Below are 115343 nucleotides of genomic sequence, written 5' to 3' on the forward strand. Positions count from 1 at the left end.
AGTGCTGATTGGCGGCCGCAAAACTCACGATCTTTCAAAATCCGACCACGCCCAATTGCGGCTAGAGAAAATCGGTTTTGTCTTCCAGTTTCATTTTCTCTTGCCGGAATTTACTGCTCTGGAGAATGTGATGATCCCGATGCAGAAGCTTGGCGCCCTCTCCGCATCCAACCAGAAGGATCGGGCTGCTGGACTTTTGGAAGCGCTTGGACTGGCGGATTTCCTACACAGGCGGCCCGCGCAGTTATCGGGCGGGCAGCGTCAGAGGGTGGCTGTTGCCCGGGCACTCGCCAATGCTCCGGATCTAATCCTTGCGGATGAGCCAACCGGCAGTCTGGATTCCGCTGCCACCGAACAGGTGTTTGCCTCTCTGCAGACGATCGTTGAAGAACAACAGACCACTGTCGTTGCCGTCACCCATGACATGGATATCGCCGGACGGATGCAGCGCCGGATCCATCTCGTCGACGGCAAAATCGATTATGACCGCGACCAATAGACCCGTCTGCAAAGGCTATGACATGCCCAAAGGGAAGGTGGACGTCTCCCGCCCGGTTGCCAAAGGACAAAACTCATGGCATAAGCGCGCCATCATCAAGAGAAGGGCTGGCGCCCTCGCCAACCTGCCAGACCGGGCAAGGTGGTTTCCGCAACAGGGATGCGGCTGGAGAGACACTCAAAAAGGGGCTCCTCAGCAACGAAGCGGTTGTTTTCTTGCGCCAGTCCTCCTCGGGCAACCGATGGAGGATTAATTGTTTCAAGATGCTTTGGCCGGACAAGTGGCTGAATTGATCGAATCTGACACTGTTGGCGACGCCGAACGTTCAGCGTCGCGTATCTGGCAACAAACGGCAGAAGACTGTGTTCTGGCGCGCTTAAAAACCATTCGGATTTATGGCGGCCTACCGCGTCACAAACAACCGCTCTCCCAGCCCGAACGCGTCAACCGCTTGCAAGCGCTGCTGCGGCTCTGGGCGAACGGCTGCATATGTGCGGTTGACGAGGAGCTGTTTGCGGACCTCTTGTACCGCCGGGATGATCAAGCGGTCTAATCAACCCTCTTTGGGGACAGGGCGCGGTTTGCCGTTTTCGTCGACGGCAACCATGGTGAAGATGGCTTCCGTTACCTTCTCACGTCCGCCGAAGCGATGCCGGAGCGCCCAAGCCTCCAGCTTGATTTCCATGGAGCTGGTGCCGACCCGGCCAACGCTGGTGTAGATGCACAAAACGTCTCCGACATGCACCGGCCGGATGAATTTCATCTTGTCGACCGCAATGGTCACCACACGGCTTGACGCCCGCTGCCCGGCCGCAATCCCGCCCGCCAAGTCCATTTGCGACAGAACCCAGCCGCCAAAAATATCGCCATTGGCGTTGGTATCTGCTGGCATAGCCATGGTGCGCAGGGTTAGTTCGCCGTACGGCTGTTCTTCACTCAATGCGGTCACTCCTCGTCATTTCCGTCCGAAAGACTAGACCAACCACTTCGAAAGACAATGTTTCCGTTTAGATAATCAGCATCAGGATTGCCATAATCCAGAGCGGCATCGGCGCTGCAACCCAGATCAGCAACACCGGCAATACCCGATGGATCCAATTCGAACGGTTCATCGTTTTACTCCTCTCGCTCAGGAAACCGGCAATTCGAAAATCGTAAGACCGGCAAGTGCGAGCATGCCCACCGCAAACGCCAGTTTGGCGCTGCCCAAAAACGTACGCCCGGCAATGTCCAGTCTCGGCAAGGGCAAAGATCTGGAATCGAGATACATGGACACCATCATCGTGATGAAGACAGTGAACCAGACAACAACCATGGCTTCAGCAGCCAATACGATTGCCGGTAACATGAGCCCCTCCTATCAGGCTTTGTTGGAAAAAAGGTCCGCAGGCGGTTCGCTGCCGGCTATGCCGAAGGTGGCAAGCCAAAGGCTCTGCGCGATCCGCTCTGCGATGATGATGATCTCGTCGGCAAGCTCCGGAATGAAGACCGACCGGGTCACCGGCCTGAAAACACTCAGCCACTGCGCATAGTCTGAGCTAACAACTTCCTTCAGCTTCAAATGCGCCGGAACAGGCTTGCCCTTGTAAGTCCCGTTCTTCAAAAGCACCGACTGCCAAAAGGTCTCCATCTTGGCCAGATGTTCCGGCCAACGTCCGTCGAGCCGAGTTTCGAAAATCTTGCCGAGCCGGGCGTGAGACCGGATTGTTCCATAAAATGAATGCACGAGGATGTGGATCGTCTCGGGATCCACTTCAGTGTATTGACGGCTTGGCGCATCGTCTGCGCGAAAGACATCGCCATCCCAATCACGGCTAATATTGTCCGTCTGCATCGCGTCCTCATAACATTCATTTCAAATGCATCTTTTAAATGACAGATCTTCACGCTAAAATCAACATCTAAAATGAATGTTTTAAAGAGACCCCCCATGCGCTTGAGCCAAGCCAGCGATTTTGCCTTGAGAATTTTGATGGCAATCTGCCAGTCAGACGCCCCGCAAACCGTCGATAAATTGACCCTTCAGCTCGGCCTGGCCAAATCACATGTCATGAAGATCGTCGCCCAGCTCGCGAAAGCTGGCTACCTGGAAACGACTCGCGGCCGTGGCGGCGGGATCCGAATTGCCAAAAGCCCCGAAGAAATCCGGATCGGAGAGGTCGTCCGGTTGATCGAACCAGATTTGGGGGTGGTCGCCTGTTTGAAAGACGAGCCAACCTCTTGTCCGTTTTTGCCGCGCTGCGCCCTCAAAGGCGCCATGGCGAACGCTGCCGAAGCTTTTCTCGACAGCTTAAACGTACAAACCCTCGATACAATTCTGGCCGGAACCAAAAAAATCTAGATCCAGGCCGTGTGGACGAACTGCGGCTTTTAAAGCGTCGAGGCTTGCTCCAGGAATTCGACCTGTTCCAGACAGTAGTAGCCGGAAATCCGGCTGATCGTGCCCGCCCGTTTCCAGTCGTTCAACACACGGCTGACATTCTCACGCGCGGCACCAGCCATATTGGCAATGTCGGCCTGGCTGAGTTTGTAGTGAATCAGAACGCGGCCATTGTCGAGCGGTTTGCCGAAGGTTTCGGAAAGCTGCAGCAAAGTCTGCGCCACGCGGCCCGGCAAAGGAAGGAACGACCTTGCCGCAAGTACATCATTGGCCTGGCGGAGTCGCTTGCCGACAATGGACAACATGTGGCGGTACACAGCGGGATTTTCGTCGGCGAACCGTTCAAACCCAGCCTTTTCGATAAACGCCAGCTGCGCGTCTTTCAGTGCACTGACCGTTGCGGACCGAGGCCGGCCATCGAGGAGAGCCAACTCACCTACCAAATCACCTGGCCCCAGGACAGCCAGCAACTGTTCATCCCCGTCAATCGACAGGATCGAAACCTTAAGAGAGCCTTCCAGAACAGCGTAACAGCCGTTTCCTGGCGCGCCATTTTCAAACAAAATCGCACCAGCCGCCAATTTCATCGGCCGGGCAAGGCGCGATAGATCACGCGCGAGATCAGGAGCAAGCCCTTGAAGGGAAAAGCTATTTTTAAGAAAATCCTTGATTTCCGCCACATTTACCCCCTGCAGCCGCCAAAGCAAAACAATCTTAGCCGCGCATTTGCGCATTCTTGTGATCTTCATCACGTGCCCAAACGCAAACTACCCCTATATTCATAAACATGGAAGCGGGGCCGCCCCTCCCCCCTTTCAGACCTCCACGAAAAACGGCTCTGTCCCCCCCAGAGCCGTTTTTTCGTTTCTAAAGCCAAAGTCAGTTCAAAAAGACATCTTTCTTTTCAAGCGTATGAAAAAACCGGTCACTGGCCAGAACATCATATTGGCACTCGCGGACAGCAATCTTTGCTTTGGGTTCATCACGCCGCAGGCGGTCATCGGCACGTCCCGGAATGGCGGCGACAAAACTCATATCGGTCATGCCGTCGAAATGATTGTGCAGCAAAGTCTGTAACTCCTCCCGGTCGCTGACCGGAGGCAGCGGGTCCGCTTTGGGCAAGAGCTTCAGGTTATACCGCTTTGCCATACGTTGCAGGCGCAAGGTTTTCAGACCCGAGCTGACCGGCGAGATGATGTAGGGCGGCCGGTCGAACCCGGCTTGACCGATCGCCTTGAAAACAAGGCGCGCGATTGCGCTGCGTTCCAGCATACCTTCTCTGACGGCAACAAAATCCGGCTGGCGCTTCATTAGAACCGAATATCGGGCCAATTGCGCTTGTGCTTCTTCCAGAAGCAGCTCATCCGGCAGCATTCGCAGCAACGCCCGCCGGTTCAGCTTTGAACGGGAGAACATCCTGTCGCCATAGGTCTGATGCATGCGGCTGCTTACCGGTGCGACCCGGTCACCGGAAAAGGCAAGCGTGATCCCGAACAGCGTGCGAGCACTGGAGTTTTGGATCGTATCCATGAGTGGCCGGAACTCACGCGGCCAAAGGTCGGTCGCGACCATCGCGCCAAGCGCACTGATCCGGCCTTGCTCGGCAAGATCCCGCAGGGCGCGGTCGACCCCGAAAGCCAGGCCGTAATCAAGTGCTCCAAGTGTAATTCTTTTCATGCAACGATGCGAAATGCGCGGGAATAACAATTCGCCCTTCCCTGCGGGATTTCGTAGGGTTTTGCAAGCCTATTTAAAGATTACACCCGAAAGCCGGGCGATATCATTTTGTTGCAACCGGCTCCAGAACTGCTCCCTGGCGGCCCGAAAGCTCATAAACCAGCAGCTCTTCAAGCATGACGCCTTTGACCAAACGCTGGAGAACCGCCAATTTTTGCACCGAGGAAAAGGCGGCGTTTAACTTATCCGACTGGTCCCGGCGCGCTTCTGTGATGTAGAGGCCAGTACCATCGAATACCGCGTCTTGTGGCGATGGTGCCATAATGTAGCGGATCCGCTGGGTGAACTGATGCACCGGAAAATCGTCTTTTAAAAGAAAATCGATCTGACCATTGAGGCCATAGCCTGAGGTCAAAACGAAGTCTGCATTTGTCTCCGCCGCGATCTTGCGCAAGTCCGAACCGATTGCGGGCCACCCACGCAATTGGAAAGTCGGGTCTTTGCGGGCCAGCTGCCCGGTAACCGGTGCGACGGCGTGCACCTGGACAACAAGGGCGACCACCGCGCCTAGCACCGCGCCTGCCTTGGCTATTCTGATCCAGTTCTTTGAACGACCACGCAGATCGGCCACGAATACAGCAGCCATAAGCGCAAAGACCGGAAACAGGGGAGCCGGCCAATTGGCCTGAACCCTGGAATGCAGCGAGTGATAAATCAGATAAACCAGGAACGGCAGCACGGTCAGTATAATCAGCGAGGCGATGGCATCTTTGGCCAGGAACCGCTTGAACAGACCTGCCGCTCCTATAGCAGCCAACACCGCTATCAGCGGATTGAGCAGGCCGATGAGAGCGCCGAGAAATTCAAAGATGTATTTGGCGGTAAAGTCTTTACTGCCCGCCCGGCCGAATTGCTTATAGAAGCTGACCCAGTCGTGCAGATGGTTCCAGTAAAGCACCGGTGTAAACAACAGCACCGCGATCAGCCCGCCGGCCCACAATTGCCAAGACAAAAGCCAGCGGCGCGCCTCCGGCACCCAGAGCAGCCAAAAGACAATACCGGCCCCGAGAAACAGAACCGAGTATTTCGACAAGAGCCCGCAGCCGGCCATAAAACCGATCACCAGCCACCAATTGGCATTCTTGGACGTTACCAATTCCGCAAGCGCCCAAAAACTCAAACCCCAAAAGAGGACCGATGGTGCATCCGGTGTCGCCAGAATGCCTCCGATCCCAACCAAAAGACTGGTGTTTAGAAACAGAACAGCCCATCCTGCCGTGCGGGCATCGAACAGGATGAAGGCCGTCCGCCAAAGCGCCAGCGATCCAATCAGTCCTGAAAAAATCACCACCGCCCGCGCGGCAAAAACCGTGTCGCCAAAGAGGGCCTGCCCTGCGGCAATCCACCAGCCGATCATCGGGGGATGATCGTAATAGCTCATCGCCGGGAAAAGACCCCAGATCCGGTAATAGGCCTCGTCCTCAACGAAATGCGCATTGCTGGCGGCAAAGATTTTCAGGGCCGTGAACGCGGCAACGATCAGGACCAAGCCTATTGGTCGTAGGTAAAACGGCAAATCGTCCGTCTGAGGATCCGTGGTCACAAAGGGCCTCAGTTCTTCCGCCAAGTGAGCGCAGAGCTGGCTGCATAGTTCCAGACCGCACCCATGACCGCGCCTGCAGCACCAGCAAACAACCAGAAGGAAGGATCGGCATAGATCAGGTTGGCCACACCGACATTCGCTAGAACGCCAACGGAACAGACCGCATAGAAAGTCAGAAGGCCGATCAGGGCTCCAAATCCGCGCAAGCGCCGGTCGCGGTAAGTCAGCTGGTTGTTGAGGAAGAAGTTCGACGTCATCGCCACAAAAGAGGCGGCCGTCTGAGACAGGTTAAAACTCATGTCGCTGAGCAGGAACACACGCAGCGCCACCAGATGCACCAGAAGGCCGCTTGCGCCGACAAGGCCGAACATCAGGAAGCGGACAGAGACGATGTCGCCGAAATACTTCGCCAGCAGCAGGCCAAAATAATCCAGCGTCACCAGCGTATCGAGTTTGCTTTCGCCGTGCTGGCGCTCGCGGAAAGTGAACGGCAGTTCCTTGATCTTCAGCGTTCCATTGGCAGAAGACACCAAATCCAAAAGGATCTTGAACCCCTGAGGGGACAATCTTGGCGCCAGCTCTTCAGCCTTTTCGCGCCGGACCATGAAAAACCCGCTCATTGGATCGGTCAGCGTGACGTTCAGAAGTTTCTGCGCCAGGCCATTGGCGATGTTTGAGCCCCAGGCACGGATTTTCGATAGCCCCTCGCCCACGGTGCCGCCCTCAACTTTACGGCTGGCGACAACCAGGTCCGTGTCATCGGCCTTGAGTGCGGCGAGCATTTTTGGAAGCAGCGTTTCGTCGTGCTGCAAATCGGCATCCATGACGGCTACAAAGGGCGCGGAGGACGCCAGCATGCCTTCAATGCAAGCTCCGGACAGGCCGCGGCGGCCAATCCGCCGGATCACCCGGACGCGCGGATCGCCGTGTGCGATTTTGCGGGCAACTTCCGTAGTGCCGTCCGGAGAATTGTCGTCGACAACAATCGCTTCCCAGGCAATCCCGGCCAGCGCCTTATCCAGCAGACCAATGAGGATCGGAATGTTGTCCGCCTCGTTGAAACTGGGCAGGATGACGCTCAACTCGGCAGGCAGCAGGCTGCTTTCTAGCGGCTGTACCGCGGCCGCTGCTCCGGCCATGTCCCCAACCAAATCCACGACACCATCCATGGTTCTTCACTTCTCTGCCCGGCCGCCCAATTCAAAGCCGGGTTTGCCGCTTGCCAATTCGCCCGGACCATAGCCCGGCGAAGATAATTTACAAGAAAAGACGTCTGCCGCTTCTGCCAAAGCTGTGGCCCTGGCCCGGTACGTCTGTTGTTGCTGCCCTTTTAGCTGGGACTGCGCCCTAAACAAGGCATCAGCCGAGCTTTTTTCATCACAGTTAAAACGAATGTGTTTCATGAGACACACCAAGCCCCTCTCAAGCTTGCCCTTAGAACCGCTTTCGTCTAGGACAACCGGCAACACCATCAGAGTTTTTCTGTGCGGCAGGGCTTGAATAGACCGCCGCCTGCGACACCCGCCAGGACACAACGATCTCATGGCCAAAAAACCAAACAAATTGAAGGCCCGCCTTCCGCGCGGCTTTGTCGACCGGTCTGCCAGCGACATCCGCGCAACCGACGAAATGCTGCAAAAAATCCGCACCGTTTACGAAAGCTACGGTTTCGACCCGGTAGAAACCCCGGCGTTCGAATACACCGATTGCCTCGGCAAATTCCTGCCAGACACGGACCGGCCCAATGCCGGTGTCTTTTCCGTGCAGGATGACGATGAGCAGTGGATGAGCCTGCGTTATGACCTGACCGCGCCGCTGGCCCGTCATGTCTCGGAAAACATCAACGAGATCCAGCTGCCCTACCGCACCTACCGGAACGGCTGGGTGTTTAGAAACGAAAAACCGGGCCCCGGCCGCTTCCGCCAATTCATGCAGTTTGACGCCGACACCGTCGGTGCACCGGGCGTCCAGGCGGATGCTGAAATGTGCATGATGATGGCCGATACGATGGAAGCGCTCGGCATTCCGCGCGGCCAATATGTCATCCGTGTCAACAACCGCAAGGTTCTGGACGGTGTTCTGGAAGCCGTCGGCCTGGGCGGCGATGACGATGCAGAGCGCCGCCTGACTGTTCTGCGGGCGATGGACAAGTTCGACAAGTTCGGCACCGAAGGTGTGCGCCTGCTTCTCGGAGACGGCCGCAAAGATGAGAGCGGCGACTACACCGATGGCGCCAAACTGTCAGAGGCTGCCATCGATGCCATCGTCGAGATCCTGGAAGCCTCGGCCATTGACGATCTGATCGACTACACCAACAACCTGACCTTCAAGACGGCAGCCCTGTCGCGGTTTGCGATCAACGAGAACTTCGAAGCTGGGTTCCGCGAGCTGAAACTGATTTCAGATCTCGTGACCTCTGCTGGCTACCAATCCGACCGTATCTCGGTCGACCCATCCGTAGTCCGCGGCCTCGAATATTACACCGGCCCGGTCTATGAAGCTGAGCTCCTGTTCGACGTCACCAATGAAAAGGGCGAAGTGGTCCAATTCGGCTCTGTTGGCGGCGGCGGACGGTATGACGGTTTGGTCAAGCGGTTCACCGGCCGTGATGTACCGGCAACCGGTTTTTCCATCGGCGTTTCCCGCCTGATGACCGCCTTGAAAAACCTCGGCAAGCTGCAGACATCTGATGTGGTTGCACCAGTGCTGGTCACCGTGATGGACGGCGACACTGAAGCCCTCGGCCGCTATCAGAAAATGGTTCAGGACCTGCGCCAGGCAGGCATCCGGGCCGAAATGTACCAAGGCAACTGGAAGAAGTTTGGCAACCAGCTGAAATATGCCGACCGGCGCGGCTGCCCAGTTGCAATCATCCAAGGCTCGGACGAGCGCGACGCCGGTGAGATCCAGATCAAGGACCTGATCGAAGGTGCGCGGCTCGCCAGTGAAGCGACCGACGTCGATAATGTCACCTGGCGGGAAAGCCGTCCGGCGCAGATCACGGCCAAGGAAGCCGATCTGATTGAAACCGTACGCGGTATCTTGGATGCCCAGGCCGAAGATCGCAGACAGGCAAACGGAAACTGATATGGCAACGGCGGCTGAAACTCCGGCTCTCGATCCGGCGAAAATCGATGCGGTTCTGACCTTGTTCCAGGCAGCCGGGCATGCGCCGGTTTCTCCGCCAATCCTGCAGCCGGCCAATGTTCTTCTGGATCTGATCGGCGAAGACATCCGCCGCCGTCTCTTTCTGACCAACGGCACGGATGGTGCCGACCTGTGCCTCAGACCGGATTTCACAATTCCGGTGTGCCGCCATCACGTTGCCTATGGCGATAGTGCCCTGCCAACCGGCTACTGCTACCACGGACCGGTTTTCCGCCAGCGAGCGGACGGGCTCGGCGAAATTCCGCAAATGGGTGCGGAAAGCCTGGGCCGCACCGACATTGCTGAAGCCGATGCCGATCTCTTGGCACTGTCCATAAAGGCGCTCGAGATTTTCGGGCTTCAGGACATCTCCATCCGCATTGGTGATGAAACCCTCTTTGCTGCAGTTCTGACCGGGCTGGGACTGCCCACAGTCTGGCAGCGGCGGCTGCGGGATCTCTTCGGTGAGACAGACAAGCTTGCAGCCGCGGTCAAGCGTATGGCCGGCGGCAACACCGCCGATGACGACAGCCGGGATGTCCGGCTCGGGTTCCTGGCAGCCCTTGAGGGCGCCGACCCGGAAGCTGCTCACGCTGTTGTCGAGGATCTTTTGTCGATCGCAGGTATTTCAGCCGTTGGCGGCCGGTCTCCGGCGGAAATCGCAGACCGGTTTTTGGAACAGGCTGCCCTCACCCGGGGCGCTGGTGGTCACGGCAAGGCGGCAGAGGCCTTGAAAGCCTACCTTGAAATCAAGTCAGATGGCGCAAACGCCGTTTCGGCCCTCAAAGATTTTGCAGGCAAATATGGTCTCGACCTAAATGCCCCTTTGGCCGCGTTTGAACAAAGACTAGCGGCACTGGCTGCAAAGGGTATCGATCCGGCGCGGCTGTCCTTTGCCGCAGAGTTTGGTCGGCGTCTCGATTATTATTCTGGTTTTGTGTTTGAAGTTCATGCGGACACCCAGTCCGAAGACGGGCCGCTGGTTGGCGGCGGGCGCTATGACAAGCTGGTCACACTGTTGGGCGCCGACAGCCAAGTTCCGGCCATTGGCTTTTCCATGTGGCTCGACCGGATTGCAGCGCGGATTGGAGGCTGACCCATGAGCAAACTCGTTATTGCAATCCCCTCCAAGGGCCGCCTTCAGGAAAACACCCACGCGTTTTTCGGCCGGGCCGGCTTGAAAGTCACGCGGCCAGGCGGAGCGCGGAATTACCGGGGTGCCATCAAGGGCTTGGTGTCTGTTGAAATCGCCTTTCTATCCGCGTCCGAAATTGCCCGGGCGCTGTCGGACGGTGCAGTTCACTTCGGCATCACCGGCCTTGATCTGGTCGATGAAAACATCGCCGATCCGGCCAGCACAGTGCACATCGTCACGCCGCTTGGCTTTGGCCATGCCGATGTGGTGATTGCCGTACCAAAAGCCTGGATCGATGTAGAAAGCATGGCGGACCTCAGCGATGTCGCCTCCGACTTCCGCAATCGCCATGGCCGACGGATGCGGGTTGCGACCAAATACGTCAACCTGACCCGGGCCTATTTTGCCAAACACGGCATCGCCGATTACCGGATTGTCGAAAGCGCAGGAGCGACCGAAGGGGCGCCAGCCGCAGGGTCTGCAGAACTGATCGTTGACATCACCAGCACCGGCTCGACCCTTGAGGCCAACAACCTCAAAGTCCTCACCGACGGCGTGATGCTAAGAAGCCAGGCCAATCTGGTGGCCTCCCTCAACGCCGACTGGTCAGACACAGCCCTTAACGGCGCGCGTGAAATCCTGGACCGGGTCGCTGCGGAAGAAGCCGCACGGGATATCAAGCTCGTAAAAGCCGTGGTTGACGACCGCACTCAAGCGTTGCGGTCAGTTGCCAATGTCGGTGCTGTGCAGCGGTTTCCGGAAGCGGCCGAGACCTCGCGGGTCAATGTGCTGTGTCCGAAAGACGCCGTTGCGGAGTGCGCCAAGCTGCTGATTGCCGAAGGTGCGGACACCGTGACCGTTGAAACGCTGGACTATGTCTTCTCCAAGGAAAATCCGCTGTTTGCCCCGCTGATGGACAAGGTCGGCGGGTAGTTGCCAACCACGACGAACTCTGTTTATTGGCATCCCAGTTTGCCGAACCGAGCAAGACCGGGATCCAATATCCATCGGCGCTGGCGACTAATAAAGATAGTTTCTTCATGAGGTTGCTGGGTCCCAGCATTCGCTGGGACGACAAATGAGCGCTTGGAGGCTCTTCAAGGTCTTTTCGGACGAACGAAATTAGTTCGCGCCTCTTCCACGGGCCCGCGGCAGCAGCAGCCTTCCAAATGATCGTTGACCATGCCCATGGACTGCATGAAGGCATAAACGGTGGTTGGTCCGACAAAACTCCAGCCGCGTTTTTTCAAGTCCTTGGAGAGCGCCGTACTTTCCGCCGTTTTGCCGAGGGTTCTGGCCACTGCGAACGTCAACTTTTCTGGGCGGTCTTCCGGTTTCGGCTCCCAGGACCAGAAATAGGCCGCCAAGGATCCAAACTCTTCCCGTAACTCCAATGCCCGCTCGGCGTTGTTGATAGTGGATTCGATTTTCTTGCGATGACGGACGATCCCCGCATCGTTCAGGCAGCGCTCGACATCGGCTTCGGTGAATTTGGCGACTTTTTCAAATTCAAAATTGGCAAAGGCTGCGCGAAAAGCCTCCCGCTTGCGCAAGATGGTGAGCCAGGACAGGCCCGACTGAAACCCTTCAAGACAGATCTTTTCAAAGAGACGGCGATCCTCGTCGACCGGCCAGCCCCACTCCGTATCATGATAGAGCTGATAATCGCTCAAACCGCCATGCCACCAGCACCGGAGCTTTCCGTCGCTGCCTTCCAAAAGTCCGGTTTCCGGATCGCGTTCAGGCCGGTTAGATGATCCGGTTTCTGCCATAGCCACAAGCCTCAAAATTCATGTTTTGTTCTCAATTTCACTTAGGGCTACACCAGAACAGGCTTGCGCACAATGCATGTATTTTTGAGGGTGATGCGGTCAATAAAAAACCCGGCTCGAAGACCGGGCCTTTTTGTGATTGTTATTTGAGTTAGGCAAACAGCGCGTCGATATCGTCTTGCGTGGCCACATCAACATCCGTGGCATTCGCAGGACCATTAAGCAGTGCTGCATCGCCCTCGGGCAACTCTTCCTGTTCAAGTTCAATATCTTTGAAGCTTTCAATACCGCCCCAGATGTCCATCATCTGAATGATACGGTCTTCAACAAAGCGCAAGGTCCCGACAACTTTTGTGATGCGCTGACCGGTCAAATCCTGGAAGTTACAGGCTTCAAAGATTTGCACGACTTTGTCCTGAATATCACCTGCAAGTTCCGCGTCCTGATCTTTCAAACGAGCCGACAGCGTGTTTGCCGTTTCATCAATGAATTCAGCAGCAGTCAGAATACTTTCGGTCGCCCCTTCAGTTCCTAAAACAACCGCATCCAATTCATTGGTTACACGAGCCATATCCTCGCCGTCGGCGTCGGTTTTCTGGTGAAGGCTGGCGATTTCTTTTTTGGTCTGGGCGATCGCTTCGTACATCGCATCCAGCTCAACTTTGAGCTTTGCCGCTTCAGACAGTTCTTTCCGGAATTCGGTGATGAACTTTTCGCTCATTGCTTCCGGGTCGATCTGAGCTTGCTGCTGCTGACCCGCGCCGCTCTGAATCATTGCCTTCAGAGTAGAGATTTCCGCCAAAACCTCTTCATGGCGGCGTTCTTCAGCGAAAGCAGGGTCCTGGTTTGCACTGGACTCCATGCGTATTAAGGTTTCCGCTCGGAAGGATCGTTTCACCGCGGTCATACCTACTCCCGTCCCCCGCCCCTGAAGGCTTCTTCTAATCACGCTCCGTAACGTTATAGCTGCGGAAGCTTAAGGAATTGTTTTTGCGATACTAACAACATCGGCTAGCCTCTACCCGCAACAGTCGAATCAGTATTAGAAAACAACCTCAAAAGGGTATTGCCCCAGGGCGTCAGCGCCTCATATTGGTTTGCAAAAAGTAATTGGCTGGACAATCTTGCTCCCGCATGATCTGACTTTCAAAGACGGGCAAAATAACGAACCTCAGACCGGATATCATGCGCAGGATCCTGATTTTCTTCATGGTAATGGCGATTTCGGCAAGTTTTCCAGCGCGTGGATCCAGCGATTCCTTCACAACGGACGAAATTCTGTTTGGCTTCGAGAAGACAGTGTTTGGACTGGAATACCGGAATTGGGGGTGGCGTCCTTACTTGGTTAAAAAATTCACAAGTCCAGTCCGCTTCTATATTCATAATCTCTCCCGGCGGGACCGGACCCGCACTGTTCGCCGGTTCATTGGTGAAATCAACCGGCGGGTGACCGGTTTGACAGCCTCGATCGTGAACCGGCCCGCGGATGCAAATTTCGAGATTTATGTCGTCGACCGCAAACAATATAAGCCTGTCGTTCGCACAGACGTTTATAAGAACCCCAAGGCAAGGGTTCCCGGCCGGTGTCTTGTGCGTGTTGTTTCAGGGCGCAATGGCATCAAGCATTCGTCAGCGGTCATTGTATCTGATGAGGGCGAGTTTTTATTCCGGCGCTGTCTGGTGGAAGAAGTCCTTCAGGGCCTCGGACCTATGAATGACAATGAGAAACTGCCCCATTCGGTTTTTAACGATTCCTCGCGCCACAGCCGGTTTACGGTCTTCGACCAGATCATTTTGAACATGCTTTATGATCCACGGATCAAGCCGGGGATGTCGATCAAGCAGACCAAGGACTTTTTGCCGTTGATCGCCCGGGATGCCCGCCGGCGGGTGCGTTAACTAAAAAATCGCGGAAAAAACAACGTGTTCAATGCTCCGTAGCCACGGTTTTGCACACGAAAGATTTCCTTAAGGTTTTATTTAGCCAGTTCCTCAACCAAGGGCTAACCATAGATTCGAAATGACTGTGAGAATGGCCCGCAATTCACTTTTGGCACAGCTCCACGTCCTATCATCGTTGCCAATCCGTTAACCGGTGGTGCGAAAGTGCCGCTGAACGTGGTTTTTCATTAGTAACGAGTTGTACCATGTTCTCTTTCATAAAATATGCGACGGCCGCATGCGTCGCCGCGGGCAGTATCGCCATCATCGGAAGCTTATCAGCTGGTCCGGCAACAGCTGGCCAAGTCGCGCCGCCGCCGCTGGTTTTAAGCCCAAATCTCACCGAACCCTGGATGCTGCAGCTTCAGCCGCGCGTCAGAGGCCGAGCAACCGCGCCGGTCCGCCGTCAGATGCAACAGCCGAACGTCCGCCGTGCCAATTGGTGGTCTCCTCGCCAACAACCGGTTCGCCGGCAAACTCAGCCGCAGAAAACCAAAACGCGGCAAGTGCAGCCACAATTCCTGCCAACGATTGTGCAGTACGATGGCAAACATAAGCCGGGTACAATCGTCATCGATACCAATGCCCGCTATCTCTATCTTGTTCAAAATGATGGTACCGCACGTCGCTATGGTGTTGGTGTCGGCAAACCGGGTTTTGAATGGGCCGGAACACATAAAATCACCCGCAAAGCTGAATGGCCGGATTGGCGCCCGCCGGCTGCCATGCGCAAACGCCGTCCGGACCTGCCAGTCTTCATGGCAGGCGGCCCGGACAATCCGCTTGGCGCACGCGCGCTTTATCTCGGCTCAACGCTTTACCGCATCCACGGCTCCAATCAGCCTTGGACTATCGGTCACGCGGTTTCCTCAGGCTGCATCCGCATGCGCAACGAAGACGTCATGGACCTTTATAATCGGGTCGGTGTCGGCACCAGGGTCCACGTTATCTGATTTCAAACATCAGAATCCCATGTCAAACGCGCGGCTCTCAGCCGCGCGTTTTCTTTTGCACCGACACAACAGACACTCACTTGCCGGTTCGGCTTGTAGAATGCGAAACTGATTGCTTCGCAGACCTATCCTTCGTTTCTTCTCAACGGCATTCACATTGTTTGAAAAATCAGATGCACACTATTTCCTGAAAGCCGCCCTCGTCGGTGTTGTGGTGGCCGGTCTTGCGACCGGATTTCACTCTGGAGTCGAAATTCTGATTTCCCATTACGCAAGCCTGCGCGCCAACCTGGGACCTGGGTTGCTGTCTTATGCAGTTGCCGCAGGCCTGTCGGCGGCCTGTGTAACTGGTGCCTATTTTTTAGTGGCAAGGTTCGCACCGGAAGCCGCAGGCAGCGGCATCCAGGAAATTGAAGGAGCAATGGAAGACAAACGCCCGCTCAATTGGATGCGGGTTCTTGTCGTAAAGTTTTTTGGTGGTCTTCTCGCGTTAGGTTCCGGGCTTGTGCTGGGCCGGGAAGGACCAACGATCCACATGGGCGCGATGACCGCCGAGGCGCTCTCAAAGTCACAAGGACTGACACCTTCAGATCACAAAGGACTGCTTGCCGCAGGAGCGGCAGCCGGATTGGCAGCAGCGTTTAACGCACCACTGGCCGCAATTTTGTTCATTGTTGAAGAAACCAGGCGGCAATTCCCGTTCGGGTACCGGACATATATGGCGGTTATCATCGCCTCGATCTTAAGCGCGGCTATCACCGAGCAATTGACACGCACGGGACCGCCACTGCAGTTCGATGTCGCTTATTTGCCCGTCTGGACATTTCCTTTGCTGGCCATCTTGGGAGTCTTGCTTGGCATGCTGGGTGTCTTTTTCAATTGGGCTTTGCTGACTGTTATGGATTTCTTTCAAGCAATCCCCAGACAAGCCAAATGGATTCCGGCGATGGTTGTTGGCGCGGCAACCGGCCTCCTGCTCGCCGCCTTTCCCGAAGCGACTGGCGGCGGAGAGGATCTCATTCGAGACCTCATTCACACCAACTTCGGCATAGCTGCTTTGTTGCTGCTGACCGTGTTCCGCTTTGCCGGCGTTTTGTTTTCCTATGCGTCTGGCGTGCCTGGCGGGATATTCGCCCCGATGCTGTCGATTGCGACCTGCGCCGGTCTTGCCTTTGGGGCAATCTCTTCAGAGCTGCTGGTCAACGTGGACAGCGATTTCCGGGCGGCGTGTGCGATCGCAGCGATGGGCGGTTTTTTTGCTGCCTCAATCCGCGCGCCGCTCGTCGGTGTGGTCCTTGTCATGGAGCTGACCGGTGCCTATTCCTTGATCATGCCCGTGCTCATCACCTGCACCGCTGCGGCGTTGACAGCACACCAACTTGGCGGCCGTCCTATCTATGAGCAGTTGCTTGCCCGCACATTAAGACTGGCCGGTCAAACTCCTGATGCGGACGCGGACAAAACACCGGTGCAACTCGGCACACGCAAGTCTTGACGTTATTCTGCAGCCTCGAGATTTTTCGTAAGCGACGTAAGTGGTTCCGGTTGTGGCCCGCCATAGGCCCAATCCAGCAGTTCCGCCGTATGCACAATCGGAATGTCCGTTCCGAGGCCAATCTGGGTCATGCAGCCTATATTACCGGTCGCGATCAGATCCGGCTGGGTCTTCTCAATATTCGCAACTTTCCGGTCGCGCAGTTTTTCAGCGATCTCCGGCTGAAGGATGTTGTAGGTGCCTGCCGACCCGCAGCATAAATGGCCTTCCGGAACCTCTTTGACTGTGAACCCGGCGGCTTTCAAAAGTTGTTTTGGTTGCTGCGTTATTTTCTGGCCGTGCTGCATCGAGCAGGCTGAATGATAGGCAACGGTCAAACCCGGTTGCAGGGATGGAGTGCCCAGATCCGCCTCGGCCAAGAATTCGGTAATGTCTTTGGCGAGCGCGGAAACTTTCGCTGCCTTGTCCGCATAGGCCGGGTCTTCGCGCAGCATGAAACCGTAATCCTTGATGGTTGTGCCGCATCCGGATGCCGTGATCAGCACTGCGTCCAAGCCTTTGGTCTCTAGCTCGCGGGTCCAGACATCGACGTTCTGGCGGGCATTGTCTAAAGACGCATCTTCCTTGCCCATATGATGGACGAGCGCACCGCAGCAGACTTCCCCTTCCGGCAGAACAACGTCATATCCTTTGCGCTTCAAAAGCCGGATCGTGGCGTCATTGATGCCCGGGTTCAAGACCGGCTGAGCACAGCCGGAGAGGAGCGCGACCCGGCCCTTTTTAGCTGGCGTTTCGGCGTCAAAAGTTCCCGGGCCTTCAAGTTCCCCGCGCATTGGTGCACGTGGAGGTGCCAGCTCCAGCATGGCGCCCATCTTGGCGATCGGGCCACCCATTTTCTTCAGAAAACCGGCAAAGGGCCGGCCAAAGAAGGCGCCGATCAAAGCAAAGCGGAACCGCTTCGGATACGGTAGAACGAACGCCAGGATTGCGCGCAGGAGGCGGTCGCTGAAGGGGCGCTTATATGTCTTTTCGATGTGTGCCCGGGCATGATCGACCAGGTGCATGTAATGCACACCGGACGGACACGTCGTCATGCAGGCCAGACATGAGAGGCAGCGATCAATGTGTTTGACGATCTTTTCATCCGCCGGACGGTCGTTTTCCAGCATATCCTTGATCAGGTAAATCCGCCCGCGGGGACTGTCCAATTCATCGCCGAGCAAGGTGAAGGTCGGACAGGTCGCCGTACAGAAGCCGCAATGCACGCATTTGCGCAGGATCTTTTCTGCTTCCGCTACGTGGCTGTCTTTCAACTGCTCGGCGGTAAAGTTGGTCTGCATGATGCGGTTGTTTCCCTCATGAGCTCTGGTGTGATCAATACCAAAGCCATCTCCCTCAATAGTGCCAAACCGTAAGGACCGCGGTTCGGGTGCACAAGGTGCCCTACAGGCACAACAGTTTTCATGTCACGAACAGCTCGCTGCTGCCCGCTTCCGCAGTCGGTCCGTGCGGTTAGCCTCCAGCCAGCATCCGTCCGGGGTTCAGGATTCCCTTAGGATCAAATTGTTCTTTCAGCCGCCGCGATAGAGCTTCCAGTGGTTTTGGCTGCGGCTGAAAAACGTCAACGCTACTGCGCACCGATGGTTCACCGCGCACCAAAGTGGCATGGCCGCCACCTGATTGCTTCACCGCTTTTCTGATTGCTTCAGAATGGTCGGCCCCATCGTCGCAGGAGATCCAAACCAAACCGCCACTCCAGTCATAAAAAGCCCTGATGTTCAGCTGCTCTTTTAAGAGCCTCACAAGCTCGGGCCCGCTTGTTGGCGCGACGGAGACTTTCCAAACCGGTGCCGTGCCATCGGTAATGGAGAAGACATCCCGGATCGAGCGCCACAGCTCCACCGATTGAGCTTCAACCAGCCGAGACACAGAGCCATAAGCGCCCAAAAGCTTTTCAAGTGTCTTGAACCGGTAGTCGACGGACGTTGAGAACCCTTCCAGACGAAGAACAGTCCGGCTGGCAGCACCATTCAAGTCGGATGGTAAATGGGCAGCACCAGAGACTTCCGCTGAAGACCCCAGCGCAGCACAAAGCGCCTTTATGGCTGTTGCATCGTCCAATCCCTCCAGCTGAAACGTCGCTGAGGTCTCCGGTTTGGGATTGACCTTGAGCGTAACGGTTGTTGCAACAGCCAGCGTCCCAAAAGACCCGCAAAGCGCACGTGGCAGGTCATAACCGGTGACGTTCTTCACCACCTTACCGCCGGAGTTGAAAATCTCACCGCGTCCGGACACAGCTTCCATACCAAGGATGTGATCTCTTGCTGCGCCAGCTTTGACGCGGCGGGGCCCTGACAGATTTGCCGCCAGAACACCGCCGATTGTCCCCTGCCCCGCCGGCTGGCCGAACAACGGACCGTAATCTAGCGGTTCGAAAGAGAGTTCCTGGCCGTTTTCGTCGACGAGCTTTTCAACGTCAGCAATCGGAGTCCCCGCGAGAACTGTCAAAACCAATTCCGCAGGTTCGTAGCTGACAATACCATTCAGATCGGAAAGGTCGAGTATATGCGCCGTTTGCACAGGCCGGCCCAAGGAGCGTTTTGATCCCTGTCCAATGATTTCGATCGGCTGCTCTTCTGCTGCAGCCCATTTGATGGCGTCTTCCGCCTCCCGCGTGTTGCGCGGTTTTAATGCCGAACTCATGACCTACCTCAGAACCGCGGAATATCAGGGAAGGGAAGCTGGCCCTTGTGAACATGCATTTTGCCGAGTTCCGCGCAACGATGCAGCACGGGGAACACCTTGCCTGGATTGAGCAGATGCTTGTCATCAAAGGCGCATTTGACCCGTTGCTGCTGCTTCAAGTCCTCTTCTGAGAACATATCCGTCATCAGATCCCGCTTTTCGATGCCGACACCGTGCTCACCGGTGAGCACGCCGCCAACTTCCACACAGAGCCTCAGAATATCCGCACCAAATTCCTCAGCGGCGTCCAGCTCACCGGGTTTATTGGCATCATAAAGAATGAGCGGATGAAGGTTGCCGTCTCCGGCATGGAAAACGTTGGCCACGCCAAGGCCGTGCTTTTCGGACAATTCCCGCATCCGGGCGAGCACCTTTGGCAGTTCCCGGCGCGGGATGGTGCCGTCCATGCAAAGATAATCTGGCGAAATCCGGCCGACCGCCGGGAAAGCCGCCTTCCGGCCCGCCCAGAACGTCATGCGCTCTTCTTCACTTTCCGAAATCCGCACATGGCTCGCTGCATTGGACTTCGCAATGTCTTCGACCTGGCCGATAAGATAATCGACTTCGGCTTCCGGGCCGTCCAGTTCCACGATTAAAAGCGCTTCAACATCCAGCGGGTAGCCAGCATGAACAAAGTCCTCGGCAGCGTGAATGGCCGGTTTGTCCATCATTTCCATGCCACCGGGAATGATGCCCGCCCCAATAATATCCGCAACACAGCGGCCCCCATCTTCACTGGTCGGAAAGCCGATTAGGAGCGCACGGGCCGTTTCCGGTTTCTGCAGGATTCGGACGGTTACTTCGGTGACAACTCCCAAAAGGCCTTCTGATCCCGTCATCAGTGCCAGCAGGTCATAACCTTCGCTGTCCAGATGCTTGCCGCCAAGGCGGATCACTTCTCCGGTGATCAGGACCATTTGCAGGCCTAACACATTGTTGGTTGTCAGCCCGTACTTGAGACAGTGCACACCGCCGGAGTTTTCCGCGATGTTGCCGCCGATAGAACAGGCGATCTGCGAGGACGGGTCCGGAGCATAATAAAAACCCTCATGTTCCACGGCCCTGGTAATTCCAAGATTGGTCACACCAGGCTGGACCACCACCGCACGGTTTTCAAAATCGATATCAAGGACCTGGTTGAACTTCATCATTGAAAGAAGAACGCCATCCGCCAAGGGCAATGCACCACCGGAAAGGGACGTTCCTGCCCCGCGCGGAACCACTTTCACATCGTTGTCGTGACAGTATTTGAGAACGCGAGACACCTGTTCCACAGTTTCCGGCAGCACGACGATCAAAGGCAATTGGCGGTAGGCTGTCAGGGCATCTGTTTCATAGGCCCGCATTTCACTTTCGTCGTCAATCACCCCTTCTCCGGGAACAATTGCCTGTAAAGCCTTGACAATTTCCTGCCGCCGCCTGAGGACATCCTCGTCAGGAGCGGGCATTGCGATCGCGGTCACGGACTTGGTCCTCCCCGTTTGCAGACCATTGATGATCCACTTAAGTAGCTCTTGCGTATTTAGACGTGAGCATCAAAAAGTTTTCTGAAGTCTGGCAGAAATCAGACGCCAGAAAAATGGCCGAAGACAAACTAAATGTCTTTCTGAGAGTTTGAAAATGAGCAATCTGACGGACATGGAGATTTTTGCCCGGGTCGTGGGCGCGGGTAGCATGTCGGCCGCCGGCCGGGAAATGAACCTGTCTCCTGCCGTGGTTTCCAAGCGAATCCGCAGGCTAGAAGAGAAACTCGGCAGCCGGCTGCTTCAACGCACGACGCGCCAAATTGCCATGACTGAAGCCGGACAAGGGTTTTATGAGCGCGTGATTGCGATCCTGGCATCGGTGGAAGAGGCCGAATCTTTTGTGTCCCGAGGCTCGGCGAAAGCCCGGGGCAATTTAAAGGTTGCAGTGCCCACCTCCTTTGGTCGCCTGCACATTGCACCTCACATCGGCGACTTTCTGACCAAAAACCCTGATCTTTCAATCAATCTCGACCTGTCGGATGATTTCGTCGATATCGTCGGCGAAGGTTATGATTTGGCAATCCGCATTGCTGAACTCTCCGATTCCAGTCTTGTCGCCCGGAGACTAGCTCCGGTGCATCGGATACTGTGCGCCAGCCCAGACTACATTGAGAAGTATGGCACACCACACTCGATTGAAGATCTTTTGGCGAACCATGTGACGCTTGCAGCAGCGAATCAGGACCCTTGGCGCCTTGCTGGCCCAAACGGCATTGAAACGGTGCGTACGCAGTCACCGGTCAAAACGAACTCCAGCGAAGTGGTGCGGGAATGCCTCCTCTCCGGTATCGGTATTGCCCTCAGATCGACCTGGGATATTGGACCGGAGCTTCGGGAGGGAAAACTACATGTCCTCCTGCCAGAGTACAGGGCATCCAAAGACGTCGGACTTTATGCCGTTTATCCAAGCCGGCAATTTCTCCCGGCGAAAGTTCGGGTATTTATTGATTTCCTGGCTGGTCTCTATGGCTCCGCGCCCTACTGGGACACCGGGTTGGATGAATGGCTCAATCAGCTACGTCCTGCTCGGGCAAGCTAGTATCGGTTTTGGCGAGATAATAGTCCCTGACAAGCGGTAGAATACGTATGCGACGGCACGTCGCTTGCAAGTTGGCTTGACTTCCTATTGATTTGGCGCGGGTTTTTAACCGCTCATATCGAGGGAGATACACATGAAGCGACTGCTGATGATTGCCGGAACTGCGCTCCTGGCACTTACAGCCCAGGCCAGCGCCGAAGGCGATCCGGCCAAAGGTGAAAAAGTCTTTAGGAAATGCAAGGCGTGCCATGCCGTTGGTGAAAAAGCCAAGAACAAGGTTGGGCCGCAGCTGAACGGTGTAATCGACCGGGCTTGGGGTTCCATCGAAGGCTATAAGTATTCCAAAGGTCTGCTTGAAATGGCTGATGGCAAAGTGTGGGATACAGCAACACTTGATGCGTATCTGACCAAGCCGAAAGATGTCATTCCAAAAACTAAAATGGCATTTGCCGGTCTGAAGAAAGAAGCAGACCGCGCCAACGTGATTGCCTACATGGCTCAATTCAACGAAGATGGCTCTAAAAAGTAAGCCACTTTTGTTTTAGATAAGGGCCGGGTTCTCCCGGCCCTTTTTTATTAGCCCGTGTTTCAAAATCGGATGACGGCTGGGCCACTTTTCTTAGGCGGATCCGTAAGACACGCCAGATCTCGAAACAGCACACACCTCACACCGCTTGCATCCTGCCGTAACTTCCTGTTGATTTGACCCTGGGTCACCACACCCAGATTGAGGGAGAAACACATGAAGCGACTGCTGATGATTGCCGGAACCGCGCTTCTGGCTCTTACTGCCCAGGCCAGCGCCGAAGGCGATCCGGCTAAAGGCGAAAAGGTCTTTAGGAAGTGCAAGGCGTGTCATGCCGTTGGTGAAAAGGCCAAGAACAAGGTTGGCCCGCAGCTGAACGGCGTTGTCGACCGGGCTTGGGGTTCCGTCGAAGGCTATAAATACTCAAAAGCCCTGCTTGAAATGGCAGACGGCAAGGTTTGGGACGCGGCGAACCTTGACGCATACCTTACCAAACCGAAGGACCTGATCCCGAAAGGTAAGATGGCATTTGCCGGCCTGAAAAAAGAAGCAGACCGCGCCAATGTGATTGCCTATATGGCTCAGTTCAACGAAGACGGTTCTACCAAATAAGCCGCTCCAATTTCTAATATGGGCCAGGGTTTCCTGGCCCATATTGGCTATTTAGGCGTCATCCATATCCTCTTTGGAATGATGCGCCCGGATCCTGTTCACGATCCACCAAATGACAAATATAACAGCTGGAACTGCCACTGCGGTTGTCACCGTGGCACTTGGAACCGGCAAGCCTGCATCCTTGCTGCCCTTGGCAAGATAAGACAATAATCCCACGACATAGTAGCTGATCGCTGCAACCGAGAGGCCTTCAACGGTCTGCTGCAACCGCAACTGCAGCCGCGCCCGCCGGTTCATGGATTGAAGCAGGGATCGGTTCTGCTGCTCCAGATCCACATCAACCCGGGTTCTGAGCAGCGTCGTGGCTCGGGCTAGTTTGCGCGACAGCATGGCCTGCCGGTCCTCAATCGCTTGGCAGGTGCGCATGGCAGGTGATAACCGCCTGGCCAGAAATGACGACATCGACAAATCCCCGGGATTGGCTTCTTCCTGCAAGGCCGTCAGACGGACATTGACGATCTCATAATAGGCCCTGCTGGCGCCAAACCGGAACGTGCTGGCGGTGGCTCCAGCTTCCAAAGCCGCGGCAAGGCCGGTGAACTTATCGAGCAGCTCCCGGTTGGAATCCAGACCCGAGGCTTCTTTCATCTGTTCAGTCAAACTGGCGAGTTCGATTTCAAACCGCCGAATATCCGGCTGAAGATCGTTCGCTTCAAACAGCCCAAGCATGGCAAGTGTTCGATAGGTTTCCAGTTCCAGAAGCCTCTGGACGACCGTCCCGGACTGCACATCACTCATAGTGTGATTAAAAACCAAAAACCGCGACAAACCATCGCCGTCCTGACGGAAATCCGTCGCAACGGTCGCTTGTCCATTTTCCAGAGATGAGACGGCCATACTGCCGATGTCGAAAGCGGTGCGCCACGTGTCGTCCGCCAGCTCGTTGTGCAATTCAAGGCGCACGGCAACCAGTAAGTCGCCAGGAGCCCGGAAGGCGGCTCCAAATGGATGGCCCGTTGGAATGGAGTTAAAAATGCGGCCCGAAGTCGCCGCTCCATCCCAGGTGTAGGTGGTGAATTCGGCATGCTGCTCCCAATTCAGCGTGCCTTCACCGAATTCAACCCGGTGGTACCGGGTTCCTTGTGCGGGACCGGCCGCACCGCGCGACCTACAGAATTCCCCAAGCCAAACCTTGTCCTCAGCCGCTTCTTGGGAGTTCGTCAAAAACGCGTAGTGAAGGACGACCCGCGGTGTCGACAACGGCCGGAAAGGACGCGCATGAACTTCGCCTAAAACCCGCTCCCGCAAAGGTGAGGTCCGAAAAGATGGCAGCACACCGCCTATATCCTGATGACTTCCCAAACTGTTGCCCCTCCTTGCCTCCGGCAGCCAAAACAACATGGCGGCTGCGCTTACAAAAGACCACTGGGTTTTTCACGTTTGGGAAAGATGACATATGCGCGCGTTTGCAATCAGCTTGATTGCGGCACAAGCGCGCCTAAAATTGGATAAATAATTTGACCAATTTTGAATTCTGCGCTATTTTCCCGAGAATTCTAGTGATCGAGGCCGCATGTTTCAGCCAATAAATCATCACAAAACCGCAGATGCGGCGGTAGACCAGATTGAAGAACTCATCCTCAAAGGAGTTCTCAAGTCTGGCGACCGCCTGCCTGCCGAACGGGTTTTGTCGGAACAAATGCAGGTGTCCCGCCCGGTGTTGCGCGATGCGCTCAAGACCTTGGAAGAGCGGAACCTGATTGAAGCCCGGCAAGGTGGCGGAACCTTCGTCTGCGATCTCATTGGATCGATCTTTTCCGAAGCGATAGTGCAATTGATTTCCCGCCACCCGTCCGCTGTCAGCGATTATTTCGATTTCCGACGCGGCATTGAGGGCCAGGCTTCGGCGATGGCCGCCGTCCGCGCTGCACCCTCCGATATCAGCAGGCTCAAAGACATCATCGAACAGATGGATGCCGCACATGAAAACCAGGATGTAACACTGGAAAGCCAACTGGACGTCGCCTTTCACAATGCGGTCGGTGAAGCGGCACACAACGTCGTCATGCTGCACACCTTGCGTTCGTGTTACCGCCTCTTGGAAAACGGCGTTTTCTATAATCGCGGGCGTCTCTACCATCACCCGTCTGCACGCACGGAAGTGCTCAATCACCACAAGACAATCTACCAGGCGATATCGGCAGGTGATCCGAACCTGGCCCGGCAGGCTGCCGAAGAACATATCGATTATGTCCGCGCCACACTCGCCGCAACCGAACAGCTGGACCAGCGCGAACAACTTGCTGGCCTCAGACGATTTGAAACAACTGCCCGTACAGCCAAGAAATAGTTCGAGGGAGAGACCCGATGCCCATCGTAACCGACGTCGCTGATATGCAGGCCCTCGCCAAACGGCGGGTGCCCAAAATGTTTTATGACTACGCCGACACCGGCTCCTGGACCCAGAGCACCTATTGGGACAATGAAGCCGCTTTTCAACGGCAAAAACTGCGCCAGCGGGTTGCCCGCAACATCGATAACCGATCTGTGAAAACCACAATGATCGGCGAAGAGGTCTCTATGCCGGTTGCCCTTGCTCCGGTCGGATTGACCGGGATGCAGCACGCGGATGGGGAAATTCTGGCAGCACAGGCAGCGGAAGAGTTCGGTGTTCCCTTCACCCTTTCCACGATGAGCGTCTGTTCTATCGAGGACGTTGCTGAAAACACCAAAAACCCGTTCTGGTTCCAGCTTTATGTCATGCGGGACCGCGGGTTTTCCGAAAGCTTGATGCAGCGCGCGCTGGCGGCGAATTGTTCCACGCTTGTCCTAACTCTCGACCTGCAGGTTCTAGGGCAGCGCCACCGCGATATTAAAAACGGCCTCAGCACCCCGCCGAAACCCAAACCGCATGTCTTGATAGACCTGGCGACCAAACTGCGCTGGTGCTGGAAAATGGCACAAACCAAGCGCCATGAGTTCGGCAATATCGTCGGACATGTGTCCGGTGTCGAAGACATGACATCCCTTGCAGAATGGACTGCGAGCCAGTTTGATCCGACACTCGATTGGTCGTCTGTTGAGTGGGTCAAAAAGCATTGGGACCGCAAGCTGATCCTGAAAGGGATCAATGACGTCGAGGATGCCAAGATCGCTGCAGACCTCGGGGCTGATGCGATCGTTGTCTCCAATCACGGCGGCCGGCAACTGGATGGCGCGCTAGCGTCTTATGACATCCTCGGTGACATCGTCGACGCGGTCGGCGACAAGATCGAAGTGCATGTCGATGGCGGCATCCGCTCTGGCCAGGATGTCTTCAAAGCCGTCGCGATGGGTGCCCACAGCACCTATATCGGCCGGGCCTTTATATACGGTCTCGGTGCCCGTGGAAAAACCGGCGTCCGTGAAGTGCTAGATATCATGCACAAGGAACTCGACGTCACCATGGGCCTCTGCGGCGAAACCGACATCAAGAACGTCGGACGGCACAATCTGGTCCTTTAACAGCCTAGAGTTATAGGCTGTTCAAAATAGTAGTTCTGGCCGGTCAGCGATCTAAAGTGCGCTGGCCGGATCTTCTAAGGCGGCAATTCATCGACACCGCTGATCCTTTCATCAAAAACAATCATTTGCGTTGAACTATCAAGACGACCAGATTGGTGGTCTTCCTGCCAAGATGAGTTGATGTGATGAGCCTTGCCCAGCCAGCCCTAAACCGATCCGATCTGAACACAACCGATCTCGGCCTGTACGCGGCCACCGTGTTTGCATGGGGTTTCAGCTGGATCGCAATGAAAGGGCAGATTTCCAGCGTTTCCCCCGAAGTTTCAGTGTTTTGGCGGTTTGTTGTCGCCGCAGCCATGATGATGGCCTGGGTCCGGGCAAAAGGTTATCCCTTGAGCTTTCCAGCAAAAGATCACATTCGCTTTGCCGGCCTTGGTGCCCTGCTGTTTTCGACGAACTTCACCCTATTTTATTATGGTGCGGCCTATCTGCCGTCGGGCTTGCTAGCCGTTGTTTTCTCCACGGCATCAGTCTTCAACATCTTCCTGGGGCTACTTTTGTTCCGCCAGCGCCCGAGCCTCCTTGCGCTTGCTGCCGGCCTTCTCGGATTTTCCGGAATTGCTTTGATGTTCTGGCCGAACATGGCTGGAGCGCAGATAGATACCGGTGTTGCGATCGGTCTAGGCTTTTGTATCTGCGGAACTCTGTCGTTTTGCCTCGGCAACATGCTATCGGCTGATACCCAGCGCCGAGGGATCGGGGTGATGCCCGCCACTGCCTGGGGCATGGTCTACGGCATGATTTTTCTGGGCCTCTTCGCAGCCATCCGTGGCCGAAGCTTTGCCGTTGAATGGACCCTTCCTTACCTCGGCAGCCTTGTCTATCTGGCTTTGGTCGCCTCGGTGATAGCCTTTGCCTCCTATTTGACTCTGCTTGGGCGGATAGGGTCAGCGCGCGCCGGTTATGCGACCGTGCTGTTCCCGATCGTGGCCCTCGCGGTCTCAACCATATTCGAAGGGTATCAGTGGACGCCGCTGGCAATCACCGGCCTTGGCTGTGTTCTGGCTGGCAATATCATGATGTTGCGTGCCCGCTAACGCAGCGCGCCTTCCATAAACTGCATCAATTGAATTGAACCGCTATTCTGCGGCCTCTTGATTGGTCATCGTACCGACGTTGCCAATTGCAGCAATCAGATGGTTGCACAACCGGTCGTGCATGGGCTGGCGGGCATTGTCAGACCGCAACAGCGCAATGTCACAATGGGTCAGAGCTGGAAAACCGTCCTTCTCGTCCAGAATGCGCATGCCATCTCGTATTGCGCTTTCCGGAAACACGGTCACGGCCAATCCGGCATGCACAGCGCCAACCAAGGCTGATGCACTGGCACTGGTATAAGACACACGATACCGCTTTCCGACACGATCGAGCGCATCCATGGACAGACGCCGCCAGCTGCAGCTGGTTGGGCCGAGCGCCAGACGGATGACGTCTTGGGTGTGCGCACAGTGCTGTTCCGATGTCACCCAATAGAGGGGTTCCCGCCGGATGATCTCTCCGTGCAACTCGCTGGTATCTCCGGACGTGGTAATCGCCACATCCAGCTCACCGTTCCGAATGGCATCGGTCAAACGCGCGCTGCTGGTGCATTCAACCTGCACTTCGATAGACGGATTGAGCCGGTTGAAGGCGGCAAGAACTTGCGGCAACAGCCGGTCAGCGTAGTCGTCCGGTACACCGAGTTTGACGAAACCGATTTCTTTTTTGCCATTAAAAGCCGAAAGGGTCTCATCGTTCAGCTGAATCATCCGCCGGGCATATTCAACCAGCCGCAGCCCCTGCTCGGTCAACCGGGATTGGCGCCCATCCTTTATAAAAATCGGCTGACCAACCCGCTCTTCCAAGCGGCGCATTTGCATGGAAACAGCCGATTGTGTTTTGTGAACCGCTTCACCCGCCTTTGTGAAACTGCCGAGTTCGGCGATCGCCAGAAATGTCCGTAGCTGGTCAATATCAAGGGCATGGCTCATGGAACTCTCCAAGCACGGCGCAAAAAACTCAGAACAACATCATCAAATTCGATCAGTAATACCTTATTACATCAAAATTGCTGACGACTCAAACATTGATCATTCAGCTGCATGAGGAACGGACAGGTTATCAAGTGAGGACATGATGTGCTCTACCAAAGCATCTGTGACCCGCGAGCTGTTGTGCCAGGATTTCATGATCCCGATCTCGCATTCCGGCAACCGCGGGAAGCCTTCCGCTTCGGTTAGGACACGCATGCCGGAGCGCAGGGCGGACTCCGGTAGAACCGAAATCGCCAGCCCCGCCAAGACAGCAGCGCCAACCGCCGTTGAGTTCCAGCTTGAATAAAGCAACCGGTACTCACGCAATTGATCTTCCAAGGCACTTAGGGCGGCCTTGCGCCAATCGCATGTCGCGCGGCCCAACGCCAGCGGTAAGACTGTTTCGTTTTCGGTGGCGTGCCGGGCAGATGCGACCCATAGCAAAGGTTCGCGTCTTAGAATTTCGACATTCTTCCGGCCCTTTTTCTGGACGTGCGTGATGATGGCGACATCCAACTCACCTTCCACAATCATGTCCGCAAGATTGGGGGTTGGCGCGCAAACAACACTGACCTCAGCCTTCGGGTTTGACCTTGAAAAGCGCGCTAGAATCTCTGGCAGGAACCGGTCTGCGTAATCGTCAGGCGTCCCGAGGCGGACCAAGCCCGCGAGCTCCGTATCGTCAAAGGCAGCCAGGGTTTCATCGTTCAACTGCACAAGGCGACGTGCGTAGTGCAGCAGCCGTTCGCCATGCTCTGTCAGCTTGGACTGACGCCCGACGCGGACAAACAGCGGTTTGTCAATGCGTTCTTCCAAACGCCGCATCTGCATCGATACCGCCGACTGCGTCTTGTGAACGCTGTCCGCCGCCTTGGTGAAACTGCCGGTTTCGGCAATCGCCACGAAGGTTCGCAGCTGATCCAGATCAAGCATTCTGCCTCGCAAAAAGTTTGTAGCTCGGGCCTTGCCGAGAAAGAACCGCTCCAAATGGCGGGTTTCCCAGGCAAACGCGCCCTCAGAAATTCATATCACAATATCTGATTATTCTCATCAAAAACATTCGTTGGAATTATGTATCGAACTATAGCATTTAAGCATTGTTCCAAACACAGGACCGCCTTTGAGGCGCGGAACAAGCTGCCGGAAATTCCTTCGGCCGCTCACAGGAGAATTACGCCATGACACACATCGCACACCACCCGATTTTCGCTCTTTCCGGGCAGCTGGTTGCCCGTGCCCTGCGCGTTTTCACAAATCGTCGTCAGGTCACCCAACTTTCGACGTTGAGCGATGAGGCATTGAAGGACATTGGTTTGACCCGGAGCGATGTTCGACGGGCCATTGCACTTCCGTTTTACTCAGACCCAGCACCGTTTCTGAGGCAGATGGCCGATGGCCACAACCCGCTCGCGCTGCAAATCCTCCCAATTGCAGCCAACACAGCGCCGCACACACAGAAGCCATCAGTATCTTTGGTTCATCCCCGGCCAGAGATAGCTGCCTGATTTATTGACCTTCATAGCAGCCCCTGTCGGCAAGCCTTGCTGACGTAAACTGACCCGCCTTTTTGGCGGGTCTTTTTTTGTTCTTATTTGCCGAGGTTCCGGGTCGCCGTTGCAAAGAAATTGTCAAATGCCTTCAGCTGGCTGGACTGCAGGTCGCGGCCAGCAGACATCCATCCGGACACCATTTCCTCAAACTCCGAACTTTCTTCCTCGGAACCGGCCTCTTCCAGGGCCTCATCTTCAACCGGTTCGTCTTCAGCTTCTGGTTCCGGAGCCTCGTCCGATGCGGCCTCCCTAGATGGTCTCAGGAAGGAGCCCCAAAACGCATTCATGGCATCGGTATAGTTGTGCAGATAATCGATCGGCGCCGGAGCGCGTTTCGGCCGGCCGCGCGCAAATCCCCGCATATAGGCATCGAGAAGCACCTGAGCTTCGCCTTGAAGGAACGGCCGCGCGATCTGGCCAAAGGCTAAGGTTGCTGCAACGGGCATCATCTCTTGAACGGCATCGCTCTGCAAACCGGTGACACCGGAGATTTGTGCTGCGAGTGCCTGCTGGACCGCTTCCGGCCCAAAGAATGGAATCAAAGATTGCTGCGTCGGCGTTTGGAAGAAATTTGCGTAAGCAGACATCGGATTTGCGGCGCCACTGGCCATTTGTGTGGCCTGATTGAACCAATCCGGAAGGCCGGACATCGGACCGCCAAAATGCTGGAAACCGGTCAAGGCAGCCGGCATCAGTTGTTCCATCACACGATTAAGATCGTCAGTGGACCAGCCAAAGCGTTCCTGCACGTCTTCAGAGAGGGAGAAAATATTGAATGGCGGTGGCGCCGAATCGTTCTCTGTCATCACGCGGTCCCGGATGTCTTGCGCAAAGCCCTGAGAAACAAGGCTGTCTTCACAAGAGTGACCTGAACCGCGTGGAAGGTCAATTCATGACCTTCCAGTTTTGCAGTGAAGTGCACCCACTATTGCAGATCAATAGGCGTAGTCCCGGAAGATCTGGGTAAGATCCCCGTCCCAAGATCCATTGTAACGCTGAAGAAGAACATCTGCCGGACACATCCCAGCTGCCAAGGCTTCTTCAACGGGTGCCAAATGTACCCGTTCATCCAGATCGCCGTCGCTCATGCGCGCCCGGCGTTTCAGGCCTTCCTGGGACAACGCCAAAACCTGTTTGGCAACATCCAAAACTGTGCCGTACCGGAACGGTGTTTGCAACGCGGACTTCGGCACATCCCGGCGAAGCGCAGCGCGCTCTTCCGCCGTCCAGTCTTTCACAAGATCATAGGCTTGATCCAGAACACCGGTGTCATAAAGAAGGCCGACCCACAATGCCGGGAGCGCACAAATCCGCCGCCACGGCCCGCCGTCAGCGCCGCGCATTTCGATGTATTTTTTGAGCCGGACATCCGGAAACAAGGTCGATAAGTGGTTGTTCCAGTCGCCCATGCTTGGACGCGCGTCAGGGATCTTTCCTTCCAATGCCCCATTCATGAACGCGCGGAATGTTGTCCCGGTCACATCATGATAGGTGTCGCCTCGTTTGACGAAATACATCGGCACATCGAGAGCCCATTCGACATAACCTTCAAAGCCGAAATCATCGTCAAAGGCAAAAGGCATATCGCCGGTCCGGTCGGCATCGGTATCCGTCCAAATCTGCGCACGGAATGATTTGAAGCCATTCGGCTTTCCGTCGGTGAACGGAGAATTCGCAAAAATCGCCGTTGCGATTGGTTGCAGAGCCAGCCCGACCCGCATTTTTTTGACCATGTCCGCTTCGCTCGCAAAATCCAGATTCACCTGAATTGTTGAAGTGCGGTACATCATATCAAGACCAAGAGTGCCGACCTTCGGCATGTAGGCGGTCATGATGTCATAGCGCGACTTTGGCATGCGCGGCATGTCCGACCGCTCCCAAGTCGGAGCCATTCCGATCCCAAGAAAACCAATTTCCAATGGGCCCGCCACGTCACGCACGTGTGCCAGGTGCTGATTGGCTTCCCGGCAGGTCTGATGGAGGTTGTCGAGCGGTGCGCCGGAGAGTTCAAACTGCCCGCCTGGCTCGATGGAAATCGCTCCACCGCCATGGTCATCGGCAAGCCCGATGATCTTTCCGGCGTCTTCAATCCGCTCCCACCCCAAAAGGCGCTGCATGCCTTCCAGAACAGCTTCGACGCCGTTTGCTCCCTCATACGGGATCGGTGAAAGATCTTTCAGATTGAAACCGAATTTCTCGTGCTCGGTACCGATCCGGAATTCACTAGCCGGTTTACAGCCAGCTTCCAGCGTTGCCGCCAGATCTGCGACCGTTTCAATCGGGGTGGCATCGACCGTATCGCGGGCCATACAACCGTCCTCAGTAGTTTGCGGACCAAATCATAAGGAGCCCAGCCCCCTTAAAAAAGCCGCGATGATCGGATGCCTCTTCGGGCGCTTGTGAGTGTCGGTGATTTAGGAGTCCTGAAACTAGATTGCAAGCGCAGAAGCGACATCAGCGCGCGTCTCACGCAATCCTGAACACGGACAGCGCTTCATCACGGCCACGTAGTTTGACCGGACCAAGGCTGGTTGCACTGGTCCCTTCTGGAAGTTGCGCCATGGTTTCGCTGCTGGCAAGAGCGATAACTTTGGCCTCAGGGTCAACCTCTTTGCCATACTCTTGCAAGCGTGCCGCCACATTCACCGCATCACCTATCACGGTGTAGTTCATCCGTGACTCCGACCCGATATCTCCAACGACAACCTTTCCGGTATGAATGCCGATTCTGAGCCGCATGTTTAGAGCTGGATCTTTTTGAATCTGGTCGGCGAGTGCTTTGACAGCGGCAATTGCTTGTGCGGCATGATCAGGTTGATCAGAAGGTGCACCCCAAAATGCCATCACGCCGTCGCCCAAGAACTTGTCGATTGTTCCATCCCGCTCGGCGATCACATTGGTTACCGTTTCAAAATAGCCATTGAGATAAGCAGCCGTTTCTTCGGCGCTCAAGTGAGATGCCAAATTGGTAAAACCGGCCAGGTCGGTGAAGACGATTGTCATCTCCCGCAGCTCGATGTTCCGGCTTTCAGTCATGCCTTCATCAATCAGCCGTGACACCAGTTGGCGGGGCACATATTTGGCGAACGCATTGAGTGCGCCAATCGATCCGTTGAACGCCTGATTGACATCGTTGAGTTCTGTCAGGCGTGACGACGGCAGTCTATGGGCGGCATTGAACTCTAACTTCCGGAGATCAGCCGCGGTAGTGGCCAAACGGCTAAGCGGCCGGCCAAGGCTCCGGCCGATAAAAAAGGACAAGGCCGCCCCGGCGATCAAGGCGGCAAGAGCTGCATATAAAACAAAACGGGTTTGATCGAGTGTTGCCCCAAATTGATGGGCTTCATACAGAGCTCCAACGATCCATCCGTTCGCAGGCCCGGTCTCCACATCAAAGAAGATCGCGGTATACATGCGACCGGAATCCCGAAACAGACGACCGCTGATTTCACCGCCCATGACATGGGCCAACTGGCCGTCGTCCCACATGTTGTGCAAGGGCGTTTCAGTCAAAACTGAAAGGTCCCGGAGCGGCGCTTCAGGAGTTCCTGCGAAAGCCGCAGCTGGAAGGCCGTTCACCACAATCGCCTTATCGCGGCCAGATAGCAAAAAGACCTGCTGCCTGTCGTCCCAAGTCATCTCTTGCCCGATTTTCGCAAAAACAGAGCGCGGGTAGTGGGCGAACAATCGCTGGCCGTTGCCCAGATCGAGTTCCGCTGTTTTGACGGCAGACAGGTAATCATCGCGCCATTCAAACGCGGACCAGGCCACGTCCGGCACGTCTCCTTCCGGCGCATCGTCCATAACGGTACGCCCAAGCATAAACGTAGCGCCTTCGGGGAGCAGTTTCTTGTAGGCCGCAATATCTGCTTCGGTCAGCTTTTCCTGGCTGTTTTTTGCATGAACCGCAATTGTGCGCAGCAAGGTGTCTTGTTTTTGGAAAAACTTGTCCAGGATCGCCTGGTTGGCATTCAGGATGGCAACCGCTTGTTGATCAAGCAATTGGAGGGCTATCCGCCGGTCCGAAGCCGCCATGAAGGCGATGATCAAGCCGCAAATCACCACCAACGACACGGAAAAGATCAGTCCGAGCGCCACTCCAACCGGGATGCGGATTTTTTTCCGGCCAGTTGTTTCAGATAGTTGTTTGCTGTCTTTGTTCTGAACCGGAGAAACTTTGCCAGATTGCTGAACACGCGGCGATGGAAAGTTCTCCTGGTCCATGACTATTTCCAGTCCCCGGCGGTAGCCTGCACAATCGCCAGAGCGGCGACAGCGGCAGTGTCTGCCCGTAGGATACGCGGCCCCAGCGGGATAGCAGTAACAAAATCCAGGCCCTTTAGAAGGGTGCGCTCATCTTCAGAAAAACCACCTTCGGGACCAATCAGGATCGCCAACGGTGGCGGACCGCTTTCCTTGAGCTGAACAAGAGTGAGCAACGGATTGTCCGTTTCTTCGCCTTCATCGCAAAACAGCAGTTTCCGGCCGGGATGCGCTTCCGGCCAAACGGTCAGGGCATCTTTGAGAGCCTGCGGCGGCAAGACCTTGGGCACCGACAGCACACCGCATTGCTCAGCCGCTTCGGTCACATTGGCTTCCATGCGCTCGACATTCACACGGCTGGCTTGCGTGTGCTGGGTCATCACGGGCATCAGGCTGCCAGCTCCCATTTCAACAGCCTTTTGCACCATGTAATCGAGGCGCGCGTGTTTGAGCGGCGCAAACATATAGATCAGGTCGTTCGGCGCGGTTTGCTCCCGCGTCCGTTCCATCAATTGCAGCACACACTCCCGCCGCCCACCACTGTGGATCTTGGCGAGCCATTCGCCATCGCTGCCATTGAACACCAGCACATAGTCGCCGTCTTTCAATCGCAGGACGTTCAAGAGGTAATTCGCCTGGCCCCGATCCGTTTCAATCCGGGCCCCATCGGCCAATATGTGACGTAGAAAAAGACGCTGCATGTTGAACTCGTATTTCGCCATACGAATTAGGTAGGCGCTGGAATGTGCTCGATTCAAGGCGGAATTCACAAAACAATGGCTCCTGCACAGCATTCGCCATTCCAGCTGACAATGGCCTCTATCCACAAGTAGGCGATCCACTCCCCCTCTTATTCAAACCGAATGGGTCTCAATTCTCCTTCACCAGCCTTGTTTTTACTCCTCAATGGGACGAGAAGTGGCTGAGACGACAGATTTCAGAAGAGTAAGTTCCCGTGGGCCAGTTTGTAGACGACGTCTCCCGAATCCATGACCTCTTGTCCAAGGTGCTGAAGCCGACACCGCTTCAACACAGCCAATATCTTTCGGACCTTCATCAGGCCGACATTTGGCTGAAACGTGAGGACTTAACACCGGTCCGCAGCTACAAAGTACGGGGCGCTTACGCCTTCATTCATGAGGCGCTTGCAGCTGATCCTGATTGCCCTTTGTTCGTTTGCTCATCGGCAGGCAACCACGCTCAGGGCTTTGCGTATGCGTGCCGTCATTTTGGCAAGCCGGGCGTTGTCTTTATGCCTCTGACCACACCCCAGCAGAAGATCTTAAAAACCAAATCGTTCGGCGCCCCGCTGGTGGACATCAAACTGATCGGTGATGGGTTTGACGATGCTAACAAAGCCGCGATGGAGTATTGCGCGACCAACAACGGCTTAATGGTGCCGCCGTTCGATCATCCAACGATCATCTTGGGTCAGGCGACCGTGGGCAAAGAGATCGTCGAACAGACACCAGCTGGTCTCGAATGGGACAGGCTGATCCTCCCGGTGGGCGGCGGCGGTCTGTCGGCAGGCATCACAAAGTATTTTGCCGAGGAAGGCCTCAAGACAGAGTTCAGTCTGGTTGAGCCGGAAAATGCCCCTAGCCTTTACAAAAGCCTTGAAGCTCGAGACCGTCTGCGGCTCGACCGGGTCGACAACTTTGTCGACGGGGCTGCAGTTGCCCAGATCGGAGCGGAGAACTTCAAGCAACTTTCCAAATTCACGCCGGAAGATGTGATTCTTGCCCCCACCGACGGCGTCTGTTCCACCATGATCGACATGCTCAACATTGAGGGGATTGTTCTGGAACCCGCCGGGGCGCTCGCCATCGACGCTCTGAACCGGCTGCCAAAGGACCAGGTGCAAGGCAAAAAAATAGTCTGTGTTGTCTCAGGTGGCAACTTCGATTTCGAACGTTTGCCAGAGGTCAAAGAGCGGGCTCTAAAATTCTCAGGTTTGAAGAAATACTATGTCATCCAGCTGCCGCAGCGACCGGGTGCTCTGAAGGATTTCCTTTCGTTGCTCGGCCCGGAAGACGACATTGCCCGTTTTGAATACTTGAAAAAATCGGCCCGCAATTTCGGTTCGGTGCTTCTTGGCATTGAAACAAAACGGCCGGAAAACTTTCAAACGCTTCACGACAGTTTCGACCGCTCAGACATCCGCTGGGAGGACATCACTGACAATGAAGCAATCGCAAATTTTGTGATCTGAGCATTCAGTTTCTGCCTCTTGACCGCCTCAACAGGACCGGCCAATTTCGGACCATAAACAGGAATCATGACTTTGGCCGATACCCAATCGAATGTTGCAGAGTTTTCTGTCTCAGAACTCTCGTTTTCCATTAAACGCACGATGGAAGATTCCTTTGGGTACGTGCGGGTACGCGGGGAACTCGGCCGAATTTCCCGGCCCGGATCGGGGCATATCTATCTGGACTTGAAAGATGACCGGGCGGTCCTGTCCGGAGTGATCTGGCGGGGAGTTGCCTCCAAGCTGAAAATCCAGCCCGAACAAGGATTGGAAGTGATCGCCACCGGCAAGATCACAACCTTCCCTGGCCAATCGAAATACCAGATGGTCATTGATGCGCTGGAACCGGCCGGAGCCGGGGCGTTGATGGCGCTTTTGGAAGAACGCAAAAAGAAACTCGCCGCCGAAGGCTTGTTTGCCGATGAGCGCAAGCGCTCCTTGCCGTCTCTACCAAAAGTCGTTGGCGTGGTGACCTCTCCAACCGGCGCAGTGATCCGCGATATCCTGCATCGGATATCAGATCGCTTTCCGCTGCATGTCCTGGTCTGGCCGGTCCGGGTGCAGGGCGAAACAAGCGGTGCGGAGGTCGCCAACGGCATTCGCGGTTTTAATGCGCTTGAACCTGGCGGCCCAATTCCCCGCCCGGATCTTCTCATCGTCGCGCGCGGCGGTGGCAGCATTGAGGACCTTTGGGGGTTCAACGAAGAAGCCGTCGTAAGAGCTGCGGCCGATAGTGACATTCCGCTGATATCGGCTGTAGGCCACGAGACCGACTGGACTTTGATTGATCTCGCAGCAGACCTACGCGCCCCAACTCCCACCGGGGCTGCCGAAATCGCAGTACCGGTCAAAGCCGAACTGATGGCGTTGGTCGATGACCGGGCACGCCGCTTGTCGACCGGTTTGCAGCGGTTTGTTAGCTCCCGGCGGACTGAACTTCGCGCGGCCAGTGCCGCCCTGCCCGCGCCGCGGGACTTGCTGGCTCTGCCGCGTCAACGTTTTGATACAGCCGCCAACAGCTTGGAACGCGGTCTGATCGTCAACACCAAACATCATCGCTCAGCCTATCAAAACACCTCAGCGCGCCTGTCACCGATCGTGCTGACGCGCCTGAGCACCAAAGCACGCCAGGATCTGTCGGTCATTGCAGACCGCCAACAACGGGCTCTGCAGGTCGGCGTCGCCCAGAAACGTCAGGCCTTTACAGCTCTTGAAGCCCGCCTGACTCCGGCTCGGTTTAATCAGCAAACAGAGCTTTCTAAGGAACGGATTACAGGCCTTGGCGAGCGGTTGGACAGGGCCTATCTGGCACGGATCAAAGACAACGCGATCCACCTGGATGGCTTACAAAAACTCCTGAAGTCCCTGTCATATAAAGATGTCCTGGCCCGTGGGTATGCGGTGGTGCGTGATGCCGACGGCCTACCTGTCCGTTCGGCTGCATCTGTGACCTCTGGCGAAGCGCTATCGGTGGAATTGGCGGACGGCACAATCGATGCTGTGGCCATGAGCGGCGATGCAAGTCCGAAAAAAACCAAGCCTGCAGCGAAGAAGAAATCTGGCGCCAAAGAAGCGCCAGCGGATCAAGGCAGCTTGTTTTAAAAAGGCATCCGGCAACTTCGCTGTTCAATCAAAGTAAGAAAGTTTTTACGTAATCTCTTACCGGAGGCTTAACGCATCCGCTCTACGCTCAATGTTGATATTCCTTGGGTGCCGAGCAAAGGTATAGAGTCTATGCGCGCTACGCCTGAAAACTCTCGAAACAGCGGTATGGACTTTAACTCCGCCGGCGCATTCTCCGTGCCGCCGGTTTCATCGACCACCTTTACCCAACGGGCCTACGATGCCTCAACAGACCGGCACAGATCCGCTCACCGCACGGGTTTGTGGTCAATGATCTGTTTCGTTTGCGGCACTCTGTTCGGTTTCCGGGGACGCGTGGGCCGCCTCGACTATTGGATCATCGGCACGGCCTACACGTTCACATCCATCGTCGGATATTTTGCCTTTGCGCAGGCGGTCGGCTCCCTCAACTGGAGCGACATTACAGCCGCCACGCAAGACCCAGGCTTTGTGCTCCGTTTCTTAACCTTTTGTTTTGTCATGATGATGCTGCGCTTTTCACTTGAAGCGCGCCGGTTTCAGGACCGCGGATTGTCCGGCTATTGGTACTTCGGCTATCTCGTTCCGGGGCTGAACGTTTTTCTGTTGGTCGCCAACAGCATATTCCCGGGGACGCAAGGGGCCAATCGATACGATATTTGATCAACTGCCACACATTCTTATAACCACTTGACGATCAGCGTTTTTTCAACGCGCGTGCCAGTTAGGCCAATAAAGATTTTCCTACAATTCCACCTATTATCTTAATACTCTCTTTGCGGGATATGATTTAAAACTCTCGCTATAATTGTTGCGAGGCAGATTTAATATGAATAGTCGAAAGTCATTTGGCAGACGTGGTCTTGATGAAACTCAAACAAAACGAAACCCGGTTTTCATCAACCCAACACAAAACGCCTCAGCGCTCGCTTCAAGTGGTCCGGTCCAGTTTCGGGAAAACGAAGAAATTTCTGCCGGACAGCTTGTTATAACGAGTCTGGCTTTCATGTTCTCTTTTCAAGGACGAATTAGTCGCAGGATGTATTGGTACATGTACCTCTTGCAGTTCGTGCTGTCCTTCGGCATTTCCTTTCCGCTGTTTCTAAACGAAAACATCAACGGAAACCCGGATAGTACTCTACCAACAGGTTTTGTATGGGTGCTGCCTTTATACATCGCGCTCTTTGTTTTTGGTCTATCGGTCACAGCGCGCCGTATGCACGACCGAGGCGTTTCGGCCTACTGGATATTAAGCTGGGGCATTCCATTTGTCGGCATCCCTATTTGCCTGGTGCAAACCTTTAAGAACATGTTTTTTGCGGGCACGCCGGGCCGTAACAGATTTGGAATCTAATAAAAAAGCCGCCGGAAACACCGGCGGCTCTTTGAGTGGTGTGCTTGAGCCAGCCTATCCCATCAAGGACGGCAGTAGCGTGATGATCGACGGGAAGGCCAGCAACCCGCCGATCGTCAGAACGTCGGCGATGAAGAACGGGATACAGCCGCGGAAGACTTCTTGTACCGGAATGTCAGGCCGCACCCCCGACACGACAAAGCAGTTCAGTCCTATCGGCGGTGTGATCAGACAAAGCTCCGCCATTTTGACGACCAGGATGCCGAACCAGATCGCGCAGGCCTCACCGGACATGCCAAAGGCACTGTCAGCAGCCGAGACCCCTTCACCGCCATTCAGCGCAATAACCGCCGGATAGACAACCGGGAGCGTCAAGATCAACATCCCGATGGCATCCATGAACATGCCAAGCACCGCATAAGCGAGCAGGATGCAGATCATCACGATCCATGGCGAGTATTCCAGCCCGACGATGAAGTCCCGAAAAGCATCTGGAAGCCCCGCAAATCCTAAGAACCGGACATAAACTAGAACCCCCCAGATAAGGGTGAAGATCATCACCGTTAGCTTGGCAGTTTCATGGAGGGCTTGCCCCAATTGCCGGGTCTTCATGCCCTTGGCAAAGGCGACCATCAAGACAACAAAGGCCCCGAGAGACCCAGCCTCTGTCGGCGTTGCCAAGCCGAAGAAGAACGAACAGAAGATGATCGCGACAACGGCAATAATCGGCAGCGTACCCGGAACGCTTTCAAAGCGTTGCTTCCAGGTAAAACCCTTAATGGCTGGCGCATCCCCGCGCCAAGCAGATACCCCAACGATGATGCCGACGTAAATCAGCGCCGAGAACACCCCCGGCAAGAAACCCGCAATCAGCAATTTACCGACGGATTGTTCGACCAGGATCGCGTAGATCACCAGAATGGCCGATGGCGGGATCAGCGAGGCCAGCGTACCACCGGCAGCAACAACTGCCGACGACAGCCGCTTGGAATATCCTTCGGCCAGCATTTCCGGGATTGCGACGCGGGCAAAGACGGCAGCAGTGGCAACGGACGCTCCGGACACAGCCGCAAAGCCGGCCGTTGAAAACACCGTACCAACTGCCATACCGCCTGGCAGCCAGCCCAGCCAGCGTTTGGCCGCTTCAAACAGTTGTTTGGTGAAGCCGGCATAAAAGGCTAGGAAGCCGATCAGAATGAACGTCGGCAAAACCGAAAGAGCGTATGTGACGGATTTCGAATGCGGGATAGTGCCAGCCATTTTCAGCGCAACGAAAAACCCGCGCTCAAAACCCATTTTCATCGAGAAATGGATGATCAGTCCGACAAGCCCGACAAAGGCTGCGGCAAAAGCAACCCGAACCCCAAGGATGACGAGGACCAGCAAGACGCCGGTCATCAAGAGACCTACTTCAAACGGTGTCATTTGGCGTCTCCTGCAACAGCTTCGTCGCCGAAGGCTTCTTCAATTTCATGCTGGGCGACCTTTTCGACATCTTCGATCACCGGAACAGCGATCGGGGCCTGATTCGGATCGCGGACCAACCGGGCATATCCGTAAATCTGCATCATCAGGCGCAGGAAAAGGAGGCTGAGCGCCACCGGAATGACGAGTTTCGATGGCCATGTCGGCAAACGAATGTCCATCGTGCTGTCGCCAATCGACCAGGACCGGTCGAAATGAAACAGGGAGCCCCAGATAAGCAGCGCCACGGTAAAGGCGATGATAATGACCCCGATCATCTCACACACGTAGAGTGCCCGGCCACTGAGTTTGCCAAGCACGATTTCCATGCGGATATGACCGCCAACACGCTGGCAATAGGCAACGCCAGCGAAAGCGAAGATCGCCATGGCCTGCTCGGTGATGTCGATGAATCCGGGAATCGGCGCATTGAACATGAGTCGGCCCATAACCTGGGCAACCGCCAGAAGCATCAAAGCCAGAATGGAAAATGCAGCAATCAGGTTGAAGCCGTTTTCAACATGGCCGAGCCAACCGTCAAAACGGATATAGGTGGCGGGGCGCTCCGGACCGGACCCGCCGGAGGGGTGAGGTATGTTCATAAAATCAGCCCTATGGAAAGCCTCTCCGGCACAGAGTGCCGGAAAGACATTGTCGTTGTTGAGTGAGGCTGACGTTATTCAGCGATGGTCTTTTTGACCATGTCGAGCAGTTCTTGTGCCGGCAGACCATTAGCGGTTTGCTCTTCGATCCAAGCCGCCTGGATTGGGCCAGCTTTTTCTGCAAAGGCAGCCAGTTCTGCATCAGAATACTCGATCTGCTGGATGCCGCGGCTTTCCAGTTCCGGCCACCACTTGTCATAGACCTTGGCGTAGGTTGCTAGGTAGTGGTCAAGTGCCGGATCGACAGATGCGTCGAGGGCTGCCTTGAACTCGTCGGAGAGCGCTGCATAGGCGTCGGTGTTCACCACAACCGGGCAATGTACTGTTCCCGGGTTGAGGTTTTTGGTCCACCAGTCAGCAACTTCGATCACCTTGAACGCCAAGTGGGCGTGCGGAGCAAAACCAGCGGCCTGAACCGTACCGGAATCGATCGCCTGATAGGTTTCAGAAGCGGTAACGGATGTCGGAACAGCACCGGCTGCTTCCATCAGCTTGCCGAGGCCACCTAGTGCCCGAACGCGCATGCCTTCAAAGTTTGAAACCGACGACGGCACATCACCTTTACCAGCAAAGTTGTACTGCGGCATTGGCGACGGCATCAGCAGCTTGGCGTTCCAGCGGCCCAGATCCTTTTGAACGGCCGGATGCTCGTAAAGCGCCTTGGACACCTTCACTTCGGTTTCCAGGTCGGCAACGCCCAGGAACGGCAGCTCCAGAACGGTCAGGGTCGGGTTTTTGTCGGCATGATAAGAGGCACAGAACTGAGCCATCTCAAACGCGCCAAAGGAGATCCCATCGAGGTTTTCACGCGACTTGGACAGTGCGCCGCCGTAGTGCAGTTTGATTTCAAACTTGCCGTCGGTCTTTGCGGCAACTTCTTCGGCCAGTTTTTCAACGTGCTCGGTGAACGCCCGGCGTTTGCCCCAAAGGGATACATTCCAGGTGACGTCGGCGGCGAAGGTTTCAGTTGCGAAAATAAGTCCAAGCGCAGCTGCGGAAACCGCAGTCGCGGATTTGAGTGACGTGAGCATGCAATCCTCCCAGATTTATGGCTCAATCTCTTGACCACTCGGCCAGCACAGGATGTACGGACCAAGTCGAGATCTCATAAAGCATGACCCGTGCCAGCTTGGAATGACAACAGAAATTTGAGGGATTCGGGGGCTTTTTTTGGGTGCTTTTTCAACTTGCTGCAATGCACCTAGGCAAGATCTTGCCGAACCTCTTTTTGTGTCGGCGGTTTTCCGCCGATTAGGGGCTTTAAGAGTTCTCTGGCACGTCCGAGCCGCCTGTCTTCTCCCGGCTTAGGCCAAGACGCGCCATCTTTTCGTTGAGGGTCCGGCGCGGCACATTCAGCTCGCGCATGACATCTGCGATCTTGCTGTCATGCCGGCGCAATGCGCCCTCGATCAAGGACCGTTCGTAGGCATCCATCAGCTCTTTGAGGCCGCCGGCAGCAATTGGCGAAACCGCATCCCGCCGCCCGGTGACCAAAATTTCCAACGGCTGCGGATTGACCTGTGCGTTCAAGACAAACCGTTCAGCAGCATTTCGCAGTTCGCGGACATTTCCAGGCCACTCGTACGTCTGCAAGAAAGCTTCGTCCTGAGCGCTAGGCGCCGGAGCTTCCATGCCATATTGAACCGCAAACCGGTTCAAAAAGGTGTCGAACAGCAACATGCTGTCGCGTCCGCGTTCGCGCAATGGCGGAATGGTCAGCTCAATTGCGTTCAGGCGGAACAATAAATCCTCCCGTAAACGGCCAGATGCAACCGCTTCCCTCGGATCAACATTGGCCGCACTCACCAAGCGGATATCGACGTTGATCGGTTTGTGTCCGCCAATCCGATCAACTTTTCTCTCCTGCAAAACCCTGAGCAACTTGGCTTGCAGCGCCATCGGCATCGAGACAATCTCATCGAGAAACAAAACACCGCCATTTGCCGCTTCGATGCGGCCAATGCGCTGACGGTCTGCACCGGTAAAAGCACCGGCCTCATGGCCGAACAATTCTGCTTCCACCATGGTTTCGGGAAGCGCTGCCGCATTAATAGCCATGAATGGCCCGCTTTTCCGCGCGCTGAAATCATGCAGCGCCTGAGCAATCACTTCCTTGCCGGTTCCCGTTTCGCCGGTGATCAAAACGGCCGCATCCGTTTGCGCAAAATGCAAAATCTGGTGCCGTAGAGCCTGCATTGCGGGACTGTTGCCGATGAGGCGGCTTTCCAGGCTCGAGCTGTCGGCAATCTGTGTTTTCAGGGCCCTGTTTTCCAAAACCAAGGCCCGCCTGTTGCAGGCACGCCGGACAACTTCGGCGATCAAATCCGGATCGAAGGGTTTTTCGACAAAATCATAAGCACCAGCGCGCATCGCTTCCACGGCCATCGGTACATCGCCGTGACCGGTAATCAGGATGACCGGAAGATCATTGTCCAGCTCATTCACCCTGCGCAACAGGGTCATGCCATCTTCACCATCCAGCATAACATCGGACACAACGCAGCCTTTAAAATCCGGCCCGAGATTGGCCATGGCCTGGTCCGTTGTTTCCACCTCGATGGTTTCGAAGTCCGCCAAACGGATCCATTGCCGCAGGGCGGCCCGCATTGATGGGTCATCATCAACAATCAAAACAGGTGTATTCGTCGATGCTTGGCTTTTCGGCGGGATCGAAGTCATTCGGCGATCGCAGGCTCCAGATATTCGGACGGGTCATCCGCGGTATCGCCGGACTTTAACGCCGGCACTTTAAGCTCGAACACAGCCCCCTTGGGCCTGTTTCCTGAGACAGACAGTTCCCCGCCCAGGTCTTCTGCAATTCGCATGGAAATGGCAAGCCCCAAGCCCATCCCTTCCGAATTGGTTTTGGTTGAGAAAAACGGATCAAAGATACGCTCTCTCAAACCGACGGGTATTCCCGGACCATTGTCGAGCACTCTGACCAGAACGCTGGTGCCCGTTTCTTGGACCTGGAGCTGAACGACACCATCATCTTCATCTGCCGCTGCATCTGCCGCATTCCGCAAGAGATTCACAAGGATCTGTTCTATGCGCAATGGCGCGGTTTCCACGATCAACGGCGTATCTGGCATGTCAATTTTCAATAGAACCCCAGTTTCTTCAAACCGTGGGCGCGCGATTTTTTCAGCCGCCTGAATGCTGTCTCGAAGATCCACGTCTTCGATCCGGCTTTCGCCCGGACGCGCAAATCGCTTTAGTTCCTGGGTGAGACTGGTCATGCGCATCTGCAGAGAGTCTATTTCCTGCAAGTTTTCCGCTGCCGTCTGGGTGTCCCCTTTTTCTAAGAACTTCCGGGTTCCGGCAACGAACATGCGGAGTGCGGACAGAGGTTGGCTGAGTTCATGGACGACAGCTGCCGACATTTCCCCGACCGCAGCCAAACGGTTTGAACGGGCAAGTCCGCGCTGCGCCTCAAGCAGAGCATGTTCGACCCGGCGGCGTTCTTTGATTTCGCCCACAAGCCGCTGGTTGAGATCTTTAAGGTCAGCCGATTCCTGACGCAGCAAGGCAGATGCCTTGCGAAGGCGCCGGCCACGCAGGCCAAGAACGATCACCGCATAAAACAAACACAACGTCAGCGTCACAGCCCAGATGGGTAAGGCACTGTTATGTGTTTCTTCAACCGGCACCAAAAAATGTAATTTCCATCCGAGCAGACCGACATCCGTTGAATTGTGCCGGAAGGTTTGGCGGTCGATGGTCAACTGTTTTTGACCGGTGACGGGCTGGCCGCTCACCGGTTTCAACGTCTCCTTGGCATATTTTTGACTGCTTGCAATGGCCGCGCGTGTTTCTGCCGGCAGGTCCGCAAGTGTCCGGTAACGCCAATCCGGACGGCTGGAGAGAAAAATTACCCCATCCGCGTCAGTGGCAAAAACGAGTTCGCCACCTTCCGCCCAGGCCGTTTCAAGGTCCCGTGTATCAACCTTGACGACGGCAACACCTACCGGTTCGCCTTCCACAGGCGTTGGGCGGGCGAGAAAAAGTCCCGGCCGCCCCGTGGTCAATCCAATTGCAAAAAATTGACCTTCTTCACCCCGCATGGCCGCTTTGAAATAGGGTCTGAAACCATAGTTCCGGCCAACGAGCGACAAGGGCTTTTGCCAGTTGCTGGCGGCAACCGTCGTTCCGTCCGCATTCATGACATACAGCAGATCCGCGCCGGAATTTGCCGCCATCTCTTCCAAAAAGCGATTTGCGCTTTCGGCCGGCTGGCCCAATCCAATAGACGCGGTGGCCCTCGGGTCGCGGGCAATCATATAAGGCAGATACCGGTATTTCTGGTATTCGCCGATGATCGTTTGCCGGTAGAGCGTCAAACGTTCGGCGGCCTTCCGGTCGACACCGGCCTCATCCAGCTCCTGAAAGACGTAAGCCAGCGCCAAGGCCGCCATGATCAGAAGAAGCGGCGGCAGAGCCAATATGAGCCAACGGGTCGACATGGCCCCTTATTGCCGATTTTTTTATCTGCCGCCACTGCAGGGGCGATAAGGCGTCATCTTTTGATAAGGGTCAAAGACGTCAAATTCCAGAACCCTATAGATTTTTGACAGGGCTGGACTAGTCTGAAACCGGCCATAGGAGGGTATGATGCCGATCAAAGATATTCTGACGATTCTGGATTTGGCGGGCGAGCAGCCAGCTGCAAAATACGCCTTGGAGTTCGGACGCGTACACGACGCCCACGTCACGGGGCTGGCCGTGTCGTTTGAGCCTGTTGTCCCGGCATTCGCAGCCGCCCCAATGCCGGTTGACTATCTTCAGGCGGCCCATGACCAGGCTGTTGCGGCCGCCAAGGACGCCCAAAGTCAATTTGACGAATTCGCCCGGCTGGCCGGCGTAAACAACGAAAGCCGCTTGGCGGAGATTTTGACCGGGGGCCCACTGGACAATGTTCTCGTGCATTGCCGGGCAACAGATCTCGTCGTGATCGGGCAGAGCAATCCGGATACGCCGGAGCCCATGCGTGAATTGCTGATCGAGACGGTTCTGTTTGAGAGCGGTGTGCCGGTTCTCCTGGTTCCCTATATCGGCAGCAAGGCTTTTGAACCCAACAATGTGCTTATCGGCTGGGATGGCAGCACAACGGCCACCCGCGCAATCCATTCGGCGCTGCCGGTTTTGGAAAAGGCCGACAAGGTCACAATCCTGGTCATCGAAAAGAGTGCCAATACCGACAATGGCCAACCTGGCGCGGAAGTTGCCAATTACCTTGCCCGGCACAACATGAATGTCACGATTGAGGTGGTGAACAATCCGCAGACAGGCGTTGCAGACACTGTGCTGAACCACGTTTCAGACAACGGCAACGATCTGGTCGTCATGGGCGGCTACGGCCACAGCCGGATGCGCGAGTTCCTCTTTGGCGGGGCCACCCGCGAGATTTTAGAATCCATGACTGTTCCGGTTCTGATGGCCCACTAAGGCCTGATAAATTGCCGCACGCCCGCGCCCAACTTTTTTGAGCGCGGGTGTTTTTTTGTCTTAAAAAGTCGCTAATCTCCGATCAGCCTGCAATAGTCCGGGAAAGGATCCCGTTGTGACCATCCGCAATCTCGATGGTTTTTTTGCACCAAGCTCCATTGCCGTCCTCGGTCCCTGCCGCCATCCAGGCGTTTTGACGGATAAGTTGATTGCGTGCCTTCACGCGATTGAAGAAAGCCACAAGGTCACACTGGTCGGGATAGATTACTCCGTCCCCTTCAGCGGACAAAGCGTGCGAACACTGTCCGATCTCAAACAGACACCGGATCTTATAATCTATCTTGCAAAGGCAGAGGCTCTTTCTGAGATCATCGAAGATCTCGGCGCCCGCGGCACAAGGGCAGTGCTGATCCCCTCGCCCGGTTATGAAACCTGGCCGGAGCCGGTCATGCAGGCTTGCCGGGAAGCGGCCCGGAAAACCAATCTGCGCCTGATCGGCCCCGGCAGTCTGGGCGTTTCTGTCCCGGCCAAAGGTCTCAATGCGCTGCTGAGTGCAGAACAGCCTACAAAAGGTGACATCGCTTTCTTCTCCCGCTCCGGCGCTGTCTTAAACGCGACCCTTTCCTGGGCTAAGACCCACAACACAGGTTTTTCATCCGTGGTGTCCCTTGGCGCGCGGATCGATGTCGATGTCAGCGACCTGATTGATTACTTCGCGCAAGACTACCGCACGCGTGCCATCGTTCTGCACCTGGAAGGCATAGCCGTTCCGCGGAAATTCATGTCTGCGGCCCGGGCGGCGGCGCGCAGTAAACCTGTTATTGTCCTCAGGTCCGGCCGGAGCCGGGACACCGGCGGAACCGGGCGCACCCATGCCGGACGGCTGGCAAAATCCGACCTTGTCTACGAAACCGCGTTCCGGCGCGCTGGTCTCTTACGGGTCTACGATCTCGACGAAATGTTCGAAGCGCTGGAAACCCTTTCTCATGTCCGGGTGCCGCAGTGCCGCAACCTGGCTGTGATCGCGAATGGTCACAGCCTCGCAAGCCTCGCCTATGACCGGCTTGCCGCGCTCGGCGCCAATTTTGCGTCCTTAAGCGAAGAGACCCAATCCGAACTGCAACACTTCATTGGCAAGTCGCGCGATCTCGATGACACATCTGCTAGGCAAGCCTCGATTATTCTTCCGGAAGATACCTCTGCTGAGGAATTGACCTCAACGATCACCTCAGTTCTTAAAGACAAAAACGTGGATGGTGCTGTCGTATTGCAAGCCGCCAGCGCCTTTCAACCTTTGCCGGCCTTGGCCTCTGCCATCGCGGATACTGCCAACCAAGATCGTAAGCGGCCGGGACGCCGAAAAGCCCTGGTTGCCGGACTGATCGGCGGCGACAGCGCAACACGTAAAGTCCTAACGGACGCAAAGGTGCCCAATTACGCCAGTCCGGCGGAAGCGGCACGCAGCCTGATGCATCTGGCACATGATGCCCAGGCACGTGAATTCCTGATGGCAGCGCCACCCAGCCTGCCTGCGAGTTTTACTCCCGATAGCAAAACCGCACGTTCCATAGTCGAAACGGCTTTGGCCGAAGACCGGATCTGGCTGACACCAAAAGAAGTCTGCGACATTCTCCGAGCCTATGATTTGCCGATCATGGCGACGGACATGGCAAACACACCTGAGGCCGCCGGCAAGCTGTCCGAACCCTTTTTCAAGACGGTCAAGCATTGTGTCGCCAAGCTGATCTCTCCGGATCTACCATTTAAGTCCAAAATCGACGGTGTCCGGCTTGGCCTGGAAAATCCGGCTGCGGTCGAACAGGCCGCCAAAGAGCTCATCGATAACACCCGCCGGGACTATCCGGACGCCCGGATATCCGGAATTTCGGTTCACCCCATGCTGGAAGACCGGCACGGTCTGGAGCTCTATCTTGGCCTTGCGGAAACACCGGAATTCGGGCCGGTTCTGGTGTTCGGCCAGGGCGGGACGGCGATCGAGGAGAGCGAAGATATCGCTTTGGAGCTGCCGCCACTTGATCTGAATTTGGCAGAAGCGCAAATCAACCGAACCCGGATCGCACGCCTGCTTGATGGCGGGCACTCCCGGCCAGCCCTTGATAAGGCAGCCCTTGCGGAAGCCTTGGTCAAACTCTCGCAGATCACCATCGATGTCCCCGAGATCCAGGAGCTGGACATCAATCCGATGGTGTCATTGCCCTCCGGCCTGGTCGCACTGGATGCGCGGATGACACTCTGCCATCCGCAAAAACGCCCCGGGCGAACCGGTGGCAGCCGTTTGGCAATTGCGCCCTATCCAAAAGAATGGGAGCAAACGCTGACAGTGAAGGGCGGGCGGCAAGTCTTTGTCCGGCCGGTGCGCCCGGAAGACGAAGACATGTTCAAGGCGTTCTTTGAACAGATCTCTCCGGAAGATTTGCGCCTCCGGTTTTTTGCGCCCGTCAGGGAATTCAGCCACCGGTTTCTCGCCCGACTGACACAGCTCGATTATGCAAGAGCCATGGCTTTTACCGCACTCGACCCGGAAGATGGCTCACTTTTGGGAGTTGTCCGTTTGCATGCGGACCCCGACCACCACACCGGCGAATACGCCGTCATGGTGCGCTCGGACCTGAAAGGCTATGGCCTTGGCTGGGCGCTGATGAAACTGATCATCCGTTACGCGAAAGCGGACGGTATCGAGACCATCAAGGGCGAAGTTCTGAAAGAAAACACCTCAATGATCTCGATGTGTCAGGCGCTCGGGTTCAAGATCACAACATCCCCCGACGATGCCGGAATTTCAGATGTGACCTTGCCCGTTACAGATTTGCCCGAGGACAGCGCCTGATCTGTTGGCTCAACCCTTTTCGGCAGCCGCCCGGATCTGACTAAGGCTGGCAGCCGGGGTGATGGCTTCCGGATCCAGCTTCAAATGCAAGATAGCCGGTTTGCCTGAAGCACGCGCCCGCTCATAAGCCGGACCGAACTCTTCGGTCGTCTCGACCGTTTCACCAAAGGCGCCGTAACATTTCGCCAATTCGGCAAAATCCGGATTGACCAGCTTGGTCGCCGACGGACGGCCGGGATACGTCCGTTCTTGGTGCATCCGGATGGTGCCATACATGCCGTTGTCGATGACCAGCACGATGATTTTGGCGCCTTCCTGACAGGCGGTGCCAAACTCTTGCATGGTCATCTGCAGACAGCCGTCCCCGGCAAAACACACGACCTCACGGTCTGGGAAAGTAAGCTTGGCAGCGACCGCCGCTGGAAGACCGTAGCCCATCGAGCCGGAGGTTGGGGCAGCTTGTGTGGCAAACCGGCGGAACCGGTGAAACCTGTGCAGCCATGTGGCGTAGTTGCCGGCTCCGTTGGTGCAAACTACATCTTCCGGCAGGTTGTTCTCCAGCCACTCCATGACGCCGGACATCTGCAAACTGCCCGGGATTTCCGGTCGCGCTCCGGACCAATCCAGATAATCTTGATGAGCTTTTTCCGCTTCACCGGCGCCCTTTAGTTCTGCTGGTGGTTGCAGGCCTTCAACCGCCTTACAGAAGGCTGTCGGGCTGGCGTTGATCGACAAATCCGCCCGGTACACCCGACCGAGCTCTTCAGCATCGGCATGAACATGTACCAGCTGCTGGCTCGGGGCCGGGATATCCAGCAGGGAATAAGACTGGCTCGGCATTTCCGACAGGCGACCACCAACCAGCAGAATCAAGTCGGAAGCTTTGACGCGAGCGAGCAGTTTCGGATTGATGCCAATGCCAACATCGCCAGCATAGTTCGGATGCAGATTGTCAAACAGCATCTGCCGGCGGAAGGAACAGGCAACCGGTAGATCAAACCGTTCCGCAAAGCGGGTGAATGCGGCAACAGCTTCTTCGGACCAGCGGCTGCCGCCGAGAATGGCGATCGGCCGTTCCGCTGCCCAAAGCCGCTTTTGCAAGTCCGCCATTTGCGGCAGGCCAGGATAGGTCTCCACTTGCTGCCAAGCTGGCGGTTGAGCAACATCGGCAAGTTCCACAAGCGTGTCTTCCGGAAGAGCCAGCACCACAGGCCCCGGGCGGCCGGAAGTCGCGACATGATAGGCGCGGGAGATGAACTCTGGAACCCGGTCTGCGTGATCGATCTCCGCCACCCATTTGGCAATGCCGCCGAACATCTGGCGGTAGTCGACTTCCTGGAAGGCTTCGCGCTCGCGCATACCCCGCTCTATCTGTCCAATAAACAGGATCATCGGTGTGGAATCCTGGGCAGCCACATGCACCCCGGCAGACGCATTGGTTGCTCCGGGTCCACGGGTCACCATGCAGATCCCCGGTTTGCCGGTCAGCTTGCCATGGGCGTCGGCCATCATCGCAGCGCCGCCTTCCTGACGGCAGACGGTCACCGGGATGGATGCATCATGCAGAGCATCGAGGACTGCCAGATAGCTTTCACCTGGAACACAATAAACGCGCTCCGCTCCATGGCGCTCAAGCGCATCTACCAACAACTGGCCACCGGATTTCGGTCCGCTATTCATTCCCATCCCTCATGATATTAGGTTTGACCTATGGCAGGTGCTCTAAACATAGTCCAATATTTGCGGCTCCGGCAGTGTGACCCGTCACATTAATTTGAAATGATATCATTCCCTTTTGGACTGAACAGACGATCATGCGTCTAACAACGAAATGCTGCGGGACCTCGACAAAACGCAGCAAGATTAGGCCGCGATCAAAGATAGGAAATGCGCGATTCAATCACAGTGAATTCAATTTACATTATTGAAATTTTTAAGTGCATTACTTTGACATCGGCTGCAGCTTGTGATTCTTGAAAGTTATCACAATGTCGAAATTAAGTATTCTTAAGGAGAGCATTGTGAATAAGCACGAAATCAAGTTGGTTCAAGACAGCTTCGCGAAGGCAGCCCCCTTAGGAGAGAAGGTTGCAGAGATCTTTTATCAAGAACTATATGCAATCGATCCTGCGCTGAAATCCATGTTCAAGAACGATATGAAAGACCAGGGCAAGAAGCTACTGTCCGCCTTGACCATGATTGTCCGAAATCTGGAAAACACTGATGTGATCGTGCCCGCCGCCGAAAAGCTTGCAGTCAAACATCTCGATTACGGTGTGACTGCCCGGCACTACACGTTTGTTGGTAATGCACTTCTTCGAACCCTGAAAAAGGGGCTTGGAAACGACTTTACACCTGAAGTGAGAGAAGCCTGGATTGCAGCTTATCAATTGCTCGCGGACGTGATGCGCGCTGCCGCCTATCCGCAACAGCGCACAGTAGCCCGAGGCTAACGTTATTAAACAGACTGAACGGTCACCACCTGGAAGGTGTGTAGGTCACCGTCTTCATCCTTGATCGAGACATATTCACCCGGTGTGAACGCGTGCGCTCCGAACCGGTAGCCCGCTTCATCGTCATCGTCACCGTCAATGTCGTAGTGGAACGCCCATGAACCGCCTGGACGGTGAATCAAATGGCCAATTTCCTCTACCTCGTCGCCCCAAAACCGGCGCACGCGGCAATGATCGCGTTCTTTTTTCCAAAGACCGGCGTCAATATGGCCGGTCTCATCCAGTGGTGCTGTAAATTCATACCCATGACGCGCCGAGCCTTGCGGAAACTCTTTGGTCCGGGCCAGGTTCAGCCTGATCTTTTTCAAAGCTGGAAAGTCGTTCATGGAGCCCTCCTAGTGCTGACAAGTACTCTTATATGTGCCACATCGCTGTGACCTTACATTGAGAAGAATCAAACCTGTTAGCGCACCTGTGGGGCAAACTGCCCGTTAACAGACGAAGGACGGATCATGGATCGCACAGACACACAGAACGAGGCACTCTCCTATTTCGAAGGCCTCGCGTCCAACGACCCGTCGCGGCCGGATGTGGTCCGCATCGACACCCACGCGAATGTGGTGTTTCTGGTTGGGTCAAAAGCTTACAAGATCAAGCGCGCCGTCCAATTCCCCTTTCTCGATTATTCTACATTGGCGCTGCGTGAAGACGCCTGTAAAGCTGAAATCACCTTCAACCGGGCAAATGCACCCGAGATCTACCTCCGGGCGCTGCCTGTTACCCGTCAAGAAGATGGCTCCTTTGCCCTGGACGGGGGCGGCACTCCAATAGAATGGGCGGTTGAGATGAATCGTTTCGATCGCCGCAATGAACTGGACTCTGTCGCTGCCAACAGCGCTTTTTCCGATCATTTGTCCGACCAGCTTGCCCAGATGATGGTGTCCGCGCACGCGCATGCTCCGCTGAGAAAGGGGCCGGATTTTTATGCCGAACTCGCGACCTATGTGGATCAAAATGATGCGGCCTTTCACGAGCATCCAGAGCTGTTTGCTTCCGATGAGGTCCATCATTTAACACGCGCTTCAAGAGCAGCCCTTGCGTCCATTCACGATCTGATCCTCAAGCGCGGTGAATTGGGCTTGATCCGGCGGTGCCATGGCGATGCGCACCTGCGCAACATTGTCCTGATAGATGGCAAACTGGTGCTTTTCGATGCCGTGGAGTTTTCTGACGCCATTGCCACCAATGACATTCTTTATGATCTCGCCTTTTTGCTGATGGATCTTTGGGAGCGAGGCCAACCGAGGGCCGCCAACAGGGTCTTCAATCGTTATCTGGACCTCAGCCCACTGACGGAAAATCCGGAAGGCCTCGCGGCCTTGCCGTTTTACTTGATGATGCGCGCGGCAATCCGCTCCAAAATCGCAGCCGCTTCAGCGCTCAACCAATCTGACCCGGCCTTGAAAGCGGCCCAACAAGCGCAGGCGAAAACCTATTTCAAGTATGCCTTGGGCTTTTTAGAGCCCTCACAGCCGGAGCTCTTGGCGATCGGCGGGCTTTCCGGCACCGGCAAGACAACACTGGCCTATGGACTGGCCCCGGAGATTGGCCGGGCACCGGGCGCTCGGGTGTTACGAACTGATGTCAAACGCAAAAAACTACTTGGCCTATCAGAAACTGAAAAAGCCCCGAAAAGCGCCTATACCAAAGACGCTTCCGACAAAATTTATCATGCTGTAGATGCCGAAATGCAGGCTGTGTTAGCTGCAGGCCATTCGGCGATTTATGATGCTGTTTTTGCGGCGGAAGCTGAGCGCACGGCCATTGAGGCCGTGAGCGCCCGGGTTGAGGCCGGATTTCACGGTCTTTGGCTTAGCGCCGATGCTGACACACTGAAGCAGCGGATCAAAGCACGTGACGGCGATGCTTCTGACGCAACAGCTGAGATTGTTGATCAGCAACTCACCTACGATCTCGGCCGGATGACCTGGCCGCAGGTGGATGCCGGTGCCGACGCCGACACTGTTCTGCGTCAAGCAAAGGCAGCTTTATAATCTTTTGCCCGGAGCTCTAGAGGCCAGCTGCGCGCATCGCCGCCGCGGCGGCGGCGGCGCAGAAAACGGCCACATATTCCTTGCGCAACTTAATCTGCGCGGCCGCGGCAACGATCAGACACAATCCAACGGCCAGACCGCCCTTCAAGATGATCGGCAGGATGGTCGAGACGATGATCGCCCCCGGGAGTGCTTCCAGCCCCCGGCGCACGCGGGGTGTCAACGGCATACGCCCCATGACCCAATAGCCGCCGGCACGTAAGGCATAGGTGGCCGCTGTCATCCCCAAAACGGCAAGTACAAACATCATGTCTGCGGAAAAAGCACCATCAGTCATCGAGATACGCCCCCGCAAATGCACCGGCTATCGCGCCGGTAAAGATGCTCCAGTAACCGCCCACCAAGGCCCAGGTGGCTGTTGCCACGACGCCGGCAACCAGCCAGCTCACAGTCTGCCGTTTGCCCTTCCACAATGGAACCAGCAGGGCCGCAAAGAAGGCCGGTAGAATAACATCGAGACCAAAAGCCTTCGGATCAGAGATAAGGCTGCCAGCAAAGTATCCTGGGATCACAGACAAGGACCAGACGGTCCAAGTGATCAAACCGCTGCCCAGGTAAATCCCCCAATCCCGCGTGCCTTTGTCATACTCGGACAGGGATATCAGCCAATTGAGGTCTGTCAGGAAGTAAAGAGCCGGATAGGTCTTATAGGCCGGAACCTGACCTAACCAAGGCCGCAGGCTTGCTCCAATCAGCAGCATGCGCATATTGACCGCTGCCGTTACACCAACCATTGCCACAAGCGTTCCCCAGGTCAGTGGATCGCTGTAAACTTCCATAGCCACAAACTGGCTCGCCCCGGCAAACACCAGGGAATTCATCAATATGGTCTCCAGAAAGGTCAGGCCTTTTTGAGCTGCAACCGTGCCGAAGACCGCGCCCAGCGCGATAATTCCTGGAAACACGGGAACACACAAAAGAGCCCCCTGAACACAGCCTTTGAAGCTGAGGGTGACATTACGTTCCAACATATTTGTCCTGTAGTCGGCTTAGCCGGTCATCGATGAAATTCTAACCATCATTGTTCCTGATCCGCGCCAATAGGACCAATGAAACCTTTTCATCCGGTCTATCAATAATCGTGGTGGAACACCGGCCTTACATCATCACGTCATAGATCATGCGAAGGCCCGTAAACCCGAGGAACAGCGCAAATATCAGCTTCAGTTTTGACGGGTCAATTGCATGGGCGATCTTCGCGCCCAAGGGCGCTGCATAGGTGGAGGCCGGGATGATCAGGAAGAAGCCGATCAGATTGACATACCCGAGTGAGAAGGGAGGCCGGCCTTCCGCATCCCAGCCGAAATAGACCGACATAAGGGTTCCCGGCACGGCAATAATCAGGCCTATGGCGGCCGCCGTTCCAACCGCCTTGCGGATCGGATAGTTGAACAAAGTCAATGTAGGAACGCCCAGTGTTCCACCGCCGATGCCCATCATCACAGAGATACCTCCGATCAGAAATCCGAGCACTTCCTTAACGGGGGAACCTGGAAGAGTGTCAGCCAGCGCCGAGCCGTTTTTCCGAAACATCATGTTAGCAGAGACCGCAAGCGCGACCACGCCAAAGACCAATGTCAACGCGCCGCCGGAGATATTGCCGGCCAAGGTCGCACCAGCAACAACGCCGATCGCAATCGCCCACCACCAGCGTTTTAGAAGATCCATATCCACGCTGCCGCGCTGATGATGCGCCCTCGCCGAGGACGTACCAGTTGCCAAAATAGTTGCAAGAGATGTTCCGACCGCAACATGCATCAGAACAGAAGGATCGATCTTCAACGCAGTGAACATGTAATAGAGAACCGGCACGATCACGATGCCGCCGCCGACACCCAGTAGACCAGCAATGATCCCAGCCACTAGGCCGGTTGCCAAGAGAGCCGCAGCCAATAGACCAAGCGATACGAGACTGAGATCTTCCACCAGACGTCCTCATCATTTTTCAGGCGCATTTATTACAAGCTGCCCGTTCCTTAACGAAAAGACAGGAGCGCCAACTGCATACCGGCGTACACAATAGTGACGCCAGACAAAAACGCCAGCCCACAACATTCTTTCCCCGTTTGCACAAATCCGGCTGGTTTCCAAAGCAAGCTTCGATGCAGTTCCGCCACACCACAATCAAAAACCGGAACGCCACACACTTTATACTTGCATATCAGACAATCAATCCATGTGATGCGCGCCATCACAGGAGAGCCTATGCCAGCACATCGTATTGCCGTTTATACATTCAACCAGTTTGTTGCCCCCTTCCAATCGGATGCAATCAAGGGGTTCCGGGATGCCGAACCTGGCGCTTTCGCCGCCATCGAAAATGCAAACGGTTTTATCGCCCGGTCTGGTTATGACGGTGAAGAAGGACCGGAGAGTTGGGGCCTTCAGGTCTTCCCAAAGTGCTGGAAGAATCTGAATGGTGACGGCTGGGCGCCGTCCACCCTGTCCCTTTGGGACTCCATGGAAGCCTTGATGGCCGCGACCTATCACGGCGACCACGGTGATGCTTACCGGCAAGGCCACAAGTGGCACATAAAGGCCAATGAGATTCCTGAATATGTGTTGTGGTGGGTGCCGGAGGGCCACCGCCCGGACTGGTCCGAAGCGGTCGCCCGGTTCGAAAACCTCATTGCGGCCGGTCCAAATGCGCAGGCTTTTTCCTTCAAACAAGCCTTTGCACCCAATGGTCAGCGGATCAAACCGGACACCGCACGGATGAAGGAGTTCGCTGCGCTCAACCGAACTTTAAACACCTCTGCTTGATCGGATCTGACGACTCTGATTGTTCAAGAATAGACGACTAATCGTCAAATGATGGCGCAATTGTAAATCACGACCGACACGACAATCTTAAGACCAACAGCGCGGACTGTTCCGCCAAGCTCTTGAAAGGATTGTTGTTATGTCTCAAATTTTCCGGGCATCCGATGCACGCGGCGATGCTGATTTCGGCTGGCTGAAAAGCAAACACACGTTTTCGTTTGGCTCGTATTTTGACCCGAACCACATTGGTTTCGGCGCGCTTAGGGTCATCAACGAAGACCGTGTCGCACCGACAGCAGGTTTTCCGACGCATCCGCATGAGAACATGGAGATCATCTCCTATGTGGTCTCCGGTGGGCTGGAACATAAGGACAGCCTCGGCACAGGATCGATCATACGTCCGGGTGAACTGCAGCGCATGACCGCTGGCACGGGTGTCCGGCACAGCGAATACAATGCCTCCAGCACAGATCCGGTGCACTTCCTGCAGATCTGGATTGTGCCGGAAGAAGACGGACTTGCTCCGAGCTACGAGCAGAAGGCGTTTCCAACCGAGGAGCGCCAGGACGCTCTGCGGCTGATTGGTTCCCGCGACGGCCGCAACGGGTCGGTTACGATCAATCAGGATGTCGACCTTTACGGCTCGCTCCTGACTGCGGACCGCAGCCTTGCGTTTGATGTTCGTCCCAGCCGCAAGGTTTGGGTCCAGATCGTCAGAGGCAAATTGAATGTCAATGGCCAGCAGTTGACCGCTGGCGATGGGCTCGGGGTCCTTGAGCAAGGTGCGCTTTCATTGAGCGCCCAAGAAGACTCAGAATTCCTGTTATTCGACCTGGCCGCCTAACAGCGCCAAATCCTGGAAGCGCGCAGGGCATTCCCTGCGCGTCCTATGTAAAGGAAGCATCATGACCGAAACCGTCCTTCCCACAATCAGCCTGGAAGTCGAGGGAGCCAAGGGCCGCTATGTTGCCATCGTCAACGGCATCCCGGATCCAGCCGAATTGACTTACTCGATCGCCAACGATCGCCTGATTATTGCCGATCACACTGGCGTGCCGGACTCGATGCGCGGGCTTGGTGTCGGCAAGGCACTGGTGGAGCGACTGGTCTCTGACGCACGGGAAAAACAGTTCAAGATCATGCCGCTATGCCCCTATGTGAATGCGCAGCGACAAAAACACCCAGAATGGGCCGACGTTTTCCAGAACTAACGCTGTTGGATCACTCGCGCCGAAGAGACGGTTATGCCCTCCTGGATGACAACGCTGGTCGGAACACCGCAGCCGCGCAGTGTCTGAAGAGCGTCGGTCAGGAGTTCTCCGGCCTGCTCAAATGCGGCGTCGGTGATATCCGGCCCTGCGGATCGGATACCGTCTGCCGCCTCGCGTAAACCAACCAGATTGTCATTCAGTTCGGTCAATTGACGTTTCAGCTCCGGATCTGCTGTCAGGCTTGGGCTTTGCAACCACTCTGATATCTCTTGAACCCGGTCATCCAGGTTTTCCAAATTGTCCTTGAATTCCGCAGGCGTGACTTGCAGTCGAGCAAGCGTTGCTCCCGTTACCGCGCCGGCGACACGGGTGCCGGCTTCTTCAACCTGGTGAAGCACCAACAGGGCCAAAACACTTGCTGCGATCACCAGTAAAGCCGTTGCATTGATCAGGGCCAGCAGCAACTGTCCTGGCAGCCGGATCAATCTGCCCCAAAGTCCCAGCCGCTCTTTCGCCATTGCCGTATCTCCCTCGTACCTGCCGCCGGAAAATAGTCGGCGCTGTCAGATTGAAGTCTAATCAAGAAACACGGCAAGCTAACACGGTTCCGTTAAGGGAGTTCCCAACGTACCTGTTGCGCGAAAATTATTATTTGTGGGGGAGTGGTACAGACGAGTGGATTCGAACCACCGACCTTCGGAGCCACAATCCGACGCTCTAACCAACTGAGCTACGTCTGCATAAGGCCTGAATTGGCGCGGGGTATATTCACCCGGACCGCCGATTTCAAGGGCGACTTCTAACGCCGTTTTTTCCGTCCGGCAAGCGCCAATTTTTAGAAAAATACAGCTTGTTGAAAAGCAAATGCCCGAAGCGGTGGCTCCGGGCATAAAAACTCGTCACGGCATAGATGCCTGCAGACTTAGTTGACCTTCAAATCCTTGAAGGACTTTTCGACCGCTTCCTTGACCGGAGCAGAAACGTCGGTGCCGAGCTTGGTGGCCAGTTCCTGCATTTCCTTGGTCTGAGCGCTCAGCGTGTCAAATTGCTGACGCGCAAACGTGGACTGAAGTTCGATGGCTTCGGCAACAGTCTTTACAGACATGATGTCTTTCATGAAGCTGAAAGTCGCATCAACGTTAGCTTTGGCCGCATCAACAGCCTTGTGATTGAACTCAACCACGCCCTGGCGGGAAGTTTCAAAAGTGTCTTCCATCAGATCAGTCGCATCTTCAGCAGCGGTTTTCACCTTGGCGTAGGCTTCACGTGCGTTTTCGATGCCTTTTTCGGTTACTTCACGGAAAGCAGCCGGAACTTCCATTTTCGGCATTGCGAAAGCTTCAAAGTCCGGGAATGCAGCGGCAGCGGCCGGAGCAGCTTTGGCTTTGGAAGCACGGGCTTTGGTAGCCGGTTTTGCAGCAGTTGTCTCAGTCATGATCTCATCTCCTAGAGTCCGGATGCGATCATTGGTGAAAATCATCTCCGCCGGTCGTCTCCCGGCGGACCCTGTCGTCATCCGCATCCCCTACATAGGACATCTCTTGCTGCATTGCAATATTTTTTTGCATTGCACAATTAACTTTCCGTCGCGTTCATGCGGTTTTCCTGGGATGCAAATGCCGGGCACACGACCAAGAATTGATTTTCCGGATGTTCTCGCAGGCGCCAGCAGGTGGATGGGAATGCCGCTGTAGCAAAGGCCTAGCGCTTGCCGCTGGGCGGTAAGTTCCTTGCTCATAATGGTTTGGCGCAGGGATCTGCGCCAAACTCCTTGATACTCTTCTGATTGGGGTCAGTCTTTTTGAGACGCCGCTTTGGTCGCTTCGGAAACAGTCTTTGTGGCCGAATTGGAGAACTCGCGTGCCTGTTCTCCAAGGGCTTCCATCTGGGACCGCATATAGTCCTGCTGCAGCTTCATCATATCTTCGACACTGCCCGCCCGTGCGAGATCCTGAGCGAACTTAAATGCAGAATTGACGTGTTCTTCGGCATAGCTCAGGGCTTTTTTGTTGGCGTCTGCAGCACCGGCCTGCACGGCATGGGCGCTTTCTTCCACATTGCTGACGGCCTTGTGGGTCGCACCCATTAAATCGTCAAAAGCCTTACGTGCTTGATCTACGCTCTTTTCAGCAAAATCACGCATTTGATCAGGCACTTCAAAACCGGTCTTATCAGCTGTCATTCTGGCATTCCTCGGTTTGGGAGAAGAATTGGAATTCGTACTTGCAAGAACTTTCCATGCCAAAAATTCGTAACATGCATATGGCAGCGCGGCAAATACATGCCCCCCGATTAACCACGCCTTCATGTAAGTCCTTTAGCAACCGTGCTTATCGTGGACGATACGGCTGTTTCCCGGTATTAACAGAGTGTTAACATTGCTGATGAAAGCCCGGCGAGCGCGTTACGCCTCCCTTGCCGAATGACCATTTGGAGCAGAGCATGGACCATCAGACCCAAACCTTTCTGGACCTGACTGGCACGACCGATTTGGTCGAGCTTGTGCCAGATCGGCGGGCGGCATGGTTGTGGTCCTCTGATGGTGGACGTGTGCTTTGGGCAAACGCGGCTGGCGCTGCTTTCTTTTCTGCGCAATCCATCAATGATTTAGCAAGCCTGGCTGCGTTGGAGCGCTCGCCTGCCCGTCCACATATTGCACGTATAGCCGCGTCTGGGTTTACCGACCGCTTCAGTATCGACCGCCTGCGGTTCTACCGCGGTCTCAGAGTTATGTTGCTGACTTGCCAGTGCAAAAAGGTAGACCTCGCAGATGGCGAAACCGCTGCTCTGATCGTCTGCGCCGACAAGGGATTTACGACGACCAAAGATCCGGTCGCGACGTTTGCACATTTGGTGGCCGGGGCTGGGACGTCTGTGTTTCTTACAGACAACGGTGCTGTCAAAGAAACCATTGGAGCATTGACTGGCACTCCGGAAGACCTGGAATTGCCCAGGGGCCAAATGGCGCTTTATGGACCTCTTGACCTGGCTGGCGCCTTGCACAACGGCGCGGTTTTTAAATTGCCAGACGCGCAAAAACTCGTCGTGCTGGACAATCAAGAGATTGAAGCCGGTCCGCAAGATACGCCTCTGCCCGCTGCCGTTACGGCTGAAGAACTCCCCAATCACCTGACGAAAGGAACTGGCGAAGAACCCTCTGCCTGGGCCCGGGCCGATGCTCTGGACACGGAACAGCAGCCCAGCGCGCAGCAAGACACGGCACCGGAATCAGGCGACGAACTACAAACCTCAGCATCAGAAACGGCCGACGATGTACTGGTAAACACGGCTCCAGAAAACAGCGCGACAGGTGAAGAACTTCCTGCTGCTGATTTGGATGCTGAAGAGTGGTCCGAAGCAGACGATGCTGCCGGAGACGGTGAGGCAGTGGAGGCAGCCACTTCCTTAAATGATACTCCGGAAGCAACCGAAGACACCGAAGCGGTAGAGGAAACAGCTGACTCCGAAACAACAGCTGAACTTGTTCCGGACGATGATGAAGACATCGAGACCGAAGCGTTTGTCTTCCAGCCAGGCCGGCGGCCGGTCCGCTTTGCCTGGAAAATGGATATCACCCAGCGCTTCACGTTCCTGTCTGATGAGTTTTCTGAGGTGGTGGGACCGGCGAGCGCCGACATTGTTGGCTTGACCTGGGCTGAAGTTGCCGACCGGTTCGACCTCGATCCACGCGGCAGCATTGCGAGGGCACTCGACCGCCGCGACACCTGGAGCGGCAAAACCGTCGATTGGCCGGTCACAGATGCCGCGCTCCGCGTCCCCGTCGATATGGCGGCGCTACCAGCGTTTGACCGCAACCGGAAATTTGAAGGTTACCGTGGATTTGGTGTTTGCCGGGCAGCCGATGCCAAACCTGGTGGCCGGATCGCAGTCCTCAGCCCGGCCATGGCGGCCTTTGATGAGGGTCTCGCGGTAGATGACGCTGATACTTCAGCAGAACCCGACAAACCTGTAGCTGAAACTGCATCAGAAATTGCGGAAGCGGAGGTAGAAACCGAAGCTTCTGCCAATGAGATAGCAACACCAGAAACGGTTGAGGCTGTCTCCCCCCCTGCCCCGGCTGCCGAAGAACTTAAGCCAAAACAACCGGATGCGTTGGCCGGCAAAACATTTATCGGCGCCAGCGCGGCGGCCTTGGTGGGATCCCTTGCCCGCTTTACTGGAGCGACACCACCACCAAAAACAGAACAAACCTCTCCGGCGGCACCGTCACTCAATCCCTCTCAAGATGATGCGGACACAGCCAATCCAGATCCGGATGACGTTTCCGAGGAATCGGCTCTAAACGATGCCGACACCGCGATTGAGGAACCGCTGACGGCTGCCGTTGCTATGGACGAAGTTCTGGAGCAGGCGGCTGCGCCTTCAACTACAGAAGAAACACCCGCGTCTGAACCAGTTGAGCCTGCCGAAAAGGTCGAAAATGAATTGGCTGACGAGGGCGCGTCAGAAGCGTTTGAAGAGACACCGCCTACTGATGATAGCGGATTGAGCACCGAAAACGCCGACTATGAAACCGGCGATGTAGAACCATCTGCTGCGGATCTACCGGCCGATGCTGAGATCGAAACGCCAGCAGACAGCTCAGCCTCTGCGGAGACCGAAACATCATTGGCAGATCTCGAAAGCTCCGAAGATGAACCCGCGGGAATCTCTGGAACAGCTTCTCTTGATGCCGCTGAAATTGAATCGGCGGTCAAGTCTTTGCAAAAGTCCTACAAGAAAAGCACCGAGCCAGAACCGGATCTGTTTGAAGGCAATGATGCGGAAAGCTCAGAAGCACCAGTTGACCGAGCTGCTGTCTCAGCCAGTGAGAGCGAAGAGACACTAGCCGGGACAGATGATACGGCAGCTGATGAGGCCGAAACCGAGGTTTCAGAAACAAACTCCGAGGAAGATGACAGTCAACACGAAGACCTGTCAGTTGACACTACCGACGAAGAGCCTAAGCACAGCGACAAGGCTGCAGACGAAGAACGCGAGTTCTTTGAAGAAACGGCTGCCTTTGAAGCCGAAGAACTTGCGAAAGAGTTTGAAGAAGATCTCGCGGCCTCCGACAATGTTGAGACCTTACCTCCGGCGCATGGCGACAACGTCATCCCGCTTGCGACCGTCAAACCACGTGTCGTTCCCGTAGACACCTCCGGTCTGTCGCGTCCGGAACGGCAAGCTTTCCGCAAGATTGCAGAAGCCTTGGGCGCCCGCCTGGAAGGTGACCTGGAAGGCTGGGATGAACCGGATACCGAAGAACCGGATCTTCCTGAACTTCCCCCGGAAGTGCCGGAAGCTGGCCCCATCGATCCGACCCTTTTGGATCGGTTGCCGATCGGAATTGCCATTGCCCATGATCGGGATGTGCTTTACGCCAACAAGGCACTGCTGAGCTTGCTGGGCTATCAATCGATTGCGGCGTTGAGTGAAGCCGGCGGGCTGGAAGCTCTGTTTATCGACGAAGCTGAAGACCTTCCGGATGCAGAAGGTATGGTCGGCGAACTTGATGAGACCATGAAGGTTCGCCTCGCAGATGGCGGCGTCCGGTCTGTTGATGCACACATGCATTCGGTCCCCTGGAATGGCAGCCGCGGCTTGATGATTTCGATCACAGAACGTACGGCCAAACCCGCTGCCGCGGGGGGGGCTCCGGCTTCGCCGAACTTTTTTGCCGAAGTCCGCGGTGAACTCGACCGGGCTCGTGATCAAATCTCCGAAATGGACACCATCCTTGAAACGGCGACCGATGGTGTCTTGGTCCTGGATGAAAACGGCACCATCTTGAAGGTCAACGGATCGGCAGAAGCTTTATTCAGCGCCAACAGAGGTGAAATGATCGGAACACCTTTCATTGATTTCCTTGCGCCTGAAAGCCACAGCCTGGCTAAAGATTATCTCGACGGGCTTTCCCGCAACGGGGTTGCCAGTATCCTGAACGACGGCCGGGAAGTTTTGGGCAAAGTTCCATCTGGCGGTTTGATCCCGTTGTTCATGACTATGGGCCGGATCAGCGGTGCGGAGGATACAAAGTTCTGCGTGGTTCTGCGGGACATCACCCAATGGAAAACCGCGGAAGAAGAACTCACCCAAGCCAAACGCCAGGCCGAAAATGCCAGCTCGCAGAAATCCGATTTCCTGGCCAAGATTAGTCACGAGATCCGAACGCCGTTGAACGCGATCATCGGGTTCTCCGAGGTTATGATGGAAGAGCGGTTCGGTTCGATCGGCAATGAGCGCTATAAAGATTATCTGAAGGACATTCGCACCTCCGGCTCGCACATCATGAGCCTGGTCAATGACCTTCTTGATCTGTCCAAGATTGAAGCAGGCAAACAAGAACTGCAATTTGCGTCTGTCTCGGCGAACGAAATCATCAACGAATGCGTGGCTCTCATGCAGCCGCAGGCGAACCGCGAACGGGTGATCATCAGAGCCAGTGTGCCAGACACCGTTCCCAATATCGTTGCCGATCAGCGGTCCTTGCGTCAGATCGTCCTCAATCTTCTGTCCAACGGCATCAAATACAACAAGTCCGGTGGCCAGGTGATCCTATCCACCACCTTAGAGGCAAATGGCGAAGTTGCTCTTCGCGTGCGCGACACCGGTTCTGGTATGACGCCCAAACAATTGGCAGCTGCGCTTGAGCCTTTCCGCCAGGTGCATACGGCGCGGCGCGGCGGAGGAACCGGTCTGGGCTTGCCGTTGACCAAGGCACTAGCAGAAGCCAACAGGGCGCAATTCCACATCGACTCCACACCGGATCAAGGCACGCTGGTGGAAATCACCTTTCCGACAGAACGCGTCCTGTCAGAATAATGTCGGACGGCCAACCGCCAGAGCTGGTTGAAGTTGCCGAAAATATCTGGATTGCGGAAGGCGGCATTGTGCCGTTTTTCGGCTGCGCCTATCCCACCCGCGCCGTCATTGTCCGTCTGCCCTCCGGTGCCTTGTGGGTGTGGTCGCCGATTGAGTTGACGCCAGCGCTGAAAGACCAGGTCGAAACCCTTGGAACTCCGGCGCATCTGGTGAGCCCAAACAAGATCCACCACTTGTTCCTGAAAGACTGGAAAGACGCTTGGCCCGAGGCCCGTTTATGGGGACCTCAAAGCACAATTGACAAGCGGCGCGACCTATCCTTTGAGGCCCCGCTCGATCAATCCGCACCGGATACCTGGGAAGGTGCAATAGACCTTGTCCGCTTTGCCGGCTCACCCGTGATGGACGAAGTCGTCTTTTTTCACCGGCCATCGCAAACGGCAATTCTCGCCGATCTGAGCGAAAATTTTTCAGAAGAATTTCTCAACAAGCACTGGAAGCTCTGGCAACGCTGGATCGCGCGGACCTGGGGCATAGTTGTTGGCAAAGGTTATGCGCCGCTGGAATGGCGGCTGACGTTTTTCAACCGGGCCAAGGCCCGCGCATCCCGGGACATCTTGTTGAACTGGGATCCCACCGCCGTGATTATGGCGCATGGTGAGTGGCAAAAGGCCGATGGCCGCAAATTCCTCGAAAAATCGCTCGAGTGGGTGTGATCAGTAATCGCACTTAGCTTCACTGCCTACATCTGCAAGGCCTCTTTGGGCGCTCAAGGCTTCCTGCAAATGATTGGCAACAATGACTTTTCCGGATTTTTTGTTGAGTTTTCCACTCCAGTTAGTTTGGAATCATTCTAAATTATTGAATTTAAATAGCTTATTGACATTCGAGTGACTAAACGACATAAACCTGAGCGTAGCCTTCAGCTTAAATTCCTGAAGCACCAACAACCAGATATCTGGGAGAATTCCATGCGTTCTACGCTTCGTGCCCTGACCGGTGCCGCTGCACTCGCAGCAACCACGTTCACTGCTGCACCGGCCTTCGCCGACGGTGACGTCAACATCTATTCCTACCGTCAGCCGTTCCTGATCCAGCCGCTGCTGGATGCGTTCACAGCAGAGACCGGCGTCAAAGCCAACGTGATCTATGCCAAAAAAGGCCTCGGTGAGCGGATTTCCGCGGAAGGCGCGAACTCTCCGGCTGACATTCTTCTGACCGTTGACATCGGCCGTCTGGATGGCGCCAAGCAACTCGGCATTACACAGCCGGTCGTCTCCGACGTTGTAAACGGCAACATTCCGGCTGAATTCCGCGACCCGGAAGGTCATTGGATTGGCCTGACCAACCGTGCCCGCATCATCTATGCATCCAAGGATCGTGTTTCTCAGGACAGCATCACATATGAAGAGCTGGCGGATCCGAAGTGGAAGGGCAAAATCTGCACCCGCTCCGGCCAGCACGTTTATTCTGTCGGCCTGATCGCTTCCATGGTTGCACACCATGGCGCAGAAAAAACTGAAGAGTGGCTCGCAGGTGTCCGTGACAACCTGGCCCGCAAGCCAGCCGGCAACGACCGCGCGCAGGTCAAATCCATCTTCGCTGGCGAGTGCGACATCTCCATCGGCAACACCTATTACATGGGCAAGATGGAAACCAACGAGAAAGAGCCGGAGCAGAAAGAGTGGGCCGCGTCCGTCCGCATCCTGTTCCCGAACGTTGAAGACCGCGGCAGCCATGTGAACCTTGCCGGTGTTGTTTTGGTCAAACACGCGCCGAACAAAGACAACGCTGTCAAACTGATCGAATTCCTGACCTCTGCAGACGCTCAGAAGATTTATGCGGAAACCAACTTCGAATATCCGGTTACCCCTGGTGTTGAGGTCTCCGACCGCGTCAAAGCTTGGGGCGATCTGAAGAAAGACGCCCTGTCTCTCGACGACATCGCCAAGAACCGTAAGACCGCCAGTGAGCTGGTCGACAAAGTCGGCTTCGACAACGGTCCGTCTTCCTAAAGATCGTACCAGTCATCTCCAGAGAAAAGCGCCGTCCCCGACGGCGCTTTTTTCGTTTCAGCCAAGCCCCCATAATGCTAACCGGTGGATTGACGCCAATGTGACCAGCCATGCGCCGAACCTATGGTAACCCACCATAGGGAGGTCCTTCATGAACCGCATCATTTCGAGCTTATCTGCACTCCTGGTTCTGCTGTCTGTGCCAACTTTGGCTGAAGCGCAGAAAGCAAACCATTTGGCCGGCAGCGCCTCTCCCTATCTGCTGCAACATTTGGACAATCCGGTTGATTGGTATCCTTGGGCGCCGGAAGCACTGGAGAAAGCAAAAGCCGAAAACAAGGTCATCCTGGTTTCCGTCGGTTACGCCTCTTGTCATTGGTGTCATGTGATGGAGGAAGAAAGCTTCATGAACGAGGAGATTGCGGCGCTTTTGAACCGTGATTTCATCTCTATCAAGATCGACCGGGAAAGCCGTCCGAACCTGGATGAGCAGTTCATGACGGTAACGCAGCTGATTACTGGCGGCGGCGGCTGGCCCAATACTGTCTTTCTGACACCCGATGGCGAAGCTTTTTACGCCACGACCTATCTGCCTCCGGACCAATTGACGGAAATGCTTTCCTTAGTCACCAGGACATGGTCGGAAGAACCGCATGTGGTGGCACAAGAAGCGAAAAAAGTGACCACAGCGGTTAGTGGCTATCTCACCAAGAAGGCTGAAGCCCAAGACCTTACGCCGGATGTCATCGCGTCAGTTGCGGCAGGTTTTTTTGACGGCCTCGATCCGTTCAATGGCGGTTATGGCGAAGCGCCGAAATTTCCGCGCGAGACCATGTTCCTGTTTTTGCTGGATCATGCAGAACGCACAGGGGACACACAGGCACTTGCCGCCGTAACAGATATGCTGGACGGCATGATCCGAGGCGGCATCCATGATCATGTTGGCGGCGGCTTCCACCGCTATGCCATCGATCCGGAGTGGCACATCCCGCATTTCGAAAAAATGCTCTATACCCAAGCTATGACTGGGCAATTGCTGGTCCGGACCTACGCTGTTACCGGAAAACAGGCCTATCGACACGCTGCAGAGCGGCTCTTTGATTATGTTTTGCGGGATTTGCGCGATACGAGTGGCGGTTTTTATTCCGCTCAAGACGCAGACAGCCAAGACGCCACCGGCGACAAGACCGAAGGCTCCTATTACACATGGACACCGGAGCAACTCGCGCCTCTTGGCAATGAAGCGACCTTCGCCAAGGACATCTTCCAGATCACGGAAGATGGTGAGCTGGACGGCAGCAATGTCCTTCATCTTGCTGGACCTGTAAGTGAATTGGCTGCGAACCGTGGTGTAGACGAAGGGGAACTTCAAACCCGCTTCAATAACCTTCTAGCCAAGCTGCAAGAGATGCGCCTCGCGCGGCCAACCCCAGCTTTGGACCGGAAAATCGTCGTCTCCTGGAACAGCATGATGATCCAGGCCCTGGCGGAAGCCGGATACCGTTTGGGCCGGCCGGAGTATTCCCACGCAGCCGAAGATGCAGCCGAGTTCATCAAATCGAACCTCACCGGTTCCGACGGACTTAACCGGATCAGCTTTGACGGTAAGGCCGATATTGCAGGTCAATTGGAAGATTATGGCGCACTCGGATTGGCATTCGTTGCCCTGCACGATTTTTCTAAGAACACAAACGATAAGACCCGATGGCTTAAAGACGCAGCCGCGTTGGCAGCTGAAATCCAGACCAAGTTTGGCGCTGCCGAAGACGGCTTCTTCATGGCGCAGTCTGTTGATGGTTTAACCCGCATCCTGCCAGTCAACGATTCTGATGTGCCATCAGGCAATGCCCTGGCCTTGTCGCTGTTTTCCAAACTGGCGAACCGCTCGGCGGCTCCGGAGCTAGAACAACAAGCCTATCTCCTGGCAAGTGCGGTTTCAGGCCATGCCATCTCATTTCCCACGCAACGCGGATTTCTGATCAAAGCCCTCCAAGACCTGGACCAAGGAGAAACTGGAACCTTAAGGCATGTCGGCGGCGGTAAGGTGCGTGTGGAACTGAAATCCGCGCCCTCATCCAGCGATATCTTGCTGTCTATTTCGGTCGCCGACGGCTGGCACATCAACGCACACAAGCCATTGGAAGACTACTTCATCGCAACTGAACTGTCGGCTGATGGCATTGCTCCCTCGAACGTCCAATATCCGGCCCCCATCGTCAAAGCACTGTCTTTCAACGCCCAAAAACTGGCTTTGCTTGAAGGTGACTTTGACATCACGGCTGAGTTCGACACGCAAAAAGCGCCAAAGACACCGCAGCAAATCTCTCTGAACTTGCAAGCTTGCAGCGATGAAATTTGCCTTGCGCCGGAAACATTGAGTTTCTGGATTTGGTAGGCTTATCAAAGTCCAGGTTACAATTTGCGAAATCAGATGGCTCCCGCGCGCCCTCAGAAACCCAAGCGGCACACAAAGCATGCATCAATTGCGTGTTTCCTACCTTTTTCTTGCGTAAATGGACAAAAACTCACCAGAATTGCACGGCATGCGCGGCGATTTTCAGCTATCAGTGAGGGAATTGCGACAGGAGTGAGCACCGTTGAGCAGCAAAATGCATGTCTATCAATCCATTGCCCGGGCCGTGAGCGATCATGGCATCAACACTATGTTCGGCCTAATGGGCGATGCCAACCTGTTCATGGTGGACAGTTTTGTGCGCGAGTGCGACGGACGTTTTGTCCCAGCGGCTCACGAAGGCAGCTCGGTGCTCATGGCGTTGGCTTATACGCATGTTTCGGGAAAAGTCGGCGTTGCCACGGTTACACACGGTCCCGCATTGACCAATTGTATGACCGCACTCACAGAAGGCGCGCGTGGCCATATCCCAATCGTTCTCCTAGCCGGAGACACGCCTGTCGCCAATCCGCGCCACCTACAGGGAATTGACCAACGCGAACTGGCCAAGGCGACCGGAGCCGGGTTTGAGCAGCTGCGGACACCCGATACAGTCGGAATGGATGTCGCGCGCGCGTTTTACCGGGCTCAAGTCGAACGCCGACCGATTGTCCTAAACATGCCCGCCGACTTCATGTGGCAGGAAGCTCCTTATGAGCCTCAGATGCTGGATGTATTCACTGCACCAGGCGGCGTCGCAGAAGGTGGTATTTTGGATGAAGCCATCGGCATGATCGCCTCCGCACGCCGGCCAATGATCCTGGCCGGCGGTGGCGCAACACACGCGCGGGATCAGCTGATCAAACTCGCCGACCGCCTGGAAGCACCGCTGGCAACGACCTTGAAAGCCAAAGGCCTCTTCAGCGATCACCCCTACAACATCGATATATTTGGAACTCTCTCAACTCCCGCTGCTTACGATCTGATTGCTCAGACCGATTGTATTGTCTGCTTCGGCACCGGTTTGCACGACTTCACCACCGATCGCGGCAAACTGATGCAAAACAAGCGGATCGTACAGGTCGATGTTGAACCGACCGCCATTGGCGGCGGTCTGCACCCAGATGCCGCCCTCATCGCCGATGCGGGTCTGACAGCTGAAACGATCCTCTATTGGCTGGATGAAGCCGAAATCCCGGCCAGTGGTTTTACCCGGGAGCTGGATACCGAAACGCTCACGGCACATCCGGTAGACGCCAAGAAGACCGCCGATGGGTATGTCAACTATGTCGCCGCACTGCAGCGGTTCGAGGAAGCTCTTCCCAAAGATCGTGTTCTGGTAACCGATGGCGGTCGCTTCATGACCGAAGTTTGGTGCCGGATCTCCGCCCCCGATCCGAAAAGTTTCGTGAATACAGCGAATTTCGGTTCCATCGGCCTTGGTCTTCAGGAAGCCATTGGTGCCGGTGTGGCGGCTCCGGACCGGCCTGTTGTGCTTTTCAGCGGCGACGGCGGCTTCATGATGGGCGGTATCAACGAGTTCAACACCGCTGTGCGCCTCGGCCTCGACCTCATCGTGATCGTCGCCAATGACTCAGCGTATGGCGCAGAACACATTCAGTTTCTCGACCGGCAAATGGACCCGAGCTTGACGGTCTTCCATTGGCCGTCCTTCGCGGAGGTGGCCACCTCGCTGGGCGGACTAGGGATCGAGGTGCGGTCTGATGAAGAGCTGGAAACCGCGCTTGAAGCGGTCAAAAACCGCAAGGGACCAGTGTTGATTGATCTGCGCCTTGATCCGCACGACGTGCCACGTATGCGGATCTGATATCAGCAGACATCAGCTAGATTAGAAACTCTCGTCAACAAACATGGAGCGCCGCGATGAGCGGCGCTTTTGCTTTTTGTATTGAAATTCGATGCGGACAGCCCTTTGAGACTTCGCTCGTCCTTTGCTTTTTGCGGCAAGAGCCGCTAGAGCTTTTGCGAAGCATTACCAACGACAAAGACAGCTCGTGCTCCGCACCCCTTCACACTCGTTTACAGACCGGTTTTGGCAGTTTTCAGCGCTCATCATAGCGCTTCTTGTGCTGTTGCCACTGGCCGCGATTGTCTGGATCGCCTTCACACCAACCGGTGAAGTCTGGGGGCACCTCCTCAGGACGGTATTGCCCGGTTCGCTGATGACAACACTGCTGTTGATGCTCGGCGTCGGTTTATCGACCTGTATCACCGGGGTTGTTGCGGCCTGGCTGGTCACCATGTGCGAATTTCCGGGACGAAAAATCATGGATTGGGCTTTGCTCATTCCGCTTGCTGTCCCGACCTATATCGTTGCGTTTTCTTATGTCGAAGTGCTTGATTATACAGGCATTGTTCAAAGCACGATCCGGTCTATCTTTGGCTTTAAGACATCGCGGGACTATTGGTTTCCGGAGATCCGCTCGCTGGGCGGCGCGATCTTCGTTATGGGGCTGGTGCTCTATCCCTATGTCTATCTGACCACCAGGGCGAGTTTTCTGATCCAATCGGCGTCCACGCTGGATGTCTCCCGTACTCTTGGCGCATCCCCTTACGGGTTGTTTTTCCGCATTGCCTTGCCGCTGGCCCGTCCGGCCATCGTGATCGGTGTATCGCTAGCTCTGATGGAATGCCTCAACGACATTGGCGCGGTGACGTTCTTCGGTGTTAAAACACTGACCTTTTCCGTTTATGACACCTGGCTCAACCGCTCCAGCTTGGGCGGCGCCGCGCAGCTTGCTCTCGCGATGCTCGCCATGGTGTTTCTGTTGTTGTGGCTGGAACGGTTTGGCCGCCGCAAGCAGCGTTTCGACAGCGGTGGAGGCTCCAAACACCGCCCACCAACCCGTTTCGATCTGACTGGAGCAAAGGCTGCGGCGGCGTTTGGCCTGTGTTCTTTGCCCATATTGCTCGGCTTCATTGTGCCAGGGCTACTGCTCGCCGATCGGGCCAGCCGGCGTCTCGACGATCTTCTGTCGCCAAACTTTTTAACCACGAGCTGGAACAGTTTCAGCCTGGCAGCCGTTGCCGCATTGATCACCGTCGTGGTGTCGGTTGCGCTCGCCTATGCGCTGCGGCTCAATCCCAAAGGGCCGTTGAAGCTTGGCGTCCGGCTTGCGTCCATTGGCTATGCTATTCCGGGAACAGTGCTTGCCATTGGCATCTTGATCCCGCTCGCCAATTTCGACAATTTCGTTGATGCCCGGATGGAAAACTGGTTCGGCATCAACACCGGCCTGCTGCTGCTCGGCAGCGGAACCGGGCTGATTTACGCCTATTGTGTGCGTTTCCTGGCGGTGTCCTACGGCCAAGTCGAAGGCGGTTTCGGTAAAATCTCGCCGCACCTTGATATGGCCGCCCGCACTTTGGGCCGGAACACAGGACAGACCCTCGGTCAGATTCATTTGCCGATCTTAAAACCGGTTCTTCTATCAGCCGCCCTGCTCAGCTTCGTTGATTGCATGAAAGAACTGCCAGCGACGATCCTCTTGCGCCCCTTCAATTTCGAAACGCTGGCAACAACGGTCTTTGAAGCAGCCTCCCGCGAAGCCTTCGAAGAAGCTGCGTTGCCATCCCTGGCGATCGTCCTTGTCGGACTTATTCCTGTCATTCTGCTCGCCCGCTCCAGCGCAGATTCCTTCCGGACCAAAATGTCCAAACGTCAAGCTGGCCCAGCTGTTTGATCACCGGCTACGTGTCTTGACAGATCGCAGCGAACACGCGCCAATGACGGCAGAAAAACGCGTTGATGTAGGACAGGGACTCCATGGAGAAAAAACACCAAATCAATCTTTGGTACGCCTTCATCGCCATGATGATGGTGCTGTTGTTCCAAAGCTGGTGGACGACCTACAAAAACGTCGAACAGATCCCCTACAGCGAATTCGAGATCTATCTGAAAGACAAGAAGATCGAAGAAATCGCCATCAAGGAAAACACCATCGAGGGCAAGTTCAAAGAGCCTTTGAAGGACGGCAAGCAGTATTTCATCACAACCCGGGTGGATCAGCCGCTTGCGGAAGAGTTCAGCAAATATGATGTGAAATTCACCGGCGTCGTCCAGAACACCATCATCCGCGATATCCTGTCCTGGGTCTTGCCGGTTCTTCTTCTCTTCGGTCTCTGGATGTTCTTCATCCGCAAATTCGCTGAAAAACAAGGTCTTGGCGGCATGATGACCGTTGGCAAATCCAAGGCCAAGGTCTATGTCGAAACCGATGTTGAGGTCAGCTTTGAAAATGTCGCCGGTGTCGATGAAGCCAAACGCGAACTGAAAGAAGTCGTCGACTTCTTGAAAGACCCGAAATCCTATGGCCGGCTGGGCGCGCATGTGCCCAAAGGAATCTTGTTGGTCGGCCCTCCGGGAACCGGCAAAACGCTTTTGGCCCGTGCTGTCGCCGGTGAAGCTGGCGTGCCCTTTTTCTCAATTTCTGGTTCCGAATTTGTCGAGATGTTTGTCGGGGTCGGCGCTGCCCGAGTGCGCGATCTATTCGACCAGGCGCGCAAGGAAGCACCCGCAATCATTTTCATCGATGAACTGGATGCACTTGGCCGCGCCCGCTCCAGCGGACCAATGGGCACCAATGACGAGAAGGAACAGACACTCAACCAGCTCTTGACCGAGCTGGATGGGTTTGACCCCTCCAGCGGCATCATTCTTCTGGCGGCAACCAACCGTCCGGAAATTCTTGATCAAGCTCTCTTGCGCGCTGGCCGGTTCGACCGTCAGGTTCTGGTAGATCGTCCAGACAAGATCGGCCGCCGGGCGATCCTGGATGTGCACGTCAAGAAGATCACACTCGCAGAGGATACGGACCTGGATCAGGTTGCCCAGCTGACAGCCGGGTTCTCCGGAGCCGATCTTGCAACCTTGATCAACGAGGCCGCGTTGCTCGCGACCCGCCGAAATGCGGATGCTGTAACCCTCAAGGACTTCAACGAGGCCATTGAACGGGTGATTGCCGGCCTTGAGAAGCGAAGCCGTGTGCTGTCCGACAAAGAGCGCAAGACCGTCGCCTTTCACGAAATGGGCCATGCGCTTGTTGCCGCCAATCTTGAAGGCTGCGATCCGGTGCACAAGATTTCGATCATACCGCGCGGCATCGGAGCGCTCGGCTACACTATGCAGCGGCCCACCGAAGACCGGTTTCTCCTGTCCACACAAGACCTTGAAAACCGGATGGCTGTTTTGATGGGCGGCCGTGCCGCCGAAGAAATCATCTTCAACGAGATCTCTACCGGAGCGTCAGATGACCTTCAAAAGGTCACCGAAGTCGCCCGCGATATGGTGATGCGCTACGGCATGGAAGATGCTTTAGGCAATCGCGTCTACGCCAGCCCGCAACAGAATTTTCTTGGCCAACCGGGCCCGGACAGGGCAGACGTGTCAGAGGAAACCCAGCGGGAGATTGACTTGGCAATCCGCGCCCGCGTAGAGGCCGCCTTTGCGCGCGCCAAGACGATCCTGAACGATCACCGCGGCGAATTGGATAAAGGCGCCGAATTGCTGCTAACCAGAGAAACCCTGACCGATCAGGACTTTCCGGCGATCAGACCTATCGCCGAACGCAAGGAGGCAGCAGCAGCGGAGTAGTGCCACAATCGCTTCCCACTTCGAAACGATGTTGATACATGGCGCGCGTAATGACTGCTGCTGACACCGGAATGAGAATATCAAGCCGACAAGAATGTGCGGACATTGCATCGATACTTTTGAATGGGTGTCAGCTAGATACGATCCGCATCCACAGTCTCGTCATTCAGTTGGGTTTCATATGCGTTGGTAGATCTGCGCCTTTACCAATCGAGGCCTGGCTGTCTCTTTCCGGCGATTTCGCGGTTACTGGTTCCAACTTTTCTTTGCCATACAGCTCTAAAAACGATTTTTTTCAGCGTCGCGCTTTGATGCTTGGAAAAAGCTACATGCTGATCGGTGAAAAGGTTACTTCAGCGGATATTCTGGAGACAGGAACACTCCAGATAAACCTGGGATCAGCCAGTATTTTTGCGGGAGTTAGTGAAGAAGCAAACTTCGAAAATATTTGGGAATTGACCTCCGGCACACCAAACACTAACGCCAATCAGTCTTGGTACGTTAGCCTCGCAGACGATGGAAGTTTCTCATCACAGAAACCGGGAGACGCGTAGGTGGGCTCACATCACTGCTAACAAAAAACGCCCGCGAAATTCGCGGGCGTTTTGATGTCAAATGGTCTTCTCGGCTCGCCGTCCCGGCTCGGAGGCCGGGACGGCAGATTGGAAACCAACAGTTTCCGATACTCAGACGACGTTCGCTTCGGTCTTGGCTTTGACTTCGTCCAGGGAAACATCCGGAGCAAGTTCGACAACCGTCAGGCCGTGTGGCGTGATGTCGAAGACGCCGAGACCGGTGATCACCCGGTCGACACAGCGGACGCCGGTCAGCGGCAGGGAACACTGTTTCAAAAGCTTCGGATCGCCTGCCTTTGAGGTGTGGTCCATGATGACAACGACGCGCTTAACGCCGGCGACGAGATCCATTGCGCCGCCCATGCCCTTGACCATCTTGCCCGGGATCATCCAGTTGGCAAGATCGCCGTTCTGGCTGACTTCCATCGCGCCCAGAATCGACAAGTCGATGTGACCACCGCGGATCATGCCGAAGCTGTCAGCGGATGAAAAATAGCTGGTCTGCGGCAGTTCAGTGATGGTCTGTTTGCCGGCGTTGATCAGATCGGCATCGACTTCATCATCGGTCGGGAACGGGCCCATGCCGAGCATGCCGTTTTCCGACTGCAGCGTCACATGCATGCCGTCCGGGATGTAATTGGAAACCAGTGTCGGGATGCCGATACCGAGATTGACGTAAAAGCCGTCGTGAAGTTCTTTTGCCGCGCGCGCGGCCATATCGTCACGTGTCCAGGCCATGTTTTTATCTCCTCAACTCGATCAGGCTTCGCGGATGGTGCGCTTTTCAATGCGCTTTTCATGGCTGCCGACAATGATGCGGTCGACAAAGATACCGGCGGTGTGGATGTTGTCCGGGTCAAGTTCACCGACCTCAACCAGCTCTTCCACTTCCACTACAGTCGTCTTACCGGCAGTTGCCATCATCGGATTGAAGTTCCGGGCGGTCTTGCGGTAGATCAGGTTGCCTTCCTTGTCGGCTTTCCAGGCTTTGACCAGGGAAACGTCAGCAACAAGGCCCGTTTCCATGATGTAGGTCGCACCGTCAAAGTCTTTGTGCTCTTTGCCTTCCGCAATCAACGTTCCGACGCCCGTCTTGGTGTAGAAGCCTGGAATGCCGGCCCCACCAGCGCGGATCCGCTCAGCGAGCGTGCCTTGCGGATTGAACTCCAGTTCTAGTTCGCCGTTCAGGTACTGCTTTTCGAAGGTCGCATTCTCGCCCACATAGGACGACACCATCTTTTTGATCTGGCGGGTCTGCAACAGCAGGCCAAGACCAAAATCATCCACACCAGCGTTGTTGGAAATCGCGGTCACATTTTGAGCGCCAGAGTCGCGCAGAGCCACGATCAGGTTTTCCGGAATGCCGCACAGGCCGAAACCACCGGCCATCACAGTCATACCGTCAAAGGTCAGTCCTTCCAGGGCAGCCTTTGCGTCCGGGTAGACTTTGTTCATTTTTCACTCCCGTTTGGTGTCGTAACGCACATGGGCGGCACATTCGCCGCTCATTTTCCTTCGGTCAAGCGGAATTGATGCATTGCAGCGAAAAACATGAACCAATAGTCAGCTCCCACGGTTTACCCTGTTTGCCGATTGTCGTACGCGAACAGCATCTTGGCTCATGGACATGGTTTTGTGCAGCCCTGGATATGGTATGTAAAACCTTAACGGTCAAAACAACATATCGACGAAAGACGCGGGGCACCTTGTACCAATTCCTGTCGACCCTTTTTAAGATTGCAGTGATTTCCCTGCTGGTCGGCGCGGGCCTGTCGTTCGTCAACATTTCCGCCGAAGACATTCTGGGTTCAGTCGGCCTCAGCCCGATGGAGCTCTGGATTTACCTGCACCTGTTCATCGACTGGGCGATCCCGAACATGATCCTCGGTGCCTTCATCGTGGTGCCGGTCTGGCTGGTGATTTATCTGTTCAGGCCACCACGGGCTTAACCCTCTGCGCCAAACGCTGCGCGCTCGTCCCGCTCCCGCTGGAGATGCTGGCGCTTGGTCACGATGGACGCTGCGATCACACCAACGGTCACAAGAGCCACCAGGATCGTACAGACCGCATTGATTTCCGGTGTCACGCCGAGACGCACCTGCGAATAGATCTTCATCGGCAGCGTGGTGGCCCCCGGCCCGGTCGTGAAGCTGGCGATCACCAGATCATCTAGCGACAGGGTGAAGGCCAACATCCAGCCCGCGATCACACCGGGCAAGATGATCGGCAGAGTGATCAAAAAAAAGGTTTTGAAGGGCGGGCAGCCGAGATCTTCTGCCGCTTCTTCAATCGACTTATCGAAGCCAACCAGCCGGGATTGCACGACAACCGCGACATAACACATGGCAAAGGTCGTGTGCGCCAATATCACTGTCCAGAACCCGCGGGCCTGATCCATAGCGACGAACAGGAGCAATAGGGACAAACCGAGGATCACTTCCGGCATCACGAGCGGCGCAAAGATCATCCCGGAAAACAGGGACCGGCCCATGAAGCGGCCGGACCGGACAAGAACAAGTGCGGCCATGGTGCCGAACACGGTGGCAATCGTAGCTGAGACAAAGGCGACCCGAAGCGTGACCCACGCGGCATCCAACAGTTGTTTGTTGTCCAACAGCGAAACATACCACTTCACCGAAAAGCCACCCCAGACGGTCACCAACCGGCTCTCGTTGAAGGAATAGATCACCAAAAGCACGATGGGCAGGTAGAGGAACGAAAACCCCAGAACGAGCGACGTGATGTTGAACCAAGTGGGGCCGCGTGTCATCCGTCCTTCTCCGCCATTTTCTGTTGCTGATTTTGGAAAAGAACGATTGGGATCACCAGGATCATCAGCAAGATCACAGCGACCGCCGAGGATACCGGCCAATCCCGGTTGGAGAAGAACTCGACCCAGAGCGTCTTGCCAATCATCAGCGTGTCTGACCCACCGAGAAGATCCGGGATCACGAACTCACCGACTGCTGGAATGAACACCAGGAAACAGCCCGCAATAATCCCCGGAAGCGACAAAGGCACCGTAATTTTCCAAAACGCCTGCCAGGGCGGACAGCCCAGATCTTCAGCGGCCTCCAACAGGCTGCCATCCAGTCTTTCAAGGCTCGCATACAGCGGCAGCACAAGGAACGGCAGATAGGAGTAAACGATGCCGATATAGACTGCGATGTTGGTGTTGAGGATCACCAAAGGTTCATCAATTAAACCAAGCATCATCAGGAACTGGTTCAGCAGCCCCTCATTCTTCAGAATGCCAATCCAGGCATAGACCCGGATCAGAAAGCTGGTCCAGAACGGCAGGATCACCAGCATCAGCAGCGTCGGCCGCCAGGATTGTGGACTGCGCGCCATACCATAGGCAATCGGGTAACCGATCAACAGCGTCAGAACGGTAGACACAGCCGCGATCACCACTGACGACACATAGGACTTCCAATACAAAGCGTCCTCGGTCAGCCAAACATAATTTTCAAAGGAAAACTCGGCGGCGTTTTCCCAAATCCCCTGAAGGCCTTCAGCCAGATCAAATGTTGGGAAATAGGGTGGGATGGCAATCGCCACCTGCGACAACGAGATTTTGAAAACGATCAGAAACGGCGCCAAAAAGAAAATCAGCAACCAAAGATAAGGAACTGCAATCAGAACCCGGCTGCCGAGCGAGCGTTTGCGTGGGGGAGGAACCGGTCCGCTCATCGTATCCCCCTATCTTTCCAAAATCACGCCGGCATCCCGGTCGAATGACAAAACGACGTCGTCATCCCAAGTGATCGGATTTTCGACCAGTCGTGACACGTTGGCGACAGTGGAGCGCAGGATGTCGTGGTCTCCAGCTCCGATTTTCGCGTGAAAAATCGAAACGTCGCCAAGATACGCGATGTCCCAAACAGGACCGGTGATTGCATTGACGCTTCCAGGTTCGGTATTGCCCTTTGTCACCCGAACCTTTTCCGGGCGGATTGCGTACCAAACTGTGTCGCCGGCGCTTGCTTTGCTGGATTGATCGGTCTCGATCAAAAAGTCCCCGATGACTGCTTTCAGCCGCGAACCATTTTCGTTGGTCTCAACGACCTTTGCCTCGATCAGATTTACGTCACCAATGAAATCAGCGACAAATTTGGAATTCGGCGCCTCATAGATTTCTGCAGGTGTCGCAACCTGAACAAGTTCGCCGTGGTCCATCACCGCAATCCGGTCAGCGACTGTCATAGCTTCTTCCTGATCGTGCGTCACAATCAGGAAGGTCATTGCAAGATCTTCCTGCAAGGCCATCAATTCGAACTGGGTTTCTTCCCTCAGCTTCCGGTCGAGCGCCCCCAAAGGTTCGTCGAGCAATAGCACCTTTGGACGTTTGGCGAGAGATCGGGCCAACGCAACCCGCTGGCGCTGACCGCCAGAGAGCTGGTGCGGCTTGCGTTTGGCAAAAGGTTCAAGTTTGGTCAGGCGGAGCATTTCCGCGACCCGCCCCTCAATCTCGTCCTTGGGCAAATTGTCCTGTTTCAATCCAAACGCGATATTCTTTTCCACCGACATATGCGGGAAAAGCGCATAAGACTGAAACATCATGTTGGAAGGGCGGCGGTGCGGCGGAATACCAGCAAGGTCCTGCCCGTCGAGAAATATCTGCCCCGACGTCGGCGTTTCGAAGCCGGCAAGCATCCGCATCAATGTTGTCTTTCCGCACCCGGATCCGCCGAGCAGCGCAAAAAACTCTTTCTCATAGATTTTCAGAGACAGATCATTGACCGCGGTAAAAGAACCAAACCGTTTGGTCACATTGCGGAATTCGATGAACGGCGCATGATCGGGGTTTTCCCAGGGAACAAAATCCCGCCGCACCGGCCCGATCGTTTTTTTAGCCAAGACTGCCCCCACCCCAAGAGAAACATCGACACGTGTTTTCTGCCGGGCCGGAACTCCGGCCCGGCAGGTCACTCTGCCTTATTGGCCGCTCTTCACGGCGGTCCAGGTGCGGGTCAAGATACGCTGCGCTTTCGGCGGATAGGCCGTCACAGTGTACAAGTTCGCAACAGCTTCCTCGGATGGATAAATGGCCGGATCGCCAATCACATCATCATTCAATAGCGCTTGAGAGGCTTTGTTGCCGTTGGCGTAGTAGACATAATTCGATGCCTTCGCCATGACGTCCGGCCGCATGATGTAGTTGAGGAACTCGTGCGCCTCATCCATGTTCGGTGCGTCCGCCGGGATCGCCATCTGGTCGAACCACATCTGTGCGCCTTCTTTTGGAATGGAGTATTCCACGGCCACACCATTGTCGGCTTCCGCAGCCCGGTCACGGGCCTGCAAGACATCTCCAGACCAGCCAACAGCCAGGCAGATGTCACCATTGGCCAGCGCGTTGATGTATTCTGATGAATGATATTTCTGAATATAAGGGCGGATCGATTTCAATAGCTCGCCCGCTTTTTCAATATCACCGCGGTCCTTGCTGTCCGGATCAATGCCGAGATACTTCAGCGCCGCCGGCACCATTTCGGCCGGAGCATCCAGCATGAAGACACCGCAATCTTTCAGCTTTTCCAGGTTTTCCGTTTTGAAAAGAAGATCCCAGCTGTCAACCGGAGCATCATCCCCAAGAGCTGCTTTCACTTTTTCAACATTGTAGCCAATGCCGGTGGTGCCCCACATGTAGTTGATCGAATAGGCATTGCCAGGATCGTATTTCTCGACCCGTGCTTCAATGTCCTTCCACATGTTGGAAAGGTTCGATAGCTTAGAGCGGTCCAATTTGGAGAATACACCAGCCTGGATCTGACGGGATAAGAAAGACCCCGTCGGAACAACCACATCATAGCCGGTGCCGCCAGCCAAGAGTTTGGTTTCCAGAACCTCGTTAGAGTCAAAGACGTCGTAGACGACCTTGATACCGGTTTCCTTGGTGAAATCCTCCAGAATGGATTCATCGATATAATCAGACCAGTTGAAGACATTCACAGTCCGGTCTTGAGCCATGGCCCCGCCGCTCAGAATGCTGAGCGAGGTCACGGCAATGAGCATGTTTTTCAGTTTCATGTTGGCACTCCCCTGCAACGGATGGGCTTTTTCTCTGCCCCTTTTCCAAACGGATACAACCGCTTGCTGATCTCACTTCCTCTGTTTTGAACTTTGGCCCCGCACCAGCATTTTTGTCCAGAACGGATTTTAAGCAATCTCGGCACACAAATGTGCATCGGTGGCGTCACAGATAGGTCTGCCGCTCCAGGGACGAGATTTCCCGCCCGAATTCGTTCAATTCTTCCCGCTTTATCTCTGTCAGAACTTTATGCATTTCTGCACCAACGGCCCGTTTCATTAGTTTTGACGCTTCAAATGCATCGATGGCCTCGTCCATCCAAGGCGTCAGCCGTTTTTTCCGTTTTTCATATGCATTTCCGGTCACAGGCGCCGGCGGGTCTTTCTTTAGTCGCAGTCCTTCCATCATCCCGGACAGGATCCCGGTGAGAACCAGATACGGATTGGCGTCTGCACCAGCGATCCGGTGTTCCACTCGTGCGGCTTCTGGAGAAGAGGCTGGCACACGCAACGCGACCGAGCGGTTGTCATAACCCCAGCAAATCGATGCCGGGGCATAAGACCCCGGCTGCATACGGCGGAACCCGTTGAAGGTCGATATGAAGAGAAGGAGCGCTTCCGGCATTGTCTTCAGCAAACCATTAATGGCATAGCCAAGGCGGGTTGGGCCTTCATCCGGGTCGGCAAACAGATTGCCGTTGTCATCTTCCATAGAGACATGAACATGCATGCCATTGCCCGGCCATTCCACAAACGGTTTGGCCATAAAAGACGCTTTCAGTTCGTGCTTTCGGGCAACCCCAGCAACAAGCCGGCGCAGAAGCACCACATCATCGGCAGCAAGAAGCGGATCACGGCGATGATGCAGGTTCAGCTCGAATTGGCCGGGTGCTGCTTCTGAAACAGCGGCATCAGCTGGTATCCCCTGCGCTTCACAGGCCTTACGCAGATCGTCGACCACGGGCAGCAACGCTTCCAGGTCCGACAACGCGTACATGTTTTGCCGCGCCGGGCCCAGATGGGTTGAGAACAACGGTTTGGGCTGCTCCGTCCAGTCGCCGTCACTTTCCTCAAACAGATAGAATTCCAATTCGAAGGCACATGTGGCTGAGACGCCAAACTCCTGCTTCATTTGCAGGACGGTGTTTTCAAGTACATGACGCGGATCAGCCGGAAACGGTTCGCCATCCCGATCATACATGGAAAGCAGCACCTGGGCCGTTTTGCGCTCGGTCCAGGGAACCAATTTTAAAGTTTCCGGGATTGGCCAGCACACACCGTCCTTGTCACCGGTTTCCAGGTGCATGCCGGTGGCTTCCACCTCCCGGCCCCAGACATCCAGGCCGAAGAGCGAATAGGGAAAGGCAACGCCGCCTTCAAACACCTTTGCCAGCGCTTTGCCAGGCAACCATTTGCCACGCAGAACTCCGTTTGTGTCCGGCAAAACAACTTCCAGGGTGTCCAGGTCGGAATGTTCTTCCAGAAAGGCGTCGAAAGCCGACTTCCAACCGGGATCTGCCGGGTGTTCCAGTATCTGGTGCGGAAGTTCGTTCATAGGGCCTCAGCTTTTCCAGTTCACGGCTGTGTCGATGGGGCAGACTGCGCCAGCCATTGCGCTCTTTAAAAAAATGTGATCACTTTCCGGCGAGCCTGTCAAGTTACTCTGGCGCTTGACCTGATCTGCCTAGGCAAGGAGGACTGCATTGTCCGCAGACTTGGCAAAAGACACTCCCACACCCCCGACGTCCCTACGCGGCGCGGCGCGCGGTCATGTCGAGGCTGCCGTTCGCACTGGTCTTTTGACCGGCCGCTTCATTCCAGGCAAAGCCGTGACTTTGCGGGGACTTGCCGCTGATCTTGGCGTCAGTCCAATGCCGGTTCGCGAGGTTTTGCAACGGCTGGCAGCCGAAAACGCCCTTGAAGTCAAAGCCAATGGCCGGGTGCAAGTGCCGGACATGACACCGGCCCGATTTGATGAAGTTCTAAAGGCCCGCCTGCTACTGGAACCGGAGCTGGCCGAACGCGCCCTCCCCTTTTTGAGAAGCAAAGACATCAGAGACCTTCAGAAAATCGATGATGATATCGATGCCTGCCTGGTTTCAGGGGACGCGGAATCCTATATGCGGCTCAACCACGCTTTTCATTTCCTGATCTACCAAGCGTCCAGGTCTCAGGTGTTGCTTCCATTGGTCGACAGTCTATGGCTGCAATTCGCCCCCTTTATGCGCACCGTCTACGGCCGGGTCGGGACTGCGAGCCTGGAAGACCGGCACAAAGAAGCAATTCAAGCAATGAAGACCCAGGACGCAACGGCCCTTAAATCTGCGATCTCAGCCGACATTGAGGACGGAATGGGTTTGTTGGGAAAAGCGATATTGGATGCTAGCGGCCCCGCTTGAACACATTTCCTGACTGTGTCATTTTGTGATCACAAAAATCTCTTGATTGAGAAAATCCGGGACCTTTGGTTTTTGGCAAGGCAGCGTTGGTATGGAACCTGCACCCGCCTACAGACCATATCCCCAACCGCCGGAGCCAACCCGTGACGGATGAAAAAACAGAATCTGAAACTCTCGATCCTTTGTCGAACCTGCGCGGCGTAAAAGACGTCGACACCGCTCGGGACTGGCTGAAGGTCAGAAACATTGAGGATATCGAGTGCATCGTTCCGGACCTGGCGGGCGTGGCCCGCGGCAAGATGATGCCGACAGAAAAGTTTTTTTCTGGTCCAGTCATGACCATGCCGGCGTCGATCTTCGCGCAGACAATCTCCGGTGACTATCCGGAAGACGACGATCGCTTCCAGCACAACCCCATCGACGGCGACCTCTTCTTCCGCGCCGATTACAGCACGCTGACATCCGTTCCTTGGGAAAGTGATCCGACAGCGCAGCTTATTCACGATGCCTACACACGCGAAGGTGCCCCAGTTGAAACCGCACCGCGGAACGTCCTTAAGCGCATCTTGAAACTCTATGACGACAAGGGCTGGAAGCCGGTCATCGCGCCGGAAATTGAGTTTTATCTGGTCCGCCCGAACACGGATCCAGATGATCCGTTAGAGCCGCCGACAGGACGGTCCGGGCGGCCGGAAGTTGGCCGGCAGTCCTATTCCATTTCTGCTCTCAATGAATTCGACGATCTCATCGACGACATCTATGACCTGTCGGAAAAGCAGGGTCTGGAAATCGACACCTTGATCCACGAAGAAGGTGCCGCGCAGATGGAAATTAATCTGCGCCACGGCGAACCGCTTGCGCTGGCCGATCAGGTTTTCTTGTTCAAACGCACGATCCGCGAAGCTGCCCTGCGCCACGGCATGTATGCCACGTTCATGTCCAAACCGATGTCGAACCAGCCCGGATCTGCCATGCACATCCACCAGTCAGTGCTCGACAAGAAATCCGGCCAGAACATTTTTGCCGGCGACAACGGAATGGAGACGGAAGCCTTCCTGTCCTTCATTGCCGGTCACCAGACCTATCTGCCGCTGGTCACGCCGATCATGGCTCCCTTTGTGAATTCCTACCGGCGGTTTTCGAAAACCTCGACCTCTCCGGTGAATGTCTATTGGGGGTATGATAACCGGACCGTCGGTTTGCGTGTCCCGCACTCCAGCCCGGATGCCCGGCGCCTGGAAAACCGGATCCCCGGCTCCGACGCCAATCCATATCTGGCCATCGCGGCGTCCCTGGCGTGTGGTTATCTCGGCATCGTCAAAGGGCTGAAGCCTGATGCACCGCGGATGGACGATTGCACGGAACTGGCAAAATCGCTGCCGCGCGGCCTGCCGGAAGCACTCACCAAATTCGAGAACTCCGATGACATGGTCGAATTATTTGGCGAAAAGTTCGTCGCCACTTACCGGGCCATCAAATACGAAGAGTTCGAAACCTTCATGTCGGTGATCAGCCCTTGGGAGCGGGAATACCTCCTGCTCAACGTCTGATCACAGCTTATTTTCCCTTGGAGTCTTTGCCATGACGGCCCATTCCAACATCTACCCGACCAAGGCCCTTCAGGAACTGGACGCGGCCCATCATTGGCACCCGTTTTCCGACATGAAGTCCTTGAACGCGGAAGGCAGCCGGATCATCACCAGTGCAAATGGTGTCTGGCTACAAGATTCCGATGGCAAGAAGATACTCGACGGTATGGCGGGTCTTTGGTGTGTTCAGGTGGGGCATGGCCGCTCGGAAATAACCGATGCGGTCACCAAGCAGATGAACGAGTTGGCCTATTACAACACGTTCTTCAAAACGACCCACCCGCCGGCCATCGCGCTTTCTGAAAAGCTGGCGAAGCTGGCGCCAGATCACATCAACACGGTGTTTTATTGCTCGTCCGGCTCGGAAGCCAATGATACGGTCTTCCGGATGGTCCGCACTTATTGGGATAAGATGGGTAAGCCGGACAAAAAGGTAATCATCGGCCGCTGGAACGGCTATCACGGCTCCACCCTTGCCGGTACCAGCCTCGGCGGCATGAAGGCCATGCACGCGCAAGGCGATTTGCCGGTATCCGGTGTTCATCACATCGATCAGCCCTACTGGTTCGGTGAAGGCCAGGACATGGACCCGGATGAGTTCGGCATTCACATCGCCCGCAAGCTGGAACAGGCCATTGATGAAATCGGCGAAGACAAGGTAGCCGCCTTTATCGCCGAACCGATCCAGGGTGCTGGTGGCGTCATTATTCCACCCGACACCTACTGGCCGGAAATCAAACGCATTTTGGATGAACGCGGTATCCTGCTTGTCTCTGACGAAGTCATCTGCGGTTTTGGCCGTTTGGGGGAATGGTTCGGCTCCACCTACTACGGCATGAAACCGGACCTGATGCCGATCGCCAAAGGCCTGACCTCAGGCTATCTGCCGATGGGCGGTGTCATGGTGTCTGACAGGGTCGCCGAAGGTCTGATGAACGCCGGTGACGATTTCAACCATGGCTACACCTATTCCGGTCACCCGGTTTGTGCGGCTGCCGCCCTTGCCAATCTTGAAATCATCGAACGCGAAGGCCTTGTCGACCGGGTCAAGAATGACATTGGCCCCTACCTCAAAGAGCGCTGGTTGAAGTTGGGCGAGCACGAACTCGTCGGCGAAGCCCGCATGACCGGTTTGGTCGGCGCACTGGAGCTGGTTCCCGACAAGAAGAACCTCACCAAGAAATTCTCCGACGTTGGTGTGCCCGGAAACCTCTGCCGCGACATTTCCTTCGAACACGGCATGGTCATGCGCGCGGTCCGCGACAGCATGATCATCTCCCCGCCGCTGGTTCTGTCACACGAGGAAGCCGATCACCTGGTGGCAACAGCTGAGAAAACCCTGAACGACACATATAGGATTTTGAAACGGGACGGTTGGATGAGCTAAGCTCGGAGTGGCGGCTTTTTAGTCAGCCGCCACCTAACCTCGAACTTCCATAGAAATGCGTTGGTTTCAGAAGTGCTTGTGATTGCCGCTTGTTAGATGGTGTTCGGAATTTTCGTCTTCGACGCTTGCATGTGAGCTACCCGCCTGCCTAGAGGCTCGATAAGGAGACCCGTTTTGCAATGGCTGGGCTGGTTTGGATACTTTGAAATCGCCGTGTGCTTTTCCCGGATTTGTGGCCCTCACATAGACTGCAAATCCGACTAGGAATATGGTCAGGCCAATCCAAACCGGAACAGGAATAGCCAATAGTTTTTCGATCGTTTCAATCATTATTGTTGTCAACTCATCCTATTGAAAGACCTTAGGCATATCAGGTTGATACTTAATAATTTCAATCTATAGATGTACTGACTACAATCCAGTCTCTGAACTGCCGCATCGCTCCTGTCTCTTTCCGGGACTTGAGCCAGGTAAGCCAATAGCGCCCCAGAGATACCGACTGCGGAAACGGCTGCACCAATTGACCTGAACTCAGTTCTTGCTGAAACATGGCCATTGGTACTAAAGCAACACCCACCCCTTGGGCGGCAGCCCCTGCCATCGCGATTGAAGAATCAAACACCCATCCTCTCGGGGCCGGAGGCTCAACACCGGCGGCCTGAAACCATCGGCTCCACTCGTCATGACGGTAAGACCGAAGCAGTGGTAAGGACTTCAGGTCCGAAGGTTCCTTCAGATCCCGCGCCAGGTCAGGTGCACAAATTGGAGACAGGGGCGCTTCGATGAGCGGTATGGCATTGGTGCTGTGCCAAGCGCCATCACCGAAACGGATGAAATAGTCGAGACCGTCTTCCAAAAAGTCTGCGCGATTGTTGTTTGTTTTCAAGCGGACATCCACGTCCGGACAAGATTGTGAGAACTCTTTCAGCCGGGCGATTAGCCAGCCGTTGGCAAAGGTTGAAACAACGCCGATTGTCAAAACCTCTTGGAAGTTTCCGTGTTCAAACCGGCTCAACGCTGCGCTCATCCGGTTGAACGCATCGTTTAAAACCGGCAGCAGCGTCTGTCCTTCATCAGTCAGCACCACACCGCGCGGCAGCCGATCGAACAATGAAATCCCAAGGACGGCTTCCAGCGATTTGACCTGATGGCTGACGGCAGTCTGAGACACCCTGAGTTCCAGGCCCGCCTTGGTGAAGCTGCCAAGCCGGGCAGACGCCTCAAAAGCACGCAGAGCATTGAGCGGCAGTTGCGATACGTTCATCTGAATTCACCGGGCCTTGTCACTTAAATTTCCGGCGGGCCTATTGCCCAAGTTTTTCTCATGCCTAATCCGAGAAACCATCATTTGTCGATCCCTCAAGTTCTCCGCATAGTCCGCCCACCGATCGGATTTGCTTCAGAACCGCGGCTGAAGCCTCCCAAACTTGAGATGATTGGACACTTCTTATGATGTTTCGAAAACCGCTCTCACTTGGCGCAGCAGCGCTTCTGCTTGCCCTGATCGGGGTGCCGCCAGCCCTTGCTGCCGAGTTCAACCCCGCCCCCCTCCAAAAGGCCGCAAAGGAAATCGAAAGCAGGTTGAAAACCCGCATCGGGGTCGCAGTCTATGATCCGGAAAATGCGATAGAATGGGACTATAATGGCGACCAGCGCTTTCCCATGAACAGCACCATGAAGGCGTTTGCTTGTGCTACTCTCCTTCACCAAGTCGACACCGGAAAAAGCGATCTTGGTCAGCCGGTTGCGATCGATGAGGCCATGATCGTCAAACATTCGCCGGTGACGAAGGACCACATTGGCTCTTCAAATCTAACCTATGCGGATCTGTGCGAAGCCACCGTCACGACCAGCGACAACACGGCCGCGAATCTTGTTCTTGAGGAACTCGGCGGACCTGCCGGATTGACGGCCTTCATGCGGTCGATCGGCGATCAGATAACCCGGCTCGACCGTTATGAACCGACGCTCAATGAAGGCAAACCGGGTGACCCACGGGACACGACCACTCCGCGCGCGGCTGCGGCCTCACTGTACAAACTGGTCTTTTCAAATGCCTTGTCAGGTGCGTCCCGCAACAAACTCGCCGGTTGGCTTGAAGGCAATTTGGTCGGCGATTCCACACTGCGCGCCGGCCTTCCGGAAGGGTGGAGGATTGGCGACAAGACCGGCGCCGGTGCCTATGGATCGCGCGGCAACATCGCGATCATCTGGCCGCCAAACCGCAAGCCTCTCGCGCTCGTGGTGTATCTGACGGAAAGCAAGGCTACCTTTAAGGTCCGCAACGAAGCCATTGCCGAGGTTGGTGCCGCCTTTGCCCGGTCACTGGAGGCTACACACTAAAACGCGGAGGACATGATAACCTTGCTCCGGCTTGCCCAATCTGGAGCAAGGTTTCGACAATCCAATCAGGCAAATTTCCGATTGTTTTCAGTTTTTCTCATCCCTGCTGTCGGATAAGGTTCAAGCCATTCGTTCCTTGGTCACCTAAACGGAGGATGACCCAATGCTTTTTTCGATCCTGATTTACAATGATGAGAGCTTCGCAGATGCTCTCAGCAAGGCCGAAATGGATGAGCTGATGAGCAAACACGGCGATTTTCACCGTCACACCAAAACCGACAAAAGTTTTGGCGCAGCGGTCAAATTGATGTCGACCGGAACTGCCGTGACGATGCATCGAGAGAACGACGATGTGCTGGTGACTGACGGCCCATTTGCGGAGACCAAGGAACAGTTTCTTGGTTTTTATCTGGTCGATTACCCGACCCTCAATGAGGCTATGGAAGCGGTGAAGTTGTTGCCGATTGAATATGGCAGAATTGAAGTCAGGCCGGTCGAGTTTTTTGAAGGCGCTGACTACAAAAATGGCGAGCGAATGGTCGTGAACGAGGCCTTTCTGGAAGATGTCGATTCCATGCCCGAGCAGGTTTAAGGGGTCGCGGGCAGTTGCCGCACATGCACGGAGCCTGGCTCTCCACACATGTCAAAGCAGCCCGGCCACGGGTGTTGGCCGCGCTCAACCGCTATTTTCAAGACATTGATCTCGCTGAAGATGCCTTTCAGGAAGCCTCTATCCGCGCGGTCAAGACTTGGAGCGATGAAACGCTCCCCAAGGACCCCGTTGCATGGCTGATTGTCGCTGGACGCAATTACGGCATTGACCAGATCCGAAAGCGAAAGCGCGAGGCCCTGACATCTCCTGAAAAGTTCGAACCAATTCCCGATGAGACATATCTCTCGGACGACATGCCTGGCGCACTCGATCAAGCCCATTTCCGGGACGATGTTGTCCGGCTCCTCTTTACCTGTTGCCACCCGATTTTGCGCAAGGACCAGCAAATTGCTTTGGCGCTCAAGATCGTCGCCGGTCTGTCAGTCGATGAAATTGCACGGGCGTTCCTGGTCCAACCCAAAACGATGGAACAACGAATTACCCGGGCGAAGAAGAAGATACAGGCCGCAAAACTAAGCTATGAGGAACCCGATGCGGCCCAGCGCGCCGAAAGACTGCAATCGGTGGCAAATGCCATCTATTTGGTGTTCAACGAAGGGTATTCGGCGTCTCAGGGTGAAGCTATCATCCGGGAAACGCTCTGCGATGAAGCCATACGATTGGCGCGGTTGCTGGTGCGCCTGTTTCCAGAAGAACCGGAACTCAAGGGGTTGCTGTCCCTCTGCCTGATCCAGCACTCCCGAAGCACTGCCCGTGTGAGCGAAGACGGCATGCCAATCACATTGGACGAGCAGGACCGCAGCCTTTGGGACAAAAACCGGATTGCTGAGGGGACTGTTCTTCTCGAAACAGCGCTTTTGAAACGCGCTCCCGGCCCGCTTCAAATCGAGGCGGCCATTGCGGCAACTCATGCCCGGGCAAAAACCTATAAGGAAACCGACTGGGCGGAAATCGAACGCCTTTACCGGGCGCTTGACCACATTCGCCCCTCCCCGGTCGTCAAACTGAACAGGGCAGTCGTTCTCGCCAAAATCAAGGGACCTAAAGCCGCTTTAGCGCAGCTGGACCCCCTTGCCGGTTCGCTCTCGCGCTATGCCAGCTTTCATGCAGCCAAAGCGACCCTGCTCGCAGAAACCGGAAATAGTGAAGCTGCCAAATCAGCCTTCGAAGAGGCGATCAAATTGGCGGGCACAGAAACCGAACGCGCTCACCTTCTGAAGCAACTAAAAAATCTCAAATAATTTTCTCGGCCCTGTCGGATTTGCAAAATCGCCGCCGTCCTCTGACCACCTGGAACAACCAGGATCATAAATTGAGAGGACGAGACATGAGCAATCCGATGCAGACACATGGCACTTTCAGCTGGATGGAACTTCACAGCGGTGATGGCGCAAAGGCCAGGGCGTTTTACACCGATCTTCTTGATTGGGGCACCGAGGATATGGAAATGCCGGACGCCACCTATACCGTCATCAAAAATGGAGAAGACAAGGTCGGCGGGTTTCCGCCCATGGCCGCAGACAAAGCACATTGGCTCCCTTATGTGACTGTCGATGATGTCGATGCGCGCGTCGCCAAAGCGAAGGCTTTGGGGGCGACTGTTCTTGCAGAACCCTTTTCGGTTCCAACGGTAGGACGGATGGCAACGATTTCCGATCCGGTCGGTGGTGTGATCGCGCTGATCACTTATGAATCCCAAGCCTCTTGATCAATTTGCGATCCAGGAAGCCGGCAATGAGCACTTGCCGCTTCCATGCCCCTAAGGATGACCGCTATGGACCTTCTAAATTCGCTTTCCGTCACACTTTTGTTTGCCGCCGTATTTGCCCTTATTCAAATTCCAATGACCATCGCAGTTGGTCTCCGCCGGGTGCAAACCAACATTTCTTTTTGGGACGATGGCGATGAAACACTGCAAAAACGGATGCGCGCCCACTGCAATTTCACAGAAACCGTCCCGATCGTCTTGATCGCCATGGCGGCGGCTGAAATTGCAGGTGCGCCCGTCTGGCTGATCTGGGCAGGCGGCACTTCGCTTCTGCTGGGCCGTCTGATCCACTACACCACGATCGTGACTGTCGGTTGGGGAAACGGCCGGGCCGTCGGCATGCTTTTTACAATGGCCCCAATGGCTGTATTCCCGCTTTTTGTGGTTTTGCGGCTCACCAATGCCGTCTGATAGCCAGAAATAAAAAAGACCGGGGACTTACCCCGGTCTTTTCTTGTCATCTGCCCGTAATGCCCGGAAAGGCAATCAGAAGAGCAACCGCCAGAACCTGCAGCGCAATGAAAGGCAGGAGTGATCTGAAGATCGTTGCCAGCGATATGTCCGGTGGCGCAACACTCTTCAGATAAAACGCCGCTGGCCCAAACGGTGGAGACAGGAACGACACCTGCATGTTCATGCAGAACAGAACCCCAAACCAGACCGGGTCATACCCAAGGGTTTTGATGATCGGCACAAAGATCGGCATGGTTAGCAAGGCGATGCCAACCCAATCCAGAAACATGCCAAGCACGAACAAGATCAACATCATGAAGAGCAAGATGATGGTGGGATTATCCGAGACACCGGAGATCAAGGCAGACACGAACTTGATGCCGCCCATCAGATTAAAGACACCGACAAGCGCGGATGCGCCAATGCCTATCCAGACGATCATGCCAACAGTTTGAAGGGTTTGCAGCGCCGCGCCCTTCAACAATCCAAGCGTGAATTCACCCCGTACGACTGTTGACAGGAGCACTCCGGCAACGCCGACAGCGGACGCCTCAGTCACACTGGCAATCCCGCCATATATGGACCCCAGAACGCCCGCAACGACGGCAAGTGGCAAGATCAGACCTTTCAACAGCCGCAGCTTTTCAGAAAGCGGCGTGTCTTCGTCTTCCGGGATCGGCGCGATGGACGGATTGAGATAGGCCCGAATGAGAACATAGGCGACATAAAATCCGGCCAGCATCAAACCTGGAATGAAGGCTGCGGTGAAGAGATCGCCAACAGACACATTTGCGGTCAGGCCATAGATGATCAGCACGATGGACGGAGGTACCATGGTGCCAAGCGCACCACCTGCGCAGACCACCCCGATGGCGAGATGTTTGTCGTAGCCAAGACGCAGCATTTGCGGCAGGGCAACCAGCCCAAGCAAAACAACTTCACCGCCAATGATGCCGCTCATCGCGGCCAGGATCACTGCCACGACAATCGTCTGAATGGCGACACCGCCGCGTAACCGCCCGCCGAGCAGCTTCATGGCATCAAACAGATCCCGCGCGATCCCGGAGCGGTCCAAAATAGCCGCCATCAGGACGAACATCGGAACAGAGACAAAGACGAAGGAGGAGACAAAGGAATAAACGCGGCTGGTGATCAGCGGCACAACCATCGGCCCGAACCAGCCCAGCGCAAACACCAGCGCCACAAGCAAAGTCACAAATGCCAGCGGAATGCCGGACACGAGCAGCGCCAACAGCATAACGAACATGAGCAAGGTGCCGCTCTCAATTCCGAGCGGCTGCAAAGATCCGAAGAATTCCATTACCGTTTGCCCCGCGCGTAATTGACGGCCAGCACCAGAAACTGGAGCGCCATTGCCACGAGGACACCAAGAAGAAAGACCTTGATCGCCCCTGGAAAAACAGGATCCCAGGCGCTGCCTGACCGTTCGAGCCGGAAGCTACCGTCCGGCCGGAAAGCTGCGCGCAGAACCATCAAATAGGCTGCCCAGGCGAAAAAGGCGCTGGAAACGGCACAGATCAGCGAAATGATGACGTTGAATATGCGGTGCACCCGGTCAGGCAATGCATCATAGATAAGAACCACTCGGATATGCCGGTCTCGAACCGTGCAATAGAGCCCGCCATAGATGAATGCGGCACCACATAGAAAAATCGTGGTTTCATGTGCCCAAATCGTTGGCGCATTGAAGACGTAGCGGAGGAACACCTCGTTCAATAGAACCAGCATCGACACAACAATGCCGCCTGCAAACAGGATCCCACCCTTGTCAATCCAGCGTCCAAGTAGCCCGGCTTCGGCAATTGCACCGGAATCCTCATCTTCTTTTGTTTGATCTTCTCTGCCGGTCACATTTTCCCCCTAAACTGCCCGATAGAAAACGGGCGCAAACTGCGCCCGCTCTTGAGTTCCCAAAATGGGTGTTATTGCATCAACCCATTTTCCTTGAGGTAGCCAGTCAGCACATCATAGACACGTTTTGCATTGTCTGAGCGCTCGGCAACCTTGGCCCACTCGCCTTTTGCAATCGTGCGGAACTTGGCGCGCTCTTCAGCCGGCCAGTCTGTGACGGTGACTTTGCCGCTTGCCTTTGCTTCTTCAACGGCTTCAAGGTCACGTGCTGCCAACGCCGCGACTTGGCTGGAAGCGAATTCGGTCACGCTTTCTTCCAGCGCAGCCTGAAGGTCTGCCGGCAGCGCATCCCACTTTGCCTTGCTCAGCGAGATTTCAACGAGCGGCATGGAATGGAAACCTGGGTAGACTGGGAACGCTGCAACGCCGTGCATGCCTTGCGCGTGATTGGTTGAAAACACTGTATAATCAGCGGCATCAATCACACCTTTGTCGAGGGCAGTGAAGACTTCAGAGCCTGGCAGATTTACCGGAGCAGCACCCGCTGCGGCAAACACCTGTTGCACGAGGCCTTCCGGAGCCCGCATCTTCAGACCTTTCAGGTCATCGACGCCGTTCAGCTGTTTTTTGGAGATGAACGCTTCCAGACCCGGTGTTGTCGCACCGATGAAACGCAGACCGTAGGGCTCCAAGAGCTCGTTCATCAGCTCCTTGCCTCCGCCGTTGGCCATGAAGGCAAACATCTCATCCGGAGACGACCAGGCGCCGACCGGATTGGCGATCAAGCCGAATGCCGGATCTTTGCCCGAGAAATACGACGTGTCTGTTACGTGGCCATCAAGGATGCCAGCAGCGACGGCATCCTGAGTCTCATTGTGGGCAACGATGGATTCCACTGGCAACAGCTCGATTTCAACACGGCCACCGGTCTTTTCCTTGACACTTTCCGCCCAACCCTGTTGCAACTCGAAATTCGGGTTGCCTGCCGGATCCGATGACTGGAACCGGAAGGAGAAATCCGCAGCGATAGCAGATGACATGAGCGTGCCAGCCGCGAGGGCGGCAATGGCGGTATGAGACAATAATTTCAACATGACTTCCTCCCTAGAGTGTTTTCACCGCCGGGTTACGGCGATGGTTCTGAGCAGCTTTTGAAAGCTGCAATTCTTGCAAGGCGCGGTCAGCGACCCGCGCAATCGGATAAGAGACGTCCACAGTCACCCCATCTTCATCTGTTTCCAGCGGTTCCAAGGTCGCAATTTGGCTGTCGAGAAGGGCTTCACCAACGAAGTGTCCGGTCCTTCCAGCCAACCTTTCGGCGATCTGGTTCCGCTCACCGGTCAAGTGAATGAAGGTGCAGCGGCCAAGTTCTGTCCTCAAGATATCCCGATAGGATCTCTTCAAACTGGAACATGCAATGATAGCGCTATCTCCGCGATCAGATATCTGTTTGGCGGCCTTTGCGACATTAACCAGCCAAGGCTTCCGCTCTTCGTCGGTCAATGGGATGCCCGCAGCCATTTTCTCGCGGCTTCCGGCATCGTGATAATCATCTGCTTCTACCATTTCTGCGCCTAAGGCCAAGGACAGATGGTCCGCCAGCGCACTTTTTCCGACGCCGCAAACGCCCATAACAATCAACAGACGGTTCTCGAAAGACTGCAACAAATTTCCCCAACATCAATCTCATCGGTAGTCGCATCATTATGTTAGCGATAACATTTGTCAACGCAATTTTTTTGAACTAGTCTCCCACCACCATCAATTGAGCACTAAAGACCTGGTATTGCGGGACAAATCAAAACCATCGATCACCGATGTGGCACAAGAGGCTGGCGTCAGCGCCATGACAGTGTCCCGTGCCCTGCGGTCACCGGAGAAGGTGTCTGAAAAGACGCGGCAGCGGATCACTGCCGTTGTTAACCGGCTGGGATACATTCCGGACCCCAACGCCAGCGCCCTTGCCGCCGGCAAAACCAACGTCATTGGTGTCATTGTCCCGTCGGTCACCAACAATGTTTTCGCTGATGTTCTGCGCGGAGTGTATGAGGTTGCCGAAGGCAGCAAGTGGCAGCTCCAGCTCGGCAATTCCAGGTATTCTCCGTTGGAAGAAGAACGGCTGGTCCAGACCTTCTTGAGCCAGCGTCCAGCCGGGTTGATCATCTCCGGTCAAGACCAATCAGAAACAACGGATTCGCTTCTCAAAAACGCCGACTGCCCAATTGTCCAGGTCATGGAGGTCGGCCCTTCTCCGTACGACATGATGATCGGCTTCTCGCATATCGAAGCCTCCAAGGTAGCCACACAGCATCTCATCGACATGGGCTACCAGCGCCCCGGCTATATTGCCGCTCGGCTGGATCCACGCAGCCAACGCCGTTTACAAGGGTTTCGTGAGGAAGCCGAGAAAGCGGGGCTCTACAATCCGAACCGGGTGGTCACAACACCCAAACCATCCAATGTTTCGCTCGGATGTGAACTGGTCGCTGATCTTTTGTCCAAGGCTCCAGACACTGACGCAATCCTTTGCAACAACGATGACCTTGCCTTGGGCGCCTTGTTCGAATGCCAGCGCCGCAATATCGCCGTTCCGGAACAGATCGGCATTTGCGGCTTCAATGATCTGGAGATGATGGCAGCGGCCACACCTGCGATTACCAGCATTCGCACCCACCGGCTGGACATGGGTCAGCGCGCCATGGAGATGATGATCGGGACGCTGCAAGGGGATGCGCCGGAAGAAAAGAGTATTGATCTCGGCTTCGAACTGATACCGCGTGAAAGCACTGCCCGGCGCGCCTAGGGTCTCACAAAAAGGGGCTCTAGGCCCCTTTTTACAGACCTTGTGTCAGGCCTTATTCTGCAGCGACTGCAAGATCACGGAAAGAGCGGCGCGCCCAGGGGCGGGTGCCTTCCGGAATTTCTTCGATCGCACCAAAGGCCGGCTGCAGATACTTGGTAACTTCCGGCCATTCGCCAGCTTTCAAGGCTTTCAAGACCTCCGGCTTGGAGATCTCAAAACTGGAAACACCACAGCGGCGGGCGAGTGGCACCTGGTCGAGAATATAGTTGCCAACCGCACGGATATCGCCCTGATAGTTCAGGTGTTCGCGCAAATCGCGCGCCGTTGAAAAACCGCGGCCATCGACAAAGCTCGGGAAGGACACCGCCACATGTGCCAACTGGTCCAGATAGGTGGCTGCCTTTTCAACTTCATCGCCGGGTTCGACCAGTAAGGCGGTTTTGCCGGTGCGGGAAACGTAGGCGTCCGCGTCTTCCAGAAACAGAGCCAATGGAACCAGCAGATCCGTGTCAGCGGATGCTTCTGTTTCAGCGTCTGCCCGGACCCAGGTTTCCTCGACGAACTCGCCGTTTTGATAAATCGTTGCCATATTTCGCGTCCTCAAAAACTCGTCTGAGCAGCGGCTCAGATGCCGCTGCCGTCAATTTCTTTGCCATGGGTCGGCCAGTGGATGCCGCACTCCGTCTTGTCCTGCCCGCGCCAGCGGCCGGACCGTGGGTCTTCACCCGGCGCGACTTTGCTGGTGCACGGCAAACAGCCGATCGAAGGATAGCCTTCCGCGACCAGCGGATGCGGCGGCAGATCGTGGCTCTTGGCGTAATCCAGAACCTCCGCCGCACTCCAATCGGCGAGCGGATTGACCTTCACGCGCCCGGCATCGATCTCGAAATGCTCCAGGCTCGTCCGCGTGGAACTTTGGTGGCGTTTGCGGCCGGAAATCCAGGCTTCGAAGCCGTTCAGGGCACGCTCGAGCGGCACAACCTTGCGCACATGGCAGCAGGTATCGGTGTCGCTCATCCAGAGCATGCCGGCCGGATCCGTTTTCTCCAGATCGTCCTTGGACGGCTTGAAGGTGCGCACATCAGTGAGGCCGAGCTTTTCAATCAGCGTGTCCCGGTAAAGAATTGTTGCCGGAAACAGCTTCACTGTATCTATGAACAGGACCGGCGTCGACGGATCGACCTGCGCAACCATGTGCAACAGAACAGACGAATCTGCGCCGAAACTGGAGACCATGGCGATGCCGCCGGCAAACTGGTGCCGGATTGCGGCCCGCAAGATGTCATCGGCCGTTGCATCCTCGAACTGGGCATTCAGCGCGGCGACTTCCGCCTGCAGGCCCAGCTCCGGATCAACACCGAGACTGAAGGTTTCATGCAGCGCCATAAAGGGCCTCCTTGAACGGTGCCTCCCCAACCCGGCGATAAGCCTCCAGGAAGGTTTCGTCCTTGTCCGACCGCAGGCCGAGATAGGTATCAACGAGGTTTTCAATGGCATCGACAACTTCTTCGGACGAAAAACCTCGGCCGATGATTTCACCGATCGACGCGTTTTCGTTGGCCGAGCCACCGAGCGTCACCTGATAGAATTCCTCGCCCTTTTTCTCCAGACCGAGAATGCCGATGTGGCCGACATGGTGGTGGCCACAGGCATTGATGCAGCCGGAAATCTTGATCTTGAGTTCACCAATTTCCGCCTGGCGCTCCGTTGTGCCGAAGCGTTCGGAAATCCGCTGAGCAACCGGAATGGAGCGGGCGGTCGCCAGAGCGCAGTAGTCCATGCCTGGGCAAGCAATGATGTCGGTGATCAGGCCAGCGTTGCCTTCGGCAATCCCGGCCGCGACCAGCTTGTCAAACAGCGCCGGAAGATCATCGAGTTTGACATGCGGCAGGATCACGTTCTGCTCATGCGAAATGCGCAGTTCGTCATGGCCGTATTCTTCAGCCAGATCCGCGATGACATCCATCTGCGCATCAGACGCGTCGCCCGGAATGCCGCCAACCGGCTTCATGGACACGGTCACAGAGGTATAGCCCGGCACCCGATGCGGGTTCAGGTTATGTGCCAAGAACTGCGCAAATGCTGCATCCGCTTCACGGCGCACTTCAACGCTTGCTGAGATATCGGACCCGACCTCGAGCGGAGGCGGGGTGAAATAAGCTTCAATGCGGCGGACCTCTTCATCCGGCAAGCGCAGAACACCAAAGCGGATTTTTTCGAATTCGCCTTCGATGTCTGCCTTCAGATCTTCAAGGCCGGTTTCGTGCACAAGAATTTTGATCCGGGCTTTGTATTTGTTGTCGCGCCGGCCGTAGCGGTTATAGACGCGCAGAATGGCCTCAGAGTACGCAAGCAAGTCTTCTTCCGGCAGGAAGTCACGGACTTTGCGGCCGATCATCGGTGTCCGGCCAAGGCCGCCGCCCACGAAGACTTCAAAGCCGATTTCACCGGCATCATTGCGGGTCAGCTGCAGGCCGATGTCATGGACCTGAACCGCAGCACGGTCGTTCGGAGCACCTGTAATGGCGATCTTGAATTTACGCGGCAGGAACGAAAATTCCGGATGAAGCGACGACCACTGGCGCAGGATTTCAGCGTAGGGACGCGGATCAGCAATTTCATCAGCTGCAGCACCGGCAAAATGGTCCGCCGTGACGTTCCGGATGCAGTTGCCGGACGTCTGGATGGCGTGCATTTCGACTTCCGCCAGCTCTTCCAGAATCTTCGGCGTGTCTTCCAGTTTCGGCCAGTTGAACTGAATGTTCTGGCGTGTCGTGAAGTGGCCATAACCCTTGTCGTAGGTCCGGGCGATGTGCGCCAGTTTGCGCATCTGGCGGCCATTCAGAGTGCCGTAAGGAATGGCAACACGCAGCATGTAGGCATGAAGCTGAAGGTACAGGCCGTTCATCAGGCGCAGCGGCTTGAACTCGTCTTCAGACAGCTCACCCGCCAGGCGGCGGCGGACCTGATCCTTGAACTGTTCAGTGCGCTGATTGACGAAACTCGCGTCAAATTCGTCGTAACGGTACATGTCTTTGCTCCTTGAAGGGCGCGGCTATCTCAAGCGCTGCCCTTGAACCTTTTTGTTAGGCCGATACGGCCTGTGCTTGTTTGCCGTATTGCGGGTGTGTGGTTGGGCCCTCGGCCCGGATTTTTTCGCGGAAGCGGACCGGGACGATCACGCCGTCTTCAACGGTGACATCCATCTCATAGACACCAACGACTTCCTGGTTCTTCTCTGCAGCTGCACCAGTTGCCAGGCCTTCAGCAACAGCGTCCTTGCCCTCAAGCGTTTTTGACAAGGTGATGCGCTCGACCCAGGTGTTGTTCTCGCCGAGCCAGACAACATCGCCGTTGAGCAGGCGGTTGGCGGTGATCACTTTCATTTCTCTCTCCTCAAGCCGCGGCGACACGGGCAGAAACACCCTGTGCCAGCGGTTCGGCAGTTTCCAAAGCGGCATGGCCAACGGCCTCGCCGATTACAATCAGGACCGGACCATCGATCTCTGAACGGTTTTCAAGAACCGCAAGATCGGACAAGGATCCGGAGAATTGGCGTTCGTCCGGATGCGCGGCGTTTTCAATCACCGCGACCGGGGTGGTGGCAGACAGGCCCGCCCCGATCATTTTCTCCGCCACTGCCGCTGCGACCGAGCGGCCCATATAGACAGCAACGGTTGCGCCTTTCAGCGCCAACCCGGCCCAATCCGGCAAAGTTTCGGATTGGGCATTGTGGCCGGTTGCAAAAACAAGGTTGGAGGCGACACCACGAAGGGTGAGCGGGATCTGCGCCGAAGCGGCCGCGGCAAAGGCTGCTGTAACGCCGGGCACGACTTCAAAACCGATACCCCCGGCGCGGAGCGCCTCCATTTCTTCTGCGGCCCGGCCGAAAATCATCGGATCGCCCGCTTTCAAACGAACCACTTTCAGGCCTTGTCCGCCGAGCTTCACAAGCAGCTCACAAATCTCAGACTGCGGTACAGAATGGGCGCCTTTACGCTTGCCGACAGAAATCCGCTCGGCATCCCGGCGCCCCATGGCCACAACATCGGCCGGGACAAGCGCATCATGGACAATCACATCGGCTTCCTGAAGGAGGCGCTGAGCCCGGAGCGTGAGGAGATCCTCAGCCCCAGGCCCGGCACCCACCAACCAAACAAATCCCGGTTCTTCGGCCATACCATTCAGGAGGCGCTGCGCTTCAGACCGGGCGGCATCGCCATTGCCGGCATAAACATTGGCCGCAACAGACCCAGAGAAAAACCGCGCCCAGAAATTCCGGCGCGCGTTTCCATCAGAGATGATCTGAGCCGCCGTGTCCCGAAACCCTTCGGCCAACCGGGCCAAAGCACCGGTCGAACGCGGCAACATGGCTTCTACCCGGGCGCGGATGTGGCGCGCCAGAACTGGACCAACACCGGTTGACGTGATCGCAACAGCAATCGGTGCGCGGTTCACAAGAGCCCCGGTGTAAAAGTCACAAAGCTCGGGTTTGTCGACAGCATTCGCTGGAACACCTTGGATTCGCGCAGCGTCAATGACCGCCTTGTCCAGTGCCAGGTCTTCGCGGGCGGAAAAGACCAAGGCAACGCCGGTCAGATGTTTCGGTTTGAAGTCTTCGGTAATGTGCGTGGCAGAGAACTGATCAACAGCCTTTTGCAGCTCAGCATCGATCTCAGCGCCGATAACAACGATTTCCGCATTGGTTTCACCAAGCAGACGCACCTTGGCGGCGGCTTCGCCGCCATGACCAACCACAACAACACGCTTTCCCGCCACCTTCATGAAGGCGGGAAACACATCCAGCCGGTCTTCCGGCTTTTTCTGTGCTTTTTCCGTGTCTGTTTGGCGGCTTGCCATCAGCAAGGGTCTCCAATCCCAATTTGATGGCTTAAATGTAAGCGGTGCTGCCGGTCATCGCCGGGTACTGGATTTCAAAGCCGATTGAGTTCGCGAAAAAGATTTTCCTGAATCGGCAAGATGACGACTGCTGTGTTCATCCGGAGGCACTTTTCTGACCAACAGAGAAAACGCCCCAAGTTTGGTGGAGCCCGCTCTACCGGTACGTCTGATCGGATTTACCAGGCGGTTGCAATCAGAACCGAACCTGCGATATCACGCGGGCTGCAGCCGGTTCCAATTGCTTAAACATAGAACCCGCGCACAAAAGCCAAGTTGCCAGCTTCAGCCCGCCTTGCTTTTGACTTAAGTTTCTAGAAACTGCCTCTCCAAACCACATGCGAGCTCAAACATGCGTTTTCCGCTTTACCTTCCTGCCGCTATTGCGCTGTTCTTCTCAGCCCTTCCATTTGTGCCAGCCCAAGCCCAGCAGGCCGAAAAAACCGTGTTATGGCAAACGCGCTGTGCTGGGGAAACCAGGTCGGCCGAAGCATTGATCTGCGAAGCAACCCAAAGCCTGCGGGTCAAGGAAAACGGCCAGCTTCTCTTCAAGGTCGACATCATTTACCCGGGCAACAGCGGCCAACCGGTCTTTCAGCTCCAAGCACCGCTTGGCTTTTATCTGCCCGGCAAGGTCAAACTCTCCGTCGACGGAACAGCCATTGGCGAATTGGAAATCGCGACCTGCGACCAGCGCGGTTGCTACATCAGCGCACCAGCAACGGATACTATGATCAACGCGATGAAGGCCGGCGCAAAAATGGAAATCGACTTTGCTGCCTCTGCCAGCCAGCGCCAGAAAATCGAGGTTCCACTGACCGGGTTCAGCCGTGCAATGGCAGCCATTCAGTAATGTTGTGAAATTGACAGACGGAGGCAGCACTCATGCGGCCTCTGTCTTTGATCTTGAACCTGCGAACATAAAAACTCAGTTGACGACGATTGCCGCCCCTTCACGCCGGGCATCACCAACCCCGTCAAAACCGCTGACCGGATCAAACTGGACGGCATGCACGCCCCCAAAAAACATGTTCTTTTGAGGCCAAAACCGATGGTCTGCAAAGGTGTCAGCAAGCAGAGTCAGGTCTCTCTCTTCAAGCTGCGCTTCGGCATCAAGATGGCTTTCTTCAACATGAAGGCGCGGCGCCTCAACAGCTTTATGAATGTCGGCGCCATTCAGACCCAAGTGGGCGACTGCTTGAAAAATCGCTGAGCGGATCCGGCTGGACCCGCCAGATCCAAGTACGATCAACCGGCCATCCGGCATATCGAGAAGGGTCGGACACATCATGGAGGCCGGGCGGGTGTTCACTGGCCAGCCCAAAGCTCCATCTGGATTGACGTCGTCTTCGCCCAGGATGTTGTTGAGCATAAAACCGCATCCGTCGACCATTTCACCGCTGCCTGTGCCGTTGGATACGGTGACGGAACAAGCATTGCCGTCCGCATCCACGGTCGAGATGTGCGTTGTGCCCTTCTGACGCAAAGGATGATCTAATAACACACTGAGATCACCACGTGCCGACAGCCTGGCCTGGTCGGCCGTGTCCAGAGCCTTGGCAAGTGACAGCGGGGCACACATCTCCAAGTGCCTCAGCGCATATTGGATTAATGTCCCGCTGGCGGCCGGGAGCGGGTTTAGAAACAACTTGGCATTGCCGACTGATAACGACAGCGGTGACCGCTCTTCAACGCCGTACTGCTGAAGATCTGCCTCCGTGATGTGTCCGCCTTCACCCTGTTCCTTCAGAAGGGCTTCGGGAATCTCAGTCTGCCGCCAGCTTGTCTGGCCCAATTTCTTGAAAGTTTCCGCCAGGGCTGGATTAAGAAAATTCTCACCAGCGCGTTGAAGGGTGCCGCCTGGCGCAAACACGGAGCGGGCGGCTTCCGTCGCCATCAAAATCGGTTCTACAACGGTCGACAGATACGCCTGATAGCTGGTGATTTCGACGCCACCAGTTGCGGCTGAAATCGCGGGCGCGAAATGATCCTGATGCGAAAGGCGCGCGCCGCGCTCCGACAAAGCTTCCAGTCCATCCAGAAAACCAGGTGTTGCGACCGTTGCCGGACCAATATGGAAGATCTGTGTGGTGGTACCGAAGTCAGCTTCAATGGTTCGATACCCGTCCCCGATATCGCCCCGCTTTTGCCGGGGAGTTTGCGGAAAAAAGTCCAGCAGAGTTGTCTTGCCGCTCGCGCCGTCCCGGATCATGGCAAAACCGCCACCGCCAGGGGATGCCAAGACCGGTTCACAAACGCACGCCATGGCCAGAGCTGCTATCGCAGCGTCAACCGCGCTGCCCCCTTCCCGCAGCATGGCAGCACCTGCTTCGGCAGTCAGCATATGGCCAGCGGCAACGGCGCCTTTTTGTGACTTTCCCATGTTTCGGTCAAACCACATGGATCTGAAAAACACAAGATAATCATGGAGCTGAGCGATTTTTCACCAAATCAACAAAACATCAAACGCAACGCTGCCGATCACAAAACCGCGACCCGTCTTGAAACAGCGACAAGCCTAGGGCATATCTGAACGCAGTTGAGATGACTGGTCATATTATGCCGAAAGCAACTGCGAATAGAGACATCTTGTTGGAAAGAGGCTTTCACCTGCTTTACACGCAAGGTGTAGCCGCAACGGGTGTCAAAGAGATCACCAATGCTGCCGGTGTCCCCAAAGGCTCCTTCTATAACTATTTCGACAGCAAGGACGCTTTTGTGATTGAAGCATTGAAGCTGTATGAGAAAAACCTCCTGGAACATCTCGACGCTCAGCTGGCCAATTCTGAAGAGCCACCTTTGCAACGGCTTCGGACGCTTTTTGAAGATTGGGCCAACCTCTTCGATCAGGATGAGGGAAAACCGGGGTGTTTTGCCGGGAATCTTACGCAGGAATTGGCTCTCGAGAACCCGCCAATTCGGCAAGCTTTGTTTCAGGTCTTCACTTCCCTGCAGCGGCGATACATCGACTGCCTGGAAGCCGCACAAGCCGACGGGTCCTTGCCTCCATCGCAAGATCCAAGCGTTCTTGGGCAATTCATTTACAACGGGTGGCAAGGCGCGATCCTGCGCGCCAAATCGTCAGACAGCTCAGAACCTATGAGAGTGTTCATAGGCATCGTTTTTGACCAGATGCTGAAGCCGTCCAACTAACTTTCCTACACCAGGCAAAAGAAAGGAGATCCCATTTAGCTTACTCAATTTTATTCAGAAATGAGACGACCGGTCATCTCAAATATTTGTAGATTTAGGTGGTGACCTGCGCGTTCAAAACCAGAAAGGCTTACCGATGAATTCCTTCACGAAAACACTGATACCAATCGTGCTGGCCGCAGCTTTAGAAGGTGCACCGGGCGCGCACGCGGCCCCCGGCTCGCTGGGCACCGCAGACGTCATGCCCTACGACTACAAATTCATTGACGTTCATGGGTCCAAAATCGCCTATGTCGACGAAGGGCAAGGCGACCCTATCCTATTCATTCACGGTAATCCGACCTCCTCTTACCTGTGGCGCAATATCATGCCCCATGTGGAGGATCAGGGCCGGCTCATTGCGCTTGATCTCATTGGGTTGGGCAAGTCAGACAAACCAGACATCGGCTATACGTATCAGGATCACTACAAATACTTGACTGGGTTCATTGACACTCTGGATCTTCAGAACATCACGCTCGTGATCCATGACTGGGGCTCAGCACTCGGCATGCACTACGCCCGCGAGAATGAAACCAATGTCCGCGGTTTAGCTTTCATGGAAGCCATCGTCGCTCCCGCGGTTCCAATTCCTGATTATGAATCGCTAGGTGCGGGTGGTGAGTTTTTCAAAGGTGTCCGCACCGAAGGTGTCGGCGAACAAATGATCTTGAAAGACAATATGTTTGTTGAGGTCATTCTATCCGAAATGGGTGTTGCCAAACCGCTATCGGAAAACGTCCGGGCGGTCTACCGAGAGCCTTTTGAAACAGAACAAAGCCGCTTGCCAACCCTGACCTTCCCAAGGATGTTGCCGATTGGCGGCGAACCCGCAGATGTAACAGCCATCACAACTGCGAACGGCGAATGGCTAGCAAAAACTGAGTTGCCAAAACTCTATTTCTACGCCGAACCTGGTGCGCTTAATCCAGCACCTGTCGTTGACTATTTTAAGAAGACACTTCCAAATTTGGAAACGCGTTTCGTCGGCGCTGGCGTTCACTATCTCCAAGAGGATCAGCCGCATGTGATCGGCAAAGGTCTTTCGGATTGGCTACGCCGAAACTGAGTAAGCAACTTTGGATCTTCAAATAGAAAAGCCGGCTCCAAAGCCGGCTTTTTGCTCGTAAGGTAATATGCGACCTACTTCATTGCCTGAAGGATCGAAACATAGTTGGCGACGGCCGCACCACCCATGTTGAAGATCCCGCCGAGCTCGGCGTTTTTCACCTGAATATCACCAGCCGTGCCGGTCAGCTGCATGGCGGTCAGCACATGCATAGAAACACCGGTCGCGCCAATCGGATGGCCTTTGGCCTTCAAGCCACCAGATGGATTGACCGGCAGCTTGCCGTCCATTTCTGTCCAACCTTCGAGCACTGCTTTTGCGCCCTCACCTTCTTTGGTCAGGCCCATCGCTTCATATTCGATCAGTTCGGCAATGGTGAAACAGTCGTGGGTTTCCACGAACGACAAGTCTTCAATTGCAAGGCTGGCATCGCCAAGCGCAGCACCCCAAGCTTTGGAGCAGCCTTCGAATTTCAGGATGTCGCGCTTGGACATCGGCAGGAAGTCCTGAACGTGCGCCATGCCCCGGAAGGCAACAGCCTTTTTCATACCAAGTGCCGTTGCCGGGTCGGTTAGAACCATGGCTGCTGCGCCATCGGAGACCAGGGAACAATCAGTCCGCTTCAAGGGACCAGCCACAAACGGGTTTTTCTCGCTCTCATCACGGCAGAAGTCATAGCCGAGATCCTTGCGCATCTGAGCGTAAGGATTGCCGACACCATTCTTGTGGTTCTTGGCGGCAATCTTCGCCAAAGCATCAGACTGATCGCCATATTTTTGGAAGTATGCATCGGCGATTTTGCCGAAAACCCCAGCAAAACCTGCCGGCGTATCCCCGTCTTCCTTCAGATATGACGCCTTCAGCAGGTTCTTTCCAATTTCCGGGCCTGGTGTGGTTGTCATCTGCTCGACGCCGACAACAAGCACAAACCGCGCTGCACCTGAAGAAACGGCGCGAACACCTTGATGAACAGCTGCTGAGCCCGTGGCACAGGCGTTTTCAACACGGGTTGCCGGTGTAAACCTTAGCGCTGGATTGGCCTGCAACACCAATGCAGCCGTGAAGTCTTGCTGGGAGAAACCGGCGTTGAAATGGCCCAGAACAATTTCATCAACATCTTCTGGGGAGATACCAGCGTCCTTGATCGCTTCGCTGGCCGCATTGACGATCATACTCTCGACCGTCTCGTCCGTATGCTTTCCGAAGGGCAGATGCGCCCAGCCAACCATCGCTGCAGTCATGATGTTTCCTCCAAATGCGGCACCGTGCACGGCTTCATCTTGGCGCTCATGGAAAAGCCCAAGCGCAAAAATGAGGCCGTGCTATTCGAAATTCGCACAACAGTCCCAGCTTCCATGCTGCTTTGCAAGAAGAAATTGACCTAAACGTCATTCAATTTTTTTAATTCTATTATTTTCAATATCTTATTTGAAATTGATTCAGCGTTTTGAGTACTCCTGGAACACAAAATAGTCGCTGGAGACCTTTGATAAGAAAAATTCGTCCCACTGTCATGATCGCCTGCTATCAGGGATCTGTTCCGGACAAATGACTTTTTCGATACTTTTCAGAAATTCAACCGGTCCTGCTCTGTAGGGCCGGTTTTTATTTTGCCGAACCTCACCCAGCTCACACAACTAGGCGGCCAGCCTTACAATGATCTCCTTTGATCACATTTCCTGAACTCCAGGACTTGACCACAAGAACCGCACAATATAGCCATTCAAAGCGCTTTGGATTCCACTCCAAACATGGTTCTATGGAGACGTTCATGTTTGAAAATGCCGAATTGGGCCTGGAGGTTGCTATGCCAGAAAATCAGAAGACCGATCCTGATTGGTGGAAAGGCGCGGTAATTTACCAAGTCTATCCGCGGTCTTTTAATGACACCAATGGTGACGGCATCGGCGACCTAAACGGTGTCACCGAGCGGATGGATTACATCGCCTCGCTGGGTGTCGACGCGATTTGGCTGTCCCCCTTCTTCACTTCCCCTATGAAGGACTTTGGGTACGACATCTCGAATTTCGAAGATGTCGATCCGATGTTCGGAACACTTACCGATTTCGACCGGATGACCACCCTCGCGCATGAGCGCGGATTGAAGATCATCATCGATCTGGTGATCTCCCATACGTCGGACCAGCACCCTTGGTTTAAAGAAAGTCGGTCTTCAAGAGACAATGCTAAGGCGGACTGGTTTGTGTGGGCCGATGCAAAACCCGACGGCACTCCGCCAACAAACTGGTTATCGATCTTTGGTGGCTCCGCTTGGGAATGGGACAGCCGCCGGCGCCAGTACTACATGCACAACTTTCTGACCAGCCAGCCAGATCTAAATTTTCACAATGACGAGGTCCATGAAGCCGTGTTGACGGCAGCCAAGTTTTGGCTCGATCGTGGTGTGGATGGGTTTCGCCTTGATACCGTGAATTTTTACTTTCACGACAAAGACTTGCGGGATAACCCGCCGCTCAGCGCTGAAGAAGCCCCGTCAACAGTCGAGGCGACCAATCCTTATGGTTTCCAGAAGCATATCTACGACAAGAGCCGGCCGGAAAATCTGCTATTTCTAGAAAAACTCAGAGATTTGCTCGACAAATATCCCGGGACGACTTCGGTTGGTGAAATCGGCGCCGATGGCCAAGCCGTGGAACTGACCGCCTCCTATACGGAAGCGGATAAACGTATCCACATGGCTTACAGTTTTGACCTGCTGACACCGGATCATTCAGCTAGTTACATCCGCCAGATTGTGGAAGCCATGAATGCGGGTGTCGGCACCGGTTGGGCCAGCTGGGCTCTGTCCAATCACGATGTCAAACGGGTTGCGACCCGCTGGGGCGCCGGCCTGGATATAGAAAAATACGCGCCGCTCACAGCCGCGCTCTGCGCCAGCCTTCGTGGTACTCCGTGTCTTTATCAAGGTGAAGAACTGGGTCTCACGCAAGCAGATGTGCCGTTTGAAAAGCTACAAGACCCCTATGGCATTCGGTTCTGGCCGGACTATCAAGGCCGCGATGGCTGCCGCACTCCGATGCCCTGGTCCAAAGCGGCACCCAGCGCCGGGTTCTCAGATGCCGAACCGTGGCTTCCTGTTGCAGCTGAGCATCTTGAGCGCGCAGTTCTTGAACAAGACCAGGATGAGGGCTCCGTGTTAAACCGGCTCCGGTCGTTCTACGTCTGGCGGAAAAACAAAGCACCTTTGCTGAAAGGCGACATGAGTTTCATCGATAGCCCAGGAGAAACACTGGCGTTTACCCGCAGCTATCAAGGTCAGACGATCCTGTGTGCATTCAATCTGGGAGATGCGCCTGAAACAATTTCGCTCCCTGAGCTTCGCCTTCAGGACTTAAAGGCGCCAGGTTTCGAAGGATCTCTTGTTGACGCGGAACTCACTTTGAACAGCTTTGACGCCTTCTTTGGCGTTGTGAATTCCTGATTGCCTCTTCAAAACAGGATCCGGCGCAGCTAAAACAGCGCGCCGGGCCATTCCGGCGAGCAAACGCACTGATCCGGAACTCCAATGACACAACGCCTTCCTCTATCGGTATTTATTATTGCCAAGAATGAAGCCGACCGGATCCCATCGGCAATCAAGAGCGTCATTGATTGGGTCGACGAAGTCATTGTCATCGACAGTGGTTCAACAGATGAAACCGTCGCTGTTTCTGAAACATTGGGTGCCAAGGTCATCCACAACGATTGGCCAGGTTATGGTCCGCAAAAGCGGTGTGGCGAAGACCAATGCCGCAATGATTGGCTGCTCAACCTGGATGCGGACGAGGAGATCACTCCGGAACTTGCCGAAGAGATCAAAGCCAAGTTCGCAGACAACAGTTACCAGAGCGCGGATGCCTGGCGGATCATGATCCGCGATGTGTTTGCCCATGAAACCTCCCCGGCACCTTGGGCCTATGGCTATCATCAAATCCGCCTTTATGACCGGCGCAAAGGCCGGTTTTCTGCGTCCACTGTGCATGACACAGTGCGCCCGGCGGACGGCGCAAGACTTTCCAACCTGAATGGCGTCATGGCACACCGGTCCGACCGGTCTCTTGAGTTTCAAGTCGGCAAATACAATCGTTATTCCGATATGCAAGTGGCGGATATGCGCGCGCGTGGCCGCAAACTATCCCGCCTGCGGCTGTTGACCGAATTTCCGGTCAGCTTCTTCAAGGGATACTTTGCCCGCCGGTACTGGAAATATGGCTGGTGGGGTGTGATCCTTGCGATCAACTATGCACATGGCCGCTTCTTACGCATAGCCAAAGCCTATGAAGCTGAACTCTTGGACACACGCGCCAAACACTAAATTCAAGCAGATTTTTCTAATGGGCTGCCTGCAGTTTTGCTTCGCCGTACCCGAAGCGGCTGACGCACACCTGCCGTCTTGTTGAAGTTTTCGAGCCTTCGGATTGTTGTAGGTGTGAGTAGATGGCCGCCGGACAAGACCAATTCGAACGATGTCTCGGTTCGCACATCATCAACCAGAACATCTCCCGGTTTCAGAGACCGTATATGGCATTGAATAAACTTCGATTTTGGATCATGAGGCAGCTCTTTCAGCAAAACCGCTTTGGTTATTTCCAGCAAGCGGGGATCATATTGGCGCCGGTTGATCAACAGTGCCTCAAAAGCAGCTGCATCTGGCCCGTTTTCTGGACTGGCATACCAGAGATCCGTCAGCAGCTTGATGATCCGGGATATCAGCGGAATGTCTTGCCCAATGGGGCCATTTTCGGGAAAACCAGAGCCATCATAGCCACGGCCCGATAGGAACAGATATTCCGAAACACGATTCAATTGCGGGATGTTTTGTAACAGATCCCGTGTCTGCTGCGGTGCTCTTGCAAGAATTTCCCGTTCCTGCTCACCAAGGCTACGCGCCGCCCGGAACTTGGACAAGATCTGCGTTGGCAACATCGCCTCCCCGAGAGGGGACAACATGACCGCCATTTCCAGTTCCCAAGTTTTTTTCAAACCCAACTGTTTTGCTATTTTGAGCGCCTGTTGACGAATGGCGCTGGTTCTTCGGAATGCTTCCGGATGGAACAGCGACAGCATCTCAATCAGCATTTTCACGGAACCGGCAAGTGTACGTTCCAGAATTGCCCGTTCCTTGGCCAGATGGCGATGATGAGAAAGTGCAGCCTCGAACGCTGCCAGGATTTCATTTCGTTGGCACGATTTCTCCAAATACATAAAGGCATGCCCCAAATTCAGGGCTTCTTTGACTGCATTTTTGGAACTTTCACCCGTCAACATGATCCGGGCAGCTTGCGGCGCCAGAGCCTCGCACTCTTTTAAGAAAGCGACGCCGCCGCCCCCTGGAAGATGATAACAAGAGAAAACGATGGCTGTATTCGGATAGTCTTTTAGAAATTGGGTAGCAGTACCTGAGTCAGAAAAACACGTCACGGCGTGATCATCAGAAAACAACTTGGTCAATACGGATTGCACGGATAGATCCGGGTCGGCAACAAGAATTATCTCATTTCCTTTTTCGGCCAAAACAAGATCCTCCCAACTACCGCAGAGGCAAACTAACAGATCAACAAACCCCTTCCCCATCATCTAAGATTTCATAAGTATAATAATAAACCCTTGAGAAACGCGGCCAAACTTCAGCCGGTTTTCGCACCAGGCAAGCAATCCGCAGTGGTATTTGCAAAAGCATTTGGACTATAAGGCCCGGATGCATGATGTACTGATCATAGGCGCTGGTCCTGCCGGGCTTTTTGCTGCTGAACACCTGTCGGCAGCGGGGCTTGGTGTCACGATCATTGATCGGATGCCGTCGCCTGCGCGCAAGTTTTTGATGGCGGGCCGCGGTGGCTTGAACATCACCCACAGCGAGCCGTTGGAGACATTCCTGGGCCGCTACCGCGAAGCTGAGCCCTTCCTGCAGCCGATGATCTCAGTGTTTCCTCCCTCAGCCCTTGTTGAATGGTGCAATGGACTTGGGGAAGAAACGTTTATTGGCACCAGCGGACGTGTTTTTCCAAAAGCGATGAAAGCCTCTCCCCTTCTGCGGGCCTGGCTCCGCCGGTTGGACCAACAGGGTGTCAAGCTCCTTACCCGCAGAACTTTTTGCGGTTTTAACTCTGAGGGTTTGCCCCTCATCCAGGAGGACAATTCAGCACCACACCCCATTCCCGCACGTGCTGTCTTGCTGGCCCTTGGTGGAGCAAGCTGGCCGAAGCTGGGCTCTAACGCCGCATGGGTTCCGTCACTTCGAGAAAACGATATCGAGGTTCACGATTTCCAGCCGTCAAACTGCGGATTCCTAGTTGCTTGGAGCGACTTCATCAAAGACCGCTTCGCCGGACATCCACTGAAACGCATTCGCATTTCCTGCGGAAAGGCTTCCGTTCTTGGGGAAGCTGTTCTTTCAGATAAGGGGCTGGAAGGCAGCGTGATCTATGCACTGTCGGCTGAGATAAGAGATCGTCTAAACCAACAAGAAACAGCCGAAATCGCCATTGATCTCCGGCCGCAATTGTCAATTGCTAAGCTCACAGAAAAACTGAAGCGGCCAAAAGGCAAACAGTCCATATCAACGTTTTTGAAAAAGGCAGTTGGCCTCCGCGCGGCGGAGCTTGCCCTGTTGCGCGAAGCCGGTGCACTGCCAGCTTCTCCGGAAGATTTGGCGCAACGGATCAAGGCTGTCCCGATCCTTTGCCAGGCTCCCTATTCCATTGACCGCGCAATTTCATCTGCCGGCGGTATCGCGTTGACGGAGGTTGATGACAACTTGATGCTGAAGAAACTTCCTGGCGTCTTTGCTGCCGGAGAAATGCTTGACTGGGAGGCCCCCACCGGCGGCTATCTCCTTCAGGCGTGTTTCGCGACTGGGCTCGCTGCGGCAAAAGGAATCCATGCGTATTTGACAACGCAAAACAACGAAAGCCCGTCGCTATGACCGTCCTTTATGTCGATGCAGATGCCTGTCCTGTCAAAGACGAGTGTATTCGGGTTGGTGAACGCCACAAGGTGCAGATCATTTTCGTCTCCAACAGTTGGATGCGGCTTCCTGAAGGAGATCTGATTGAACGGGTCGTAGTGCCGGACGGGCCGGATGAAGCCGACAATTGGATCGCAGAACGGGCAGGCAAAAGCGACGTGGTAATAACAGCCGACGTGCCGCTGGCATCTCGCTGTGTGAATACCGGCGCTCTTGTTCTTTCACCAAACGGCAAACCGTTCCGCGAAGAAGCCATCGGTATGCGGCTCGCCATGCGGGATCTGAATACACATCTGAGGGAAATCGGCGAAATAAGGGAGAGCGGACCAGCTTTCACCAAACAGGACCGGTCGCGGTTTCTCAATCAGCTGGAAACAACCATGCGCGCGGCCAAACGCCAAGCAAGCAGCTGAATGTTTCCAAAATTATAGACCCCACAAAATGACGGTCCATTTTGTGGGGCCGCTGGTGATTGCGCCCAGCTTTTTATGAGTTAACGGCAAAAACGGTAGTTGCCGGAATAAGCGAGATAATACCCAGTGCGCGGATTGAACGAGCGGTATTTTCTGCTGCAGTAATTGTACCAGGCGTTGCTCCAAGGCGCGGGCCGGTAGGTGACGACAGGAGCCGGACGATAGTACCGCGGCGCATAATATGTCCCCGGGGCATAATACCTTGGACCTGACAACGCGGACCCGATGATCGCGCCAGCAGCCAATCCGCCGGCAACACCGGCAGCTACGCCCCAGCCATTACCGGCATGGGCTGTATTCGAACTGGTGGCAACAAGCGTGCCTGCGACAATGGTCAATGCGGCGGTCGTCGTAGCAAGGGTCTTAAACATGGTCTTGTTCCTTCGTGCTCCTGAGGCCAACAGCTCCCGCCCCAGTTCATGAAACAACAGTACCGCTGGCACCGGTTTCACTCTGTGACCGCGATCACAAGGCGTATGTTTTCAAAATTTTGATGTTTTGCGGTCCGCGAGATGCGCTCTTCGGCGCGATTTGGAAGCGGTTCAAGAGAAGCAAAACCGGCGTGTTTGCGATTAAATTGTTTCAACCCTTGTCGGCCGCGCAGGACGCGCTTACATTTGATCGCATCAGTGCAAGTTGCACTGTACGGGACACGACACTAGACCCGGTAAGACTGACTTCGGCAGCTGCTTCATTGCGTGCTGCTCTGAATTGCCAAGCTTTCCGTTTCTTATTGACTTCTCGTTTATCGGCACGGTCTGCCAGAAACGGGACCGTGCGCAAACATACGGAAAGGCTTCTCCATGCGTGAGAATGGCACCATCAAGTTTTTCAACCATGACCGTGGTTTTGGTTTCATCACTCCGGAAAATGGTGGCAAAGACGTTTTCGTTCACGTCACCGCTTTCGAACAGGCCGGTATTGGAACGCCTGTAGAAGGTGCGAAGATTTCGTTCGTCGCAGAAGATGACCGCCGCGGACGCGGCAAACAAGCCGCACAACTCGAGCTTCTCTAAGCTTGTTCGCAGGTTTTGCGCGGCGAAAAGACCTTGCCGCCAATCAGATTTGAAAACGGGGCCCGCCGGCCCCGTTTTTGTTTGTCAGAGCATGCATTCCAGAAGTTCATTTTCGCCGATCACGCCGACAACCGCGCCATCACGCTGAACAACAACCGGCTCTGCGCTTTCTTTCTTCAGCCGCGCCACTTCCCGGATCGGCGTGTCCGCCATACAGGTTACGGCGCTCGCCAAAGACCCGGCGAGGCTTCCAGGCGGCACCATGATGTCCCGGGCACGCAGAACGTTGAGCGGGTTCATATGGCTGACAAAGTCCGCCACATATTCGTTTGCCGGTTTCTTGACGATTTCTTGCGGTGTCCCCAGTTGGATGACCCGCCCGCCTTCCATAATGGCAATGCGGGAACCGATTTTTGCGGCTTCATCCAGATCGTGGC

107 protein-coding genes, 1 tRNA gene and 1 riboswitch (2 of these 109 only partly in view) are annotated in these 115343 nt (G+C 55.3%); of the genes, 53 read left to right on the forward strand and 55 right to left on the reverse strand.

Annotation, left to right across the window (positions count from 1 at the left end):
• Positions 1–499, forward strand: partial view of an ABC transporter ATP-binding protein gene (locus tag ACOOFE_RS21785; protein WP_420412009.1) — the 3' portion only. 218 nt of this gene lie to the left of the window's left edge; the window shows 499 of its 717 coding nt (coding positions 219–717); the start codon falls outside the window, past its left edge; its stop codon occupies positions 497–499.
• A gap of 87 nt (positions 500–586) precedes the next feature.
• A riboswitch (SAM-I-IV-variant riboswitch) is annotated at positions 587–712 on the forward strand.
• A 40-nt stretch (positions 713–752) separates the two neighbouring features.
• On the forward strand, positions 753–1052 hold the full coding sequence (locus ACOOFE_RS21790; protein ID WP_420412010.1) for a hypothetical protein: 300 nt from the start codon (positions 753–755) through the stop codon (positions 1050–1052).
• Here ACOOFE_RS21790 and ACOOFE_RS21795 read toward each other — a convergent pair whose 3' ends face one another.
• The 3 genes from ACOOFE_RS21795 to ACOOFE_RS21805 all read right to left on the reverse strand — a co-directional run bounded on the left by ACOOFE_RS21795 (position 1053) and on the right by ACOOFE_RS21805 (position 2333).
• A complete protein-coding gene (locus ACOOFE_RS21795; protein WP_141188950.1) occupies positions 1053–1397 on the reverse strand; it encodes an acyl-CoA thioesterase in 345 nt (114 codons plus the stop codon).
• Between the two features lie 231 nt (positions 1398–1628).
• The gene (locus tag ACOOFE_RS21800; protein ID WP_420412011.1) at positions 1629–1847 is read right to left on the reverse strand and encodes a hypothetical protein; all 219 of its coding nucleotides are present in this window, start codon (positions 1845–1847) and stop codon (positions 1629–1631) included.
• Positions 1848–1859: 12 nt separating this feature from the next.
• A complete protein-coding gene (locus ACOOFE_RS21805) occupies positions 1860–2333 on the reverse strand; it encodes a group III truncated hemoglobin (RefSeq protein ID WP_420412012.1) in 474 nt (157 codons plus the stop codon).
• Positions 2334–2429: 96 nt separating this feature from the next.
• Here ACOOFE_RS21805 and ACOOFE_RS21810 point away from each other — a divergent pair, with 96 nt between their 5' ends.
• Complete coding sequence (locus ACOOFE_RS21810; RefSeq protein ID WP_420412013.1) at positions 2430–2840, forward strand: RrF2 family transcriptional regulator; 411 nt, start codon at positions 2430–2432, stop codon at positions 2838–2840.
• Between the two features lie 29 nt (positions 2841–2869).
• On the opposite strand, the gene ACOOFE_RS21815 is transcribed toward ACOOFE_RS21810, so the two are convergent.
• The 4 genes from ACOOFE_RS21815 to ACOOFE_RS21830 form a co-directional block, all read right to left on the reverse strand.
• Complete coding sequence (locus ACOOFE_RS21815) at positions 2870–3628, reverse strand: Crp/Fnr family transcriptional regulator (RefSeq protein WP_420412014.1); 759 nt, start codon at positions 3626–3628, stop codon at positions 2870–2872.
• 130 nt (positions 3629–3758) lie between these two features.
• A complete protein-coding gene (locus tag ACOOFE_RS21820) occupies positions 3759–4556 on the reverse strand; it encodes a ChbG/HpnK family deacetylase (protein WP_420412015.1) in 798 nt (265 codons plus the stop codon).
• 103 nt (positions 4557–4659) lie between these two features.
• Entirely contained in the window at positions 4660–6159 is a 1500-nt protein-coding gene (locus tag ACOOFE_RS21825) for an ArnT family glycosyltransferase (RefSeq protein WP_420412016.1), read from the reverse strand.
• An 8-nt stretch (positions 6160–6167) separates the two neighbouring features.
• The gene (locus ACOOFE_RS21830; protein ID WP_420415619.1) at positions 6168–7298 is read right to left on the reverse strand and encodes a glycosyltransferase family 2 protein; all 1131 of its coding nucleotides are present in this window, start codon (positions 7296–7298) and stop codon (positions 6168–6170) included.
• Positions 7299–7701: 403 nt separating this feature from the next.
• On the opposite strand from ACOOFE_RS21830, the gene hisS reads away from it, so the two are divergent.
• Genes hisS through hisG form a run of 3 tightly spaced genes read left to right on the forward strand, consistent with a single transcriptional unit; the run spans position 7702 to position 11374 of the window.
• Entirely contained in the window at positions 7702–9246 is a 1545-nt protein-coding gene (gene hisS / locus ACOOFE_RS21835) for a histidine--tRNA ligase (protein ID WP_420412017.1), read from the forward strand.
• 1 nt (position 9247) lies between these two features.
• Positions 9248–10402, forward strand: a complete 1155-nt coding sequence (locus tag ACOOFE_RS21840; protein WP_420412018.1) for an ATP phosphoribosyltransferase regulatory subunit — start codon at positions 9248–9250, stop codon at positions 10400–10402.
• 3 nt (positions 10403–10405) lie between these two features.
• The gene (gene hisG, locus ACOOFE_RS21845; protein WP_420412019.1) at positions 10406–11374 is read left to right on the forward strand and encodes an ATP phosphoribosyltransferase; all 969 of its coding nucleotides are present in this window, start codon (positions 10406–10408) and stop codon (positions 11372–11374) included.
• A 164-nt stretch (positions 11375–11538) separates the two neighbouring features.
• Here the strand turns inward: hisG and ACOOFE_RS21850 are convergent, their stop codons facing one another.
• Together ACOOFE_RS21850 and ACOOFE_RS21855 are read right to left on the reverse strand one after the other, a co-directional pair.
• The gene (locus ACOOFE_RS21850) at positions 11539–12213 is read right to left on the reverse strand and encodes a DNA-3-methyladenine glycosylase I (RefSeq protein WP_420412020.1); all 675 of its coding nucleotides are present in this window, start codon (positions 12211–12213) and stop codon (positions 11539–11541) included.
• 151 nt (positions 12214–12364) lie between these two features.
• On the reverse strand, positions 12365–13075 hold the full coding sequence (locus ACOOFE_RS21855) for a protein phosphatase CheZ (protein ID WP_420412021.1): 711 nt from the start codon (positions 13073–13075) through the stop codon (positions 12365–12367).
• A gap of 323 nt (positions 13076–13398) precedes the next feature.
• Between ACOOFE_RS21855 and ACOOFE_RS21860 the strand changes: the two genes are divergently transcribed.
• From ACOOFE_RS21860 to clcA, 3 genes are all read left to right on the forward strand, one after another.
• Positions 13399–14112, forward strand: coding sequence for a DUF2927 domain-containing protein (locus ACOOFE_RS21860; RefSeq protein ID WP_420412022.1), 714 nt, complete (start codon positions 13399–13401; stop codon positions 14110–14112).
• A 248-nt stretch (positions 14113–14360) separates the two neighbouring features.
• A complete protein-coding gene (locus tag ACOOFE_RS21865) occupies positions 14361–15107 on the forward strand; it encodes a L,D-transpeptidase (RefSeq protein WP_420412023.1) in 747 nt (248 codons plus the stop codon).
• Positions 15108–15264: 157 nt separating this feature from the next.
• Positions 15265–16602 (forward strand): H(+)/Cl(-) exchange transporter ClcA, encoded by a 1338-nt coding sequence (gene clcA, locus ACOOFE_RS21870; protein ID WP_420412024.1) that lies wholly within the window; start codon positions 15265–15267, stop codon positions 16600–16602.
• A gap of 2 nt (positions 16603–16604) precedes the next feature.
• Here the strand turns inward: clcA and glcF are convergent, their stop codons facing one another.
• From glcF to ACOOFE_RS21885, 3 genes are all read right to left on the reverse strand, one after another.
• Complete coding sequence (gene glcF, locus ACOOFE_RS21875) at positions 16605–17942, reverse strand: glycolate oxidase subunit GlcF (protein ID WP_420412025.1); 1338 nt, start codon at positions 17940–17942, stop codon at positions 16605–16607.
• 172 nt (positions 17943–18114) lie between these two features.
• The gene (gene glcE / locus ACOOFE_RS21880) at positions 18115–19305 is read right to left on the reverse strand and encodes a glycolate oxidase subunit GlcE (protein WP_420412026.1); all 1191 of its coding nucleotides are present in this window, start codon (positions 19303–19305) and stop codon (positions 18115–18117) included.
• A gap of 8 nt (positions 19306–19313) precedes the next feature.
• On the reverse strand, positions 19314–20795 hold the full coding sequence (locus ACOOFE_RS21885) for an FAD-linked oxidase C-terminal domain-containing protein (protein ID WP_420415620.1): 1482 nt from the start codon (positions 20793–20795) through the stop codon (positions 19314–19316).
• Positions 20796–20967: 172 nt separating this feature from the next.
• Here ACOOFE_RS21885 and ACOOFE_RS21890 point away from each other — a divergent pair, with 172 nt between their 5' ends.
• The 3 genes from ACOOFE_RS21890 (at position 20968) to ACOOFE_RS21900 (ending at position 23050) form a co-directional block, all read left to right on the forward strand.
• The gene (locus ACOOFE_RS21890) at positions 20968–21912 is read left to right on the forward strand and encodes a LysR family transcriptional regulator (RefSeq protein ID WP_420412027.1); all 945 of its coding nucleotides are present in this window, start codon (positions 20968–20970) and stop codon (positions 21910–21912) included.
• A gap of 133 nt (positions 21913–22045) precedes the next feature.
• Positions 22046–22441, forward strand: coding sequence for a c-type cytochrome (locus ACOOFE_RS21895; RefSeq protein WP_420412028.1), 396 nt, complete (start codon positions 22046–22048; stop codon positions 22439–22441).
• Between the two features lie 213 nt (positions 22442–22654).
• The gene (locus tag ACOOFE_RS21900) at positions 22655–23050 is read left to right on the forward strand and encodes a c-type cytochrome (RefSeq protein WP_141188326.1); all 396 of its coding nucleotides are present in this window, start codon (positions 22655–22657) and stop codon (positions 23048–23050) included.
• A gap of 51 nt (positions 23051–23101) precedes the next feature.
• On the opposite strand, the gene ACOOFE_RS21905 is transcribed toward ACOOFE_RS21900, so the two are convergent.
• Complete coding sequence (locus ACOOFE_RS21905) at positions 23102–24388, reverse strand: DUF3422 family protein (protein WP_420412029.1); 1287 nt, start codon at positions 24386–24388, stop codon at positions 23102–23104.
• A 238-nt stretch (positions 24389–24626) separates the two neighbouring features.
• Between ACOOFE_RS21905 and ACOOFE_RS21910 the strand changes: the two genes are divergently transcribed.
• The 3 genes from ACOOFE_RS21910 to ACOOFE_RS21920 all read left to right on the forward strand — a co-directional run bounded on the left by ACOOFE_RS21910 (position 24627) and on the right by ACOOFE_RS21920 (position 27654).
• On the forward strand, positions 24627–25403 hold the full coding sequence (locus ACOOFE_RS21910) for a FadR/GntR family transcriptional regulator (protein ID WP_420412030.1): 777 nt from the start codon (positions 24627–24629) through the stop codon (positions 25401–25403).
• 17 nt (positions 25404–25420) lie between these two features.
• Positions 25421–26557, forward strand: a complete 1137-nt coding sequence (locus ACOOFE_RS21915; RefSeq protein WP_420412031.1) for an alpha-hydroxy acid oxidase — start codon at positions 25421–25423, stop codon at positions 26555–26557.
• Positions 26558–26742: 185 nt separating this feature from the next.
• Positions 26743–27654: a DMT family transporter gene (locus ACOOFE_RS21920; protein ID WP_420412032.1), complete on the forward strand. Its 912-nt coding sequence runs from the start codon at positions 26743–26745 to the stop codon at positions 27652–27654.
• 42 nt (positions 27655–27696) lie between these two features.
• On the opposite strand, the gene ACOOFE_RS21925 is transcribed toward ACOOFE_RS21920, so the two are convergent.
• Together ACOOFE_RS21925 and ACOOFE_RS21930 are read right to left on the reverse strand one after the other, a co-directional pair.
• Positions 27697–28587 carry a LysR substrate-binding domain-containing protein gene (locus tag ACOOFE_RS21925; RefSeq protein WP_420412033.1) on the reverse strand — a complete coding sequence of 297 codons (891 nt, stop codon included), beginning with the start codon at positions 28585–28587 and terminating at the stop codon, positions 27697–27699.
• Positions 28588–28686: 99 nt separating this feature from the next.
• Positions 28687–29562 (reverse strand): LysR substrate-binding domain-containing protein, encoded by an 876-nt coding sequence (locus tag ACOOFE_RS21930; RefSeq protein WP_141188332.1) that lies wholly within the window; start codon positions 29560–29562, stop codon positions 28687–28689.
• 245 nt (positions 29563–29807) lie between these two features.
• Here ACOOFE_RS21930 and ACOOFE_RS21935 point away from each other — a divergent pair, with 245 nt between their 5' ends.
• A complete protein-coding gene (locus ACOOFE_RS21935) occupies positions 29808–30134 on the forward strand; it encodes a DUF1127 domain-containing protein (RefSeq protein WP_141188333.1) in 327 nt (108 codons plus the stop codon).
• Between the two features lie 83 nt (positions 30135–30217).
• On the opposite strand, the gene ACOOFE_RS21940 is transcribed toward ACOOFE_RS21935, so the two are convergent.
• The 4 genes from ACOOFE_RS21940 to ACOOFE_RS21955 all read right to left on the reverse strand — a co-directional run bounded on the left by ACOOFE_RS21940 (position 30218) and on the right by ACOOFE_RS21955 (position 35164).
• Positions 30218–30985 (reverse strand): hypothetical protein, encoded by a 768-nt coding sequence (locus tag ACOOFE_RS21940; RefSeq protein ID WP_420412034.1) that lies wholly within the window; start codon positions 30983–30985, stop codon positions 30218–30220.
• 129 nt (positions 30986–31114) lie between these two features.
• The gene (locus tag ACOOFE_RS21945) at positions 31115–32488 is read right to left on the reverse strand and encodes a glutamate--cysteine ligase (RefSeq protein ID WP_420412035.1); all 1374 of its coding nucleotides are present in this window, start codon (positions 32486–32488) and stop codon (positions 31115–31117) included.
• Positions 32489–32645: 157 nt separating this feature from the next.
• Positions 32646–34403, reverse strand: a complete 1758-nt coding sequence (locus tag ACOOFE_RS21950) for an adenylate/guanylate cyclase domain-containing protein (RefSeq protein WP_420412036.1) — start codon at positions 34401–34403, stop codon at positions 32646–32648.
• A 2-nt stretch (positions 34404–34405) separates the two neighbouring features.
• Entirely contained in the window at positions 34406–35164 is a 759-nt protein-coding gene (locus tag ACOOFE_RS21955) for a 16S rRNA (uracil(1498)-N(3))-methyltransferase (protein ID WP_420415621.1), read from the reverse strand.
• Between the two features lie 233 nt (positions 35165–35397).
• On the opposite strand from ACOOFE_RS21955, the gene ilvA reads away from it, so the two are divergent.
• The 4 genes from ilvA to ACOOFE_RS21975 all read left to right on the forward strand — a co-directional run bounded on the left by ilvA (position 35398) and on the right by ACOOFE_RS21975 (position 39649).
• Complete coding sequence (gene ilvA, locus ACOOFE_RS21960) at positions 35398–36654, forward strand: threonine ammonia-lyase IlvA (protein ID WP_420412037.1); 1257 nt, start codon at positions 35398–35400, stop codon at positions 36652–36654.
• Between the two features lie 66 nt (positions 36655–36720).
• Positions 36721–38295, forward strand: coding sequence for an exodeoxyribonuclease VII large subunit (gene xseA / locus ACOOFE_RS21965; protein WP_420412038.1), 1575 nt, complete (start codon positions 36721–36723; stop codon positions 38293–38295).
• 168 nt (positions 38296–38463) lie between these two features.
• Positions 38464–38958 carry a DUF805 domain-containing protein gene (locus tag ACOOFE_RS21970; protein WP_420412039.1) on the forward strand — a complete coding sequence of 165 codons (495 nt, stop codon included), beginning with the start codon at positions 38464–38466 and terminating at the stop codon, positions 38956–38958.
• A 166-nt stretch (positions 38959–39124) separates the two neighbouring features.
• Entirely contained in the window at positions 39125–39649 is a 525-nt protein-coding gene (locus ACOOFE_RS21975) for a DUF805 domain-containing protein (RefSeq protein ID WP_420412040.1), read from the forward strand.
• A gap of 54 nt (positions 39650–39703) precedes the next feature.
• Here the strand turns inward: ACOOFE_RS21975 and ACOOFE_RS21980 are convergent, their stop codons facing one another.
• The 5 genes from ACOOFE_RS21980 to ACOOFE_RS22000 all read right to left on the reverse strand — a co-directional run bounded on the left by ACOOFE_RS21980 (position 39704) and on the right by ACOOFE_RS22000 (position 46238).
• A complete protein-coding gene (locus tag ACOOFE_RS21980) occupies positions 39704–41074 on the reverse strand; it encodes a TRAP transporter large permease (RefSeq protein ID WP_141188340.1) in 1371 nt (456 codons plus the stop codon).
• A complete protein-coding gene (locus tag ACOOFE_RS21985; RefSeq protein WP_420412041.1) occupies positions 41071–41715 on the reverse strand; it encodes a TRAP transporter small permease subunit in 645 nt (214 codons plus the stop codon). Before ACOOFE_RS21985 ends, ACOOFE_RS21980 begins: the two co-directional genes overlap by 4 nt.
• A gap of 74 nt (positions 41716–41789) precedes the next feature.
• Positions 41790–42806, reverse strand: a complete 1017-nt coding sequence (locus ACOOFE_RS21990) for a C4-dicarboxylate TRAP transporter substrate-binding protein (RefSeq protein WP_141188342.1) — start codon at positions 42804–42806, stop codon at positions 41790–41792.
• Between the two features lie 229 nt (positions 42807–43035).
• Positions 43036–44454: a sigma-54-dependent transcriptional regulator gene (locus tag ACOOFE_RS21995; protein WP_420412042.1), complete on the reverse strand. Its 1419-nt coding sequence runs from the start codon at positions 44452–44454 to the stop codon at positions 43036–43038.
• Positions 44451–46238 (reverse strand): ATP-binding protein, encoded by a 1788-nt coding sequence (locus tag ACOOFE_RS22000; protein ID WP_420412043.1) that lies wholly within the window; start codon positions 46236–46238, stop codon positions 44451–44453. Before ACOOFE_RS22000 ends, ACOOFE_RS21995 begins: the two co-directional genes overlap by 4 nt.
• A 148-nt stretch (positions 46239–46386) precedes the next feature.
• Between ACOOFE_RS22000 and ACOOFE_RS22005 the strand changes: the two genes are divergently transcribed.
• Complete coding sequence (locus tag ACOOFE_RS22005) at positions 46387–47220, forward strand: universal stress protein (RefSeq protein ID WP_420412044.1); 834 nt, start codon at positions 46387–46389, stop codon at positions 47218–47220.
• 115 nt (positions 47221–47335) lie between these two features.
• Complete coding sequence (locus tag ACOOFE_RS22010; protein ID WP_420412045.1) at positions 47336–50068, forward strand: bifunctional acetate--CoA ligase family protein/GNAT family N-acetyltransferase; 2733 nt, start codon at positions 47336–47338, stop codon at positions 50066–50068.
• A gap of 9 nt (positions 50069–50077) precedes the next feature.
• Here ACOOFE_RS22010 and ACOOFE_RS22015 read toward each other — a convergent pair whose 3' ends face one another.
• A complete protein-coding gene (locus ACOOFE_RS22015) occupies positions 50078–51748 on the reverse strand; it encodes a thiamine pyrophosphate-binding protein (RefSeq protein WP_420412046.1) in 1671 nt (556 codons plus the stop codon).
• A 341-nt stretch (positions 51749–52089) separates the two neighbouring features.
• On the opposite strand from ACOOFE_RS22015, the gene ACOOFE_RS22020 reads away from it, so the two are divergent.
• Positions 52090–52521 carry a globin family protein gene (locus ACOOFE_RS22020; protein WP_420412047.1) on the forward strand — a complete coding sequence of 144 codons (432 nt, stop codon included), beginning with the start codon at positions 52090–52092 and terminating at the stop codon, positions 52519–52521.
• A 5-nt stretch (positions 52522–52526) separates the two neighbouring features.
• Here the strand turns inward: ACOOFE_RS22020 and ACOOFE_RS22025 are convergent, their stop codons facing one another.
• Entirely contained in the window at positions 52527–52907 is a 381-nt protein-coding gene (locus ACOOFE_RS22025; protein ID WP_141188347.1) for a hypothetical protein, read from the reverse strand.
• Between the two features lie 126 nt (positions 52908–53033).
• Between ACOOFE_RS22025 and ACOOFE_RS22030 the strand changes: the two genes are divergently transcribed.
• Positions 53034–54575, forward strand: coding sequence for an AAA family ATPase (locus ACOOFE_RS22030; protein ID WP_420412048.1), 1542 nt, complete (start codon positions 53034–53036; stop codon positions 54573–54575).
• A 16-nt stretch (positions 54576–54591) separates the two neighbouring features.
• Here ACOOFE_RS22030 and ACOOFE_RS22035 read toward each other — a convergent pair whose 3' ends face one another.
• The 3 genes from ACOOFE_RS22035 to ACOOFE_RS22045 form a co-directional block, all read right to left on the reverse strand.
• Positions 54592–54912: an AzlD family protein gene (locus tag ACOOFE_RS22035; protein ID WP_168206503.1), complete on the reverse strand. Its 321-nt coding sequence runs from the start codon at positions 54910–54912 to the stop codon at positions 54592–54594.
• Entirely contained in the window at positions 54905–55606 is a 702-nt protein-coding gene (locus tag ACOOFE_RS22040) for an AzlC family ABC transporter permease (RefSeq protein ID WP_420412049.1), read from the reverse strand. Before ACOOFE_RS22040 ends, ACOOFE_RS22035 begins: the two co-directional genes overlap by 8 nt.
• 127 nt (positions 55607–55733) lie before the next feature.
• On the reverse strand, positions 55734–56561 hold the full coding sequence (locus tag ACOOFE_RS22045) for a sulfite exporter TauE/SafE family protein (protein WP_420412050.1): 828 nt from the start codon (positions 56559–56561) through the stop codon (positions 55734–55736).
• Positions 56562–56840: 279 nt separating this feature from the next.
• On the opposite strand from ACOOFE_RS22045, the gene ACOOFE_RS22050 reads away from it, so the two are divergent.
• The 3 genes from ACOOFE_RS22050 to ACOOFE_RS22060 all read left to right on the forward strand — a co-directional run bounded on the left by ACOOFE_RS22050 (position 56841) and on the right by ACOOFE_RS22060 (position 58609).
• Positions 56841–57398 carry a DUF3291 domain-containing protein gene (locus tag ACOOFE_RS22050; RefSeq protein ID WP_420412051.1) on the forward strand — a complete coding sequence of 186 codons (558 nt, stop codon included), beginning with the start codon at positions 56841–56843 and terminating at the stop codon, positions 57396–57398.
• A 139-nt stretch (positions 57399–57537) separates the two neighbouring features.
• The gene (locus tag ACOOFE_RS22055) at positions 57538–58242 is read left to right on the forward strand and encodes a pirin family protein (RefSeq protein WP_420412052.1); all 705 of its coding nucleotides are present in this window, start codon (positions 57538–57540) and stop codon (positions 58240–58242) included.
• 61 nt (positions 58243–58303) lie between these two features.
• A complete protein-coding gene (locus ACOOFE_RS22060) occupies positions 58304–58609 on the forward strand; it encodes a GNAT family N-acetyltransferase (protein WP_420412053.1) in 306 nt (101 codons plus the stop codon).
• Here the strand turns inward: ACOOFE_RS22060 and ACOOFE_RS22065 are convergent.
• The 4 genes from ACOOFE_RS22065 to ACOOFE_RS22080 form a co-directional block, all read right to left on the reverse strand.
• Entirely contained in the window at positions 58606–59127 is a 522-nt protein-coding gene (locus ACOOFE_RS22065; RefSeq protein WP_420412054.1) for a hypothetical protein, read from the reverse strand. The genes ACOOFE_RS22060 and ACOOFE_RS22065 overlap by 4 nt on opposite strands.
• 145 nt (positions 59128–59272) lie before the next feature.
• Positions 59273–59349 (reverse strand) — tRNA-His (locus ACOOFE_RS22070).
• A gap of 182 nt (positions 59350–59531) precedes the next feature.
• Entirely contained in the window at positions 59532–60044 is a 513-nt protein-coding gene (locus ACOOFE_RS22075; RefSeq protein ID WP_420412055.1) for a phasin, read from the reverse strand.
• A gap of 357 nt (positions 60045–60401) precedes the next feature.
• The gene (locus ACOOFE_RS22080) at positions 60402–60791 is read right to left on the reverse strand and encodes a phasin (RefSeq protein ID WP_420412056.1); all 390 of its coding nucleotides are present in this window, start codon (positions 60789–60791) and stop codon (positions 60402–60404) included.
• A 260-nt stretch (positions 60792–61051) separates the two neighbouring features.
• Between ACOOFE_RS22080 and ACOOFE_RS22085 the strand changes: the two genes are divergently transcribed.
• From ACOOFE_RS22085 to ACOOFE_RS22120, 8 genes are all read left to right on the forward strand, one after another.
• Positions 61052–65434: an ATP-binding protein gene (locus tag ACOOFE_RS22085; RefSeq protein WP_420412057.1), complete on the forward strand. Its 4383-nt coding sequence runs from the start codon at positions 61052–61054 to the stop codon at positions 65432–65434.
• A complete protein-coding gene (locus tag ACOOFE_RS22090) occupies positions 65434–66150 on the forward strand; it encodes a DUF4336 domain-containing protein (RefSeq protein ID WP_420412058.1) in 717 nt (238 codons plus the stop codon). Before ACOOFE_RS22085 ends, ACOOFE_RS22090 begins: the two co-directional genes overlap by 1 nt.
• 255 nt (positions 66151–66405) lie before the next feature.
• Complete coding sequence (locus ACOOFE_RS22095; protein ID WP_420412059.1) at positions 66406–67449, forward strand: Fe(3+) ABC transporter substrate-binding protein; 1044 nt, start codon at positions 66406–66408, stop codon at positions 67447–67449.
• Between the two features lie 151 nt (positions 67450–67600).
• Positions 67601–69844 carry a DUF255 domain-containing protein gene (locus ACOOFE_RS22100; RefSeq protein WP_420412060.1) on the forward strand — a complete coding sequence of 748 codons (2244 nt, stop codon included), beginning with the start codon at positions 67601–67603 and terminating at the stop codon, positions 69842–69844.
• A 202-nt stretch (positions 69845–70046) separates the two neighbouring features.
• Positions 70047–71669, forward strand: coding sequence for a thiamine pyrophosphate-binding protein (locus ACOOFE_RS22105; protein WP_420412061.1), 1623 nt, complete (start codon positions 70047–70049; stop codon positions 71667–71669).
• Positions 71670–71856: 187 nt separating this feature from the next.
• Entirely contained in the window at positions 71857–73545 is a 1689-nt protein-coding gene (locus ACOOFE_RS22110) for an ABC transporter permease (RefSeq protein WP_420412062.1), read from the forward strand.
• A gap of 83 nt (positions 73546–73628) precedes the next feature.
• On the forward strand, positions 73629–75455 hold the full coding sequence (gene ftsH, locus ACOOFE_RS22115) for an ATP-dependent zinc metalloprotease FtsH (RefSeq protein WP_420412063.1): 1827 nt from the start codon (positions 73629–73631) through the stop codon (positions 75453–75455).
• A gap of 50 nt (positions 75456–75505) precedes the next feature.
• Positions 75506–76009, forward strand: coding sequence for a hypothetical protein (locus ACOOFE_RS22120; RefSeq protein ID WP_420412064.1), 504 nt, complete (start codon positions 75506–75508; stop codon positions 76007–76009).
• A 132-nt stretch (positions 76010–76141) separates the two neighbouring features.
• On the opposite strand, the gene ACOOFE_RS22125 is transcribed toward ACOOFE_RS22120, so the two are convergent.
• Together ACOOFE_RS22125 and ACOOFE_RS22130 are read right to left on the reverse strand one after the other, a co-directional pair.
• Entirely contained in the window at positions 76142–76768 is a 627-nt protein-coding gene (locus ACOOFE_RS22125; RefSeq protein WP_141188361.1) for a CoA transferase subunit B, read from the reverse strand.
• Positions 76769–76789: 21 nt separating this feature from the next.
• A complete protein-coding gene (locus tag ACOOFE_RS22130) occupies positions 76790–77485 on the reverse strand; it encodes a CoA transferase subunit A (RefSeq protein ID WP_141188362.1) in 696 nt (231 codons plus the stop codon).
• Between the two features lie 251 nt (positions 77486–77736).
• Here ACOOFE_RS22130 and ACOOFE_RS22135 point away from each other — a divergent pair, with 251 nt between their 5' ends.
• Positions 77737–77979 (forward strand): DUF6460 domain-containing protein, encoded by a 243-nt coding sequence (locus tag ACOOFE_RS22135; RefSeq protein ID WP_141188363.1) that lies wholly within the window; start codon positions 77737–77739, stop codon positions 77977–77979.
• Here the strand turns inward: ACOOFE_RS22135 and ACOOFE_RS22140 are convergent.
• The 5 genes from ACOOFE_RS22140 to ACOOFE_RS22160 all read right to left on the reverse strand — a co-directional run bounded on the left by ACOOFE_RS22140 (position 77976) and on the right by ACOOFE_RS22160 (position 83618).
• Positions 77976–78800 carry an ABC transporter permease gene (locus ACOOFE_RS22140; RefSeq protein ID WP_420412065.1) on the reverse strand — a complete coding sequence of 275 codons (825 nt, stop codon included), beginning with the start codon at positions 78798–78800 and terminating at the stop codon, positions 77976–77978. The two genes, ACOOFE_RS22135 and ACOOFE_RS22140, sit on opposite strands and share 4 nt — an antisense overlap.
• A complete protein-coding gene (locus tag ACOOFE_RS22145) occupies positions 78797–79723 on the reverse strand; it encodes an ABC transporter permease subunit (RefSeq protein ID WP_141188365.1) in 927 nt (308 codons plus the stop codon). The genes ACOOFE_RS22140 and ACOOFE_RS22145 overlap by 4 nt, the downstream gene beginning before the upstream one ends.
• Before the next feature lie 9 nt (positions 79724–79732).
• Positions 79733–80890, reverse strand: coding sequence for an ABC transporter ATP-binding protein (locus ACOOFE_RS22150; RefSeq protein ID WP_420412066.1), 1158 nt, complete (start codon positions 80888–80890; stop codon positions 79733–79735).
• Between the two features lie 78 nt (positions 80891–80968).
• Complete coding sequence (locus tag ACOOFE_RS22155) at positions 80969–82063, reverse strand: polyamine ABC transporter substrate-binding protein (protein ID WP_420412067.1); 1095 nt, start codon at positions 82061–82063, stop codon at positions 80969–80971.
• Between the two features lie 166 nt (positions 82064–82229).
• Positions 82230–83618 carry a glutamine synthetase family protein gene (locus tag ACOOFE_RS22160; RefSeq protein ID WP_420412068.1) on the reverse strand — a complete coding sequence of 463 codons (1389 nt, stop codon included), beginning with the start codon at positions 83616–83618 and terminating at the stop codon, positions 82230–82232.
• 148 nt (positions 83619–83766) lie between these two features.
• Between ACOOFE_RS22160 and ACOOFE_RS22165 the strand changes: the two genes are divergently transcribed.
• The 3 genes from ACOOFE_RS22165 to ACOOFE_RS22175 all read left to right on the forward strand — a co-directional run bounded on the left by ACOOFE_RS22165 (position 83767) and on the right by ACOOFE_RS22175 (position 87438).
• Entirely contained in the window at positions 83767–84462 is a 696-nt protein-coding gene (locus tag ACOOFE_RS22165; protein ID WP_420412069.1) for a GntR family transcriptional regulator, read from the forward strand.
• Between the two features lie 119 nt (positions 84463–84581).
• Positions 84582–86012 (forward strand): glutamine synthetase family protein, encoded by a 1431-nt coding sequence (locus ACOOFE_RS22170; RefSeq protein ID WP_420415622.1) that lies wholly within the window; start codon positions 84582–84584, stop codon positions 86010–86012.
• Positions 86013–86043: 31 nt separating this feature from the next.
• Positions 86044–87438, forward strand: a complete 1395-nt coding sequence (locus tag ACOOFE_RS22175; RefSeq protein ID WP_420412070.1) for an aspartate aminotransferase family protein — start codon at positions 86044–86046, stop codon at positions 87436–87438.
• Between the two features lie 391 nt (positions 87439–87829).
• Here ACOOFE_RS22175 and ACOOFE_RS22180 read toward each other — a convergent pair whose 3' ends face one another.
• Positions 87830–88702 carry a LysR substrate-binding domain-containing protein gene (locus ACOOFE_RS22180; RefSeq protein ID WP_420412071.1) on the reverse strand — a complete coding sequence of 291 codons (873 nt, stop codon included), beginning with the start codon at positions 88700–88702 and terminating at the stop codon, positions 87830–87832.
• Positions 88703–88887: 185 nt separating this feature from the next.
• On the opposite strand from ACOOFE_RS22180, the gene bla reads away from it, so the two are divergent.
• The 5 genes from bla (at position 88888) to ACOOFE_RS22205 (ending at position 92573) form a co-directional block, all read left to right on the forward strand.
• Entirely contained in the window at positions 88888–89781 is an 894-nt protein-coding gene (gene bla, locus ACOOFE_RS22185; RefSeq protein ID WP_420412072.1) for a class A beta-lactamase, read from the forward strand.
• 163 nt (positions 89782–89944) lie between these two features.
• The gene (locus tag ACOOFE_RS22190; RefSeq protein ID WP_420412073.1) at positions 89945–90373 is read left to right on the forward strand and encodes a YciI family protein; all 429 of its coding nucleotides are present in this window, start codon (positions 89945–89947) and stop codon (positions 90371–90373) included.
• 23 nt (positions 90374–90396) lie between these two features.
• Positions 90397–91635 carry an RNA polymerase sigma factor gene (locus ACOOFE_RS22195; RefSeq protein WP_420412074.1) on the forward strand — a complete coding sequence of 413 codons (1239 nt, stop codon included), beginning with the start codon at positions 90397–90399 and terminating at the stop codon, positions 91633–91635.
• 86 nt (positions 91636–91721) lie between these two features.
• Positions 91722–92102 carry a VOC family protein gene (locus ACOOFE_RS22200; RefSeq protein WP_141188376.1) on the forward strand — a complete coding sequence of 127 codons (381 nt, stop codon included), beginning with the start codon at positions 91722–91724 and terminating at the stop codon, positions 92100–92102.
• 66 nt (positions 92103–92168) lie between these two features.
• Positions 92169–92573 (forward strand): MAPEG family protein, encoded by a 405-nt coding sequence (locus tag ACOOFE_RS22205; protein WP_420412075.1) that lies wholly within the window; start codon positions 92169–92171, stop codon positions 92571–92573.
• Positions 92574–92619: 46 nt separating this feature from the next.
• On the opposite strand, the gene ACOOFE_RS22210 is transcribed toward ACOOFE_RS22205, so the two are convergent.
• The 4 genes from ACOOFE_RS22210 to ACOOFE_RS22225 form a co-directional block, all read right to left on the reverse strand.
• Positions 92620–93936, reverse strand: coding sequence for a TRAP transporter large permease (locus ACOOFE_RS22210; RefSeq protein WP_420412076.1), 1317 nt, complete (start codon positions 93934–93936; stop codon positions 92620–92622).
• On the reverse strand, positions 93936–94487 hold the full coding sequence (locus ACOOFE_RS22215; RefSeq protein ID WP_420412077.1) for a TRAP transporter small permease subunit: 552 nt from the start codon (positions 94485–94487) through the stop codon (positions 93936–93938). The genes ACOOFE_RS22210 and ACOOFE_RS22215 overlap by 1 nt, the downstream gene beginning before the upstream one ends.
• Positions 94488–94558: 71 nt before the next feature.
• Positions 94559–95581 carry a TRAP transporter substrate-binding protein gene (locus ACOOFE_RS22220; protein ID WP_420412078.1) on the reverse strand — a complete coding sequence of 341 codons (1023 nt, stop codon included), beginning with the start codon at positions 95579–95581 and terminating at the stop codon, positions 94559–94561.
• A 10-nt stretch (positions 95582–95591) separates the two neighbouring features.
• Positions 95592–96152, reverse strand: coding sequence for a gluconokinase (locus tag ACOOFE_RS22225; protein WP_420412079.1), 561 nt, complete (start codon positions 96150–96152; stop codon positions 95592–95594).
• 121 nt (positions 96153–96273) lie between these two features.
• Here ACOOFE_RS22225 and ACOOFE_RS22230 point away from each other — a divergent pair, with 121 nt between their 5' ends.
• Positions 96274–97290, forward strand: coding sequence for a LacI family DNA-binding transcriptional regulator (locus ACOOFE_RS22230; RefSeq protein WP_420412080.1), 1017 nt, complete (start codon positions 96274–96276; stop codon positions 97288–97290).
• 52 nt (positions 97291–97342) lie between these two features.
• Here ACOOFE_RS22230 and ACOOFE_RS22235 read toward each other — a convergent pair whose 3' ends face one another.
• The 5 genes from ACOOFE_RS22235 to cysG are packed head-to-tail and all read right to left on the reverse strand — an operon-like array spanning position 97343 to position 102150.
• The gene (locus ACOOFE_RS22235) at positions 97343–97879 is read right to left on the reverse strand and encodes a DUF934 domain-containing protein (RefSeq protein ID WP_420412081.1); all 537 of its coding nucleotides are present in this window, start codon (positions 97877–97879) and stop codon (positions 97343–97345) included.
• Positions 97880–97914: 35 nt separating this feature from the next.
• Entirely contained in the window at positions 97915–98676 is a 762-nt protein-coding gene (locus ACOOFE_RS22240) for a phosphoadenylyl-sulfate reductase (RefSeq protein WP_420412082.1), read from the reverse strand.
• A complete protein-coding gene (locus ACOOFE_RS22245; protein ID WP_420412083.1) occupies positions 98663–100321 on the reverse strand; it encodes a nitrite/sulfite reductase in 1659 nt (552 codons plus the stop codon). The genes ACOOFE_RS22240 and ACOOFE_RS22245 overlap by 14 nt, the downstream gene beginning before the upstream one ends.
• Positions 100322–100376: 55 nt before the next feature.
• Positions 100377–100676 (reverse strand): DUF2849 domain-containing protein, encoded by a 300-nt coding sequence (locus ACOOFE_RS22250; RefSeq protein ID WP_420412084.1) that lies wholly within the window; start codon positions 100674–100676, stop codon positions 100377–100379.
• 10 nt (positions 100677–100686) lie between these two features.
• On the reverse strand, positions 100687–102150 hold the full coding sequence (gene cysG, locus ACOOFE_RS22255; RefSeq protein WP_420412085.1) for a siroheme synthase CysG: 1464 nt from the start codon (positions 102148–102150) through the stop codon (positions 100687–100689).
• Positions 102151–102541: 391 nt separating this feature from the next.
• Here cysG and ACOOFE_RS22260 point away from each other — a divergent pair, with 391 nt between their 5' ends.
• Positions 102542–103042: an invasion associated locus B family protein gene (locus tag ACOOFE_RS22260; RefSeq protein ID WP_420412086.1), complete on the forward strand. Its 501-nt coding sequence runs from the start codon at positions 102542–102544 to the stop codon at positions 103040–103042.
• 75 nt (positions 103043–103117) lie between these two features.
• Here the strand turns inward: ACOOFE_RS22260 and ACOOFE_RS22265 are convergent, their stop codons facing one another.
• On the reverse strand, positions 103118–104572 hold the full coding sequence (locus tag ACOOFE_RS22265) for a gamma-glutamyltransferase (protein WP_420412087.1): 1455 nt from the start codon (positions 104570–104572) through the stop codon (positions 103118–103120).
• Between the two features lie 161 nt (positions 104573–104733).
• Between ACOOFE_RS22265 and ACOOFE_RS22270 the strand changes: the two genes are divergently transcribed.
• Both ACOOFE_RS22270 and ACOOFE_RS22275 read left to right on the forward strand, forming a co-directional pair.
• Entirely contained in the window at positions 104734–105342 is a 609-nt protein-coding gene (locus ACOOFE_RS22270) for a TetR family transcriptional regulator C-terminal domain-containing protein (protein WP_420412088.1), read from the forward strand.
• Between the two features lie 136 nt (positions 105343–105478).
• Positions 105479–106450, forward strand: a complete 972-nt coding sequence (locus ACOOFE_RS22275; protein ID WP_420412089.1) for a haloalkane dehalogenase — start codon at positions 105479–105481, stop codon at positions 106448–106450.
• Between the two features lie 74 nt (positions 106451–106524).
• On the opposite strand, the gene ACOOFE_RS22280 is transcribed toward ACOOFE_RS22275, so the two are convergent.
• On the reverse strand, positions 106525–107691 hold the full coding sequence (locus tag ACOOFE_RS22280; protein ID WP_420412090.1) for an acetyl-CoA acetyltransferase: 1167 nt from the start codon (positions 107689–107691) through the stop codon (positions 106525–106527).
• Between the two features lie 530 nt (positions 107692–108221).
• Between ACOOFE_RS22280 and ACOOFE_RS22285 the strand changes: the two genes are divergently transcribed.
• A complete protein-coding gene (locus ACOOFE_RS22285; protein ID WP_420412091.1) occupies positions 108222–109892 on the forward strand; it encodes an alpha-glucosidase family protein in 1671 nt (556 codons plus the stop codon).
• 84 nt (positions 109893–109976) lie between these two features.
• Positions 109977–110765 carry a glycosyltransferase family 2 protein gene (locus ACOOFE_RS22290; protein WP_420412092.1) on the forward strand — a complete coding sequence of 263 codons (789 nt, stop codon included), beginning with the start codon at positions 109977–109979 and terminating at the stop codon, positions 110763–110765.
• A 2-nt stretch (positions 110766–110767) separates the two neighbouring features.
• On the opposite strand, the gene ACOOFE_RS22295 is transcribed toward ACOOFE_RS22290, so the two are convergent.
• Positions 110768–111964 (reverse strand): HD domain-containing phosphohydrolase, encoded by a 1197-nt coding sequence (locus tag ACOOFE_RS22295; protein ID WP_420412093.1) that lies wholly within the window; start codon positions 111962–111964, stop codon positions 110768–110770.
• A 184-nt stretch (positions 111965–112148) separates the two neighbouring features.
• Between ACOOFE_RS22295 and ACOOFE_RS22300 the strand changes: the two genes are divergently transcribed.
• Together ACOOFE_RS22300 and ACOOFE_RS22305 are read left to right on the forward strand one after the other, a co-directional pair.
• Positions 112149–113375, forward strand: a complete 1227-nt coding sequence (locus ACOOFE_RS22300) for a TIGR03862 family flavoprotein (protein WP_420412094.1) — start codon at positions 112149–112151, stop codon at positions 113373–113375.
• Complete coding sequence (locus ACOOFE_RS22305; RefSeq protein WP_420412095.1) at positions 113372–113830, forward strand: YaiI/YqxD family protein; 459 nt, start codon at positions 113372–113374, stop codon at positions 113828–113830. Before ACOOFE_RS22300 ends, ACOOFE_RS22305 begins: the two co-directional genes overlap by 4 nt.
• Positions 113831–113910: 80 nt before the next feature.
• Here the strand turns inward: ACOOFE_RS22305 and ACOOFE_RS22310 are convergent, their stop codons facing one another.
• Complete coding sequence (locus ACOOFE_RS22310; protein WP_420412096.1) at positions 113911–114261, reverse strand: BA14K family protein; 351 nt, start codon at positions 114259–114261, stop codon at positions 113911–113913.
• A 432-nt stretch (positions 114262–114693) separates the two neighbouring features.
• On the opposite strand from ACOOFE_RS22310, the gene ACOOFE_RS22315 reads away from it, so the two are divergent.
• The gene (locus ACOOFE_RS22315) at positions 114694–114906 is read left to right on the forward strand and encodes a cold-shock protein (RefSeq protein WP_141188395.1); all 213 of its coding nucleotides are present in this window, start codon (positions 114694–114696) and stop codon (positions 114904–114906) included.
• Between the two features lie 84 nt (positions 114907–114990).
• On the opposite strand, the gene choV is transcribed toward ACOOFE_RS22315, so the two are convergent.
• Positions 114991–115343 carry the final stretch of a choline ABC transporter ATP-binding protein gene (gene choV / locus ACOOFE_RS22320; protein WP_420412097.1) on the reverse strand. 691 nt of this gene lie beyond the right edge of the window, so only the last 353 of its 1044 coding nucleotides appear in the window; its start codon lies beyond the right edge, outside the window; it ends in the stop codon at positions 114991–114993.

The organism is Roseibium sp., assembly GCF_965216085.1.
In the GTDB taxonomy this organism is placed as follows: domain Bacteria; phylum Pseudomonadota; class Alphaproteobacteria; order Rhizobiales; family Stappiaceae; genus Roseibium.

Excerpts from the sequence above, each read along its gene's own strand:
- ACOOFE_RS21795 (WP_141188950.1), bottom strand. The coding sequence starts at position 1,397 with ATGGCTATGCCAGCAGATACCAACGCCAATGGCGATATTTTTGGCGGC.
- ACOOFE_RS21800 (WP_420412011.1), bottom strand. The coding sequence starts at position 1,847 with ATGTTACCGGCAATCGTATTGGCTGCTGAAGCCATGGTTGTTGTCTGG.
- ACOOFE_RS21805 (WP_420412012.1), bottom strand. The coding sequence starts at position 2,333 with ATGCAGACGGACAATATTAGCCGTGATTGGGATGGCGATGTCTTTCGC.
- ACOOFE_RS21810 (WP_420412013.1), top strand. The coding sequence starts at position 2,430 with ATGCGCTTGAGCCAAGCCAGCGATTTTGCCTTGAGAATTTTGATGGCA.
- ACOOFE_RS21815 (WP_420412014.1), bottom strand. The coding sequence starts at position 3,628 with ATGAAGATCACAAGAATGCGCAAATGCGCGGCTAAGATTGTTTTGCTT.
- ACOOFE_RS21820 (WP_420412015.1), bottom strand. The coding sequence starts at position 4,556 with ATGAAAAGAATTACACTTGGAGCACTTGATTACGGCCTGGCTTTCGGG.
- ACOOFE_RS21830 (WP_420415619.1), bottom strand. The coding sequence starts at position 7,298 with ATGGCCGGAGCAGCGGCCGCGGTACAGCCGCTAGAAAGCAGCCTGCTG.
- hisS (WP_420412017.1), top strand. The coding sequence starts at position 7,702 with ATGGCCAAAAAACCAAACAAATTGAAGGCCCGCCTTCCGCGCGGCTTT.
- ACOOFE_RS21840 (WP_420412018.1), top strand. The coding sequence starts at position 9,248 with ATGGCAACGGCGGCTGAAACTCCGGCTCTCGATCCGGCGAAAATCGAT.
- hisG (WP_420412019.1), top strand. The coding sequence starts at position 10,406 with ATGAGCAAACTCGTTATTGCAATCCCCTCCAAGGGCCGCCTTCAGGAA.
- ACOOFE_RS21850 (WP_420412020.1), bottom strand. The coding sequence starts at position 12,213 with ATGGCAGAAACCGGATCATCTAACCGGCCTGAACGCGATCCGGAAACC.
- ACOOFE_RS21855 (WP_420412021.1), bottom strand. The coding sequence starts at position 13,075 with ATGGAGTCCAGTGCAAACCAGGACCCTGCTTTCGCTGAAGAACGCCGC.
- ACOOFE_RS21860 (WP_420412022.1), top strand. The coding sequence starts at position 13,399 with ATGCGCAGGATCCTGATTTTCTTCATGGTAATGGCGATTTCGGCAAGT.
- ACOOFE_RS21865 (WP_420412023.1), top strand. The coding sequence starts at position 14,361 with ATGTTCTCTTTCATAAAATATGCGACGGCCGCATGCGTCGCCGCGGGC.
- glcF (WP_420412025.1), bottom strand. The coding sequence starts at position 17,942 with ATGCAGACCAACTTTACCGCCGAGCAGTTGAAAGACAGCCACGTAGCG.
- glcE (WP_420412026.1), bottom strand. The coding sequence starts at position 19,305 with ATGAGTTCGGCATTAAAACCGCGCAACACGCGGGAGGCGGAAGACGCC.
- ACOOFE_RS21885 (WP_420415620.1), bottom strand. The coding sequence starts at position 20,795 with ATGCCCGCTCCTGACGAGGATGTCCTCAGGCGGCGGCAGGAAATTGTC.
- ACOOFE_RS21890 (WP_420412027.1), top strand. The coding sequence starts at position 20,968 with ATGAGCAATCTGACGGACATGGAGATTTTTGCCCGGGTCGTGGGCGCG.
- ACOOFE_RS21895 (WP_420412028.1), top strand. The coding sequence starts at position 22,046 with ATGAAGCGACTGCTGATGATTGCCGGAACTGCGCTCCTGGCACTTACA.
- ACOOFE_RS21900 (WP_141188326.1), top strand. The coding sequence starts at position 22,655 with ATGAAGCGACTGCTGATGATTGCCGGAACCGCGCTTCTGGCTCTTACT.
- ACOOFE_RS21910 (WP_420412030.1), top strand. The coding sequence starts at position 24,627 with ATGTTTCAGCCAATAAATCATCACAAAACCGCAGATGCGGCGGTAGAC.
- ACOOFE_RS21915 (WP_420412031.1), top strand. The coding sequence starts at position 25,421 with ATGCCCATCGTAACCGACGTCGCTGATATGCAGGCCCTCGCCAAACGG.
- ACOOFE_RS21920 (WP_420412032.1), top strand. The coding sequence starts at position 26,743 with ATGAGCCTTGCCCAGCCAGCCCTAAACCGATCCGATCTGAACACAACC.
- ACOOFE_RS21925 (WP_420412033.1), bottom strand. The coding sequence starts at position 28,587 with ATGAGCCATGCCCTTGATATTGACCAGCTACGGACATTTCTGGCGATC.
- ACOOFE_RS21930 (WP_141188332.1), bottom strand. The coding sequence starts at position 29,562 with ATGCTTGATCTGGATCAGCTGCGAACCTTCGTGGCGATTGCCGAAACC.
- ACOOFE_RS21935 (WP_141188333.1), top strand. The coding sequence starts at position 29,808 with ATGACACACATCGCACACCACCCGATTTTCGCTCTTTCCGGGCAGCTG.
- ACOOFE_RS21940 (WP_420412034.1), bottom strand. The coding sequence starts at position 30,985 with ATGACAGAGAACGATTCGGCGCCACCGCCATTCAATATTTTCTCCCTC.
- ACOOFE_RS21945 (WP_420412035.1), bottom strand. The coding sequence starts at position 32,488 with ATGGCCCGCGATACGGTCGATGCCACCCCGATTGAAACGGTCGCAGAT.
- ACOOFE_RS21950 (WP_420412036.1), bottom strand. The coding sequence starts at position 34,403 with ATGGACCAGGAGAACTTTCCATCGCCGCGTGTTCAGCAATCTGGCAAA.
- ACOOFE_RS21955 (WP_420415621.1), bottom strand. The coding sequence starts at position 35,164 with ATGGCGAAATACGAGTTCAACATGCAGCGTCTTTTTCTACGTCACATA.
- xseA (WP_420412038.1), top strand. The coding sequence starts at position 36,721 with ATGACTTTGGCCGATACCCAATCGAATGTTGCAGAGTTTTCTGTCTCA.
- ACOOFE_RS21970 (WP_420412039.1), top strand. The coding sequence starts at position 38,464 with ATGGACTTTAACTCCGCCGGCGCATTCTCCGTGCCGCCGGTTTCATCG.
- ACOOFE_RS21975 (WP_420412040.1), top strand. The coding sequence starts at position 39,125 with ATGAATAGTCGAAAGTCATTTGGCAGACGTGGTCTTGATGAAACTCAA.
- ACOOFE_RS21980 (WP_141188340.1), bottom strand. The coding sequence starts at position 41,074 with ATGACACCGTTTGAAGTAGGTCTCTTGATGACCGGCGTCTTGCTGGTC.
- ACOOFE_RS21985 (WP_420412041.1), bottom strand. The coding sequence starts at position 41,715 with ATGAACATACCTCACCCCTCCGGCGGGTCCGGTCCGGAGCGCCCCGCC.
- ACOOFE_RS21990 (WP_141188342.1), bottom strand. The coding sequence starts at position 42,806 with ATGCTCACGTCACTCAAATCCGCGACTGCGGTTTCCGCAGCTGCGCTT.
- ACOOFE_RS21995 (WP_420412042.1), bottom strand. The coding sequence starts at position 44,454 with ATGACTTCGATCCCGCCGAAAAGCCAAGCATCGACGAATACACCTGTT.
- ACOOFE_RS22000 (WP_420412043.1), bottom strand. The coding sequence starts at position 46,238 with ATGTCGACCCGTTGGCTCATATTGGCTCTGCCGCCGCTTCTTCTGATC.
- ACOOFE_RS22005 (WP_420412044.1), top strand. The coding sequence starts at position 46,387 with ATGCCGATCAAAGATATTCTGACGATTCTGGATTTGGCGGGCGAGCAG.
- ACOOFE_RS22015 (WP_420412046.1), bottom strand. The coding sequence starts at position 51,748 with ATGAATAGCGGACCGAAATCCGGTGGCCAGTTGTTGGTAGATGCGCTT.
- ACOOFE_RS22025 (WP_141188347.1), bottom strand. The coding sequence starts at position 52,907 with ATGAACGACTTTCCAGCTTTGAAAAAGATCAGGCTGAACCTGGCCCGG.
- ACOOFE_RS22030 (WP_420412048.1), top strand. The coding sequence starts at position 53,034 with ATGGATCGCACAGACACACAGAACGAGGCACTCTCCTATTTCGAAGGC.
- ACOOFE_RS22035 (WP_168206503.1), bottom strand. The coding sequence starts at position 54,912 with ATGACTGATGGTGCTTTTTCCGCAGACATGATGTTTGTACTTGCCGTT.
- ACOOFE_RS22040 (WP_420412049.1), bottom strand. The coding sequence starts at position 55,606 with ATGTTGGAACGTAATGTCACCCTCAGCTTCAAAGGCTGTGTTCAGGGG.
- ACOOFE_RS22050 (WP_420412051.1), top strand. The coding sequence starts at position 56,841 with ATGCCAGCACATCGTATTGCCGTTTATACATTCAACCAGTTTGTTGCC.
- ACOOFE_RS22055 (WP_420412052.1), top strand. The coding sequence starts at position 57,538 with ATGTCTCAAATTTTCCGGGCATCCGATGCACGCGGCGATGCTGATTTC.
- ACOOFE_RS22060 (WP_420412053.1), top strand. The coding sequence starts at position 58,304 with ATGACCGAAACCGTCCTTCCCACAATCAGCCTGGAAGTCGAGGGAGCC.
- ACOOFE_RS22065 (WP_420412054.1), bottom strand. The coding sequence starts at position 59,127 with ATGGCGAAAGAGCGGCTGGGACTTTGGGGCAGATTGATCCGGCTGCCA.
- ACOOFE_RS22075 (WP_420412055.1), bottom strand. The coding sequence starts at position 60,044 with ATGACTGAGACAACTGCTGCAAAACCGGCTACCAAAGCCCGTGCTTCC.
- ACOOFE_RS22080 (WP_420412056.1), bottom strand. The coding sequence starts at position 60,791 with ATGACAGCTGATAAGACCGGTTTTGAAGTGCCTGATCAAATGCGTGAT.
- ACOOFE_RS22085 (WP_420412057.1), top strand. The coding sequence starts at position 61,052 with ATGGACCATCAGACCCAAACCTTTCTGGACCTGACTGGCACGACCGAT.
- ACOOFE_RS22090 (WP_420412058.1), top strand. The coding sequence starts at position 65,434 with ATGTCGGACGGCCAACCGCCAGAGCTGGTTGAAGTTGCCGAAAATATC.
- ACOOFE_RS22095 (WP_420412059.1), top strand. The coding sequence starts at position 66,406 with ATGCGTTCTACGCTTCGTGCCCTGACCGGTGCCGCTGCACTCGCAGCA.
- ACOOFE_RS22100 (WP_420412060.1), top strand. The coding sequence starts at position 67,601 with ATGAACCGCATCATTTCGAGCTTATCTGCACTCCTGGTTCTGCTGTCT.
- ftsH (WP_420412063.1), top strand. The coding sequence starts at position 73,629 with ATGGAGAAAAAACACCAAATCAATCTTTGGTACGCCTTCATCGCCATG.
- ACOOFE_RS22120 (WP_420412064.1), top strand. The coding sequence starts at position 75,506 with ATGACTGCTGCTGACACCGGAATGAGAATATCAAGCCGACAAGAATGT.
- ACOOFE_RS22125 (WP_141188361.1), bottom strand. The coding sequence starts at position 76,768 with ATGGCCTGGACACGTGACGATATGGCCGCGCGCGCGGCAAAAGAACTT.
- ACOOFE_RS22130 (WP_141188362.1), bottom strand. The coding sequence starts at position 77,485 with ATGAACAAAGTCTACCCGGACGCAAAGGCTGCCCTGGAAGGACTGACC.
- ACOOFE_RS22140 (WP_420412065.1), bottom strand. The coding sequence starts at position 78,800 with ATGACACGCGGCCCCACTTGGTTCAACATCACGTCGCTCGTTCTGGGG.
- ACOOFE_RS22145 (WP_141188365.1), bottom strand. The coding sequence starts at position 79,723 with ATGAGCGGACCGGTTCCTCCCCCACGCAAACGCTCGCTCGGCAGCCGG.
- ACOOFE_RS22155 (WP_420412067.1), bottom strand. The coding sequence starts at position 82,063 with ATGAAACTGAAAAACATGCTCATTGCCGTGACCTCGCTCAGCATTCTG.
- ACOOFE_RS22160 (WP_420412068.1), bottom strand. The coding sequence starts at position 83,618 with ATGAACGAACTTCCGCACCAGATACTGGAACACCCGGCAGATCCCGGT.
- ACOOFE_RS22175 (WP_420412070.1), top strand. The coding sequence starts at position 86,044 with ATGACGGCCCATTCCAACATCTACCCGACCAAGGCCCTTCAGGAACTG.
- ACOOFE_RS22180 (WP_420412071.1), bottom strand. The coding sequence starts at position 88,702 with ATGAACGTATCGCAACTGCCGCTCAATGCTCTGCGTGCTTTTGAGGCG.
- bla (WP_420412072.1), top strand. The coding sequence starts at position 88,888 with ATGATGTTTCGAAAACCGCTCTCACTTGGCGCAGCAGCGCTTCTGCTT.
- ACOOFE_RS22190 (WP_420412073.1), top strand. The coding sequence starts at position 89,945 with ATGCTTTTTTCGATCCTGATTTACAATGATGAGAGCTTCGCAGATGCT.
- ACOOFE_RS22195 (WP_420412074.1), top strand. The coding sequence starts at position 90,397 with ATGCACGGAGCCTGGCTCTCCACACATGTCAAAGCAGCCCGGCCACGG.
- ACOOFE_RS22200 (WP_141188376.1), top strand. The coding sequence starts at position 91,722 with ATGAGCAATCCGATGCAGACACATGGCACTTTCAGCTGGATGGAACTT.
- ACOOFE_RS22205 (WP_420412075.1), top strand. The coding sequence starts at position 92,169 with ATGGACCTTCTAAATTCGCTTTCCGTCACACTTTTGTTTGCCGCCGTA.
- ACOOFE_RS22210 (WP_420412076.1), bottom strand. The coding sequence starts at position 93,936 with ATGGAATTCTTCGGATCTTTGCAGCCGCTCGGAATTGAGAGCGGCACC.
- ACOOFE_RS22220 (WP_420412078.1), bottom strand. The coding sequence starts at position 95,581 with ATGTTGAAATTATTGTCTCATACCGCCATTGCCGCCCTCGCGGCTGGC.
- ACOOFE_RS22235 (WP_420412081.1), bottom strand. The coding sequence starts at position 97,879 with ATGGCAACGATTTATCAAAACGGCGAGTTCGTCGAGGAAACCTGGGTC.
- ACOOFE_RS22240 (WP_420412082.1), bottom strand. The coding sequence starts at position 98,676 with ATGGCGCTGCATGAAACCTTCAGTCTCGGTGTTGATCCGGAGCTGGGC.
- ACOOFE_RS22245 (WP_420412083.1), bottom strand. The coding sequence starts at position 100,321 with ATGTACCGTTACGACGAATTTGACGCGAGTTTCGTCAATCAGCGCACT.
- ACOOFE_RS22250 (WP_420412084.1), bottom strand. The coding sequence starts at position 100,676 with ATGAAAGTGATCACCGCCAACCGCCTGCTCAACGGCGATGTTGTCTGG.
- cysG (WP_420412085.1), bottom strand. The coding sequence starts at position 102,150 with ATGGCAAGCCGCCAAACAGACACGGAAAAAGCACAGAAAAAGCCGGAA.
- ACOOFE_RS22260 (WP_420412086.1), top strand. The coding sequence starts at position 102,542 with ATGCGTTTTCCGCTTTACCTTCCTGCCGCTATTGCGCTGTTCTTCTCA.
- ACOOFE_RS22265 (WP_420412087.1), bottom strand. The coding sequence starts at position 104,572 with ATGGGAAAGTCACAAAAAGGCGCCGTTGCCGCTGGCCATATGCTGACT.
- ACOOFE_RS22270 (WP_420412088.1), top strand. The coding sequence starts at position 104,734 with ATGACTGGTCATATTATGCCGAAAGCAACTGCGAATAGAGACATCTTG.
- ACOOFE_RS22275 (WP_420412089.1), top strand. The coding sequence starts at position 105,479 with ATGAATTCCTTCACGAAAACACTGATACCAATCGTGCTGGCCGCAGCT.
- ACOOFE_RS22280 (WP_420412090.1), bottom strand. The coding sequence starts at position 107,691 with ATGACTGCAGCGATGGTTGGCTGGGCGCATCTGCCCTTCGGAAAGCAT.
- ACOOFE_RS22285 (WP_420412091.1), top strand. The coding sequence starts at position 108,222 with ATGTTTGAAAATGCCGAATTGGGCCTGGAGGTTGCTATGCCAGAAAAT.
- ACOOFE_RS22290 (WP_420412092.1), top strand. The coding sequence starts at position 109,977 with ATGACACAACGCCTTCCTCTATCGGTATTTATTATTGCCAAGAATGAA.
- ACOOFE_RS22300 (WP_420412094.1), top strand. The coding sequence starts at position 112,149 with ATGCATGATGTACTGATCATAGGCGCTGGTCCTGCCGGGCTTTTTGCT.
- ACOOFE_RS22305 (WP_420412095.1), top strand. The coding sequence starts at position 113,372 with ATGACCGTCCTTTATGTCGATGCAGATGCCTGTCCTGTCAAAGACGAG.
- ACOOFE_RS22310 (WP_420412096.1), bottom strand. The coding sequence starts at position 114,261 with ATGTTTAAGACCCTTGCTACGACGACCGCCGCATTGACCATTGTCGCA.
- ACOOFE_RS22315 (WP_141188395.1), top strand. The coding sequence starts at position 114,694 with ATGCGTGAGAATGGCACCATCAAGTTTTTCAACCATGACCGTGGTTTT.